119 protein-coding genes, 3 tRNA genes, 1 other RNA gene and 3 pseudogenes (2 of these 126 cut by a window edge) are annotated in these 110417 nt (G+C 53.7%); 34 read left to right on the forward strand and 92 right to left on the reverse strand.

The genetic code is table 11. The features are described from left to right. The 6 genes from GC56T3_RS09605 to GC56T3_RS09630 form a co-directional block, all read right to left on the reverse strand. Window positions 1-134, reverse strand: the beginning of a protein-coding gene (locus GC56T3_RS09605; RefSeq protein WP_013145344.1) for a PH domain-containing protein. The gene continues 1309 nt to the left of window position 1, outside the view; the window shows 134 of its 1443 coding nt (coding positions 1-134); it begins with the start codon at window positions 132-134; its stop codon lies beyond the left edge, outside the window. Then, window positions 124-606 carry a PH domain-containing protein gene (locus tag GC56T3_RS09610; protein ID WP_013145345.1) on the reverse strand — a complete coding sequence of 161 codons (483 nt, stop codon included), beginning with the start codon at window positions 604-606 and terminating at the stop codon, window positions 124-126. The genes GC56T3_RS09605 and GC56T3_RS09610 overlap by 11 nt, the downstream gene beginning before the upstream one ends. 208 nt (window positions 607-814) lie before the next feature. Next, window positions 815-1381 carry a YdhK family protein gene (locus GC56T3_RS09615; protein WP_013145346.1) on the reverse strand — a complete coding sequence of 189 codons (567 nt, stop codon included), beginning with the start codon at window positions 1379-1381 and terminating at the stop codon, window positions 815-817. 289 nt (window positions 1382-1670) lie between these two features. Then, window positions 1671-2228: a TVP38/TMEM64 family protein gene (locus tag GC56T3_RS09620; RefSeq protein ID WP_013145347.1), complete on the reverse strand. Its 558-nt coding sequence runs from the start codon at window positions 2226-2228 to the stop codon at window positions 1671-1673. A 31-nt stretch (window positions 2229-2259) separates the two neighbouring features. Beyond that, window positions 2260-2940 carry a response regulator transcription factor gene (locus GC56T3_RS09625; RefSeq protein ID WP_013145348.1) on the reverse strand — a complete coding sequence of 227 codons (681 nt, stop codon included), beginning with the start codon at window positions 2938-2940 and terminating at the stop codon, window positions 2260-2262. Window positions 2941-2942: 2 nt separating this feature from the next. After that, window positions 2943-4316 (reverse strand): cell wall metabolism sensor histidine kinase WalK, encoded by a 1374-nt coding sequence (locus GC56T3_RS09630; RefSeq protein ID WP_013145349.1) that lies wholly within the window; start codon window positions 4314-4316, stop codon window positions 2943-2945. A gap of 215 nt (window positions 4317-4531) precedes the next feature. Between GC56T3_RS09630 and GC56T3_RS09635 the strand changes: the two genes are divergently transcribed. From GC56T3_RS09635 to GC56T3_RS09645, 3 genes are all read left to right on the forward strand, one after another. Beyond that, window positions 4532-6625, forward strand: coding sequence for a DNA topoisomerase III (locus tag GC56T3_RS09635; RefSeq protein WP_013145350.1), 2094 nt, complete (start codon window positions 4532-4534; stop codon window positions 6623-6625). 120 nt (window positions 6626-6745) lie between these two features. Next, the gene (locus GC56T3_RS09640) at window positions 6746-6943 is read left to right on the forward strand and encodes a hypothetical protein (protein ID WP_011231182.1); all 198 of its coding nucleotides are present in this window, start codon (window positions 6746-6748) and stop codon (window positions 6941-6943) included. Further along, entirely contained in the window at window positions 6943-7770 is an 828-nt protein-coding gene (locus GC56T3_RS09645) for a serine/threonine-protein kinase (RefSeq protein ID WP_013145351.1), read from the forward strand. The genes GC56T3_RS09640 and GC56T3_RS09645 overlap by 1 nt, the downstream gene beginning before the upstream one ends. A gap of 149 nt (window positions 7771-7919) precedes the next feature. Here GC56T3_RS09645 and GC56T3_RS09650 read toward each other — a convergent pair whose 3' ends face one another. The 3 genes from GC56T3_RS09650 to GC56T3_RS09660 form a co-directional block, all read right to left on the reverse strand. Continuing rightward, window positions 7920-8699 (reverse strand): enoyl-CoA hydratase/isomerase family protein, encoded by a 780-nt coding sequence (locus tag GC56T3_RS09650; RefSeq protein ID WP_013145352.1) that lies wholly within the window; start codon window positions 8697-8699, stop codon window positions 7920-7922. 39 nt (window positions 8700-8738) lie between these two features. Continuing rightward, complete coding sequence (locus GC56T3_RS09655) at window positions 8739-9509, reverse strand: SDR family NAD(P)-dependent oxidoreductase (RefSeq protein WP_013145353.1); 771 nt, start codon at window positions 9507-9509, stop codon at window positions 8739-8741. A 74-nt stretch (window positions 9510-9583) separates the two neighbouring features. Next, window positions 9584-10336, reverse strand: a complete 753-nt coding sequence (locus tag GC56T3_RS09660; RefSeq protein WP_013145354.1) for an SDR family NAD(P)-dependent oxidoreductase — start codon at window positions 10334-10336, stop codon at window positions 9584-9586. Window positions 10337-10518: 182 nt separating this feature from the next. On the opposite strand from GC56T3_RS09660, the gene GC56T3_RS09665 reads away from it, so the two are divergent. After that, window positions 10519-11670 carry a Ger(x)C family spore germination protein gene (locus GC56T3_RS09665; protein WP_013145355.1) on the forward strand — a complete coding sequence of 384 codons (1152 nt, stop codon included), beginning with the start codon at window positions 10519-10521 and terminating at the stop codon, window positions 11668-11670. 90 nt (window positions 11671-11760) lie between these two features. Here GC56T3_RS09665 and GC56T3_RS09670 read toward each other — a convergent pair whose 3' ends face one another. From GC56T3_RS09670 to GC56T3_RS09685, 5 genes are all read right to left on the reverse strand, one after another. Then, the gene (locus GC56T3_RS09670; protein ID WP_013145356.1) at window positions 11761-12543 is read right to left on the reverse strand and encodes an ABC transporter ATP-binding protein; all 783 of its coding nucleotides are present in this window, start codon (window positions 12541-12543) and stop codon (window positions 11761-11763) included. Then, window positions 12540-13619, reverse strand: coding sequence for a nitric oxide synthase oxygenase (locus tag GC56T3_RS09675; RefSeq protein ID WP_227456636.1), 1080 nt, complete (start codon window positions 13617-13619; stop codon window positions 12540-12542). The genes GC56T3_RS09670 and GC56T3_RS09675 overlap by 4 nt, the downstream gene beginning before the upstream one ends. Before the next feature lie 53 nt (window positions 13620-13672). Continuing rightward, window positions 13673-13837 carry a hypothetical protein gene (locus GC56T3_RS19975; protein ID WP_227456637.1) on the reverse strand — a complete coding sequence of 55 codons (165 nt, stop codon included), beginning with the start codon at window positions 13835-13837 and terminating at the stop codon, window positions 13673-13675. Window positions 13838-13996: 159 nt separating this feature from the next. Next, window positions 13997-16114 carry a YhgE/Pip domain-containing protein gene (locus tag GC56T3_RS09680; RefSeq protein ID WP_013145358.1) on the reverse strand — a complete coding sequence of 706 codons (2118 nt, stop codon included), beginning with the start codon at window positions 16112-16114 and terminating at the stop codon, window positions 13997-13999. 87 nt (window positions 16115-16201) lie between these two features. After that, window positions 16202-16636: a DMT family transporter gene (locus GC56T3_RS09685; RefSeq protein WP_013145359.1), complete on the reverse strand. Its 435-nt coding sequence runs from the start codon at window positions 16634-16636 to the stop codon at window positions 16202-16204. A gap of 135 nt (window positions 16637-16771) precedes the next feature. Between GC56T3_RS09685 and GC56T3_RS19645 the strand changes: the two genes are divergently transcribed. Beyond that, window positions 16772-17089 carry a hypothetical protein gene (locus tag GC56T3_RS19645; RefSeq protein WP_193568238.1) on the forward strand — a complete coding sequence of 106 codons (318 nt, stop codon included), beginning with the start codon at window positions 16772-16774 and terminating at the stop codon, window positions 17087-17089. Between the two features lie 5 nt (window positions 17090-17094). On the opposite strand, the gene chrA is transcribed toward GC56T3_RS19645, so the two are convergent. Further along, window positions 17095-18303, reverse strand: a complete 1209-nt coding sequence (gene chrA / locus GC56T3_RS09695) for a chromate efflux transporter (protein ID WP_013145360.1) — start codon at window positions 18301-18303, stop codon at window positions 17095-17097. Between the two features lie 74 nt (window positions 18304-18377). Between chrA and GC56T3_RS09700 the strand changes: the two genes are divergently transcribed. Continuing rightward, on the forward strand, window positions 18378-18884 hold the full coding sequence (locus tag GC56T3_RS09700; RefSeq protein WP_013145361.1) for a QueT transporter family protein: 507 nt from the start codon (window positions 18378-18380) through the stop codon (window positions 18882-18884). 10 nt (window positions 18885-18894) lie between these two features. On the opposite strand, the gene GC56T3_RS09705 is transcribed toward GC56T3_RS09700, so the two are convergent. Continuing rightward, window positions 18895-19152 carry a hypothetical protein gene (locus GC56T3_RS09705; protein ID WP_013145362.1) on the reverse strand — a complete coding sequence of 86 codons (258 nt, stop codon included), beginning with the start codon at window positions 19150-19152 and terminating at the stop codon, window positions 18895-18897. Further along, window positions 19149-20150 (reverse strand): multidrug resistance efflux transporter family protein, encoded by a 1002-nt coding sequence (locus GC56T3_RS09710; RefSeq protein ID WP_013145363.1) that lies wholly within the window; start codon window positions 20148-20150, stop codon window positions 19149-19151. The genes GC56T3_RS09705 and GC56T3_RS09710 overlap by 4 nt, the downstream gene beginning before the upstream one ends. 301 nt (window positions 20151-20451) lie before the next feature. Here GC56T3_RS09710 and GC56T3_RS09715 point away from each other — a divergent pair, with 301 nt between their 5' ends. Continuing rightward, entirely contained in the window at window positions 20452-20895 is a 444-nt protein-coding gene (locus tag GC56T3_RS09715) for an OsmC family protein (RefSeq protein ID WP_013145364.1), read from the forward strand. A 149-nt stretch (window positions 20896-21044) separates the two neighbouring features. Here GC56T3_RS09715 and GC56T3_RS09720 read toward each other — a convergent pair whose 3' ends face one another. The 14 genes from GC56T3_RS09720 to GC56T3_RS09785 form a co-directional block, all read right to left on the reverse strand. Next, the gene (locus tag GC56T3_RS09720; protein WP_013145365.1) at window positions 21045-22259 is read right to left on the reverse strand and encodes an ABC transporter substrate-binding protein; all 1215 of its coding nucleotides are present in this window, start codon (window positions 22257-22259) and stop codon (window positions 21045-21047) included. Between the two features lie 125 nt (window positions 22260-22384). After that, a complete protein-coding gene (locus tag GC56T3_RS09725; RefSeq protein ID WP_013145366.1) occupies window positions 22385-23092 on the reverse strand; it encodes an ABC transporter ATP-binding protein in 708 nt (235 codons plus the stop codon). After that, window positions 23085-23849, reverse strand: a complete 765-nt coding sequence (locus GC56T3_RS09730; protein WP_013145367.1) for an ABC transporter ATP-binding protein — start codon at window positions 23847-23849, stop codon at window positions 23085-23087. Before GC56T3_RS09730 ends, GC56T3_RS09725 begins: the two co-directional genes overlap by 8 nt. Beyond that, a complete protein-coding gene (locus GC56T3_RS09735) occupies window positions 23849-24889 on the reverse strand; it encodes a branched-chain amino acid ABC transporter permease (RefSeq protein WP_013145368.1) in 1041 nt (346 codons plus the stop codon). The genes GC56T3_RS09730 and GC56T3_RS09735 overlap by 1 nt, the downstream gene beginning before the upstream one ends. Continuing rightward, window positions 24889-25752, reverse strand: coding sequence for a branched-chain amino acid ABC transporter permease (locus GC56T3_RS09740; RefSeq protein ID WP_013145369.1), 864 nt, complete (start codon window positions 25750-25752; stop codon window positions 24889-24891). The genes GC56T3_RS09735 and GC56T3_RS09740 overlap by 1 nt, the downstream gene beginning before the upstream one ends. Window positions 25753-25811: 59 nt before the next feature. Beyond that, window positions 25812-26438 carry a TetR/AcrR family transcriptional regulator gene (locus tag GC56T3_RS09745; protein ID WP_011231154.1) on the reverse strand — a complete coding sequence of 209 codons (627 nt, stop codon included), beginning with the start codon at window positions 26436-26438 and terminating at the stop codon, window positions 25812-25814. Between the two features lie 20 nt (window positions 26439-26458). Then, window positions 26459-27628, reverse strand: coding sequence for a thiolase family protein (locus GC56T3_RS09750; protein WP_013145370.1), 1170 nt, complete (start codon window positions 27626-27628; stop codon window positions 26459-26461). 80 nt (window positions 27629-27708) lie between these two features. Then, a complete protein-coding gene (locus tag GC56T3_RS09755; protein WP_013145371.1) occupies window positions 27709-28113 on the reverse strand; it encodes a MaoC family dehydratase in 405 nt (134 codons plus the stop codon). Further along, window positions 28110-28559: a MaoC family dehydratase N-terminal domain-containing protein gene (locus GC56T3_RS09760; protein WP_013145372.1), complete on the reverse strand. Its 450-nt coding sequence runs from the start codon at window positions 28557-28559 to the stop codon at window positions 28110-28112. Before GC56T3_RS09760 ends, GC56T3_RS09755 begins: the two co-directional genes overlap by 4 nt. Before the next feature lie 14 nt (window positions 28560-28573). Beyond that, window positions 28574-29338 (reverse strand): beta-ketoacyl-ACP reductase, encoded by a 765-nt coding sequence (locus GC56T3_RS09765; RefSeq protein WP_013145373.1) that lies wholly within the window; start codon window positions 29336-29338, stop codon window positions 28574-28576. Window positions 29339-29374: 36 nt separating this feature from the next. Continuing rightward, window positions 29375-30553 carry an acyl-CoA dehydrogenase family protein gene (locus GC56T3_RS09770; RefSeq protein WP_013145374.1) on the reverse strand — a complete coding sequence of 393 codons (1179 nt, stop codon included), beginning with the start codon at window positions 30551-30553 and terminating at the stop codon, window positions 29375-29377. Window positions 30554-30732: 179 nt separating this feature from the next. After that, window positions 30733-31476: an NAD-dependent protein deacylase gene (locus GC56T3_RS09775; protein ID WP_013145375.1), complete on the reverse strand. Its 744-nt coding sequence runs from the start codon at window positions 31474-31476 to the stop codon at window positions 30733-30735. 73 nt (window positions 31477-31549) lie between these two features. Continuing rightward, window positions 31550-32299 carry an oxygen-insensitive NADPH nitroreductase gene (gene nfsA, locus GC56T3_RS09780; protein ID WP_013145376.1) on the reverse strand — a complete coding sequence of 250 codons (750 nt, stop codon included), beginning with the start codon at window positions 32297-32299 and terminating at the stop codon, window positions 31550-31552. A 95-nt stretch (window positions 32300-32394) separates the two neighbouring features. Next, on the reverse strand, window positions 32395-33228 hold the full coding sequence (locus GC56T3_RS09785) for a pirin family protein (RefSeq protein ID WP_013145377.1): 834 nt from the start codon (window positions 33226-33228) through the stop codon (window positions 32395-32397). Window positions 33229-33263: 35 nt separating this feature from the next. Between GC56T3_RS09785 and GC56T3_RS19980 the strand changes: the two genes are divergently transcribed. After that, entirely contained in the window at window positions 33264-33659 is a 396-nt protein-coding gene (locus tag GC56T3_RS19980; protein WP_227456638.1) for a hypothetical protein, read from the forward strand. 31 nt (window positions 33660-33690) lie between these two features. Here the strand turns inward: GC56T3_RS19980 and GC56T3_RS09795 are convergent, their stop codons facing one another. From GC56T3_RS09795 to GC56T3_RS09820, 6 genes are all read right to left on the reverse strand, one after another. Continuing rightward, window positions 33691-34020 carry a type II toxin-antitoxin system PemK/MazF family toxin gene (locus GC56T3_RS09795; protein ID WP_011231143.1) on the reverse strand — a complete coding sequence of 110 codons (330 nt, stop codon included), beginning with the start codon at window positions 34018-34020 and terminating at the stop codon, window positions 33691-33693. Continuing rightward, window positions 34020-34289: an AbrB/MazE/SpoVT family DNA-binding domain-containing protein gene (locus GC56T3_RS09800; RefSeq protein ID WP_011231142.1), complete on the reverse strand. Its 270-nt coding sequence runs from the start codon at window positions 34287-34289 to the stop codon at window positions 34020-34022. Before GC56T3_RS09800 ends, GC56T3_RS09795 begins: the two co-directional genes overlap by 1 nt. A gap of 237 nt (window positions 34290-34526) precedes the next feature. Then, a tRNA-Ser gene (locus GC56T3_RS09805) sits at window positions 34527-34616 on the reverse strand. A gap of 9 nt (window positions 34617-34625) precedes the next feature. Then, window positions 34626-34698, reverse strand: a tRNA-Ala gene (locus tag GC56T3_RS09810). Window positions 34699-34708: 10 nt separating this feature from the next. After that, a tRNA-Pro gene (locus tag GC56T3_RS09815) sits at window positions 34709-34785 on the reverse strand. A 331-nt stretch (window positions 34786-35116) separates the two neighbouring features. Then, window positions 35117-36172 carry an RNA-guided endonuclease TnpB family protein gene (locus GC56T3_RS09820; RefSeq protein WP_013145378.1) on the reverse strand — a complete coding sequence of 352 codons (1056 nt, stop codon included), beginning with the start codon at window positions 36170-36172 and terminating at the stop codon, window positions 35117-35119. A gap of 126 nt (window positions 36173-36298) precedes the next feature. Between GC56T3_RS09820 and GC56T3_RS09825 the strand changes: the two genes are divergently transcribed. Beyond that, on the forward strand, window positions 36299-37063 hold the full coding sequence (locus GC56T3_RS09825) for a hypothetical protein (RefSeq protein ID WP_041468412.1): 765 nt from the start codon (window positions 36299-36301) through the stop codon (window positions 37061-37063). 13 nt (window positions 37064-37076) lie between these two features. Beyond that, window positions 37077-37544 (forward strand): hypothetical protein, encoded by a 468-nt coding sequence (locus GC56T3_RS09830; RefSeq protein WP_041468414.1) that lies wholly within the window; start codon window positions 37077-37079, stop codon window positions 37542-37544. A gap of 68 nt (window positions 37545-37612) precedes the next feature. Here GC56T3_RS09830 and GC56T3_RS09835 read toward each other — a convergent pair whose 3' ends face one another. The 9 genes from GC56T3_RS09835 to GC56T3_RS09880 form a co-directional block, all read right to left on the reverse strand. After that, window positions 37613-38593, reverse strand: a complete 981-nt coding sequence (locus tag GC56T3_RS09835; protein ID WP_013145379.1) for an ABC transporter permease — start codon at window positions 38591-38593, stop codon at window positions 37613-37615. Next, window positions 38586-39500 carry an ABC transporter ATP-binding protein gene (locus tag GC56T3_RS09840; protein ID WP_013145380.1) on the reverse strand — a complete coding sequence of 305 codons (915 nt, stop codon included), beginning with the start codon at window positions 39498-39500 and terminating at the stop codon, window positions 38586-38588. Before GC56T3_RS09840 ends, GC56T3_RS09835 begins: the two co-directional genes overlap by 8 nt. Then, window positions 39497-40294, reverse strand: a complete 798-nt coding sequence (locus GC56T3_RS09845; RefSeq protein WP_013145381.1) for an SGNH/GDSL hydrolase family protein — start codon at window positions 40292-40294, stop codon at window positions 39497-39499. The genes GC56T3_RS09840 and GC56T3_RS09845 overlap by 4 nt, the downstream gene beginning before the upstream one ends. 9 nt (window positions 40295-40303) lie before the next feature. Further along, window positions 40304-40603 (reverse strand): transporter suffix domain-containing protein, encoded by a 300-nt coding sequence (locus GC56T3_RS09850; RefSeq protein WP_011231136.1) that lies wholly within the window; start codon window positions 40601-40603, stop codon window positions 40304-40306. A gap of 376 nt (window positions 40604-40979) precedes the next feature. Further along, window positions 40980-41936: an MBL fold metallo-hydrolase gene (locus tag GC56T3_RS09855; RefSeq protein WP_013145382.1), complete on the reverse strand. Its 957-nt coding sequence runs from the start codon at window positions 41934-41936 to the stop codon at window positions 40980-40982. 286 nt (window positions 41937-42222) lie between these two features. Next, window positions 42223-43110: a sulfite exporter TauE/SafE family protein gene (locus GC56T3_RS09865; protein WP_013145383.1), complete on the reverse strand. Its 888-nt coding sequence runs from the start codon at window positions 43108-43110 to the stop codon at window positions 42223-42225. Window positions 43111-43376: 266 nt separating this feature from the next. After that, window positions 43377-44735 carry a type I glutamate--ammonia ligase gene (gene glnA, locus GC56T3_RS09870; protein ID WP_013145384.1) on the reverse strand — a complete coding sequence of 453 codons (1359 nt, stop codon included), beginning with the start codon at window positions 44733-44735 and terminating at the stop codon, window positions 43377-43379. 214 nt (window positions 44736-44949) lie between these two features. Next, on the reverse strand, window positions 44950-45339 hold the full coding sequence (locus tag GC56T3_RS09875) for a gamma-glutamylcyclotransferase (RefSeq protein ID WP_013145385.1): 390 nt from the start codon (window positions 45337-45339) through the stop codon (window positions 44950-44952). A gap of 258 nt (window positions 45340-45597) precedes the next feature. Then, the gene (locus GC56T3_RS09880) at window positions 45598-46161 is read right to left on the reverse strand and encodes a thioredoxin family protein (protein ID WP_013145386.1); all 564 of its coding nucleotides are present in this window, start codon (window positions 46159-46161) and stop codon (window positions 45598-45600) included. Between the two features lie 138 nt (window positions 46162-46299). On the opposite strand from GC56T3_RS09880, the gene GC56T3_RS09885 reads away from it, so the two are divergent. The 3 genes from GC56T3_RS09885 (at window position 46300) to GC56T3_RS09895 (ending at window position 49204) form a co-directional block, all read left to right on the forward strand. Continuing rightward, window positions 46300-47286 carry a hypothetical protein gene (locus tag GC56T3_RS09885; protein WP_013145387.1) on the forward strand — a complete coding sequence of 329 codons (987 nt, stop codon included), beginning with the start codon at window positions 46300-46302 and terminating at the stop codon, window positions 47284-47286. A gap of 260 nt (window positions 47287-47546) precedes the next feature. After that, the gene (locus tag GC56T3_RS09890) at window positions 47547-48551 is read left to right on the forward strand and encodes an LLM class flavin-dependent oxidoreductase (RefSeq protein ID WP_013145388.1); all 1005 of its coding nucleotides are present in this window, start codon (window positions 47547-47549) and stop codon (window positions 48549-48551) included. 5 nt (window positions 48552-48556) lie between these two features. Further along, a complete protein-coding gene (locus GC56T3_RS09895; RefSeq protein WP_013145389.1) occupies window positions 48557-49204 on the forward strand; it encodes an MOSC domain-containing protein in 648 nt (215 codons plus the stop codon). A gap of 159 nt (window positions 49205-49363) precedes the next feature. Here the strand turns inward: GC56T3_RS09895 and GC56T3_RS09900 are convergent, their stop codons facing one another. The 8 genes from GC56T3_RS09900 to GC56T3_RS09935 all read right to left on the reverse strand — a co-directional run bounded on the left by GC56T3_RS09900 (window position 49364) and on the right by GC56T3_RS09935 (window position 59941). After that, window positions 49364-51169 (reverse strand): ABC transporter ATP-binding protein, encoded by a 1806-nt coding sequence (locus tag GC56T3_RS09900; protein ID WP_013145390.1) that lies wholly within the window; start codon window positions 51167-51169, stop codon window positions 49364-49366. After that, window positions 51153-52889, reverse strand: coding sequence for an ABC transporter ATP-binding protein (locus GC56T3_RS09905; protein WP_013145391.1), 1737 nt, complete (start codon window positions 52887-52889; stop codon window positions 51153-51155). Before GC56T3_RS09905 ends, GC56T3_RS09900 begins: the two co-directional genes overlap by 17 nt. Before the next feature lie 433 nt (window positions 52890-53322). After that, a complete protein-coding gene (locus tag GC56T3_RS09910) occupies window positions 53323-53748 on the reverse strand; it encodes an STAS domain-containing protein (protein ID WP_013145392.1) in 426 nt (141 codons plus the stop codon). A 93-nt stretch (window positions 53749-53841) separates the two neighbouring features. Further along, on the reverse strand, window positions 53842-54267 hold the full coding sequence (locus GC56T3_RS09915; protein ID WP_013145393.1) for an ATP-binding protein: 426 nt from the start codon (window positions 54265-54267) through the stop codon (window positions 53842-53844). A 12-nt stretch (window positions 54268-54279) separates the two neighbouring features. Further along, window positions 54280-55725, reverse strand: coding sequence for a SpoIIE family protein phosphatase (locus GC56T3_RS09920; protein ID WP_013145394.1), 1446 nt, complete (start codon window positions 55723-55725; stop codon window positions 54280-54282). Window positions 55726-55953: 228 nt separating this feature from the next. Further along, window positions 55954-57057 carry a GerAB/ArcD/ProY family transporter gene (locus tag GC56T3_RS09925; protein ID WP_013145395.1) on the reverse strand — a complete coding sequence of 368 codons (1104 nt, stop codon included), beginning with the start codon at window positions 57055-57057 and terminating at the stop codon, window positions 55954-55956. A gap of 53 nt (window positions 57058-57110) precedes the next feature. After that, complete coding sequence (locus tag GC56T3_RS09930; protein WP_013145396.1) at window positions 57111-58319, reverse strand: Ger(x)C family spore germination protein; 1209 nt, start codon at window positions 58317-58319, stop codon at window positions 57111-57113. Beyond that, a complete protein-coding gene (locus GC56T3_RS09935) occupies window positions 58316-59941 on the reverse strand; it encodes a spore germination protein (RefSeq protein WP_013145397.1) in 1626 nt (541 codons plus the stop codon). Before GC56T3_RS09935 ends, GC56T3_RS09930 begins: the two co-directional genes overlap by 4 nt. 129 nt (window positions 59942-60070) lie before the next feature. Here GC56T3_RS09935 and GC56T3_RS19650 point away from each other — a divergent pair, with 129 nt between their 5' ends. After that, complete coding sequence (locus GC56T3_RS19650) at window positions 60071-60298, forward strand: hypothetical protein (protein WP_041468418.1); 228 nt, start codon at window positions 60071-60073, stop codon at window positions 60296-60298. 44 nt (window positions 60299-60342) lie between these two features. On the opposite strand, the gene GC56T3_RS09945 is transcribed toward GC56T3_RS19650, so the two are convergent. From GC56T3_RS09945 to GC56T3_RS09960, 4 genes are all read right to left on the reverse strand, one after another. Further along, window positions 60343-62043: an ABC transporter permease gene (locus GC56T3_RS09945; RefSeq protein WP_013145399.1), complete on the reverse strand. Its 1701-nt coding sequence runs from the start codon at window positions 62041-62043 to the stop codon at window positions 60343-60345. Then, window positions 62018-62917, reverse strand: coding sequence for an ABC transporter ATP-binding protein (locus GC56T3_RS09950; RefSeq protein WP_013145400.1), 900 nt, complete (start codon window positions 62915-62917; stop codon window positions 62018-62020). The genes GC56T3_RS09945 and GC56T3_RS09950 overlap by 26 nt, the downstream gene beginning before the upstream one ends. Then, on the reverse strand, window positions 62883-63290 hold the full coding sequence (locus GC56T3_RS09955; RefSeq protein WP_013145401.1) for a GntR family transcriptional regulator: 408 nt from the start codon (window positions 63288-63290) through the stop codon (window positions 62883-62885). The genes GC56T3_RS09950 and GC56T3_RS09955 overlap by 35 nt, the downstream gene beginning before the upstream one ends. Before the next feature lie 120 nt (window positions 63291-63410). Next, window positions 63411-64133 carry a DUF421 domain-containing protein gene (locus tag GC56T3_RS09960; protein WP_013145402.1) on the reverse strand — a complete coding sequence of 241 codons (723 nt, stop codon included), beginning with the start codon at window positions 64131-64133 and terminating at the stop codon, window positions 63411-63413. Between the two features lie 164 nt (window positions 64134-64297). Between GC56T3_RS09960 and GC56T3_RS09965 the strand changes: the two genes are divergently transcribed. From GC56T3_RS09965 to GC56T3_RS09980, 6 genes and pseudogenes are all read left to right on the forward strand, one after another. Beyond that, window positions 64298-65389 (forward strand): endospore germination permease, encoded by a 1092-nt coding sequence (locus GC56T3_RS09965; RefSeq protein ID WP_013145403.1) that lies wholly within the window; start codon window positions 64298-64300, stop codon window positions 65387-65389. Continuing rightward, on the forward strand, window positions 65389-66924 hold the full coding sequence (locus GC56T3_RS09970) for a spore germination protein (RefSeq protein WP_013145404.1): 1536 nt from the start codon (window positions 65389-65391) through the stop codon (window positions 66922-66924). The genes GC56T3_RS09965 and GC56T3_RS09970 overlap by 1 nt, the downstream gene beginning before the upstream one ends. Then, window positions 66921-68069 (forward strand): Ger(x)C family spore germination protein, encoded by a 1149-nt coding sequence (locus GC56T3_RS09975; protein WP_013145405.1) that lies wholly within the window; start codon window positions 66921-66923, stop codon window positions 68067-68069. Before GC56T3_RS09970 ends, GC56T3_RS09975 begins: the two co-directional genes overlap by 4 nt. A 60-nt stretch (window positions 68070-68129) precedes the next feature. Further along, window positions 68130-68339: pseudogene (locus tag GC56T3_RS20315) on the forward strand (hypothetical protein); the annotation flags it as partial. A gap of 22 nt (window positions 68340-68361) precedes the next feature. Next, a complete protein-coding gene (locus GC56T3_RS20320) occupies window positions 68362-68529 on the forward strand; it encodes a fosmidomycin resistance protein (RefSeq protein WP_083777783.1) in 168 nt (55 codons plus the stop codon). A gap of 78 nt (window positions 68530-68607) precedes the next feature. Continuing rightward, window positions 68608-69900, forward strand: coding sequence for a HAMP domain-containing sensor histidine kinase (locus tag GC56T3_RS09980; RefSeq protein ID WP_013145407.1), 1293 nt, complete (start codon window positions 68608-68610; stop codon window positions 69898-69900). A gap of 56 nt (window positions 69901-69956) precedes the next feature. Here the strand turns inward: GC56T3_RS09980 and GC56T3_RS09985 are convergent, their stop codons facing one another. Continuing rightward, window positions 69957-70163 (reverse strand): DUF6501 family protein, encoded by a 207-nt coding sequence (locus tag GC56T3_RS09985; RefSeq protein ID WP_011231108.1) that lies wholly within the window; start codon window positions 70161-70163, stop codon window positions 69957-69959. Between the two features lie 171 nt (window positions 70164-70334). Between GC56T3_RS09985 and GC56T3_RS09990 the strand changes: the two genes are divergently transcribed. After that, window positions 70335-71108: an SDR family NAD(P)-dependent oxidoreductase gene (locus GC56T3_RS09990; RefSeq protein ID WP_013145408.1), complete on the forward strand. Its 774-nt coding sequence runs from the start codon at window positions 70335-70337 to the stop codon at window positions 71106-71108. 120 nt (window positions 71109-71228) lie between these two features. Beyond that, window positions 71229-71351, forward strand: a complete 123-nt coding sequence (locus GC56T3_RS20170; RefSeq protein WP_255347816.1) for a hypothetical protein — start codon at window positions 71229-71231, stop codon at window positions 71349-71351. Window positions 71352-71531: 180 nt separating this feature from the next. Here the strand turns inward: GC56T3_RS20170 and GC56T3_RS09995 are convergent, their stop codons facing one another. The 14 genes from GC56T3_RS09995 to GC56T3_RS10055 form a co-directional block, all read right to left on the reverse strand. Continuing rightward, window positions 71532-71759, reverse strand: coding sequence for an NETI motif-containing protein (locus GC56T3_RS09995; RefSeq protein ID WP_013145409.1), 228 nt, complete (start codon window positions 71757-71759; stop codon window positions 71532-71534). 64 nt (window positions 71760-71823) lie between these two features. Continuing rightward, window positions 71824-71973 carry a DUF2639 domain-containing protein gene (locus tag GC56T3_RS18655; protein ID WP_013145410.1) on the reverse strand — a complete coding sequence of 50 codons (150 nt, stop codon included), beginning with the start codon at window positions 71971-71973 and terminating at the stop codon, window positions 71824-71826. Window positions 71974-72268: 295 nt separating this feature from the next. Next, window positions 72269-73981, reverse strand: coding sequence for a DHA2 family efflux MFS transporter permease subunit (locus GC56T3_RS10005; protein WP_013145411.1), 1713 nt, complete (start codon window positions 73979-73981; stop codon window positions 72269-72271). 10 nt (window positions 73982-73991) lie between these two features. Further along, window positions 73992-74630, reverse strand: a complete 639-nt coding sequence (locus GC56T3_RS10010; protein WP_013145412.1) for an HlyD family secretion protein — start codon at window positions 74628-74630, stop codon at window positions 73992-73994. A 3-nt stretch (window positions 74631-74633) separates the two neighbouring features. Continuing rightward, on the reverse strand, window positions 74634-75074 hold the full coding sequence (locus GC56T3_RS10015) for a MarR family winged helix-turn-helix transcriptional regulator (RefSeq protein ID WP_011231100.1): 441 nt from the start codon (window positions 75072-75074) through the stop codon (window positions 74634-74636). A 201-nt stretch (window positions 75075-75275) separates the two neighbouring features. Further along, a non-coding RNA gene (gene ssrS / locus GC56T3_RS18660) (6S RNA) lies at window positions 75276-75464 on the reverse strand. A gap of 64 nt (window positions 75465-75528) precedes the next feature. Then, entirely contained in the window at window positions 75529-77082 is a 1554-nt protein-coding gene (locus tag GC56T3_RS10020; protein WP_013145413.1) for an acyl-CoA carboxylase subunit beta, read from the reverse strand. Window positions 77083-77248: 166 nt separating this feature from the next. After that, a complete protein-coding gene (locus GC56T3_RS10025; protein WP_013145414.1) occupies window positions 77249-78031 on the reverse strand; it encodes an enoyl-CoA hydratase in 783 nt (260 codons plus the stop codon). Window positions 78032-78050: 19 nt separating this feature from the next. After that, window positions 78051-78944: a hydroxymethylglutaryl-CoA lyase gene (locus GC56T3_RS10030; protein WP_013145415.1), complete on the reverse strand. Its 894-nt coding sequence runs from the start codon at window positions 78942-78944 to the stop codon at window positions 78051-78053. A gap of 16 nt (window positions 78945-78960) precedes the next feature. Continuing rightward, window positions 78961-79173 (reverse strand): acetyl-CoA carboxylase biotin carboxyl carrier protein subunit, encoded by a 213-nt coding sequence (locus GC56T3_RS10035; protein WP_011231095.1) that lies wholly within the window; start codon window positions 79171-79173, stop codon window positions 78961-78963. A 26-nt stretch (window positions 79174-79199) separates the two neighbouring features. Further along, window positions 79200-80552: an acetyl-CoA carboxylase biotin carboxylase subunit gene (accC, locus tag GC56T3_RS10040; RefSeq protein WP_013145416.1), complete on the reverse strand. Its 1353-nt coding sequence runs from the start codon at window positions 80550-80552 to the stop codon at window positions 79200-79202. 71 nt (window positions 80553-80623) lie between these two features. Continuing rightward, window positions 80624-82258, reverse strand: coding sequence for an AMP-binding protein (locus GC56T3_RS10045; RefSeq protein WP_013145417.1), 1635 nt, complete (start codon window positions 82256-82258; stop codon window positions 80624-80626). 59 nt (window positions 82259-82317) lie between these two features. Then, complete coding sequence (locus GC56T3_RS10050; protein ID WP_013145418.1) at window positions 82318-83460, reverse strand: acyl-CoA dehydrogenase; 1143 nt, start codon at window positions 83458-83460, stop codon at window positions 82318-82320. A 139-nt stretch (window positions 83461-83599) separates the two neighbouring features. Next, a complete protein-coding gene (locus tag GC56T3_RS10055) occupies window positions 83600-84226 on the reverse strand; it encodes a TetR/AcrR family transcriptional regulator (RefSeq protein WP_013145419.1) in 627 nt (208 codons plus the stop codon). 193 nt (window positions 84227-84419) lie between these two features. Between GC56T3_RS10055 and GC56T3_RS10060 the strand changes: the two genes are divergently transcribed. Both GC56T3_RS10060 and GC56T3_RS20175 read left to right on the forward strand, forming a co-directional pair. Continuing rightward, window positions 84420-84668, forward strand: coding sequence for a hypothetical protein (locus GC56T3_RS10060; RefSeq protein WP_013145420.1), 249 nt, complete (start codon window positions 84420-84422; stop codon window positions 84666-84668). Window positions 84669-84674: 6 nt separating this feature from the next. Further along, complete coding sequence (locus GC56T3_RS20175; protein ID WP_013145421.1) at window positions 84675-84809, forward strand: hypothetical protein; 135 nt, start codon at window positions 84675-84677, stop codon at window positions 84807-84809. A gap of 54 nt (window positions 84810-84863) precedes the next feature. Here GC56T3_RS20175 and GC56T3_RS10065 read toward each other — a convergent pair whose 3' ends face one another. Continuing rightward, the gene (locus tag GC56T3_RS10065; RefSeq protein ID WP_013145422.1) at window positions 84864-85652 is read right to left on the reverse strand and encodes a GNAT family N-acetyltransferase; all 789 of its coding nucleotides are present in this window, start codon (window positions 85650-85652) and stop codon (window positions 84864-84866) included. A gap of 167 nt (window positions 85653-85819) precedes the next feature. Here GC56T3_RS10065 and GC56T3_RS10070 point away from each other — a divergent pair, with 167 nt between their 5' ends. Then, window positions 85820-86077: a DUF6154 family protein gene (locus GC56T3_RS10070; RefSeq protein WP_013145423.1), complete on the forward strand. Its 258-nt coding sequence runs from the start codon at window positions 85820-85822 to the stop codon at window positions 86075-86077. Window positions 86078-86243: 166 nt separating this feature from the next. Here GC56T3_RS10070 and ilvA read toward each other — a convergent pair whose 3' ends face one another. After that, a complete protein-coding gene (gene ilvA, locus GC56T3_RS10075; RefSeq protein WP_013145424.1) occupies window positions 86244-87452 on the reverse strand; it encodes a threonine ammonia-lyase in 1209 nt (402 codons plus the stop codon). A gap of 526 nt (window positions 87453-87978) precedes the next feature. Between ilvA and GC56T3_RS10080 the strand changes: the two genes are divergently transcribed. The 4 genes from GC56T3_RS10080 to GC56T3_RS10095 all read left to right on the forward strand — a co-directional run bounded on the left by GC56T3_RS10080 (window position 87979) and on the right by GC56T3_RS10095 (window position 93780). Further along, window positions 87979-89148 (forward strand): DHHA1 domain-containing protein, encoded by a 1170-nt coding sequence (locus tag GC56T3_RS10080; RefSeq protein WP_013145425.1) that lies wholly within the window; start codon window positions 87979-87981, stop codon window positions 89146-89148. Between the two features lie 134 nt (window positions 89149-89282). Beyond that, window positions 89283-90545 (forward strand): nitrogen regulation protein NR(II), encoded by a 1263-nt coding sequence (locus GC56T3_RS10085; RefSeq protein ID WP_013145426.1) that lies wholly within the window; start codon window positions 89283-89285, stop codon window positions 90543-90545. Window positions 90546-90736: 191 nt separating this feature from the next. After that, a complete protein-coding gene (locus tag GC56T3_RS10090) occupies window positions 90737-92017 on the forward strand; it encodes an IS110 family transposase (RefSeq protein ID WP_041468208.1) in 1281 nt (426 codons plus the stop codon). Between the two features lie 395 nt (window positions 92018-92412). Then, window positions 92413-93780, forward strand: coding sequence for an MATE family efflux transporter (locus GC56T3_RS10095; protein WP_013145427.1), 1368 nt, complete (start codon window positions 92413-92415; stop codon window positions 93778-93780). A 98-nt stretch (window positions 93781-93878) separates the two neighbouring features. Here the strand turns inward: GC56T3_RS10095 and GC56T3_RS10100 are convergent, their stop codons facing one another. The 5 genes from GC56T3_RS10100 to GC56T3_RS18680 all read right to left on the reverse strand — a co-directional run bounded on the left by GC56T3_RS10100 (window position 93879) and on the right by GC56T3_RS18680 (window position 96526). Then, window positions 93879-94772 carry a DUF1028 domain-containing protein gene (locus tag GC56T3_RS10100; RefSeq protein ID WP_011231083.1) on the reverse strand — a complete coding sequence of 298 codons (894 nt, stop codon included), beginning with the start codon at window positions 94770-94772 and terminating at the stop codon, window positions 93879-93881. Between the two features lie 139 nt (window positions 94773-94911). Further along, on the reverse strand, window positions 94912-95049 hold the full coding sequence (locus tag GC56T3_RS18670) for a YjcZ family sporulation protein (protein WP_013145428.1): 138 nt from the start codon (window positions 95047-95049) through the stop codon (window positions 94912-94914). Between the two features lie 33 nt (window positions 95050-95082). After that, window positions 95083-95181 carry a YjcZ family sporulation protein gene (locus GC56T3_RS18675; RefSeq protein WP_013145429.1) on the reverse strand — a complete coding sequence of 33 codons (99 nt, stop codon included), beginning with the start codon at window positions 95179-95181 and terminating at the stop codon, window positions 95083-95085. A 127-nt stretch (window positions 95182-95308) separates the two neighbouring features. Beyond that, window positions 95309-96238, reverse strand: a complete 930-nt coding sequence (gene rarD, locus GC56T3_RS10105) for an EamA family transporter RarD (protein ID WP_013145430.1) — start codon at window positions 96236-96238, stop codon at window positions 95309-95311. Between the two features lie 183 nt (window positions 96239-96421). Then, window positions 96422-96526, reverse strand: a complete 105-nt coding sequence (locus GC56T3_RS18680; RefSeq protein WP_013145431.1) for a YjcZ family sporulation protein — start codon at window positions 96524-96526, stop codon at window positions 96422-96424. Window positions 96527-96814: 288 nt separating this feature from the next. Here GC56T3_RS18680 and GC56T3_RS10115 point away from each other — a divergent pair. Then, window positions 96815-98178, forward strand: a pseudogene (locus GC56T3_RS10115) (ISLre2 family transposase). Between the two features lie 422 nt (window positions 98179-98600). On the opposite strand, the gene corA reads toward GC56T3_RS10115, so the two are convergent. Continuing rightward, complete coding sequence (gene corA / locus GC56T3_RS10120; RefSeq protein ID WP_013145432.1) at window positions 98601-99557, reverse strand: magnesium/cobalt transporter CorA; 957 nt, start codon at window positions 99555-99557, stop codon at window positions 98601-98603. 237 nt (window positions 99558-99794) lie between these two features. After that, on the reverse strand, window positions 99795-100682 hold the full coding sequence (locus GC56T3_RS10125) for a cation diffusion facilitator family transporter (RefSeq protein WP_049775744.1): 888 nt from the start codon (window positions 100680-100682) through the stop codon (window positions 99795-99797). A 168-nt stretch (window positions 100683-100850) separates the two neighbouring features. Here GC56T3_RS10125 and GC56T3_RS10130 point away from each other — a divergent pair, with 168 nt between their 5' ends. Further along, the gene (locus GC56T3_RS10130) at window positions 100851-101549 is read left to right on the forward strand and encodes a class I SAM-dependent methyltransferase (protein ID WP_013145434.1); all 699 of its coding nucleotides are present in this window, start codon (window positions 100851-100853) and stop codon (window positions 101547-101549) included. A 38-nt stretch (window positions 101550-101587) separates the two neighbouring features. On the opposite strand, the gene GC56T3_RS10135 is transcribed toward GC56T3_RS10130, so the two are convergent. The 3 genes from GC56T3_RS10135 to GC56T3_RS10145 all read right to left on the reverse strand — a co-directional run bounded on the left by GC56T3_RS10135 (window position 101588) and on the right by GC56T3_RS10145 (window position 104088). Next, on the reverse strand, window positions 101588-102409 hold the full coding sequence (locus GC56T3_RS10135; RefSeq protein WP_013145435.1) for a D-alanyl-D-alanine carboxypeptidase family protein: 822 nt from the start codon (window positions 102407-102409) through the stop codon (window positions 101588-101590). Window positions 102410-102458: 49 nt separating this feature from the next. Further along, window positions 102459-103169, reverse strand: coding sequence for a purine-nucleoside phosphorylase (deoD, locus tag GC56T3_RS10140; protein ID WP_013145436.1), 711 nt, complete (start codon window positions 103167-103169; stop codon window positions 102459-102461). 511 nt (window positions 103170-103680) lie between these two features. Further along, a complete protein-coding gene (locus GC56T3_RS10145) occupies window positions 103681-104088 on the reverse strand; it encodes a hypothetical protein (protein WP_013145438.1) in 408 nt (135 codons plus the stop codon). Window positions 104089-104214: 126 nt separating this feature from the next. On the opposite strand from GC56T3_RS10145, the gene GC56T3_RS19665 reads away from it, so the two are divergent. Then, on the forward strand, window positions 104215-104373 hold the full coding sequence (locus GC56T3_RS19665) for a hypothetical protein (protein ID WP_008879283.1): 159 nt from the start codon (window positions 104215-104217) through the stop codon (window positions 104371-104373). Window positions 104374-104408: 35 nt separating this feature from the next. Here GC56T3_RS19665 and GC56T3_RS19670 read toward each other — a convergent pair whose 3' ends face one another. Next, window positions 104409-104573 carry a hypothetical protein gene (locus tag GC56T3_RS19670; RefSeq protein ID WP_011231072.1) on the reverse strand — a complete coding sequence of 55 codons (165 nt, stop codon included), beginning with the start codon at window positions 104571-104573 and terminating at the stop codon, window positions 104409-104411. A gap of 105 nt (window positions 104574-104678) precedes the next feature. Next, window positions 104679-104996: a hypothetical protein gene (locus tag GC56T3_RS10150; protein WP_013145439.1), complete on the reverse strand. Its 318-nt coding sequence runs from the start codon at window positions 104994-104996 to the stop codon at window positions 104679-104681. Window positions 104997-105218: 222 nt separating this feature from the next. Here GC56T3_RS10150 and GC56T3_RS10155 point away from each other — a divergent pair, with 222 nt between their 5' ends. Then, complete coding sequence (locus tag GC56T3_RS10155; protein ID WP_013145440.1) at window positions 105219-106340, forward strand: DUF2515 domain-containing protein; 1122 nt, start codon at window positions 105219-105221, stop codon at window positions 106338-106340. Between the two features lie 11 nt (window positions 106341-106351). Here GC56T3_RS10155 and GC56T3_RS10160 read toward each other — a convergent pair whose 3' ends face one another. Beyond that, window positions 106352-106531: a YozD family protein gene (locus GC56T3_RS10160; RefSeq protein ID WP_011231069.1), complete on the reverse strand. Its 180-nt coding sequence runs from the start codon at window positions 106529-106531 to the stop codon at window positions 106352-106354. A 130-nt stretch (window positions 106532-106661) separates the two neighbouring features. Here GC56T3_RS10160 and GC56T3_RS20180 point away from each other — a divergent pair, with 130 nt between their 5' ends. Continuing rightward, the gene (locus GC56T3_RS20180) at window positions 106662-106784 is read left to right on the forward strand and encodes a hypothetical protein (RefSeq protein WP_013145441.1); all 123 of its coding nucleotides are present in this window, start codon (window positions 106662-106664) and stop codon (window positions 106782-106784) included. Here GC56T3_RS20180 and GC56T3_RS10165 read toward each other — a convergent pair. The 4 genes and pseudogenes from GC56T3_RS10165 to GC56T3_RS10180 form a co-directional block, all read right to left on the reverse strand. Continuing rightward, complete coding sequence (locus GC56T3_RS10165; RefSeq protein ID WP_013145442.1) at window positions 106766-107410, reverse strand: hypothetical protein; 645 nt, start codon at window positions 107408-107410, stop codon at window positions 106766-106768. The two genes, GC56T3_RS20180 and GC56T3_RS10165, sit on opposite strands and share 19 nt — an antisense overlap. A gap of 132 nt (window positions 107411-107542) precedes the next feature. After that, window positions 107543-107761: a YozE family protein gene (locus GC56T3_RS10170; protein ID WP_011231067.1), complete on the reverse strand. Its 219-nt coding sequence runs from the start codon at window positions 107759-107761 to the stop codon at window positions 107543-107545. Window positions 107762-108108: 347 nt separating this feature from the next. Then, entirely contained in the window at window positions 108109-109110 is a 1002-nt protein-coding gene (gene bioB / locus GC56T3_RS10175) for a biotin synthase BioB (RefSeq protein WP_013145443.1), read from the reverse strand. A 157-nt stretch (window positions 109111-109267) separates the two neighbouring features. After that, a pseudogene (locus tag GC56T3_RS10180) lies at window positions 109268-110417 on the reverse strand (NAD(P)/FAD-dependent oxidoreductase); it runs 291 nt beyond the window's last position.

A 110417-nucleotide genomic window follows, 5' to 3' on the forward strand; every position in this document is an offset into this window, starting at 1 on the left:
ATGAGATCGCGCCATGAAAAATCATTGCGGCTGCCGGCCACCATGATCACAAGGAGCGGAACGACCATATTTTTCAGCTCTTTCCCGACTCCTGCCAGAATCGCAATAGGATGAAGGCGGCGTCTAGGCGTCATCTTCATCCGCCACCTTCGCCCACTCGGCAATCAAGCAACAAAGCCGTTCTGCTTCTTCCATCGGAAGAGCGGGAATTTCATGAGCGGCCGCCGCCGTGAACACCGCGATGGAAGCCAAGCCGTACCGCTTGAGAAGCGGACCTTGCCGCACATCGACGTACTGAACGCGGGCCATCGGGATCAAAGTCCGTCTCGTGGACCAGACCCCTCGCTGAATGTCAATCTCTTCTTCACGAATGTCATAGCGCCAACGTCTTTGGCGCAACGGCGGGAGCCAAACGATCCATACGATCGCTTCCACTACCCAAGCTCCAGCCAAAATCGCAAATAGCCAACTAGGAGCATGAAAGCGTGAGATCAAAAACGCGACTCCTCCGATCACCATACCGGAAGCCAATGCGCCCAGCGCTCCGGTCAAGCGCCACACGGTGATCGCTTTGATCGAAATCGGCTTGCCGCTATCATGAAGCATTCTCTTAATCTCCTTTTTCGTAGGGTCATTTTTGTTTCCAGTATAACAAAACATTTCCATGTTGGCGATGCATTTTTTCGCAAATCGTTGACAGAACGACCGAACTATTATATTCTGAAACTTCACAAATGAGCCAAAAAAACAAGCCATTCCCCTATGCTCCAAGGGAAATGGCTGCGCGTTTTGCTGAAACACCGATGATGATTGGTTAGTTGGTCGGCGACAGCTCGTCTTCGGTCACCCATTTGTGGTTTGCCACTTTTTTACCGGTTTCCGTATCGATGAAATCGACCATATACACCGTCGTTTGTTTCGCCGAATCAATGACCGCCTTGGCGCCTTTCATCCCTTCCATGTGATCGGCATTCAAGACGACTTCATCGCCCGGCTGGAACGGTTTGTCACCGGCGTTTTCGATTTCTTCATGGATGACCCATTTATGGTTTTTCACTGGTTTCCCGCCCGTGGTTGGAGTGTATGTGACCGTATAGACGATCGTGTCAAAGGCACCGGTGACAGTCGCCTTGGCTCCATCCATTCCCGGCATATGATCCGCATGGATGATGACTTGGCTTCCAACCGGATACTTTGGTTGTTTCGCTTCCTTCAATCCAGCCGGAACCTCTCCTGAACCCGAGTGGTTCATTCCTTCATGCCCGGTGTGAGAAGCCGTATTTTCCTTTGGCGCTTTGTTGTCGTCTGCACCGGTGCAGGCCGATAGCAAGAGCGCTGCCATGACCGAAGTTGTGCCTAACAACATTTTCAAGTTTTTCATCGTTTTCACCCTCCTTGCCTTGTTAGCATATCCGTCATTTGTGCAGATTTTATGGAGATGCCCTTGATCATGCAAAAAGTCGCAACCGTGCATGTGAACATTGATGGAAAGGCGAGGTTTGCCGGTCTGCGGAGCCGCAGGCTGTGGTGCAAGAGGAACCGATGAGCCCTGGACGCAGGAAGGCGGCAGATGGCCGCAACGGATTTCCCCTGCTTTTAAGTATACAAAGTCTCTTCCACCGCCTTAAACGGAAGGGGGAGCGGGAGCCTGCTGTTTCCGCTTCTCCGTTTCATCCAGGCATCTTTTTCCTTATCTTCCGCCAAATAAACAAAAACATGGCTCCGGATAAAACAGCAAGAATGAGTTTTCCTTGCCACGTGACGCGGATCACCTGATCGACGGCATACGCTTCCATCCATAAAGCTGGGAGCTTGCCGAGCGAACTGGCGGCCGCAAAGACGGGGAAAGACGTGCGGCCGATGGCGGCGACAAACGTTACCACCCCTGATGGCACAAACGGCAACAGTCGAAGCGCGAAAATGAGCCCAAACGCCTCCTTGCCACTTGCATGAAGCAACGGCTTCACCTTGGGATGGGAAAGCCATGTCGTCTCGCTCCATCGGCGAAGTCCTTTTCGATACAAGACAAACGAGACGACCGCTCCGAGCGCCTCGCCGGCAAACGACACCCAAAAGCCGGGCCAAAATCCGAAAACGGTCAAATTGGCGGCAGTCAAAAAGGCGCTTGGTACGACCCCGAGCACGCTGATCGCAACATTGCAGGCTAGACTCAAGAAGTACGCCGCTCCGCCGTATGCTTGAAGGAACTCAATCATCCGTTCTTCCATTTGGCCCAAACGCCTCTCTTTTCGAAAATGGTTATGACTTGCGCCCTTCCCATTTGTAGCCGACGCCCCAGACCGTCTGCAAATATTCGTCCGCTGGGAACCCCGCTTTACGCAATTTTTCGCGGATGTTTTTCATGTGGGAGTCAACGGTCCTCTCTTCCGTATCAGCGAGATAGCCCCATAGCGATGCGATGATTTGCCCGCGGCTGAACACCTGATTCGGGTGCTTTAACAGCAGCCCCAAAATGGCAAATTCTTTCGGCGTCAACGCAATCGGCTTATCTTCGTAGCGGACCGTATGTTCCTCTTCGTCCCATACAAGCCCGGCCGCGCGAATGGCGGAACGACCGCCGGCTGTACGGCGCAGCACCGCTTCAATGCGAGCAAGCAGTTCCGCCTCGTCAAACGGTTTCGCCACATAATCGTCCGCTCCGATTTTCAATCCTTGGACAATATCCGCCGTCTCATCGCGAGCGGTGACCATCATGATCGGCACATTCGAAAACGATCGGATGCGGCGGCACGTTTCCCATCCGTCGAGTTCTGGCATCATGACATCAAGCAGCACCAAATCGGCATGATGGCGCCGCAAATAGTCAATGGCTTCCGCCCCCGAACGCCGTTTCACGCAGCGGTAGCCGTTCGGCGCTAAATACAATTCCAATAAATCAAGCATCCGCTCTTCATCATCAACCAACAGCAAGGTATACATCGTTATCCCTCCGGCAGCGTCATGATGATGGTCGTTCCTTTTCCTTGTTCGCTTCTAGCGGCGATCGTTCCCCCGTGCGCCTCGACGATTTCTTTGGCAATCGCCAAACCGAGTCCGGTCCCGCCGCTTGTCCGCGACCGCGATTTGTCAACCCGGTAAAACCGCTCGAAAATCCGGGGCACATCTTCCGGCGGAATGCCGGTTCCTTCATCGGACACGGCAATGACGATTCCTTGCTTTTGAAGGTGAACGGCGACGGCCACCGTCGTGCCGGAAAACGCGTACTTTCGTGCATTGTCAAGCACGTTGATCATCACTTGCTCGAACCGTTGCCGATCGATCGCAGCCATGACCGAACCGGGGCACTGGCACACAAGCGACAGCGATTTTTCCTGAAACGCGGGGCGCAGTTTTTCACACAATTTTGTCAAAAACGAACAAAGATTCGTCGGCTGCTTTTCAATCTGGAACGAGTGTTGCTCCAGTTTGGCTAATTCAAACAAATCTTTGACCATCTTTTCGATCTTTTCCGCTTCTTCGTAAATGATCGCCATATAGTTCGCCCGTTGCTCCTCAGACAGATGCGGACGCCTAGCAATGTCGGCGTATCCTTTCACATACGTCAGCGGCGTGCGCAATTCATGAGAGATGCTCGCTAAAAATTCGCTCCGCTCTTGTTTCAAATACGCCAAATCGTTGGCCAGCGTTTGAATCGCTCTCCCGAGTTGCGCCAGCTCGTCGTTGCCTTTCATCTCGAGGCGGACGGAAAAATCCCCCCGGCTGAGCGCCTCGGTCGCCTGTTTCATGCGAAGGAGCGGCATCGTGATGGCGCGGGAGAAAAAGGCGATGGTCAACACGGTGATCGCCACCGACAGCACGCCAACGACGATAAAATGATGCTTCAGTTTATACACCATCGTCCGGATCGAGCGGGTGTCTTGAAACATATACACATATCCTCTTGTTTCACCCCTGATTTGAATCGGGCTGACGGCAGCGATATGCGACGCCCGCTTCCAGTCGGTTTCGACCATCATTCCCCGGCGGGGAATATGGCGACCGTTCGTTAAAGGAATGATGCGCTTGGCAAACGGAACAATGCCGCTAGACGCCGATACAATCCGGCGCCGGGCGTCAGTGATGGCGACATCGGTTTCCGCCTCTGATTCCATCATCACGACATGCGCCAACGTCGTTCGATCGTTATTTTTCTCCAAGACGTTGCGGTGGCTGTTTCCCCGCGCCAACAGCTGTGCGAATTCTTCCTCGATGCGCGCATGGACGAGCGTAGCGTAGAGGGAAACGAACAGCACCATTTCAATGGCCAAGACAAAGGCAAAAAACAGCATTCCGAGTTTCCATGACAGTTTTCGCACGGATTCCTCTCCTCATCCATCAAGCCCGAGTGTCATTTCAATTTTACTATTTTATTTGACAAATGTGCAGAAAGTGTGGAGATGCGGCTTTGCGCCGCGCCAAGGCGTCTTGTCCCGCCAAGGAGACAAACCTTGGCGGATGCGTCTTTTTCATTCTTCCTTTATACTAAGAAGCAGACTGTGCTCATGTGGAGACGACAGAAAGGGGTTTATCGATGAAATCGCTCGTGTTAGCGGAAAAGCCGAGCGTCGCTCGCGACATCGCCCGCGTGCTCGGTTGCAAGCAAGCGCATAAACATTATTTTGAAGGAAAGCAGCATATTGTCACCTGGGCGCTCGGCCATTTAGTTGAGCTGAAGATGCCGGAAGACTACGACCGGAAATACGAAACATGGCGGCTGGAAGACTTGCCGATCATCCCAAAGAAAATGGGCTTGAAAGTCATCCGGCAAACGAGCCACCAGTTTCGCGCCATTGAACGGTTGGCGAAACGACCGGATGTGAAAGATGTCATCATCGCGACCGACGCGGGCCGTGAAGGGGAGCTTGTGGCGCGCTGGATTTTAGAGATGATCGGTTGGACGAAGCCGATTTGGCGGCTATGGATCTCATCGCAAACCGACCGCGCCATCCGCGACGGCTTCCGCCAACTAAAGCCCGGGGCGCAGTTTGACCGGCTGTATCAATCGGCCGTCTGCCGCGCCGAAGCCGACTGGCTGATCGGGTTAAACGTCTCGCGCGCCTTGACGACAAAATACAACGATCCGCTTTCGGCCGGGCGCGTGCAGACGCCAACGCTTGCGATGATCATCGAGCGCGAACGCGAGATCCAATCGTTCGTTCCCGTGCCATATTGGACGATTCGGGCGAAGATCGGTTCCATCACGGGCGTATGGGAGCGGCATGGAGGACATCGTCTGTTTGACCAAGACGAAGCGAAGCAGCTGCTCGCCCGCCTTGACGGTCAGCCGGCGCGCGTCGTGTCCGTCAAGCGGAAACGAAAAAGCGAGCCCGCCCCGCTGCTGTATGATTTAACCGAGCTGCAGCGGGACGCGAACAAGCGGTTTGGCTTTTCGGCGAAAAAGACGCTCTCGGTGTTGCAGCGGCTGTATGAACAACACAAACTCGTCACGTACCCGCGCACCGATTCGCGTTATTTGCCAAGCGATATGGAAGCGACGATGACCGGGCGGTTGTTGGCGATGAAATCCGGTTATGAGGACGTCATCGCTCCGCTCCTTGCCAAAGGCAAAGCCAAAGCAGCCAAGCGGGTATTTAACGATGACAAAGTGACCGATCATCACGCCATCGTTCCAACGGATGAACGGCTCAACCTTAGCAGGCTGTCGACTGATGAGCGCAAGCTGTATGATCTCATCGCCCGTCGCTTTTTGGCGCTGTTTTTCCCGCCGTATGAATCCGAAACAACGACAGCTGTCTTTGACATCGGCGGCGAAATGTTTGTCGCCAAGGAGACGGCGGTTGTGAACTTCGGATTTAAAGCGGTTCTCGGCAAAGAAGAAACGGATGCCAAACCGACGTTGTCACACCTCGCAGAAGGTCAGACGCTCCCATCGGTGCAGCTTGAGAGGGAACAATCGTTCACCGAACCGCCCGCCCGTTATTCGGAAGCTGATTTGCTCGCGCAAATGGAGAAATACGGGCTCGGCACGCCGGCGACAAGAGCGGACATCATCGAACGGCTGGTCGAAACCGAAGTGGTCGAGCGAAAAGACGGACGGTTTTATCCGACGAAAAAAGGGAAACAGCTGATTGAGCTCGTCAATGAAGAGCTGAAATCGCCGGAATTGACCGCCCGCTGGGAGCGGGAGCTGGAGGCGATCGCCCGCGGGAAAGGAAATCCACAACAATTTTTGGCCAACATCCGCCGGCAAACGCAGCAGCTCGTTGCCGAAATTAAGCAAAGCGAGCAGGTATACAAAGCGCCAAACCTCACGAATCTGACGTGTCCAGAATGCGGCGCGCTTTTAAAAGAGCGGAAAACGAAAGACGGACGGATGCTTGTCTGCTCGAACTTACAATGCCGCTACCGCCGCCGGCGCGACCCGAAACTGTCGAACCGCCGCTGTCCGCAATGCCACCGGCGTATGGAAATGCATGAAGGAAAAGCAGGAATGTATTTCCAATGCCGCCCGTGCAATATTGTCGAAAAAGCGGACGAGACCAAACGCATCGCCGCAAAAGGAAGCGAACGGGCGCTGCTGAAAAAATACAGCCCGGCCAACGAATCGTTTGGCACAAGTTTAGGGGAGCTGCTCAAGCAGGCGTTGAACGAAAAAAAGGAATGAGGTTGCCGCACCGCGCTAGGGGCTAATGCCCCTGGCGGTTTCTTTTTCATCTTTGAATCTGAAACTTCCTTCTCATTGCCTCGTATATATAGATAAATCTATCGCAAAGGAGCGATCACGATGTTGAAAAAATGGCTAAAATCCCTTTTCGGCCATCCCCATCATCCGTCGCACTACCATAAACATTACAGCAGCAGCGACCACCATTATTACAACCCGACGTATCATTCGCACCACCACCCGTCCCAGTACGGGCATCATCACTACAAAAAGAAACATCATAGCGGCAGCTTCTTCTCAAGCTTTTTCGGCAGCTGATGAAACGGTTTTTTGAACACCATCCGTTCGTTTCCCGCTGGGTTGATCGGCCGCATCGGGGCGGGAAGGTGCTTTTGGGCCGCTATGAAGTCATCGAAGAGCTCGGGATGGGAAGCTACGGCATCGCCTACAAAGGGCGCGATCACCTGACAGGCCGTCTTGTCGTCATCAAACAAGCGCGGCGGACAAAAGGCGAAGACGGCCGCCGCTTGCTTCAGCGCGAAGCTGACGTGCTCGCCCACCTGCGCCACCCGCAAATTCCGAGGCTGTATGATCGGTTTGTGGAGCGCGGACAGCCGCATCTCGTGATGGAGTATATCGACGGAGAAACGGTGGAAGACCAGATTTTCAAGCTGGAAGCCAAGTACACGGAACAAGAGGCGTTTCGATTGTTAAAGAAGGTGCTTGAGGTCGTCCGGCACGTCCATGCTTTCGGCATCGTCCACCGCGATTTGCGCATCCCGAACATCATTTGGCGCGATGGAACGGCGGCGATCATCGATTTCGGCTTGGCCTGCCGCATCGGCGAACCGGTGGATTTCCGCGATGACGACCCGCTTGAGAAGCGGCTGCGGCGCGAACCGCATCCACGAAGCGATTTCTATGCCCTTGGACACTTCACCTTGTTTTTATTGTATTCTGCCTATGAACCGACAAGTGACGAGGAAAAAAGCTGGGAAGAAGAGCTCGATTTATCGCCAAACGCTCGTCGGATCTTGCGGAAAATGCTGCAGCTGGATGCGCCGTATGACCATGTTGACGAGTTGATCGACGACGTGGATCAGTTGCTCGCAGAACCCATCCGGAATCAAGCAGGGGCGCTTTGACGTTTGATCGCACCGTTCCCCGACCAGCCACCCCTTTTCCCCATTTGGAAAGGGGGCTGTTTCATTTGAGGCGAAGTGAAAACAAAATACGCCCCGTTTCTCGCTGATGGAGAAACAGGGCGCAGCGCTCTTTTGGCACTGCCGCTCGCTTATTTTCCTTGGAACACCGGGCTCCGTTTCTCTTTAAACGCCGCCACCCCTTCGCGATGGTCTTCGGTTTCCACCATCAGCCCTTGAACGAGACGCTCTTCTTCGAGAATCTCCTCGAGTGTCGCGGTCAGCCCGTGCTCAATCAGCCGTTTTTGTTTTCCGATGGCTTTCGTGGGCCCGCACGCCAGCTTCGAGGCGAGCGATTCTGTCGCCTCGCGCAGTTTCTCAGCTGGGACGACCTCGCTTAGGACGCCCAATTCATACAGGCGACGGGCTGGAATCGGATCGGCGGTGAAGAAAAACTGTTTCGCCAAATGCGGACCGACAAGCCGCGGGAGCCAATACGACCCGCCACCGTCGGAGACAAGGCCGACTTTCGCAAAGCTCAAAATGAATTGACTGTCTTCGGCCGCGAGGATCAAATCACACGCCAGCGCGAGGTTAAATCCCGCCCCGGCAGCGAATCCGTGCACCGCGGCCATGATCGGTTTTTCGCATCGTTGCATAGTCAGAATGAGCCGATTCAGTCGGCCGATATGCTCATACGCCTGCGAGGCGCTTGATTGCCCCATCGTTTTTACATCCCCGCCGGCGCAAAACGCCCGCCCAGCGCCGGATAAGACGATGACGCGGACGGCATCATCCGCCGCGGCGCGTTCGATTTCATCCGTCAGTCCGGCAATCATCTCCGGGCTGAAGGCATTGAGCCGCTCCGGGCGATTCAGCGTCAACCATAATACAGAACCGGATTGTTCCACAAGCAAATGCGAGGTTTCCATATTCCTTTGCTCTCCCTTTCCATTTTGGACTTTTCCGTTTCATTTGATGAGCCATCCGCCATCCACCAACACATCAGAGCCGGTCATGTACGACGCTTCCGGTGAGGCAAGAAACGCAATGACGTTCGCAACTTCTTCCGGTTGCCCAACTCGACCCAAGGCAGTGTTGCGCTCGATGGCTTTCACAAACCGCTCGTTTTGCAGTCCGCGCTCGGTAAGCGGCGTCTCGACAAAACCGGGCGAGACGGAATTGACGCGGATGCCATACGGCGCCAGCTCCAAAGCGAGCGATTTGGTCAAGTTGATGACCCCTGCTTTCGCCGCGCTGTAGTGCGGAATTTCCGCCCCGGCCTGATGGCCGGACAATGACGCTACGTTCACAATCGCCCGATTGGCGCGCTCGCGTTTTGCCCCTTCGATCATCAGCGAAGCGAACGCCTGCGACACAAGAAACACACTTTTGATGTTGATGCGTTGGACGTCATCCCACTCTTGTTCCGTCAACTCCAGCCATCTCGCATGAGTGGAGATGCCGGCGTTATTGACAAGCACATGCAAGTCGCCGTACCGCTGTCGGACATACTCGGCCAATGCTTGCACTTGTTCGCGGTCGGTGACATCCGCCGCAAACCGGTCAACGCCCCCCGGCGTCCCGAGACGTGCGATTTCTTCTGCAGCCTCCTCCAGTTTCGCTGCTGTACGGCCGACAAGCACGACTGTGGCGCCTTCTTTCGCCAAACGGAGAGCCGCCGCCTTGCCGATTCCGCTGCCTCCTCCGGTGACCACGGCCACGGTATTCAAAAAACGCATCGTTTTCCTCTCCCCTCATTTCTGTTGCTAGCCTAGCGGTTAGGGCGTGCCCTTCTCTTTTCAAACTTCGGCCGCTAAAACGTCAGCCCGCCGCCGTCGACCGACAATATCGCGCCGGTGATAAAGGACGCTTCATCGGACGCCAAAAACATCACCGCGTTCGCCACTTCCTCTGGCGTCCCGATGCGGCCGAGGGCGTTCGCCTTCGAGATGATCGGCCATTTGCGCTCATCTTGTTTCCACGGAGTAATGATGTTCGTATCAATGACCCCCGGCGCAATGGCGTTGACGCGAATGTTAAATTTCCCGTATTCCAATGCGGCATTTTGAGTTAACAAAATGACACCTGCTTTTGATGCGTTGTAGGCGGCTTGATATTTTTTTCCCTTCAGCCCGAGCAGGCTGGCCGTGTTGACAATCGCCCCACCCCCGGATGCTTTCAGTGCCGGCACCGCATATTTGATGCCAAGAAACACGCCTTTTAAGTTGACATCGATGACCCGGTCCCACTCTTCTTCAGACAAGTCGGTGCTCCGCACTTCCGAATGGCCGATGCCGGCATTGTTAAAGAGAATATGTAGGCCGCCAAAGACATCAACCGCCGTTTGGACAAGGCGGCTCACTTGCTTGGAATCGGCGACATCCGTCTGGACAAAAATCGCCTCCCCTCCTTTTTCCCGAATCAGGTGGACCGTTTCTTCCCCTCCTTCCTCATTGATGTCGCTCACCGCCACTTTGGCGCCTTCTTCCGCAAAGCGGATCGCCGTCGCCCGGCCGATGCCGCTCGCGCCACCGGTGACAATCGCCGCTTTTCCTTGCAGCCTCATCCTTTCCCCTCCCGGAAACGATATGAATACCAACTGGTTAGTATGTTTTAACTCTATTATACTATACCTCTACCTTCAATTGAAATTATATTTCTAATATTTAAAATTATTTTGGGTATAAAAAGGAATGATGCAATACATAATAAAATGGACAAATATGAAATAAAGGAGGACCATTTCCTATGTACCTCCGTCTTGTTGCCGTAGGGCTGATGATGTTGTTGCTTAGCGGCTGTTGGGGGAACCGTAATATTGATCAAATCGTCTATATTCACTCGATCGGAATTGATTATGATAATCGCCAATTCGTCTTGTACGTACAGCTCATCAACTTCAGCAGATTGGCAAAAGCAGAGTATGGCGGAGGAAGGCAGGTCGCAGCCGTGGCCATTGGCCGGTCAGCAGGAGAAACACCCGAAATAGCCGCCCATGAACTTTACACGTCCATTCAGCAAATGGTCTCGTGGGGACACGTTAAGAGTATTGTGTTTACGAAACGGGCGCTGAAAAAGGAAGTGGTGCGAGGAGTCATCGATTTATTAACGAGGTATCATGAGATCCGCCACACCATTTGGGTTTACGCGACCGACGCTCCTTTGAGCGATTTGCTTAAAGCGACTCCATTATTGCATGCTTCTTCGTATTTGTCTATGCTAACGAATCCGGAAGAAATTTTCAAGCAAAGCTCCTTTATTCGCCCGCTTCGATTTAACCGTCTGATTGCGATCAGTGATGAACATAGCGCAACGCTTCGAATTCCGTATATTACCCTTGACCCTGCTAGTTGGACAGAAGATACGAAAAAAAAGAAAATGCTGTCCCTTAGCGGTGTGTGCTTTTTGCATGATTACGAACTACAACAATGCACGGACCGTGAGAAGCTGTTAGGGGTTCGTTGGACAGAACGGGATGTGATCCGAACGCCCATTTACGTGAAAGAAGGACGGCAAACGGTTGCCTCTCTTGTCGTTCGTCATCCGAAAGCGAAATGGTCGGTTCTTTCGACCAAAGATGGTCCTGCGTTTCAGTTGACCATCCAAGCTCAAGGAAGTCTGATCGAGCTGCGCCGGCCGTTGTCAAGAGAACAGCTGGCTAAGCTGGCGGCGCAAACGGTGAAACAGGAAATCCAACAAGCCTATGAATGGGGAGTCAATCGAAACATTGACGTGCTGAATGTATCAGACCAATTATACCGCAGCAACGTTCATAAATGGAGACAATGGGAACAAAACGGCATAATCCCATTAAAAAAGAAAACCATTCGAAACATTTCCGTCCATCTTTCCATCGGCTCTTCCGGCAAGGAAAAACTGGATTATCGTGCAGGCGACTAGATGGTTGTTACATGCTTTTGCGCGTTTTTACGGTTGGAAGGGCTCCCGGTATGGTTTTCGTACCTTAGGGAGCCGGTAGTCCATCCGTCTTCAACGTCCAATCGACACCCACGGCCGGCCGTCTTCCCAATGAACGCGGATCGGAAGGCGAAACGCTTCTGAAAGCCGCTCGTCGGTTAACACTTCCTCTTTTTGGCCAGCCGCAAGGATGCGCCCGTCTTGCAAAAGCAAGACATGGGTAATGGAGTCGATGATTTCTTCGATATAATGGGTAACGTATAAGAGATGGCACGGCTGAGTGACGATCTGTCCGATCAATGCTAAAATTTCTTCGCGGGCCAATAAGTCAAGGCCGACCGTCGGCTCGTCCAAAATGAGCAGCTTCGGATTCGCCATCAACGCTCGGGCGATCAATGTTTTTCGCTTTTCTCCTTGCGACAACGTTGCGTACCGCTTTTCTTGGACAGCTTCGAGGCGGAAAGACTCGATTAACGATTGCGCTTTGGACCGATCGTCCTCAGTGACGGCATCGTACAGGCCAATCGTTGCAAACTTGCCGCTGATGACAATATCTTCGACTGTTTCGGCTTGCAAGGTATCATAAAACTGATCAAGCGAGCTGCTCACAAACCCGATATGCCGGCGCAATTCCCACAAGCTCGCCTGTCCAAACCGATAGCCCAATACTTCAACATCCCCGCGCGTCGGGTACTGATAGCCGGTGACGATATTGAGAAGCGATGTTTTCCCGGAGCCGTTTAGGCCAAGAATCGCCCATTGCTCGCCTTCTTTCACCTCCCAGTTTATATCACGCAAAATCATGCGCCCTCCTCTTGCCCATGACACATCTCGCATGCGAATGATGACGGTCATTGTTCCTCTCCCCTTTGTCGTTCGTATGGACGGTCCTGATAGAAAAAGTTGGGCAACATGGTCGTGTTGTCATAAGTTCGGTGAAAAATGTGCGTTGTCGCCGGAGAAAGAGGCGGAATCAGCCATGTCCAATCGCCGGTGACATGGCGGCCGGCTGCTTTCTCTTGCTGTTCAAACAACTGAAATTGGCGCGCGGCGGTATGATGGTCAACGATGCTGACGCCCGCCTTTTTGTAGGAATACAAAACAGCGATATTCAATTCGACCAACGCCTTGTCTTTCCATAATGATGCGTTGGAGTTGGTGTCAAGCCCCATGCAAGAGGCCACTTTCGGAAGCATGTTGTAGCGATAATCATCGGCAAAATTGCGGGCTCCAATCTCCGTACCCATGTACCACCCGTTAAACGGTGCTGCCATATAGCGAATGCCGCCAATTTCTAGACACATATCTGAAATAATCGGGACCGCGTACCATTTTAACTGCAGATCGCGAAACCACGGAAACTCCGGATGTTCAATTGGCACCTCAAGCACCAATTCTTTAGGGATCGGCGTCCAAACAGGCTTCTGGCCGCCTACCTGGATCACCAAGGGCAACACGTCAAAAGGCGTTTTCTCCCCCTTCCACCCAAGCTGTTCACAGGCGCGGGTGAACGTGAGGGAGGATGAGTCGCCGATGATCCCTTCTTCGGTTTCATAACCGGCATAACGAATCAGTTGATGATTCCAAATGCGCACTTCCCCATTTGGACGGAAGATCGTGATCGTCGGCCGGATTTTCCCGCCATTGGTCGCAAACTCAATATGATGGAATAGATAAGAAAAAACCTCGTCTACGGTAACCGCCTCTCTCGCATCAATGACATAGAGCGATTGCCAAAACAAGCGGCCGATGCAACGGTTGCTGTGGCGCCAAGCCATCTTAGCCCCATAGCTTAACTCTTCGTACGTATGGCTGTATGTGCCGGTTTGTTCCACTTCCCAACGGATTTCGTTCAACCGCCGCTTCATTTCTTGCTCACTTTTTCCAAGCTCCCGATAGCTTGCCATGATAAACTGTTCTGCTTTTTTCATCAACTGCCCATCATGCTGTCTGACCCTTGTTTGATTCATATCACTCTCGATGTTTACCATATATGCTTCTTTTTCCTCCACTTTCGATCGATTGGACTTTTCGCCGTCATTCCAATTCCAATCAAGAGGCAAATTCCCCCGACCCACCACATTTGCTCGATAAACATCGAAATCGCCAAAAAAATGAGCGCAAAACCAAGCAGTCGACGGATCGACATGATTCTCTCCCCTTTTCCCCGCCATCGAGCGCTCTCCCATCGCGCAAAAGCAGCAGTGAACAATGCTTGGGAGACGTCTATCCTACGGGGCAATTGAGAATGAAGCAACGCTCTCGTCCCTATTGTAACAGATGCTTCCATAAAGAGAACAGACAATTTTCAATGAAACAAACCACTTTGGACAGCTTTTTCCTTCAGCACGCGCATCCATGGGCTTAACGGGCCTTTCAACACAAGCCCGGCCAAAAGGGCGGCAACGGCAAACAAGAGAAGCCGCTTGACATCATGCTCAACATTTTCCCATACGATCCCGCCGACCGCCTCGCGCATTACATCAATGGCATAGGTAAACGGCAGCCAAGGGTTTAATTGCTGAAAGAACGGAGGAATCAGCTCAATCGGATACGTGCCTCCCGCTCCGGCAATTTGCAAGACGAGCAACACAATCGCCATCGCTTTTCCCACATTGCCGAACAAGGAAACAAGCGAAAAAACCACCGCCATAAAGACAAAGCTGCACAAAAGGCCGAACGTCATGAACCATCCCGGCTCACGGACGAAAATATTCGGCAAGATGAAAGCCGCTCCAGCCGTCACGACCATCGCCTGCAAAGCATTCAGCGTCCAAAAGGTCAACAACCGTCCGGCATATCTTTCCCGCTCATTCGCTTCCGAAAACGAAGAAGGATCCGTCGACAAGACGGAAACAAGCAACAAACATCCTACCCATATGGCCAGCACCGTGTAAAATGGATTCATGCCCGAACCATAGTTCGGCAGCAGGAAAAGGCGGAACGTTTTGACGTCAACCGGGTGGGCCAAAAAGTCGCCTTTCGCCTGTGGATCTTGTTTCAACAAGCGAATCAGTTCGTCGATGTTGGTTTCTCTTTTGATTTTCGATAGGAAGGCGGCCAGCTCGCGGACCTGGCGGGAGAGAAATGGATATTGAGCCTGTGCGGTCTTTAGCGCTTGTTGCGCGGCCGCTAAATCACGATCTGTGTTTGACAACCATTGCTCTGCCTCATTTAACGCCTGATCCATGCGAAGAAGCGTTTGTTTCGCTTGTCGCACCTGTTCCCCTGTTTGATTCCATTTTGCCCGCAGCATAGGCAGCAGCCGTTGGCGATATGCTTGATCAAGTTGCTGCGCCTGTGCGTCCAATAAGGTCATTTGTTCACGCAGGTGAGTGATCTTCCCTTCGACGCCTGTTGGATGTTGTTTCACTAGCGCCGCTGTTTCTTGAATAGACGCTAGCGTCTGCTCGATACGGCTGATGGTGCGCTGCACAGGTTGAAGCGAAGAGGAATCAATCGTCCCCTCCCATGTTCTCAACGTTCGGCGCAATTGCTGAACCAATGGGCTCGCGTCTGTTGCAGCCTGTTGGATGAGAGCCGCCCAACGCGCTTGCTTTTCCGGTGTATCGAGGGACTGTGGCGTCTGCTCTGCAAAGGAATAGAGCGCATGAACCGCCATTTCCACCGGCTTTTCCCATAAGTGCGATGAAGCATTGACTTGCATGAACAACTTCTCAACGCGGCCTGTCCATTCTAAACCGCGCCGCACCGTTGCTCTGGCAGCCGGCAGAAGCTCGCGGCCTGTACGAACTAGTGATCTTGCCTCTCCCACATCGCGATCTAGGGCTTTCAATTGTCGTTGAATCGTTGGCAATTCGTTTTCCAAACGAAACACGAACGCTTCAACGCGGCGAATGGTGGGAAGCTGCTGTTCGAGCGTCACTCCCGCTTGGTGGAACAAGGAAAACAATGCGGTATTGACCACCCTCACAAACTCATCGCTGACTCGCGCTGACAATGTACTTGCTCCGCGCTCCGTGATTTTGGGAGCGATGGCGTTCCGTTTGTCGTTTTCATAATAGTAAATAACCGCCCTTTTCGGACGTTTCTGCACTACAGTGGCTAATTTAGCCGAGAAATCAGCCGGAATGACGATCGTCGCAAAGTAGTCTCCCCTCCGAACGCCTTCCATTCCTTTTTTCCGCGTGACAAATCGCCATCCCAACTGGTGGTTGTTTTTTAAGGTCTTGACGATCTCATCGCCGGCGTGAAACCGGTGACCGGTCAACTCCGCCCCTCGGTCTTCGTTCACGACGCCGACCGGTAAATCCTCTGTATGGGCATAAGGGTCAATCGAAGCCTCTACATTGATCCAAGCGTAAAGCGATGGAAGAACGATCAGACCGAGAGCCAATATGGATGCGGCCCAGTTGGTCGTGAGATGTTTCAAATCGCTCATATAAATGCGCCATGCCTGTTTCACTTTGATCCGCTTCCTTTCAAGTCGATCATGCTGTTGTTAGTATGAGCGGATCACGGAAAACTAAACCAACTTGGCCAGTCCTGTTGTTCATTTGCGGAAAAAAAGCCAAAGCGCCAAAAACAAACAGGCTATAGCAGCGAGGCGCGTCATGTCAAACGGAATGCGCTGTCCCCCGAATAACCCGAAGTGATCAATGATCGAGCTCATGACGAGCTGGCCGGCGATCACGGCTGCCAGAGAGTTGGCGACGCCGACTTTCGGAACGATCAGCACCATGACAAACACATAAAAAGCGCCGAGAATGCCGCCCGTCAGCTGCCATTTCGGCACAGAAAACATGGCCAGCAATTCTCCTTTTCCGAAAAACAATTGCACTAAAAATAAGACGATCGTTCCGATTAAAAACGACACGAACGCCCCTTCCAACACACCAATCCGCTTGCCGAGGCCGCCGTTCACTCCTGCCTGTACGGAGACAGCCATCCCGGCCGTTAGAGCGAGCAGCATCCATACCCACTTCATCGGCTCCCCCTCCTTTTGCCTATATACGCCTGCGGATCAGGCGGCGAGCTTTCCTTTCAGCGCACAGCCCTACGCCATGCCGGCGCTCTTTTGTTTCTGCCGCCTCGGTATCGCTTCCATGCAAACGAAAACCATTTGATCAAGCTCATCACTAATACACTGGCGCCGGCCATTAAGGAAACGAGGTTGACGATCGACGCCATCGTGCTCGCCACGACGGTCGGCGGCGGCTGGATTGCTTGCGGCGCAGATCGCACTCGGCCCCTTGTTGTCTGGTTTGACCTCCCGCCTGCTATTGTGACCATCCATTTTCTCATAGCGTTTCTCTTGGCTGGCGCTGCTGTTGATCGATCTATGCATCTATTTGCATCTGCCGGCTATTGCAACGGCAAAGCCAAACACGTCGTTGTCCATTTTCGGACGATCATGAAAAGCCGCCATCATGGTGCTTAGGGCGATCAGCCGAGCCAAGCGCGCAGCCATCCGCCGACGAACGAAACAAGGACGACCGCCCATGCTGGCCACTTCCACACAACAAGAAGAAGAAAAGCCCCAAGGGAAAACGCCAAATCGGCCGGTCCCTTCACCGCTTTCGTCCAGATCGGGTCATACAGCGCCGCAAGCAAAATCCCGACCACAGCGGCGTTAATGCCGGCAAGCGCCGCTTGGAAGCGTGGATGACGGCGAAGCCAGTGCCAAAACGGAAACGCGCCAAGAACGAGCAAAAAGGATGGAAGAAAAATGGCTGTGGTAGCCACTAGCGCTCCCTTCCAGCCCAACGCCGCCATTCCAATATACACGGCAAACGTAAACAGCGGCCCAGGGACGGCTTGGGCGGCGCTGTAGCCGGCTAAAAACTGATTGGCGGTGACCCACCCTTGCGGCACCACTTCCGCCTCCAAGAGCGGCAACACGACATGCCCGCCGCCAAACACGAGCGCCCCAGCGCGGTAAAAGCTGTCAAACAGCGCCAAAAGCGGTGAATGGATCCAAGTGCGAATGAGCGGCAGCGCAACAAGCAACACGGCAAACAATGAAAGCAACGTCAAACCGGTGGAACGACGAATGGAAGGCGGGATGCCTGCCGCAGACGAAGAAGGTGCGACGTTTTTTCGCAATCCAACAGCGCCAATGCCCCCCGCTGCGGCGATGACGGCTACTTGGCTCCACGCGCCCGGCGCAAGAAGCACGGCGGCCGCCGCTATGATGGCGACCGTTGCCTCGAGGCGGCTAGAGGCGAATTTGCGCGCCATCTCCCATACGGCTTGTGCCACGACCGCCACGGCCGCCAACAGCAAGCCGTGCATCCAGCCGGCGTCACCCCAAGAATGGTGTTGCAGCCAAACAGCAACCAGGCTGAGGGCGACCGCTGACGGCAGCGTAAAACCAAGCCAAGCTGCCAACGCCCCCCAAACGCCGGCGCGCATAAATCCGATGCCGATGCCGACTTGGCTGCTCGCTGGACCAGGGAGGAATTGGCATAAAGCGACCAAATCGGCATACGTTTTCTCGTCAATCCATTTTTTTCGTTTGACGTACTCTTCGTAAAAATAGCCGAGATGAGCGACCGGACCACCAAATGACGTTAAACCGAGGAGAAGCGCTGTTTTTCCGACTTCCCAAACCGATCGCCGCCGGCTTGTTGCTTGTTGATCCGTCAAGGTCAACGAGATTCACTTCCTTTCGTTCATTCGTTTGTCGTGCTACAATCATATTATCATCAATGCGAGGAGAGGACGTTATGAACATTCGGATCATAGCGGCAAATGGCTTGATCGCCGCCGTGTATATCGCGGTGACGGCGCTCATTCAGCCGTTTGGCTTTACGAATATTCAGTTTCGCGTGTCAGAAATATTGAATCACTTGGTCGTGTTCCGCAAAACATACGCCATCGGCATTGTGCTTGGCGTGTTTTTCGCCAACTGGTTTTTCTCGCCGATCGTCGCGTATGACCTCGTATTTGGCGTCGGCCAGTCGGTGTTGGCGCTGCTCATCACGATCGTCTCTATGCGGTATGTCCGAAACGTTTGGGCGCGCATGACCGTCAATACGCTGTCATTTACTGTGACTATGGCCATTATCGCCTTCGAATTGAAACTGGCGCTCGGCTTTCCGTTTTGGCTCACATGGCTGACGACGGCCATCAGCGAGTTGGTCGTCATGGCCATCGGCGCGCCGATCATGTATGCCGTCGGCCGCCGGATCGCTCCAGAAGCCTTCCGGGCCGCTGACGGCCGCAACGACTGACCAAGTGTTCCTACGGCATCGAGCGCACCGCCCATTCGATGATCAATGAACAGACGGCGGCAAGCATCGACGCCGCCGTCATCGTTGTTAGCATAGACCGCAGCTTGGGATGAATACGGGGGCGAAAGTGAAGGATGGTGAGGCTGACAGCAACCCCTCCGCCCCATACGACAAGACCCACGGGCGTCATAAGCACGTCCCAGTCGCTAATCCAGAGATAAATCACAGCCGCATGGCAGGCCAGCAGCGCGTAGATGCTCGTTTTCACCGCTCTCCCTCCACCCGATACGAAGGCTGGGCCTTCGAAACAGCCGAAACCGGCCGTTTCGCCATTCTCACAGACTCAAAACTATGCCAGCAAATCCCCGCCACAATGACCGCCAAACCGACAAACGCCCATCCGTTCGGAAGTGGAGCGGATAAGAACAGCACTTCGCCGATAACAGCAAAAATCACTTCTCCGGATTGCGTCGCTTCAACAGCAGCCAGCTTCCGCTCATTTCCTTTCGCCCGGTCAGTGGCGATGAAAAAAAGCGTCGTCGCGATAACGCCCGAGCTGATAGCGACAATGAGCGACTGCGCCGTTTGCCCAGCCGAAGGAACCCCGGCTGTCGCCCATCCAATCAGCGCCACGACAAACCAAAACGGCAAGCTGGCGATCGTCATCCCGAATACGCGTTGAAACGCGTCAAGCCGTCCGGCACAATGCTCGATCATTTTTCGGTTGCCCAGCGGGTAAGCAAAGGCGGCGATGAGCACAGGAAAGATCCCCAACGCGATTTCTTTCCACGTGAGATGGCCTGCTTGCTGGAACTGAACGAGCGCGACGCCGAGCAAAATAAAAAATGAAATGAAGAGCGCCTGTTTTTCAATCGGGCGGCGCACGGACACAGTTTCGTTTTGCGTTTCAATTTGTTCTGTAAACAGCGGGCTAAGCAGGACGCCGGCGACGATCGTGCACTGCCATGTGCCGGCTACAAGCCATCCTGGGCCGTACGCAGCGGCGTACGTGAGCGGCGCGTAAAACAGACCGAAACCGACCGTCCCCCAGACGATCCATGTCCATGGATGGCTCTTCATGTCGCGCCAAACCGGACTGAGATTGCGGCGGGCAAGAAGAATGACAAACAACAGCGGAACCATAAAGAAAAAACGAAGTGACGAGCTCCACGTCCAACTTCCGCCAGCTAGCTCCATAGACCGGTTCAAGATGAACGTAACGGCAAAAAAGAACGAGGCGGCAAGGCCGAGCGCCATTTCCCGCATGGTCGGTCTCTCCCCTCCTGTGATTAGATTCATCATGTGGCAGAGCAGTTTTATTTTATCGCATTATTGAAAGTTTTTCTATTTATTTTATTTGATTATTTAGAACATAGTTTTTTATGATAAGAAGTACACAATAAAAATTGATCAACTCGAAACAGTGCTTCCAGGCGGCAATCCTATCATTACCGCATCCATTCTTCTGTCCGTCACCTTCGTTTTCTTTAAATTCTTACTTGTCAAATAGGGATTTATGTATTATTCTTAATTTATCTATTATTCCTATTTATCAGGAGGTTTTTTCATGCCTAAGCTTACCTTTTCCTCTGATGTCAAATGGTCTGGCGAAGGAGTACGCTCGGTGGCTGACATTAACGGCAAACAAGTCATCATTGACGAACCTCCAGCCTTGGGAGGCACCGATCAGGGGCCGAATCCCGTAGAGTTGGTCCTAGCCGCACTAGGCGGTTGCATCAATGTACTGGTCTCTCTGTTTGCCAGCCATCACGGGGTCGAACTGAAAGGAGTTCAAGTACACGTAGAAGGGGATTTAGATCCCGATGGCTTTATGGAGAAAGCGGACGTTCGGCCTGGATTCTTAGAAATTCGTTACCATATTGATATCGACTCTCCTTCCGATCCAAAAAACGTCCAAGCTTTGATTGAACACGTTGAACGTGTCTGCCCGGTAAAAGACACCCTAAGGGGCGTCCCTACGGTGTCTATAACGAATCAAAAAACGTCATAAGGTGAAAATGGAAAAGGCTGTCTGAAAAAAGTCGAGCGATGACCTTTTCAGACAGCCTTTCGAGGGTGTTGTTTCCTTCGAGACGCTATGCATGACAACCGTGCTGATGAAAGGGCTTCTTCGTTTGTCGGCCTTGCGTGGCGGACGGATTATTTGTCAATTAACTCAATCGGCACAATTTTTCCATTTTCCACCGCAGCCACAACGATTTCTGATTCAAAACCGCCATCGTCGCCGATGCTCGGGACGTTATACACTTTCTTTTCTGCTGGAATGTTTTTTAAACCATCGTTCATATGTTCGCGGATGGCTTGCGGATCATCGACGGTGCCTGCCGCTTTCATCGCTTCAACGAAAGCATAAAGCGCCAAATAGTTGTAAGCGGCTTCTGACCCCGGATCTTCGTTGAACTTCGCCCGATAGTTTTTCACAAACTCGGGAACCGCGGGTTCATCCGACTCGACAAGCGGCATGACGCCGATCGAGCCTTCCAGCATGTCATAAGAGCCTGTCACCCGTTTCATCTCATCGAGTTTCGCCTGATCCATAATGATAAAGCCACCTTTAAATCCAAGTTCGCGCGCTTGTTTCGCCACTTTTGCCGTCGGTTCCGAAGCGCCCCCGATAAACAGCACATCTGGTTTTTCTTTCAAGGCGTTCGTCACGATCGTAAAGAAGTCGGTGTCTTTCGTAAAGTCAATAGATGATTTGTAGACGACTTTTCCGCCTTGTTTTTCCCAATACGGCAACAGTTTTTCTGTCCAGTCTTTCCCGTATTGCGTCGCCGTCGGCAAGGCGGCCAGTTTCTTGCCGAAACGCTTCATGGCATAATCGGTAAAAGTCGGGATGTAGCCGTCATAGCGCGGCGGAATGCGCACGGTCAGCTTGTTGCCGGTCTGCGTAATTTTCGGTTCGCTTGTGTACGCCGCGATGATGAAATTGTCCGTTTGGTTGAACACTTGCAGTGCCATGACGCCGCCGCTGTGCGGCGTGAAAATGATCGGCGTATGATGTTCCTGCACAAGGCGCTTGGCGTTTGCCGCCGTTTCGTTTGGCAAATATTTGTCATCCAACGGTACGAGGTTGATTTTGTATTTTTTTCCTTTCACCTCAAAGCCGCCGCTGTTGTTGATTTCCTCAGCCGCCATCTTCAGACCGTTCAGCGTCCGTTGGCCATAATAAGCGGCAGGACCGCTCAGCGGACCGCTGTAGCCGATGTTGACCGTGCCCGTTTCACCGCTGCCTCCTCCGCTATTGTTTCCGCCGTTGGCGTTATTGCTGCTTGGCGAATTGTTGCACGCCGCAAGCATAAACATCATGATGGCCGCGATCATAGCGGCGATTGACCATTTTCTTTTTTTCATTCTACTCCCCCCTATTGATGATTTATTATTGTGAATATTTAGATAATATTTGACACACCCGTTATTCACCCCCTTTCAGTGCCATCTCTTCTCCTTGCTTTCGTTGCTGAAGAAGATGGAGTCTGTTATCCGCCAATGTACGCCTTGCGGACATCGTCGTTGGCGAGCAGCTCGTCCGCCGTCCCTGAGGCAACGATCGTCCCATTTTCAAACACATAGCCTCGATGGGCGATCGACAGCGCCGCATGAGCGTTTTGTTCCGCCAACAAAATCGTTGTTCCTCCCTCATTGATTTGCTTAATCGTCGCAAACATCTGCTCGACAATGAGCGGAGCGAGTCCGATTGACGGCTCATCAAGCAAGAGCACCGCAGGACGTGACATTAAGGCGCGTCCGATGGCGAGCATTTGCTGCTGGCCGCCGCTTAACGACCCGGCTGGCGCGTTTTGCTTGTCGCGCAAAATCGGAAACAGTTCGTATACATGTTCAATCGAGCGGCGGATGCCTTCTTTGTCCTTCCGATGGACGTAAGCGCCCATCAGCAAGTTTTCGTATACACTCATGCGCGGAAACAGTTTGCGCCCTTCCGCGCATTGCACGACGCCTCGCCCGACGATGCGGTCAGGAGGCAGCGAATCAATGCGCTCGCCATCGAGGCGGATTTCCCCCCGCACTGGTTTGTGCAGTCCGCTGACCGTGCGAAACAATGTGCTTTTCCCGGCCCCGTTGGCGCCAAGCAAAACGGCGATCTCCCCTCGCTTGACGGAAAACGTCACATCGCGAATGGCCGTAAAACTCCCGTAGCGGACGGATACGTTCGCAACTTCAAGCAATGGCGCTCCCTCCTAAATACGCTTGAATGACCGCCTCGTTGTTTCGCACTTCCTCGGGCGTTCCTTCCGCGATTTTTTCTCCGTAGTTTAACACCATAATGCGGTCGGCAATTTTCATGATCATCGACATTTTGTGCTCAATCAGGCAAACGGTCAGGCCGCCTTCTACCATTTTGACGATCAACTCCTCAAGCCCTTCCGTTTCATCCGGGTTGATGCCGGCTGCCGGTTCATCAAGCAGCACGAGCTCCGGATCGGTCGCCAAGGCAAGCGCGAACGCCACCCGCTTTTTCTGCTCCTGCGACAAGTTGGCCACCATCCGATCCGCCACATGGGTTAGACCGACAAAGTCGAGCACTTCCATCGCTTTTTCTTTGCATGCCTGTTCCTCGCGGCGGTGCCGTTTCGTGCGCAAAATGGCATCAAATAAGTTGGATGACGTGCGGAGACGATGGCCGATGATGACGTTGTCGATCACCGTCGCCTGTTCAAACAAGTGAGTCGTTTGAAACGTGCGGGCGATGCCGAGCTTCGCCCGTTCGTTTGCCGGCAGGCGGGTAATATCGCGCCCTTTGAACGTAATCGTCCCTGACGTCGGCCGGTACAAGCCGCTGATTAAATTGAAAAACGTCGATTTGCCGGCTCCGTTTGGACCGATGATGGCGTTGATCTTCCCTTGCTCGACGGAAAAGGTGACATCGTTGACCGCCAGAAGCCCGCCAAACCGCTTCGTCAACCGTTCAACGTGCAAAAGCATCATGATCCCTCCTCTGCGTGCCGCTCGCCTCGTCCTTGGCTCGAGACGGCCAGTTCCGCAGCAACTCGGTTCGCTTCTGGATCGAGACGGCGCGCTTCTTCACGCTTTGCTTTCAAACGGATGACTCCCCCGGCAATGCCGTGTGGGTAAAAGATGATGAGCAACGTCAGCACCGGACCGAAAATCAACATCCGGTAATCTTGCAAAAACTGCAATTGTTGGGACAGAAACGTAATCAGCAACGTCCCGACGACCGGACCGGCGAGCGTGCCAATCCCACCGACAAGCAAATACGTTAAAAAGTCGAACATGACGCTGACGTACGCAATGTCCGGGCCAAGAAAGCGGATGAACGATGCGTACAGCGCTCCGGCAAGCGATGTAAAAAAGACCGAGAGAACAAACGAGGCGAGTTTGTTTTTCATCGTCGAGATGCCAAGCGTCAACGCGAGCTCCTCACTGTTGCGAATGGCGATGTACGTCCGTCCGGTCAACGAATAGACAAGGCGGTACATGGTGAAGATGACTGCAACCAAGAAGCATAACACCAAATAATATTGGGCGACGGGCGTTTGAAACGAGAGCGGACCGATGTCAGCCGGCGCCGGGATGCCGATAAACCCGCGCACTCCGCCGGTTAAACTGTCCCATTTGTCAATGATCAAATAGATAATATAGCCCACACAAAGCGTATAAATGGCGAAAAAGTGCTCTTTCGTCCGCAGCGCAACAAGCCCGATGACGGCCCCAAGCAACGTGGTGAACAAACAAGCAAGCACGAAAGCCAGCCAAAACGGCACGCCCGCTTTCACCGTCAAAATGCCAAGCGCATACGCGCCAATCGCAAAAAACCCGGCGTGGGCAAGCGACAAATAACCAGTATAGCCAGCAAATAAATTCAGCCCGTAAACAGCGATCATCCAAATGAAGGAGATCGTCATCATGTGCAAGTAATAGCTGTTGGTGACAAGCAACGGAAAGGCAAGCGCCAGCGCCGCAAGAACGGCGATCCATAAGCGCCGGTTGGCGAATACAGCCATCAATGTCCCTCCTTGGCAAACAGTCCGTTCGGTTTGACCGTTAAAATGATGACGAGGATGGCAAAAGCGATAATGTCTTTGTAGTCGTTCGACACATACGTCGCTCCCAAGCTTTCGCTGAATCCCAAAATATAGCCGCCGACAATGGCGCCTGGAATGCTTCCCATGCCGCCGAGAATGATGATGACAAACGCTTTCAAGATGACAAGATGGCCCATGCCGGGAAACACGAGGTTGATCGGCGAGGCGAGCGACGCGGCGAGCGCTGCCAAACTGCCGGAAAGGAAAAACGTCAGCATGGCGACTTTATTCGTGTTGATGCCGACCAAATTCGCCCCTTCGCGGTTTTGCGCCATCGCGATGATGGAAGACCCGATGAACGTCTTTTTCAAGAAGAGGTAAAGCAAGATCATGATGATGACAGCGGATGCGATGATGAGGATGCGTTGAACCGTCAAGGTCAAGCCGAAAATGCTGACAACGTCGCCGTATGGGGTCGGCATCGTATGGTAGTCCGCCCCCCAGACGAACTGGACGAATGCCTCCAAAAACAACAAAATGCCAATCGCCGCAATTTTGTCATGGAGCGGCGGTGCGTCGCGAAGCGGATAAAACACAAGCCGTTCCATCAATACACCGAGCATCCCGACCGCGGCCATCGACACGACAACGGCCAACCCGTACGGCAGCCCGGCTTTCGTCATCGCAGTGAGCGTGACATAACCACCCATCATATATAACGCGCCGTGGGCAAAGTTTGGAATGTGCAAAATGCCATAAACAAGCGTCAAACCTAACGCGACAAGGCTGTAAACGCTTCCAACTGTCAGCCCGTTTAACAGCTGCTGGATGAATAGCTCCATCCCGATCCCCCTTTTTGTTTGCCGTTTGGCCAGATCATCAAAGCGGCGCGGCCGATCTTTCATTCGGTCTGGCCGCCCGAATTGCCTGGCTCCGCCTCATTTCGACCGCTTTCTCCAGCTCTTGGCGCCTTTATGCCGTGCAAAATGAAATCAACGAAAATGTCCGTCAGTTCTTCTTCAGAGATGCCTCCGTCAGGCCGGAACCAATAATAGCTCCAGTTGGTGATGCCAAGCAGGCCAAACGTAATCATTTCTGCATGAAGCGATGGCTTGAATTCCCCGCGGGCAATCCCTTCTCGAACCAGCTGTTCATACCGCTTGCGAAACAACCGCCGCTTTGCGCGGATTTCCGCCAAATGGTCATCAGCCAAATGCCGCATTTCGCGGAAGAAAATGCGGGCGCTTTTCTTCCGTGTGCGGATATTGCAGATGACCATATGGACGATGGCCCGCAATTTCTCCGTGCAGCTTTTCTCGGGATCTTGGACAATGCAGGCTTGCTGCCGAAGCAAATCGTCCAGATAGGAAACACAAATATCACATAGCAACTCCTCTTTGCTTTTGTAATAGTAGTAAAAGGCCCCTTTCGTTGCCCCGATCGCTTCGACGATTTCCTGCACCGACGTTTCTTTGAATCCTTTGCGTTCGAACAACTCTATGGCAACTTCCCTTAATTTTTCTTTCATCCTCCACGGTCTCCAATGCGTCATTCTCTCTCAATGATGGTCGCAATGCCTTGACCGCCGCCGATGCACGCGGTAATGAGCGCGTATTTCCCTCCGCGGCGCTTCAGTTCATACACCGCTTTTGTGATCAAAATCGCCCCCGTCGCGCCGAGCGGATGGCCATGGGCGATGGCGCCGCCGTTTATGTTCACTTTTTCGGGATCCATCTCAAGCTCACGGTCGCAGGCGATCACTTGCGCGGCAAACGCTTCATTGATTTCAATGATGTCCATCTCATCAAGCGTCAGCCCCGCTTTGGCGAGCACTTTTCTTGTCGCCGGCACCGGGCCGATGCCCATGATGTTCGGATCCACTCCGGCGACCGCATGGGCGCGGATGACGGCAAGCGGCTTTAAGCCAAGCTCCTCTGCTTTTTCCCGCGACATGATGACGAGCGCCGACGCCCCGTCGTTCAATCCGGAACTGTTCCCGGCCGTCACCGTTCCGCCTTCCAAAAACGCCGGCGGCAGCTTTGCGAGCGCTTCCATGGTTGTGTTTGGCCGCGGATGTTCGTCCGTATCGAAGATGAACGGCTCCCCTTTTTTCACCGGCACGGCAATGGGCACAATTTGCTCGTCAAATCGCCCTTCCTGCATGGCGCGCGCCATGCGCTGCTGGCTGCGCAAGGCGAATGCGTCTTGTTCTTCACGGCTGATGCCGTATTTTTTCGCTAAGTTTTCCGCCGTAATCCCCATCGGCGGATCGCCGATTTCTTTCGGCGATAGCTGCGATTTGCGGAAGCTTGGCGGCGTCGAGCTGTACGGTTTTTCCGGGCGGTCCATCAAATACGGCGCGCGGCTCATGCTTTCCACGCCGCCGGCAATATACACATCTCCGTCGCCGGCCCAAATGGCTTGCGCCGCTAAATTGACGGCGTTAATGCCCGAACCGCACTGCCGGTCGACCGTCACTCCCGTCAGCTCAAGCGACAGTCCGGTTTGCAGCGCGGTCAGCCGGGCGATATTGCCGCCGCCGCTTAGGACGTTGCCCATAATGACATCATCGACATGCTCCGGACCAATATTCGCCCGCCGCATCGCTTCTTTGATCACTTCCGCGCCGTAAATATGCGCCGGCATCGTCGCCAAAGCGCCCCCTTGGCGGGCGATGGCCGTTCGTACAGCAGACACAATGACGGCATCTCGTCTCATCCTGACTCCTCCTCATCCCCTTTGTAGTACGAAACCCGGCAACTGGGCGTTCTCGATGTTGCCGGGCTCGCTGCCTTGCTTCATTCATACAGAGAAAACACGGCTTCGCCCTTAATGACTTCTTTTCCATGCTGGTTGACGGCGGCGACGGCAAAGCGGATCGCTTTCTTGTCTTTTTCCTTCACCGTTGCTTTTAAGGTGATGACATCGTTTAAAAACACCATCGACTGGAAGCGGACGAAATAGTCTTGGACAAACCCTTCTTCGTAGTATGGCGTAAACAGCTTCGCGAGGTTGCCCATCGTCCACATGCCGTGGGCGATAATGCCCGGCAGGCCGGCTTTTTTCGCCTCTTCATCGATCGTATGAATCGGGTTGTAGTCGCCTGATGCGCCGGCGTATTTGATTAAATCGAGCCGGGACACCGGTGCGAGCGTTACTTCGGGAAGCGACTCTCCGACTTGCCATTTGCGGATGCTCGTCATACGCTCATCGCCTTTCTAACCGCCTCGTTGATCATGATCGTCGAGGTGGAAGTGAAAATGAGATTTCCGTCAGCGTCCTCGCCGTTGTTGGCGATGACCAAAAAACCGAGCAGGCCCATGCTGCTTTGCTTTTCGAAGTAATCTTTCACTTCCGCATAGCAGTACAGCTCTTCGCCGACAAACAGCGGGCGCTCATAATGGAAGTGCTGTTCGCCATGGATGAGCCCTTTGGCTGGCAGCTTCAGCCCTTCAATGACGCCGTAGTCAAACACGCGCGGAAACGTCGGCGGCGCAATGTTGCGCCCGTAGCGCGACCGTTTCCCCGTCTCTTCGTCCCAATAAATCGGGTTTGGATCGCCGATCGCCTCCGCAAACTTTTTCACCGCTCCGCGCTCAACGGTGTTTTTCACTTTCGCCGACCGTTTTCCGATGTCATGTTGGTACATGCCCCGTCCCCCCTTCAACATTTCGGGCCGCCGGCAACGTACAGCACTTGGCCGTTGACAAACGACGACCGTTCGTCGGCGAAAAACGCGACCGCATGAGCGATGTCTTCCGGACGGCCGCTGCGCCCGACCGGGATGTTGGCGACGCTCGCTTGGATGAGCTGCTCAAACGAAATGCCAAGCCGCTCGGCCGTTGCTTTCGTCATATCGGTTTCAATAAACCCAGGGGCGACGGCATTCGTCGTGATGCCGAATTTGCCAAGCTCAATCGCCAGCGTTTTCGTAAATCCTTGGATGCCGGCTTTCGCCGCCGAATAGTTCGCCTGGCCGCGGTTGCCGAGCGCGGATGTCGACGAAATGTTGATGATGCGTCCGTACCCTTTTTCGACCATATATTTTTGCGCAGCGCGGGCGCAGTAAAACGCGCCTTTTAAATGGACGTCCATCACCGTTTGCCAGTCGTCATCGGTCATTTTAAACAGCAAATTGTCGCGGATGACGCCGGCGTTGTTGACGAGAATATCGAGCGAGCCGAATCGTTCGACCACTTCTTGCATCGTCGTTTCCACTTGTTCGCGGTCTGTGACGCTCGCCACTTTGGCGTACACCTCATACCCTTTCTCCCGCAGCTCGGCAGCCGTCGCTTCAAGGGCTTCTGCGTTTAAATCGATGAACGCCACTTTCGCCCCTTCTTCGGCAAAACGGGTGACAATCGCCTTGCCAATGCCGCGGCTTCCTCCGGTCACAAACGCCACTCTTCCTGCAAACCGTTGACTCATCGTGTTCTCCTCCCTTTCGACAACGCTTTCATTTTTTTAGATGAACTGTCCAAGCTTGACGTGCCCTTTGATCAAATTGCGGGCGATAATGAGGCGCTGAATTTCATCCGTGCCGTCGTAAATGCGCCACAATCTCGCTTCACGATACCAGCGCTCGATCGGCATTTCTTTCGTGTAGCCCATGCCGCCGTGGATTTGCATGACGCGGTCGACGACGCGGTTGCCCATGTTCGCGCCAAACAGTTTCGCCATCGAGGCTAAATGGCGGTTGTCCTCCCCTTGGTCAAGCGTAAACGCCGCGTTTAACACAAGCCATTTCGCCGCTTCGATTTCTACCGCCGAATCGGCAATCATCCATTGGATCGCCTGCCGCTCGGCGATCGGTTTGCCGAATGTGACGCGCTCCTTCGCATAGTCAATGGCCATTTGCAAAAGCCGCTCGGCCGCTCCGACCGCACGGGCGCCGACGACCCAGCGGGCGTAGCCGATCCACTCAAGCCCAAGCTTATAGCCGTGATGCAGCTCGCCTAAAATGTTTTCTTCCGGCACGCGCACGTTTTCGAAAATTAAGCTGGCTGGAGTGGAAGGTCCCATCGTATGTATCGGTTCCGAACGCCAGCCCATCTCGCGGTCGACGATAAAACACGTCACCCCTTCACGCCCGTTCGAAGCTTGGTGACGCTCTTTGTCGGTGATGGCGATCACCATGACGAAATCGGCTTCATTGCCGCCGGTAATGAATGTCTTCTCCCCGTTTAACACCCACTCGTCGCCGTCTTTCACCGCCGTCATTTTAATGTTGCGCGTATCTGATCCTGCTCCCGGCTCGGTCATGGCAAAGCACGATTTTTTCTCGCCGTTGATCGTCGGGATCAAATATTTTTTCTTTTGCTCTTCATTCGCGTAATACAAAATGTTGTCCGCCGATCCGCCAAACTGGAACGGAACAAGCGTTTTCGACACTTCCATCAACACAATCGCCTGCATGACATGGCCCAAATTCGCGCCGCCGTATTCCTCCGGCGTGTTGATCCCCCAAAAACCCGCTTCTTTCGCTTTTAATTGCAATTCTTTCAATTTCTCCGGCGCAAGCCCGGGCTTTCCTTCCCGCTCATTGCGCAATACTTCATTCTCGAGCGGCATCAATTCTTTTTCGACAAACTTGCGGATCGCTTTTTGCACCATGCGCTGCTCGTCCGTTAAGCGCAAATACATGATGGTCCCCTCCGTTTTCTGTTACGCCTTTATGCTCGGCTCCACTCATCAAAATACCAACCGGTTGGTATGTTATCTTTATTATATTCGAATGTTCTGAAAAGTACAATACCTTTTTTGATTTTTGTCCAACGGGAAAACGCCATATGCGTTCTCCCGTTGGCATGGAATCTATCGATCTATTCCGCCTGTATGTGCTTGCGCACGCTAGCGACCGTTTCCCCGATTCCGCCATAAATGACAAGGTCAAACATCCCGTCCATTCTTGTCGCTGTTTTGTTGATCAATACTTTCCTTGTTGCCGGCGATTCGGCGGCAACATAAAACGGGATTTGATTCACGGGCGCCACTTCCAAACTTGTTCCCATCGCCAGAAGTAAGTCGCTTTCCTCCGCTTTGGCAAACGCTTCTTCCATGCGCGGCACGAGCCCGCCAAACAAGACGACATCCGGTTTGACAATCGTCTGGCACTTTTCGCAGCGCGGCACCTCGTGGCGGTTGATAAACGACAGATCATACTTGTTGCCGCATGACGGGCATGTCGCCGTCTGCAGCGTGCCGTGCAGCTCAATGACATTCGTGCTCCCTGCTTTTGTATGCAGCCCGTCAATATTTTGCGTCAAAATCGTCACCGTCTTGCCCATCTCCTCAAGCCAACGGAGAAACCGATGCCCGTCATTCGGGGCAAAGCCGCCCATCATTTTTAATGAAAACATCCGCTTGAATCGACGCCAAAAATCAACCGGATCTTTTTTGTAATAATGCTCTGACAAATAATATTCGACATGGTCCTCTTGGGCGTAAAGGCCGTTTTCGCTGCGAAAATCAGGAATGCCGGACTCCGTGCTCATCCCCGCCCCGGTCAGGACGGCGACCGTATTCGCCTCTTTGATCCATTGCGCCAGTTGCCGGATTTTGCCCACTCTCGTTCTCTCCTTTCTTACGAACCTCCTGGACTTCGGGAATGGGAGCTGGGGGCTCCCACCTGCAGCGAGGCTACCGTAAATTGAACCCTTTCCCTTCCACAAACTCCTTCATGTACATCCGGACTTGGCGGCTGAGCGTATCAGCCATCTGCCCGGTCCATGTGTCGCGGCGGCGGCCGTTTGTCCGTTGTTCATAATAGGCGGAAACGGTTTCATTGTAGCGCTGCAGCTGCGCGATGAATCGCGCCCGGTCTTGGTCGTATTCGTCCTCGTGATAAACGTGTTCAAACGGCAACCGCGGCTTTGGATCCGGCGTTTGTGCAGGATAGCCGACGGCAAGCCCAAACAGCGGAATGACCCGCTTCGGCACATTTAGCAGCGCACATACTTCCGGCAAGTTGTTGCGAAGCCCGCCGATATAGCAAATGCCAAGCCCCATCGACTCCGCGGCAATGGCGGCATTTTGCGCCGCAAGCGCCGTGTCAATCAGCGCGACCATAAACTTTTCCGTGCTCTCAAGCGACGGAATCACGTCTTTTCCCTCCATTTCACCGATGAGCTCATGGCGGTGAAAATCAGCGCAAAAGACAAAGAAATGGCCGTTATGCTCGACATAGGATTGATTTCCCGCCAGTTCAGCGAGCTTCCGTTTTTTCTCCGGATCTTTCACGCCGATGATGGAGTACGCTTGAACGTAGCTTGATGTCGACGCCGCTTGGGCGCATTCAACGATCGTGCGGATTTGTTCGTCCGTGAGCGGCTGGTCTTCAAAACGGCGGATCGAACGGTGCTGGAGAATCGTTTCGATGACTTGGTTCATGACTATGTCCTCCTTGAACAGCCCAACGGCTTCTTTTTGTGAACATGATAACAAAAAAGAAAGAGCCATACAACGAATCGGCTCTTTCCCTTCCATTATCGCCCAAACCGCCCTTCCTGGTAATCGCGAATCGCTTCGCGGATTTGTTCCGGCGTGTTCATGACGAACGGCCCGTAGGCGACGACCGGTTCGTTCACCGGCTCACCGGCGTAAAGAAGAAGGCGGAGTTTTTCGCGGGCGGTCGCGTTTAGCTCCGTTTCCTCGCCGCGGTTGTGGCGGCTGAAAAACAGCGCTTGCCCGGCCTTTCCTTCGATGTTGTCGGCACCGAACACGCCACTCCCCTCAAGAATGTACAAAAACCCATTGTAATGCCCCGGCAAATCTTGCACGACCGTTGTTCCCGGTTCGACAATCATTTCCACCATCGTGACGGGAACGATGTTCTTCGTCGGGGCTTGTACCCCTTTGGATGACCCGGAAAAGACGCGGATCACCGCTCCTTCCTCTTTTCGCACCGGCATCTCTTCGGCGCGCAAGTTTTGGTAGCGCGGCTCGGTCATTTTGTACGCGCTCGGCAAGTTGACCCAAAGTTGCAAGCTGTGCACCGTCGAACCGGGCGCCGGATCTTCCTTATGGACGACGCCGCGGCCGGCCGTCATCCATTGCACATCCCCGGGGCCGAGCGTGCTGTGGCCGGCTTTGCTGTCGAAATGTTCAAGCTCGCCGCTGATCACATACGTGACCGTCTCAATGCCGCGGTGCGGATGGACGTCAAACGTTCCTCGCTCAAAAATGTCTTCCATCAGCAGCAAAAACGGATCATACTCTTGCCAGTTCCCGGGCTCAAGCACCGAACCGCTCTGATGAATCGGGCTGTTGGTCGTCATTTGCACGGTTTTCACGCGACGAATGCGGCGTTGAATCGCCATAACCTCTCCTCCCTTATGTTGCGCAATCCCGGCCGTTGCCGGAAGGAGTGCAGCTCAATCGGCAAACCGCTCCCCCCTTCATCGTACCGGATTCAACGAAAAACAGGCAAGCCATCCGCCTGAAAAATGGCGGCCATACCGCTCGCAAAAAACAAAAAACCTGCCGACAATCGGCAGGTGGACGTTTGTATGTGGAAGAAGAATTCCAATCCCACCATAAAACGATTGATATTTCAAGGATGAATGGACATGCTCGTTCATCACGTGCAAAATTTGTGCAAAATAATCTCCAGTGTGTCAATCCATGCAAAAAAGCGGGACGATCCGCCTTCTTTTCGTTGCTCAACTCTGCCTTTTTAACAAAATATCCGAAGGCAGTCTCCCGCCTCAAGGAGCGTGAAGGGCAAAAATGTACGCAAAAAGTATGCTAAAAGTGAACAAAAGGCCAACATAAATGGCCTTTCACGAAAGAAAAGTATGAATCAGATCCAAGCAATCCGAAACAACTTCATTGGGCGCCCGTCCTACTATTTGAAGCTGTCGGGCGCGCCAATCTAAACTTTTGACCTGATCGGTTAAAATCACGCCTTCAACGGCCAAGCCTGATGGCAATTCCACTTCAAATGGATATCCTTTTTGTTGCCGGGTGATCGGGCAAAGCACCGCAAACCCTGTCAATTGATTGAACCGCTTTGGTGATAGAACGATGCCGGGCCTTTTTCCTGCCTGCTCATGCCCTGCTTGTGGATTGAAATTGACGTAAACAAGATCCCCACGATCCGGCGCTTGCATCAGAACAATTCATTCCCTTCTGTTCCAAAATCAATTTCAGCATGGCGATTTTCCGGCGTGATTTTAGCCAAAAGTTCCTCCAATGTCGGCTTTTTCTTTTTCGGGATCAACTTGATCGCTTGGTTCTCAACGATCATCTCCACTTCTGATCCTTGATGAAGCGCTAAACGTTCAGCAATCACGCTTGGGATACGAACCGCAAGGCTGTTTCCCCATTTTTGAACTGTTATTGTCATGATTGACACTCCTTTCTGTTTGTTTAATTCCATTATACCTCTCTCCTTTCATTTCGTATATACATAGTATATACATAAATTCAAAAAAAGATGCCATCGAGACGGTGTTTTCGATTCGAAACGAACGATTACGATTGATGATGAGACGCTGAACATGTTAAAGGATTTGAAGAAAAGTCAAAAGGATTCCCAAAAAATGAAAAACGACTGCCAACGCAGTCGTATCAAGGGTTTCATGATTTACAATTTGACAAGATCGGATATTAGAAATGGAGGAAGAGGGATTCGAACCCCCGCGGGCTGTGACACCCCTAGCGGTTTTCGAAACCGCCCCCTTCAGCCAGACTTGGGTATTCCTCCGTATGAAAATGGAGCCTATCGGATTCGAACCGATGACCTCCTGCGTGCGGGGCAGGCGCTCTCCCAGCTGAGCTAAGGCCCCATGTCTATAATGGTCGGGAAGACAGGATTTGAACCTGCGACCTCACGGACCCGAACCGTGTGCTCTACCAAGCTGAGCTACTTCCCGACATAGGCTGGTTTACCTTGCGACAATTCATATTCTATATGAACCTCAAAGGAAAGTCAATAGTTTTTTTATCTTTTTTTCGCCATAACGGATGAAAATTGATCTTTTTTCTGAAACGACCTGCATAGCTGCCGCTCCTTTTTTCCTATACTAAAAACACAGCAACCGTTTGACACTCCACACGCCTAAAGGGCGTGGGATTCTTGGGTCGTTTGCGTCCTCATCCATTTCTGGTTCAGACAACGCCCAAGTTCAGGGGTGTGTCATCACCCCGTCCCATCGGGTTAGGATGTACCCCCATGGGCGGCGCACCTGTGACCAGTGCGCTAGGTTAGGCGACAAAGCCCGAAATCGCTTTGGCGATGTTGATCGCGCCATTCAAGTCGGCGTGGAGGGTGTATCCACACCTTTGGCATCGGAAGTGGATGCCGTTTCGGTTCGCTTTCTCTCGATAACCACATTTACACGTTTGGCTCGTGTAGGTTGGATCCACCCACTCCACCCGAATGCCTGCCATTTCGGCTTTATAGGCAATCATCGTTTGCAGTTGATGAAACGCCCAAGAATGAAGGCTTCGCCCCGCTTCTTTGGCCGATTTTGCTCGCTTGCGAATCCCTGTCAACGCTTCCATCCGAATCACGCCAACACCGTTGGCGAGCGCAACATTCACGATTTGACGGCTGATTTTGTGATTTTGATCCTTCATCCAGCGGGATTCTTTACGGCCGATTTTGCGAATCATATGAAGCTTCTTCTCTTTGCCCAACGTTCGCCGCAAAGCCGCATAGCGTCGGCGCACAAAAGCGCATTGGTTCCCTTTGAAAAACAACGATTTCGTTCCCACGCTGGCCACGGCGATATAGCGAAGCCCAAGGTCAACCCCCATCACCTTTGTTTCGTGCCGCGGCTTGACTTCAAAGGTGATCGCGATCGCCAAATACCATTTCGTTCGCTTTTTGTAGAGTTTGGCGGCCCCTTGTTTGACGGTTCCATCGAGCAGCCGCTTCAGCCACGCTTCTTGGTAGGGACGCGTGACGACCGGCACGCCAATTCGCTTCTCCAGTGTGGGGAAGGAAACCGTGTAGAATGCTCCTTTCTTTTCCACCTTCACGTTTTGATTGTTAAAGCAGCACCAGAATGTTCGAAACTTCTTTGCCTTTTGGCTTTTCTTTTGAGACTTCACTTCTCGAATCGTCTGATTCACGACGGCGGAAGGAAACCGCTGCGACGAAAACTCTTTAAATAATTTGCTCGTCGCTTGATTCAGCTTGGGATGATTCAACAGCCAATTGGCAAACGAGGTATTCACTTCTGTCATCCGTTCGTACATGTCCTGTTTGACTTTCGTTGGGTTGTGCAGCTCCAGCTTTAGTGTGATGGTCGGCATGGATTCACCTCCTTGCAACAATGACAGGATGCCATTTCCATATGAAGAAAACGACTCACTTTCATCCCACGCCTAAAGAGCGTGGGCTTTCTCGTTCGCGAATCTGTAAAGGAAAGGGGGCGCTTTGTGAGACTCATTCCGCCGGCGCGGCGCAAACGGGCGCATTTGTCGCAATTGACAACCACCCATTTCCATTTGCGTCATCCGCTTGTCGTCGCCTTTTTTTCCTTTTCGTTTCCGGGTTTCGGCAATTTGATGCAGCAACGCTACGCCACGGCCTTTATGTTAATCCTCTGGGAGCTGTTTATCAACACAAAAGCCCATATCAATACAGGTATATTATACTCGCTGCTTGGCGATTTTGAAAAGGCAAAAGCCGTTCTTGACGAACGATGGCTCATGTTTTATGTGGCCATCTACATGTACAGCATTTGGGACAGCTACCGCGGCTCCGTCGACATGAACAAGCTGTATTTGCTCGCCGACCGCGAAGATGCGCCGATCTCTTCCATCCGAATGGGAATATGGGATATTAATTATTTGGACAAGCGCGAGCCTTGGCTGGCGCTGGTCTGGTCGGTGCTCGCCCCGGGCCTTGGCCATTTGTATGTCCATAAAGTGATCACCGGCCTGTTTATCTTCACCTTTACCATTTTGGTATCGTATTTCGCCCACTTGCCCGAAGCGATTACGTACACGCTGACCGGCCGATTCGATTGTGCAACGAAGATCATCGATATGCAGTGGGCGCTTTATCTGCCATCGATTTATTCGTTCATCTTTTACGATGCTTACGTATCAGCGGTCGAATACAACAAGTTGTTTGAAAAAGAACTAGCCCACTATTTGCGGCGCCGCTTTCAGCCGAAACGGTTCGCATGGCCGATTTGATGGGAGGCGTTTCATGATTGTCATTGCCACTTTCGAGAGCCACCTATTCGTTGAACTGGCGATTTCAGCGCTTCAAGAAAAAGGGATTGCTGAACATCAGATTTTTGCAGTCCCGCTCAACCGCTCTGCCGAACCGCCGCGCCTGCTTGATACGCTCCATCACGCCAACGGGTTCAGCTTCCTTGACTTAGCGGCGATTTTAGGAACGTGCTTGATGCTGCTAGGGGCGATTTACGGCTATGTGTTGGCATGGGGTCCGATCATTTGGGGGATTATCGGGGCGGTTTCAGGCATCGGAATCGGCATTTTGCTCAAATGGTGGGTAAACCGAAAATCCACGCACCGTCAAAGCCGTACAGGCGCTGATATCGTGCTTCTCATCCGTTGCGATGAACAGCAATGGCCGGCCGTGGAGCAGTTGCTGCGGAGCCATCACGCGCTTGGACTCGCCGGCGTTCACGACAAGCAGCCGAATAGATAGGCATTTCATCCCCTTTCACTGAAAAACCCGAGGGAACACCCCCTCGGGTTTTCGCCGCTCTGCCGTTTTCAATAGACATCTCGCCGCATAAAGACAAAAAAAGCGACAAGAAGCCCTGCAAGCCCCCAGACAGCCAGCACGGCCATCGAAAAGCCAAGCGTCATCCCCTCAATCGGCGGAGCCGCTCCTTTTATGTAATCCGTCAGCCGCAAATTGACCATAAACAAATATTTGGCCGAATGCCACGACGACACCATGTTCGACAAAATCGCGCCAGAAATCAATGCTGCCAGCATGATGCCCATCACCGCCGCCGTGCTCCTAAGCAGCACGGAAAACATAAACGTCAGTGTGCCGACGACAACGCTCACAAACGCTGCCAGCCCGAGCTCGATCAAAATGTATTTCCATTGCGGAATCATGTGGACATTCGCTGTATTGAGATCCTCTCCTTGCTGGACAAATCCGGTCAATAGCGGCAGACGGAAGCCGCCATATCCAAACACGAGTCCGGAGATGGCATACGACAGCACCGCCGCCATCAGCATAATGAGCGACACCGACAGGAGCAACGCGATATATTTTCCTAGCAAAATTTTCCACCTCTTCACCGGCCGAACGAGAAGCAGCTTGATCGTTCCAGCGCTTGCCTCGGACGACACTAAATCGGCCGCAACCACCATCACTAAAAGCGGCAAAAACAAGTCGATGGCGTTTTCGATAAACGTCCGCATAAACGTCGGCGCTCCAGGGGCGGACGGATTAATGTTGTGCTCTAAGTAGTACTGCTGCTGCTTGAGGCGGATTTGCAAGTATTTCCGCCATTCCTCAGACATGCTCGGCGACTGCAAGCGGTTTTGCAAATCGACGATTTGCTGCTGCAGCTGCGTCCGCCAGTCGGTCGTGCCAAGCCGTTTTCTCAGCTCTTCCGTCTCGCGGTATTGGGCGTATGTAAACAAGGCGACGAGCACCGCAATGATGGCGGCGATCACCCATAGCCGCTTTTTGCGGACGATTTTCAACATTTCATTATACACGAGCTTACTCAATCGTTTCGCCCCCTGTCAGCTCGATAAACAAGTCTTCGAGCGTCGGCAGCCGCGGTTCAATTTCCGAAACCGAGACGCCGGCTTGGACAAGCTTGGCGTTCCAAGCGGCTAGTCTCGACGGCTCATATGGCGTGACGATCGTCTCTTCATCGGCGCGCAACACCTCGGTTTCCGCCGCTAACAGCGCCCGCGCCCGATCCGTTGGAGCGGCTTTCCAGACGACGCGCGCCTGTTGGTTTAACAGCCGCTCAACCGTGTCCACGGCCAAGAGCCGCCCTTTCGCCATAATGGCGACGCGGTCGCACATTAATTGAATTTCACTTAACAAATGCGATGAAACAAGGACGCTCAACCCTTCCGTTTCCGCCAAAAAGCGGATGAAGGCGCGCATTTCGCGAATGCCGGCCGGGTCAAGGCCGTTGGTCGGCTCGTCCAAAATGAGCACCTTCGGCTTTCCAAGCAGCGCCTGAGCGATGCCGAGCCGCTGCCGCATGCCGAGCGAATACGTGCCCACTCGGTCATGGATGCGCTCTTCAAGGCCGACGAGCTTCGCCACTTCCATGATCCGATCTGCACCAATTCCCGGCATCATGCGGGCGAAATGTTCAAGGTTTTCCCAGCCTGTTAAATACGGATACATTTCTGGGTTTTCGACGATGCAGCCGATCTGGCGGATCGCGTCGGTAAACTGGCGGTGAAGATCATACCCGCAAATCGCCACCGTCCCCGACGTCGGCCGAATGAGCCCGACGAGCATGCGGATCGTCGTTGTTTTTCCCGCGCCGTTCGGCCCTAAAAAACCGAATACTTCCCCCTCATGCAACTCAAACGAAATGCCTTTAATAATTTCCTTGCCGCGAATCGTTTTCCGCAGCTCTTTGACCGCTAACGTCACCTGTTTGGTCATTGCTCACCCTCCTCCGTCAACGTGATGAGCGAGGCGACGCGCTCTCCAATCCGCTTGTAGCCTGCCGCGTTTGGATGAAAATGGTCGCTGTACAAATAGTCGTTGACATGGAGGGCAAACAAATCAAACGTCGGCACCGCGACGATGTTCGGATAGCGGGCCGCCACTTCCGCTGATGCAAAATTCCAATCGCGCACAACCGCCGATGTCCGTTTGGCATCGTCTAAATCGCCAAACGGGTTGTACAAACCGATCGCAAAAATGACCGCTTCGCTGTTGAAGCGGCGCAGCGCGGCGAAAATGCGGTCTAGGTTGGCTACATATCGCCGTTTCGCCTCATTCAGCTGCTTTCGATCCAGTTTCAACGCTTCCCCGCCTTGAAACAAGTCGTTGCCGCCGATGGTCATCACAATCAAATCCGCCATGGCGACTTGCCGCTGAATCTCAGGCTGGCCAAGCTGGCGAAGCAGTCCGTCAGAGCGAAGGCCGCGGATGGCCAAGTTCGTCACACGGATCGGTTTGTCCGTTTGCCGGCGAAGCTCATCGACCATATAGCCGACATACCCTTTTCCGCTTTCATCGCCCGTTCCTCTCGTCAACGAATCGCCAAGAGCAACAATATCCATTTTCTCGTCATGTTGCCTTGTTTCAGCCGTCGGCGGCCGTTGTTCTTTCGTCGGCGGCTTGGCGGCCGAAAAAAACTGGTCTTGCACCGCCAATGCCAGGCCGCCAAGCCAAAGCACTCCAGACAGGGCGGCAACGGCTATGAGAAGCGCAACTGTGCTCCGTCGCATGCAACCACCTCATTTCTTCATCGTTGTCATCTCTCGCGATCCGTCTTGGAATTGTTCGCCATCATTGGTTTGATCCGACAACCGCCGTTTTATTCGCCAATGTTTCAGATCCCAATACTTCTTCAGCTTCGACGCCGCTTCCTTTCCAACCAACAGCGCCCCGATCCAAAACATGATTTCCGCCGCCACAATGGCAACCGCAACGATCGACGCTTTGGCCGCAGTCGAAAACGGTAAAAATGGCGCGATGGGCGGAATGACCCAAACGACGAACGATGCGATGATGAACCCGACGCCAATGTGATGCATGACGGACCGCCTCTGTTTCACTCTTCCGTTCCCCCTTGCTCATGGACGCTCTTTCCAACAGGAATCAGGATCGCTTATTTCCACTCTAACATATACACCGCGATTTCACGAAATGATCCGCCTAAAAACCGAACACACACAAAAACAGTTTTTCCCATTTTTCCAATTTTCGCGGCTCTTCACCAAAAGTTGTACTTGATTTTTTCTGAACACACCCTATTTACGCTTGTGAGGGAAAATCAGCAAATCAGTGATTTTTGCATATCCTTGTGCAGGAAACCGCATTGCTTGTCAAGTACATGTTGCGGTGAAGAGCCATTTTCGCTTTCCCGTCAAAAAAAGAAACCCAGCCGAATCGGCCAGGCCAATCGAATGATCACCGTTGTTTCTGCCAATAATCGATCAACCCCATCGCGCACACTTGCAAATCAAGCTCGATCGCCGCATGCGCCGACGATGAAGATGGAGCGCCATGATCATCAAGAAACGCCATCACTTCGCCATGCAACCGGTGCGCTGCCATTTTCGCCTGCTCGGCAGCCGGCGCTTCCGGATGACGGTCGACCGCTTCTTTTCCCGCCGCCACGAACTTCGGCAGCCAAACGCGAAGCTGGCGGAACGCCTCCTGCGGGTCATCCAGCATGCCAAAATGGCCAAAATAAATGCGTTCCGGTCTCAGCTCCTCAAGTCTTGCCGCCGACTGCTTCATGGCCTCGGGATCAAATTGGTTCGGAGATGTTGAAGGCAGGCAAAACGTAAGCCCCGCTTCTTGCAGCTGCGGATAAAAAACGCCGATCGTATCGCCGGTGAACACGCCGCGGCTGTACGAATCATAAATCGAAACGTGATGGTTCGCATGCCCCGGCGTATCATAAAACACAAGCGTCCGCTCCGCACTCAACTCCAACGTTTCCCCGTCCTCTTTCACGATCAATCGCTCTTCTGGCACCGGAAGAATCGGATCAAAGAGCGACTCAAACTGCGCGCCGTACACCGCCTTCGCTCCAGCGATGAGGCGCGATGGATCAGCCAAATGCCGCTTCCCTTTCGGATGGACGACAACCATCGCATTCGGGCAATGCTGAAGAAGCAGCCCCGCGCCGCCCGCATGATCCAAATGAATATGGGTAACGATAATATAGCGGATCTCGCCCGGGTCAATATGAAGCGCTTTCAACCCAGCAAGCAAATGCGGCACCGACGGGCTTGGCCCTGTTTCCACGATCGCCAAGTTCTCTTCGTGAAGCACGTATGTACCGGTGCGCTGCGGCATGCGCAAATCATACAAATCGATGAGTGAAATGCGGCGGCCGAGATCAAGCGGCTGTGCCATGTTCCCTCTCCCCCTTTGGTTGATGATGCAGAATATTTTAACATAGAAACCGGCTTCCCGCTACAGGGGCTGATAAAAAAGCAGCCCCTGCCCAGAGGGCAAGAGCCGCCTTCTCGTTTCAACTGTCGTCAACGGGGCAACAACTGCTCCGCGCGCTATTTTTGAGGGCAGGCGCTGTCGACCGTTGCCCTCCGCAGCACGAACAAGCTCCCTGATGCTCAACCCGATCGCATCCAACGCTGCCGCCAACAGAAAGACACCGCCGTTTGCCAAGCGCGCCCAATGCTTACGACGCCAACTCCCTGCTAGTCGCCTTTCCTTTCCGTCCGTTTCGGATCGAAAGCCATACCGCCGCGGCCCAGCCGATGACGATGAGGCCATAAACGGTCGGATACACCGGCGCAGGCGCCTCCCAAGCGTGCAGGAGCGTGCGGACGTTCGTCAAAATAATCAACCCGCCGACCAACACTCCAAGCAAATGGGACGGCAGTTTGCGCACAAGCCAAGCGGCGATCGGCGCAGCGACGATCCCGCCAGCCATGAGCGTCAGCACCCAGTACCAGTTCACTTGCTCCCAACCAAGCGAAATGACGAATCCTAGCGTCGCCGACAGCGCGACGGCAAATTCGGATGTATCGACGGTGCCGACCACCTTGCGCGCTTCCATGCTTTTATTGGCCAACAACACCGGCGTCGCAATCGGCCCCCATCCTCCACCGCCGGTCGCATCAAGGAAGCCAGCCACCAATCCGAGAGGGACGAGCTGCTTATTGGACCACTGTTTTCCGGGCGTCGACGGCGCGCGGCCGTTCAACACTAAAAATCGATAAATAATGTAAAAGCCAAGCGCCAACAAAAACAAGGATACATATGGTTTAATCAAATCTCCCGGCAAGTTGCTTAAAAAGCATGCTCCGACAAACGCGCCAACCGACCCGGGAATGATGAGCCTAAAGGCCATGCGGCGGTCGACGTTGCCGAACTTCCAATGGGAAGCGCCAGATGCCGCCGTCGTCACCACTTCCGCCAAATGAACGGACGCCGAGGCGACGGCCGGAGCAATGCCGAACGTCAATAACAACGTCGACGACGTGACGCCATACGCCATCCCAAGCGAGCCGTCAATCAGCTGGGCGATAAATCCTACAAACACAAAAACGATCAGTTTTTTCATTGGTTTCCCTCCGTTTGCAATGGTTGAACGCGTTACTTATAATTTAAATCTCATTATTCATAGATGTCAACTATGAATTTTAAAAAAATAAAAAATGCTATCATTTATTTTAGTCCCCGCTCGCAAGATGACGTTGCGAACACCGACGGCTTGGCGGCCGACGGACGGAAGGCGCCGCGCGGCCGTCGATAAAGACAAACAGCCGCCTGCAGAAAAAAGGCGCCCCGAATATGGCGACGGGACACCTTTTGGATGCTGGCTTTCGATCAGAACTTCCCTTGATACCGCTCGACTTCCCAAGCGTGGACCGCCGTGCGGTAGCTGTTCCATTCGTCTTTTTTCATCGCGACGTATTCGTTGAATACGTGCTCGCCAAGCGTCGCGCGGCCGATTTCTCCGCTTTCGAACGCAGCGATGGCCTCGCCCAAGTTTTCCGGCAAGTTGTCAATGCCAAGCTCCGCACGGCGTTCTTCCGACATATGGAAGATGTCTTCATCAATCGGCGCCGGAGCGGTTAAACCTTTTTCGACACCGTCAAGGCCAGCGGCAGCGATGATGGCATACGCCAAATACGGATTGGCCGACGGATCCGGGCAACGGAGCTCAACGCGCGTCGCAACACCGCGTTTGGCCGGAATGCGGATGAGCGCCGAACGGTTGGAAGCGGACCAAGCGATGTAGCAAGGCGCTTCATACCCTGGCACAAGCCGTTTGTACGAGTTGACAAGCGGGTTCGTAACCGCCGCGAAGTGTTTTACGTTTTTCAGCAAGCCCGCGATGAATTGGTACGCTGTTTCTGACAACTGATTCGCATCGTTCGGATCAAAGAACGCATTTTCCCCATCTTTGAAGAGGGAAATGTTGACATGCATACCTGAACCGTTGATGCCAAACACCGGTTTTGGCATAAACGTCGCATGGAGACCGAACTTGCTGGCAATCGTTTTGACAACCCATTTGTACGTCGTCGCATTGTCAGCCGCACCGAGCGCATCGGCATATTTGAAGTTGATCTCATGCTGGCCTTCCGCCACTTCATGGTGCGACGCTTCAATCGTAAAGCCCATCGCTTTTAAGGCGCGGTAAATTTCAAGGCGAACGCGTTCGCCCAAGTCTTTCGGAGACGGTTCGAAATAACCGCCGCCATCATGGAGCTCGAGCGTCGGATTGCCGTTTTCATCGGCTTTGAACAGGAAAAACTCCAGCTCCGGACCGACCGAGATCGTATATCCTTTTTCCGCCGCCCGCTCGATCGTTTTTTTCAGCACGTTGCGCGGGTCGCCTTCAAACAGCGTGCCGTCCGGATTGGTCACCGAGCAGAGAAAGCGCGCTTCCGCATAGCCTTCCTCGACCGTCCACGGCAAAACAGCAAACGTATTCAAATCCGGAAGAAGATACAAGTCGGAACGGTTGATCGGCGAGAAGCCTTTGATCGACGAACCATCAAACATGATTTTCCCTTCGATAACATCATCAAGCTGTTCAGCCGTCACGGTCACGTGCTTTAAGATCCCTTCAATGTCGACAAACTGCAAATGAAGAAGCTCAACGTTTTTTTCTTTGATCTTCTCTTTGATTTGTTCCAACAACCCCGTTTGTGTAGAGGAAACGAACGGTTTTGACATGTTACATTACCTCACATTCGTGCGTTTATTTTTCTAACATGCTTTTATTATAGAAAAAGAGAAGCCGTTTGGCAACACTTTTTTATCAATTTTTCTGTATTTTTATAATGAATTTTTTTGCAAACGGTTTCAAATGAGACGAATATTTATACAAAAAAAGCCAGCCGAGGAGACAATCGTCTCCTCGGCCGACTTTTTCTATCCGCTATTGATGTTACGTTTTCTCCTCACGCCGACGCCACGAGCCGGACGAAATGATCGGCAGGCCGGCGGCTTTTTCCGGCAAGTAAACGTAGACGTACCCTTCGATCGGCTGGTGGGCGTCGCGGACCCATATCCGCTCATATTCGTTATCGTCCCGTCCTTCGGCGTAGTCTTCAAGCTCATCCATCGCTTTGAGCCCTTCCTCCGTCACCGTCAACCATTCCCCTTCCACTTCCCCTTCTTCTCCGAGCACAAGCGCAGGGTACGGGCCGACGCTGTACAAACGGCCGTTCACCTTCCCTGGGCATACAGCGCGAACATAAGGAGCTGCAACACAATGGTTGTCCTCGCCGGTCAGCAACGTTCCATACACAAACACTCGATATCGTCTTTTTGCCATCTCACTTTTCTCCTTTTGTTTACATAACATAGATTATGAAAACTTGAAGAAGAAAACAAAAACAATGGAAGCCCTGCCTCTCATCCATCCTTGCCGCTCCGTGGCGGCGCCAGTGTGAATTTGTCAAGCGGACAGCGGACAACGAAAAAGCCGCGCCAGCTCCATGAGCGGCAACGGCACGGCTTGCGATGATCCCGCAGCAAACGAATGACGCTTTCTTCATCATATCCGTTCGACAACGAGAAGTCAAGCAACAGTTTACGCGGATGGCTTCCATTTAATGCTGCAGCCGATGCTCGGCTTTTGCTTTTCCGGCACCGGACGGCCCTCCAACAAAGCATCCAGCGCGGCGCGGATCGATTCCCCGGTCACCGGAATGCCGTTGTTCGGCCGCGAATCATCAAGCTGGCCGCGGTAAACGCATTTCAGCTCACGGTCGAAAATATAAAAATCCGGGGTGCAGGCGGCGTCGTACGCCTTCGCCACTTCTTGCGTTTCGTCATACAAGTATGGGAACGGGTAGCCAAGCTCTTTCGCCACTTTTTTCATGTTTTCGGGCGAATCTTCCGGATATTGTTCCGCATCGTTGGAGTTGATGGCGACAAACGACACCCCTTTGGGCATATAATCGTTTGCGAGGCGAACAAGCTCGTGCTGTACATGCTTGACAAACGGGCAATGATTGCAAATGAACATAATGACGGTTGCGACGTCCGATTTCACATCCTCAAGACGAACGACGTTGCCATCAATGACATTCGTGAGGGCAAACGGGGGCGCTTGCTTGCCAAGCGGAAACATATTCGATTCGACAGCTGGCATACGTAACACCCTTTCTTCCACTTTTTCTCTTTTTATTATACCAAAAGAGAGCGGAACGCCACAAATAAACCGCCCAAACCGACCGAGCGACAGCGGCATATGATGCCACATAGACGAACGGAAAGGAGGCTTTTCCCATTGATTTACATGAACAAACAGATGACCCCGCGCGTGTACGGTGCAACTCCGCCTCCCTCCTCGCATTCGGTGTTTTATTACCGACGCGCAAAAACGGAACAAATGATTGAAGAGCAAACCCAGCTGCTTGAACAATTGACCGAGGGGTTCCTTCGCCTCAAGATGGCGGTGGAGGAAGGACGAAAGCAGCAAGCCGATGATCGTGAGAAAATCGCCGATGCCTTGACTCGGCTTGAGCGTTCGCTTGCCGCCGGGCAAACGGAACAAGCCGAGCATAGCGGGCGTCTCGTCAAGACGCTGGACGGCCTCAAGGGGATGGTGGCGGCAAGCCAAACCGAGCAAACGGAACGGTATCGCGAACTAACTGAAACCGTTTCGCGCTTCATGGATGCCTCGAATGCCGGGCAAAAACTGCAGGCGGAGCAAAGCAAGCAATGGGCGGCAGCGTTCGACCGGCTCGAGCAATGGCTTGCTGCCAGACAACGAGAACAAGCGGAGCTCGCTGAAACGCTGGCCCGCCTTGAACGATCGATCAACGCTCACGAGCAGATGGAGCACGAACAGCGGCGCGCATGGGAGGAGCAGTTCGCAAAAGAAGAAGCAGCGCGCCAAGCGGTCATCGAAGCGTTGACGATGCAAAGTGAGGCGATGCAACGGCTTGAGCGGCAAGCAGCCGAACGCGAACAACGAGTGGAAGGAATGTCCGTCCGCCTCGAAGGGCAAGAAAAGCTGCATCAAAAAGTTTTGGAACAACTGGAACTGCAACATGTCTTCCATCAGACGGTCATCGAGCGGCTTGAAGCGCAAGAGGCGGCGCAATACAAAGTGACCCGCCAGCTCGACAGCTTAAAAGAAGCGCTGTATGAACGATGCTCCTTTATCGTTGACAGCGTCAAACAACTGTTTTCCTCGTTCTTTCCCGGGCGGGGGCGCAGCCAAAAAATCGACCGCCAAGCCGCTGAACCAAAAGACTTGATCCATTTGTAGAAGACTTCCATTGTCTTTCGGCGTCTGCCGCCATCCGCCGGTTGAAACGGCGGACATTTTTTGTTGCCAGCGGTTAGAGGCCGAAGCAAATCAATGGACAACAAGAAACGAAACATCCCATAATAAGAACTAACCATTTTGACCTTCTCGCGCCGAGAAGACCCCCACTTCCACATATGAACGCAGGTGGGAAAGCATTCAACCGCAAGGAAAAGAAATCCTTGATCCATCAACATTTCGAGAGAGAGGGAGAAATCATCATGCCGCTGAAACTCAGCGTTCTTGACCAATCGCCAATCGCCGAAGGCATGACCGCGGAGGAAGCCCTTCAAAACACAGTCCGGCTCGCCCAGTTTGTCGAAGAGCTCGGCTACAAGCGTTTTTGGGTGTCCGAACATCACGATGCGAACAGCCTAGCCGGCTCGTCTCCAGAAGTGCTGCTTGGACACATCGGGGCGAAAACGTCGCGCATTCGCATCGGTTCAGGCGGAGTGATGCTGCCGCACTACAGCGCCTATAAAGTGGCGGAAAATTTCCGCGTGTTGGCGGGTCTAGCCCCCGGCCGCGTCGATCTCGGCATCGGCCGCGCGCCTGGCGGCATGCCGCGGGCGACGATGGCGCTCCAAGACGGCCGGCCGCGTTCAGCGGACCGCTATCGGGAGCAAATCGATGACTTGCTTGGGTATTTGCACGATGCGCTTCCGCCCGTCCACCCGCTGTATGGCGTCAAGGCGACGCCGATGGTGCAATCGCCTCCGGACGTTTGGCTGCTCGGCTCCAGTTCGGAAACAGCGAAGCTGGCGGCGGAAAAAGGTCTGCCGTACGCCTTCGCGCAATTTATTAACGGCGAAGGAGGCGAAGAGTACATGCGGCTGTATCGCGACCTGTTTACTCCATCCCCGCATTTGCACGAGCCGCGCACACTCGTGGCGGTATTTGCCATTTGCGCCGAAACGGATGAAAAAGCGGAATGGATCGCGGGAAGCCTTGACTTGACGCTGCTCATGATCGAGCAGGGGATGGCCGTCAATGGCACGCCGAGTCCGGAAAAAGCAGCCGCATATCCATACAGCCCGTATGAACGCAAACGGATCGCGGACAATCGGAAGCGGATGATCGTCGGCAGTCCGGCGCGCGTCAAAGACAAGCTGTATCGGCTGAGTGAAGCGTATGAAACAGAGGAAATCATGCTCGTGACGATTACATACGACTTCAACGATAAACTCGCGAGCTTCCGGCTCATCGCCGAGGCTGTATGGAGGTGAACACGATGCAGATTCTCTCCATTAATGTCGGGAAGCCGAAAACGATTCACATCGGCGGCCAGTGGATCACAACCGGCATTGACAAAACGCCGGTCGCTCATCCCGTTGCGGTCGGCAAACAAAACTTGGCTGGAGATGGACAAGCTGACCTCGTCCATCACGGAGGAGAAGATAAAGCGATTTGCGCCTATCCGTCCGAGCATTTCGTCTATTGGGAAGAGCGATACGGCCGCCCATTTACGGCAGGGGCGTTTGGCGAAAACTGGACGCTTCTCGGTTTGACGGAAGACGATGTATGTCTTGGCGACATTTATGCCGCCGGCACAGCGCTCGTACAAGTGTCACAGCCGCGCCAGCCGTGCTCCAAATTGGCCTTCAAACATCAGCTGCCCGATTTGCCGAAAGCCGTCTGCCAGACAGGAAAAAGCGGGTTTTACTTTCGCGTTCTCAAAGAGGGCGTCGTCGCTCCAGGCGCGCCGCTCGTTCTCGTCGAGCGGGGCGCGGGGGCGCTATCCATCGCGTATATCAATCACATTTACTATTATGAGCGGGACAATGCCGCTGCCATGAAGCAAATCGCCAGCCATCCGGCCTTATCCGCAAGCTGGCGCGAAGCGTTTCAAAAGCGCCTCTCCGAGCGAATGCGTCCTTAAGCCTATGCTGGCAAGACACGCCCGACACAAGCCGGCATTTCACGCAACGATAGAAAGGCGCCCTGATCGTCGACCCTCGCGACACATGGCTTTGTTCAACGATCGGGGCGCTCGTTTTCGGTTCAGCGGGAGAGCGGCGTCGCCGCGCAGGCGCATTCCTCATCGGGCCGCATGCACACTGCGATTCCAATAGCGGCAATACAACTGGAAATAAAATCCTTTTGCGGCCAACAGCTCTTCATGCGTCCCTTGCTCGATCACTTTGCCTTCGTTGAGCACAAGGATGCGGTCGGCATGTTGAATCGTGTTCAGCCGGTGCGCGATGACCAAGCACGTCCGGCCGTTCATGAGCCGCGCGAGCGCTTCTTGAATGCGCACTTCGGTCACCGTATCGATGTTGCTCGTCGCTTCGTCCAAAATCAAAATGGCCGGGTCGGCGATCATCGCCCGAGCGATGGCCAACAGCTGCCGCTGCCCTTGGCTGATTCCGCCGCCTCCGGGGGACAGCACGGTGTCATAGCCGTTCGGCAGCTTCATAATAAACGAGTGGGCGTTCGCCTGGCGCGCCGCCTCCTCGACTTCTTCATCGGTCGCCTCAAGCCGGCCGTAACGAATGTTGTCGCGGATCGTTCCGGCGAACAAAAACGGATCTTGAAGCACAAACGCCATATGCCGGCGCAAACTCGCCCGCTTGATCGTCCGGCTGTCGCGCCCGTCGATCAAAATCACTCCTCGATCTGGATCGTAAAAGCGGGTCAACAGCTGCAATACGGTCGTTTTGCCGGCTCCAGTCGGGCCGACAAGCGCGACCGTCTCCCCTGGGGCGATGGAAAAGGTGACGCCGTCGAGCGCCGGGCGCTGTTTGTCGTAAGAAAAGACGACTTGACGAAACTCAATGCGTCCATCAAGTCGGTCCAAGGCCACCGCTTCCCGCTCGTCTTCCTCTTCTTTCGGCAAATCCAAAATTTCCAACACCCGTTCAGCGCCAGCCAACGCCGACAGCAACGTGTTCCATTGGTTGGCCAAATCGTTGAGCGGGCGGGTAAACTGGCGAGCATACTCCACAAATACGACGATCGTGCCGACCGAAATCGCTCCTTTGGCCGCCATCCATCCACCGACGCCGGCGATGAGGGCGAAGCTTACGTTGTTTAAAAAGTTCATCAGCTTCGGAATAAAGCCGGAATACGTCTGCGCCCAAAACCCGGCTTGTTTCAGCTCGGCGTTTTTGCGCGCCAATTCAGACTCCATCCGCTCTTCTTGGGAAAACAGCTTCACGACTTTCTGTCCGGAAATGACCTCTTCGATAAAGCCGTTCATCTCACCGAGCGCCCGTTGCTGCTCACGGAAACGCACCCGCGTCCGACTGGTGATCCAGCGCATGCCCACATACATCAGCGGCACGACAACAAGCGTTACGATCGTCAACACAACGCTCTGTGAAAGCATGACCACGATAGCGCCCATCAAAGTCAACGTGCTCGAGACGACCTGGACAACAGTACTGTTAAATGTCTGGCTCATATTGTCGATGTCGTTTGTAATCCGGCTCATCAGCTCCCCTTGCTGGCGGCGGTCAAAAAACGAAATCGGCAGCTCATGAAAATAGCGAAACAACCGCTCTCTGATCGCATGCACCGTCCGCTGGCCGACATCGATCATCCAATAGTTTTGCAAAAACGTCGCCGCGCCAAGGGCCATATAAATGGCAAGAAGCAAAACGAGCGTCGCCATAAACCCGTCCGTCTTCCGCTCCACAATGTACCCATCGACCGCCCAGCCAATGACGTACGGGCCGGCGAGCGCCAGCGCCGAGCTGGCCATCACCATGGCCATAGCCGCAAACAGCTTTCGCTTTTGCGGAGCGATAAATGCCCAGAGCCGCCGCAAGGTGCCGACGCTGTTTTTTGCCCGTTGCGGACTTGCTCCCAAACGCGCTCCGTGAGGACTATGCCGTAGTGACATCAATCGATCCCTTCTTTCCTTCCTGCGTGGCGACGATGCGTCGATACAGTTCGCTTGCCGCCAGCAGTTGTTCATGGCTTCCTTGCGCGATCAGGCGGCCGTCTTCCAAAAGCAAAATCGTATCCGCCGCCATCGCTGTGCTCACCTTTTGCGTCACTATCACCGTCGTGCACGCATACCGCCGCAACGCTGCGAGCAGCTTTGCTTCCGTCTCTGCATCGAGCGCGCTTGTGCTGTCATCCAAAAGCAAAATGCGCGGCTCTCCCACAAGCGCGCGGGCGATCGACAGCCGCTGCTTTTGCCCGCCTGATAAATTGACGCCCTTTTGACCGATCAGTGCGTCGTATCCATCCGGAAACCGAGTGATTGTTTCATGAATTTGCGCATCACGAGCCGCCTGCACAATCTCTTCCATCGTCGCTGTCATCTTGCCGAAGCGAAGGTTGTCGGCGACCGTTCCGGAAAATAGCAGCACTTCCTGCGGAACAAAACGAACATACATTCGCAGTTGTTCGACAGAAAACTCGCGCACGTCGATGCCGTCGATCAACACTCGCCCGGCGCCTGGTTCATACAGCCGGGGGATGAGCTGAAGAAGCGTCGATTTGCCGGAACCAGTCGCCCCTAAAATAGCCGCCGTTTCTTGCGCGTGGATGACAAACGATACGTCAGAAAGCGCGTCAAGTTCGCTGTCTGGATAGCGGAATGAAACATGCTCAAAGCGAATTTCCCCGCCCCGGACGATCGGTCCATCGGCTCTGTGCTCCCCGCTTCGCTCTTCCGGCACCTCAAGCAGTTCAGCGAGGCGGGCGGCCGAGGCGCGCGCCCGCGAGAACGCCATGGTAATAAACGTAAACATCGACAACGCCGCCATCGCCCGCGTCGCGTAGTTGACGACGGCGACGACTTGCCCGGCGCTCGCCGTCCCGGACTCAACATCCAGGCGGCCGAAAAACAGCAGAGCGAGAATGGCCGTGTTCATCAAAATCAACAACACCGGGGTGATCGTCTCGATGAGGCGCAGCACGCCCATCGTCCGCTCCATGAGCGCATTGTTCGCCGCCGCAAATCGCTCCTCTTCGTATCCTTTTCTCATCCACGCTTTGATGAGGCGCATGCCGGCCAAATTTTCACGCATCACGCCGTTGACGCGATCAAGCGCTCGTTGGACGGCGGAAAAGGACGCCGCTGCCCTTTGTACAACCCACAATAAAAAAGCGGCGGACAGGGGAACGGCCACCGCCAAAACGAACGCTAGGCGCGCATGAACAACAAACGCCATCGCGACGCCAAAGACGACCAGAAGCGGTGCACGCAAGGCGATGCGCAAACTCATAAACAACATGTTTTGCACTTGGGTCACATCGTTCGTCATCCGGGTGATGAGCGAGGCCGGCGACAACTGCTCGATGCGCGCAAGCGAAAACGATTGAATTTTGGCAAACAGCGCCGTCCGCAGCGCAAATCCGTACTCCTGACCGACGTAGGCAGCGGCAAATGAGTTGGCGATGCCTGAGGCAAACGCCAACAGCGACGCCCCGAGCATCACTGCTCCCCACGTGAAAATGGCCGCAACATCCTGTTTCATGACACCATCGTCGATGATTTTCCCCATCAACAGCGGCTGCCAAAGCTCGATGATGAGCTCGGTCAACATAAACAACCAAGCTAACGCCATCCATTTCCAGTATGGCCGCAAATAGATAAGCACCCGCCCCATGTCTGCGCCACTCTCCTCTCCATTCCGATCGCGGGGCCCAGCCGCCGTTCATCGTTGTGTATAATTTTATTCTAAACCCGAAATATTTATTTGACAATGAGAATGCATTTGCAGAAGCGGAGATGCTCCCGGCCAAGAGGAACAAAACCCCCGAACGAATGTGTCATCGCTCGGGGGCCATCGGCGGCAATAGGGGAACAACCGGTCTGTTCAGTCGTTTCGATCGAGATGCCCGACTGGCGGGTGACTGAACAACACCGCTTCCAGACCCATGCATGGGTCTGTGAAGCAGGGGGTTATTCCGTCTTCCGTCACACCTTGGCGCGACGAAGGCAAGCCTGTGGCTTGCCTTCAGCAGTCGGAAAAATAGACGACACGCTTTTGGGCCAGCGAAATGTGAAATCTTCCAGTTGATTCGGCATGAGAGCCATGTCTATGACGAACGCTGACGCCATGCCGAATAAAGCGCCTCCTGGCTAATATGGTCGAAAGAGCTTGGCGGTGCAAGGGACAACAGCTGTTGTTCATCGCCAACGATCGGCAACAGCCGGTCGAGCTTGGCCATCAGCAAAATCTTTTCTATAGCGGCGTTATCCCGGACGACGATGGCCATGGCGCGGCTTTCGCTGACGATTTGCTTAAAAAAGCGGACAAGGAGCGCTAATCCAGTACTGTCCAAAAATCGAAGGCCGCTCACGTCGACAACGACAAGGCAGCGCTTGACAGCAGCCACCGCCGTCGCCAGCTTTTGTTCCGCCGCGAGCTGCGTATCATAGGCGAGCCGTCCAGTTAGCTTGATGCATTCGTATGCGCGTTCTACAACCATTTCCAATTCAAACGACAACCGATGCTGTTTCATTGTATCCCCCTATCGTTGACCAGCCATGCCCTGCCCTCGGCCACCACCCGCATTCGTTCCGATCACATGGGTGCATCATTGCACCAAAGCCAGTTATGTTGCATTCCGACTCATTTTCATGACAAGCATCCGACGGCCGCCCTTCCGCTCAACCCACGTGACGTCATCCATAATTTCACGGATGAGCAAGAGCCCTCGTCCCGATTCGGCGAGCAATACATCAGAGAGCGTCATTTGATCGAGCTGCTCGATCACGTCCGCCGGAACGCCGCCGCCCTCATCCTCAACCGCCACGGCCACATCAGCGCTTGTGACAAAAAAGGAGAGCGAAATCGTCCCCGCCTCCATCCCCGCCCGTTGAACAGCTTTAACGGCATTGACGACCGCTTCATGCACCGCCAACACAAACAATTCCGCATCACGGACAGCAAACAACGAAGCAGCCTGCTCCGCAAGGAGATGGCAAACCAAAACCGCTTCCTCGTCCGCCCGGCAGCGCACGATCCATTCACACACCACAAAGCGTCCCGCCTATCCATGAACCGTGATGGACAATAAGCAAATGTCGTCGGAAGGGCTGACGAGCGGCGGACCTTGGCTGATTAAACGTTCGAGGAAGCGTTTATCCGGCAAATGGCGGCACATTTGCGTACATGAGCGAATTTTTTCAATGCTTTGCAAAATCGACGGATCGATCTCCTCTAAAATGCCGTCTGTATACAAAAGGAGGCGGGCCCGCTTGTCGTAATGAATCACCCCTTTTTCAAACGGCAAGGAAAACGGGCTGCCGATCGCCAAACCGCCTTTGTCCAACTCATGGACGCTTCCATCGTCAAACACGAGCAGCCCAGCCGGATGGCCGGCGTTGGTATATTCAATTTTTCGCTCTTTCGTGTCAATCACTAAATAAATCATGGAAAACAGGTGGCGGATGTCGTTGGCCTCATCAGGAAACAACGTTTGCACATGCTTTTCCAGCTCGCTCGCCACCGAGACCGGGTCAATGACGCGCACGATCAACCCGCGCAAAAGCGAGCGGAGCAACATGCTCACCAAGGCCGACGAAATGCCGTGGCCCATCACGTCGATGACGATCACCCCGTAGCGGTACAGGTCGATTTGATAGCAAGCGTAAATATCGCCTGACAAATCATCGGATGGAATATAGACGGCATCCATCGTCACCGCCTCGTTTTGAATGAGCGGCGTCAGCAAATTTTGCTGAATTTTTTTGGCCAGCTCGACTTGGCGCCGCCGCTCAGCCTCTTTTTGCTTTTGCTTCGTCTCGTCTTCGACAAGGACGATATATCCGTCCGCCTGAAGCACGGGAATGACCGTATAGGCGACATTGGCGGACGTGCCGTCCCGGCGCTGCACCATCCCTTCGCCGCATCGCTGCTCTTTGGGAGGAAACGGAAGCCATGTTTGGCTGCCGCAACGAAAGAGCGACCATATCGGGCGGCCGACCGCCTCTTCTTTTCGGCGCCCAAACAGCCGCTCTGCACTAAGCCCCCAATCTTGCACGGTTCCGTCCGCCGCCACCGGAACAACCGCAAACGGGGCGGAATCGTAAATGACCCCGAGCAACTCAGACGGCGTCGGTCGATCAGCCGGAGGCATAGCGGTTTGTTCAACAAAATGCCAAACGAGCCATTCTCCCTCGCTGCCTGACAACCGATAGACGTTCATCCAGCTCGTATAGATTTTCCCGCTTTTCGCCACATGGCGCGCTTCTCCTTGCCAACATCCGTCCTTTTTTACCGCCTCGGCGATGCCGTCCAACAACGCGGCCGACCATTCGGCTGAAAACAGAACGCCGACCGGCCGCCCGACTAATTCGTTTTTGGCAAATCCGAGCCATCTTGGCGTCGGCTCGCTGACCGCAACAATCGAAAGTTGACGGTCGGTCATCACCATGCCGCTGCCCAACTGTTCCGCGTCTAGCTGATCGATCGCCTGTACATTCGCCTTCACCATCGTTCAACCCTTTTTCGTTATAATCAAAATCAATAGCCTTCAGCTGACACCGGCTTCCCGAAACAAAAACGCGCATCGGCGCCGGGTTGTTTCCACCCCGCTTTCGGGTTGCATGTTCAGCACCACTTTTCGCCCCATTGTTCCTCGTAGGAACAGGTTATTGTTGTATTCGTGTTTTTTTGCGGTTTTTCCTGCTTGCTGCCGCATAAATCTTCTAGTCCATTTTTCTTATTTTGCCGATGATCCAAACCGCCGGTGAATCGCCGCAATCACAAGCAAGAGCACCGGAATGATGATTTGCAGCGGGATGTGCAAGTAAAAGGTGACGATCTTCAACCCCTCGTAAATGTGCTCTGCATAGTTGCTGGCGATGGCGACAGACAAAAGCAGCACAAGCAGCCCGAGCGGGTAAACAATCCGCTGGTATCTCGAGATGCCAAACAGGTGGGCCGCCCCGACGACCCCAGCATAAAAAAAGATGGAGATTTTAAAAAAACCGCCTATAATGAGCGCGATCATGAACAAGACGTCAAGCCGCTCCAGGAAATGAGCGACTTGAATACGGCGGATCGTATCAAGCAGCGGAAACGCTGAACGCGACGCCGCATCCGGTCCGAGAACGGCCATATTGATCGCCGCAATGATCGCCAAGTTCACCCCAGTGAGCACCATGCCAGCGATGGCCACCCGGCTTACTTTCGCGGGGTTGTTCATATATGGAAACAACATCGTAAACACGATCATCTCACCAAACGGCACATACAACGTTTCCGTGGACACTGTTTTCCACACTCGGTTCCATCCTTCTTCCAATACCGGTTGCAGCTGAGACATATCGACGATCCCGGAAACAAGCACGAGCACAAACCCCGACAGCGCCAACACATAAAGCAGCGTCAAAAACAGCTCGCCGGTGCGCGCCAACACTTCCAAACCTTTATAGGCGCCGTACATGACAACCAACGCCATAAGGGCGTTTAACACAAACAGCGGCGTTTCCGGGTAGGCAAATGTCAACAACAGCTCGCCAAAATCGCGCAGCACGCGGGCGGCAATGTAAAGAAAATACGTCACATATATGATCCCTAACAATTTGCCGAGCGGCGCCCCGACGATGTGCTGCATATAGACGATCAGCGGCTGGTCAGGGTAGTAGCGGAACAAACGCCCATACACAGCAAATAAAAGCAACCCGAGCACCAGCCCAAGCAAAATGGCGATCCAGACGTCTTGTTTAGCGCTTGTTCCAAGCGGAATAACGATGGCGCTGCCGTGCTCAAACAATACGATTAAAACGAACATTTGGCGTGCATCGATTTTAATGCGTTCCAACTGAATTTCACCGCCTTTATCTTTTGCGCCCCCCTCTTTCCCATGACAACGATTTATCCTCTCGGCGCATACGGTTTATTGCGCAATCCTGTGCGGCGAATATACATATCAGTGGTTACAATGACGTCAAGCTCAGGAAAATAATGATCATGCCACTCATTTTCAATTTTTTTCCATAGATGTGGGTCAGTGCGATGAACAGCCTCGCCAAATCCGAAAACATCCGTTTTGTCGCGTTGGGCTGTTTCGATCGCTTCTTCCACTTCTTGTTTTAGATTTTTCTTGATTTCTTTCTCCAGCTGGAACAGCATGTTAGCATCACTTAAATCAATGGGTACGCGAGTTTCAATCACGTCCCCTTCAGCTTGAATATGAACGAAAATCACCGGCCGACCGTCTTTTACCTTCGCCTTGACATCCGTTTTTGCTCGCACAACCTGGTAATTGATTGCTTCTTTCTTTCCTTTCCATGAAACGGTCAGATTAGTTTGTCGAATACAATCAAGCAGCCAAAGCACACCCCTTGATGACGGTCCATCCACCCAATCAACGAGACGGTCGTTTTTAAATAATGCGAGTCCTTCCAATTTAATGCGGGCATCCGGCACGGACGACTGAACGTTTTCTTGCCGTTTTCCACGCTTCAGATCTCCTTCGACTGTCACCCCTGTGATCACCAAATTGCGGCCTGCAGTCGCCAAGCAATGAATCGCTCCCCAAATATCAACATGAACCGTTTCTCCCCAATTTTTGCTAGAAAATTCAATCGTTTTAATAATTTGATTGGCGGAAATTTTATCGATCGGCGTCAACACCGTCAACACGTCTTTCGCCAAATAGGTGCGGGCGATGACCAAGTGCGCTGTCGTCCTGAGCTGGTTGCCTCGTTCCATGGCATCAAGCACCCCACTCAGCCCTTCACGTGCCACTTCTTCACCGACAACAATCAAATTCGTATGGGCGTAATAAGGGAGACGTGACAGTTTTTCTGATGCTTTTCGACTCGCTTCAACCAACGTATCCCCTGTTGATGTATAAATAGACACCGGCACGCCCGCCGCCCCGCCGCCGCGCTGCGTCGCGCCGGCGACGTTGCCTGGGTTGACCACTTGAAATGTAACTAAGTATTTTCCATCTTCCGTTTTATCCAAGCCAATAGCAACGATAAACGCCAAATCAGTCAATTCTTTTTGGCTCCAGCAGCCGGACAACAGTCCTGCGCAGATGGCAAGGGAAACAATGACAGTGATGGCTCGCCTCATGATCCGCCCCCCTTTTCTTGACGCGATGGCGCCGGCGGCTCCGGCTTTTGCTCGCCCGACTGTCGGACGATGTTTTTCTGGTTGATGAGGCGCGGCCGCTCGCGGAACATCCACGTTGGGGCGCGGAACAACGTATCGCCCATGTTCGATGGGGTAAACGGGGCGAGCGGCGACATGTATGGCACGCCGAACGAACGCAAGCTGCATAAATGAATGATCATCACCAAAATCCCCATCATAATGCCGTAAAACCCGAACATTGCCGCTAAAAACATCAACCCAAATCGGATGAGCCGCGCTGAGATGGCGATGGCAAAAGACGGCGTCGCAAAGCTGGCGATGGCGGTAATGGAAACGACGATGACCATCGCCGAGGAGACGAACCCGGCTTCGACCGCCGCCTGGCCGATGACCAAAGCGCCGACGATCGACACCGCCTGGCCGACGGCGCGCGGCAGGCGGACGCCGGCTTCGCGCAAAATTTCAAACGTCACTTCCATGACGAGCGCTTCGACGAATCCCGGAAACGGCACCGCCTCGCGCTGAGCGGCGATGGCGATGACGAGCTGGGTCGGGATCATTTCCTGATGGAATGTCGTCGCCGCGATATAAATCGCTGGGGCCACAAGTGAAATAAAGAAAATCAATACACGCAAAAAGCGGAGAGCGGTGGCGATATCAAAGCGGGCATAGTAGTCTTCCACCGCCTGGAAAAATTGAATAAACACAGCGGGAGCCAATAACACAAACGGCGTCCCTTCCACGAACACTGCCACTCGCCCTTCAAGCAAGTTGGCGGCGACGATATCAGGGCGTTCGGTATGATATGTCGTCGGAAACGTTGTGAATGTTTGATCTTCAATTAATTGTTCAATATAGCCCGATTCAAGCACGCTGTCGATTTGAATTCGGCGCAGGCGCGCCCTCACTTCCTTGACAATCTCGTCATTGGCGATGCCTTTGATGTACATAATGGCGACATCAGTTTGCGTCACCGTGCCGATTTGCATCGTCTCGAGCCAAAGATTCGGATTTCTAATGCGACGGCGGATCATCGCTGTGTTCGTACGCAACGACTCTGTAAATCCCTCGCGCGGACCGCGGACGGCGATTTGCGTTTGCGGCTCTTCGATCGAACGATATTCCCCGCCTTTCGTACTCGCGCTGATGGCAAACGGCACCCCGTCGATGAGCATGACCGTCGCTCCGGAAAACAGCTCAAAAAAGAGCTTCCTCCAGTCAGAAATATGTTTCACACCGCCGACCGCGGCGAGCTTTTTCTCGATCCATTGAAACCGCTCTTTTTCCTCAAGCGCCAGCGGAAACGACGCTTGAAGCAGCGGCGTCAGCACAAACTCGTACACGTTTTTCTCATCAACAAGCCCGTCGACAAAAATGATAGCCGCCTTGATTTGCCATTCCTGGCCCAACGCAAAACGGCGGATGACAACATCGTTGCTCTCTCCAGTCTTTTGGTGAATGATGTCAATATTGACGGCCAGTTCAGCAGAAAGCGGCTCTTGCGGGACATCCGACGCCTCGCCGCTATGGTCCGGCCCTTCCTGTTGCACGCTGTCGTCCATCCGTCCTTGCTGCCGGCGCATCCCCCATTGAAACAGCATGCCCCTCTCCTCCTCACTCCACATCATTCCATCATCCATTATAGACAAGCGGCCAAAAGTGTATACGACAGCGTATCGTTTCCTTCTTATTGGCAAACACTAACCTCAAAAAGCGGCAGGTGTCTTACGTTGAAAATTATTTTTGCCTCTTTCACCTTTCTCTTGCTTCTGGTCACAACCGCCGTCGGAATGGACAGGCTGATGGGACTGACGTTATACCAATCGCTCCATAACGTCTTCAATCCGTTTCGCGTCATGGAGACGCCTGAGCTGTTCATCTTATTTCTGTTCCTTCTTTTGTGGGTGATCGATTTGTTGACCGTATGGATTTGGCGGCGGAAAAAAACGGCTTCTTGACAAAAAATGAAACGGGCAGGAATCTTCCCCTGCCCGTTTGCCTGTCATTTTTCGATTTTCTCCCACATGTGCCGCTCTTCCAGCCATTGACGCACATGGAGGTTGTATTCATCGAGTGGGAGGCTGAATGAATCGCCGTCGCTTTGCAAAAACTCGATTTCCCCGTTCCATACTCGTCCTCCCAACAAACTTTCAACCGGCTTCTGCCATAAGTCTTGTTTCAACCCCTTAAGAAACGAGTCGATCTCCTTCGGATCGGCCAGCACGACCACCGAACGCCCAGTTTCGACATTTCGGATCGTCACTTGGCGGATCGGAGAATAGCTCGGGCGAAGCAACAAATAATATTGCTGCTTATATTCTTTTGAGCCCATGATGCGCTGAAAATACGGCATGTACGGTTCAATCGGCACTTCGTAGCGGCGGAGGAGGCGCGTGCCGTCTTTGAGCACATAGCCGATCACAACCGGCTGGACGTTGCCAAAACGAGACGGCAGCGGCTGATCGCGCACGAGCTGCTCGTGAAACGCCCTTACAGCCTTGATGTTGTCCTTCGTGCGCAAAAACTGATCAAACGCTTCAAACTCGCTTTCCATCATGTTGGGATGTTGCCAATTCGTCATCGACTGGCCGAAATAGACTTTCTCAATGTCGGCAACCTTCGGAACACCGTTCACATATCCGATTGGGTCAAGGCGCACGGCCAAAAATAAAACCGACATCGCAGCGGCAAAGGCGGCATACCCTTTCCACTTATGAAAAACCCGCCATGTTCTCGTCACGACCATTTGCGCAACGGCATACCCGATGAGCGAAAACGCAACATACCCAAAGATGATCCATCTCCACTGCCGTTGGACTTGTCCAAAGTAGAACCCGCCGGTCAAGCACATGCAAAACGCCACTCCATACACAAACAGCGGGCGAAGCACTGAAAAGGCGAGCGCCTGCCCGGCCGCTTCCGTCGGCCGCTGCTCGTACAGCCAAATGGACAAACTGAAAAATAGAAGCGACAACAGCAACAACATCCCGATTTCTCCCGCACTCATCGCTTGATCCGTCAGCATCGCATAACGAATCGGCAACGCCCAATCCATCAGCTTTTCCGATAAATAGTACCCATCCGGAAATCCATACAACCATAACGGCAAGTTGCTAAACAGCAACACCATGATGCCCGTCGGAAAAAAGAGGGCAATGTTGGTCAAGACGACATGAATGACCGATTGGCCGACGAGCACCCCTACCATAATGCCGAGGGCAAAAATAACCGTCTCCACTACAATCGTCTCACCGAACCAGCGCCCTACATCCGCCGCCCCAATCGGCCACGGGAGATCGAGCCCATACAGGCAGCCAATGGCGGCCAACGCGGTCACGGCAAGCGGCACAATCAAAAGCATCCAGCCAAATAGCACTTGCCCGACAAGCAGTTCGGTGCGGCGAATGGGCAAGCTATGGATGAAATCAGCCGACCGTTTCTCGTGCATGTAGCGAAGCACACCGGCCGCCGCCAAGATCGGGACAAGCCAAGCAATCAGCGTCTCGAACCCGTTGGATATATAGTACACGTTCTTCCATTGCGGCACATTTCCGACTTTTGGATCATATTGCGAGTACGAAAGCCCAATCGGCAATACGATCGCCGCCAGCCATAACAGCAGATGAATGATGGCAATCCAGCCGATTTGGCGAACATTTTGCGTCCACATGGCGCGGTTAGCCGACAACTGTTTCGCGGACATCGACAACATCCCCCATTTCATACACAAAAATTTCTTCCAACGACAGCGGCAAGATGTCGAGAATAAGCGGAGCAAACGAACTCACCGTCTCTTCGATGGATCGTTTCTCGCCGCGGACGACAAGAAGAACGATGCTGCCGCGCTCCTCGCGATGCACGATGTCAAGGCGTTCGGCCAACTCGCTCGGAAATCTGCCGCGAAACGCGACTTGAATTTTATGCATCCCGGCGCGCAGCTCGTTTAAATCACGCTCCATCCGTACGGTCCCTTGCGCCATCAATCCGACGATGTCGCATAAATCTTCGAGCTCGCGCAAATTGTGCGACGAAATGACGACCGTCATCTCCCGTTCGGCCACTTCTTCTATGAGCAGCTGCTTCACATGACGGCGGACGAATGCATCGAGCCCATCAAGCGGCTCATCCATAATGAGCACATCCGGCTGGACGGAAAAGGCGAGCCAAAACGCCGCTTGGCGCTGCATGCCTTTGGAAAACTGCTGAATCTTTTTGTTCGGATCAAGCGCAAAGACGGACTGCAATTCCATAAACCGCCCGCGGCTGAACGACGGGTACAGTTGCTCGTAAAAATCCGCCATTTGCCGAATCGTCGCGTGCGGAAAAAAGTAGACAAAGTCCGGCAAAAACAAAAGGCGTTGCTTGATGCGGACATTTTCCCACACATCCTCCCCGTCCACTGCAATCGTTCCGCGATCTTGGCGGAGAATGCCGGCCATCATCTTTAGCAGCGTCGTTTTTCCGGCGCCGTTCGGGCCGAGCAGCCCGTAAATCGCTCCTTTTGGCACCATCATGTTCGCGCCCTTGACGGCGGCAAACCGATCAAACGTTTTCGTCACGTCCACAAGTTGAATCACGATTCTCCCCTCTTTCTTCCCCTTCTCGAATCCATTGCCATAACTGCTCATTTGTCACCCCTAAAAACCGCGCTTCCTTGACAAGGCGGACAAACTGCTCACGGACCGCGGCGATCGCCTCGATGTTTGGTTCTTTTGAACGCGGGGCGACGAAACTGCCTTTCCCTGGAATCGAATAAATCCAGCCGTCGCGCTCCAGTTCGCGGTACGCTTTTTGAATCGTATTTGGGTTGATCGTCAGCTGTTTCGCCATCGTCCTGACCGATGGCAGCTGATCGTGCGGCTGCCATAGTTCGCGAACGATCATTTCTTTCATTTTGTCAATCAGCTGCTCGTAAATCGGCTGGCGGCTTCGCAAATCGAGCTCAAACATCTCCCCTCCTCCTCTCATTGTCACAACCGTACTATAACCAATAGTACACATAAAACAGAAGAAAGGCAAGAGTTTTTTCCAAAATAAAGAAAGAATCCATTCCCGGATTCTTTCTGCATCTCATTCCGGCGCCGTTTGCCGCCGCGTTGGCCGTTGCCGCTCGGCGGGCTGATATGTCTGAACAAACAGCCCATCTCCTTCGAGCCATTCGGCGATCAACACGTCTTTTGGCGAGGCAATTCCTTGTTTTTGCAGTTTGGCGGCCAGCCATTGCTCCGTTTTCCCAAGCTCCGCTAATTCGTCTGCCAACAGCTGGCCATCGCGGATCAGCGTCACCGGGACATACACCGGGTGGGGCGGCAGCTGGAAATCTTCACGCGTCGTTTTTTGATAATGGGCTTTTTTGAGGACGCTGATTTCCCCGTCCGCCTCCAAAAAACAAAACGCCACTTCGCGGATCGAAAAGGTTTCATGTTTGCGGAGCAAGCTTTGCAGCTGATTGAGCGTCAAGCGGCTTTTTTTCAAGGCCTCGTAATCAATGACCCCGTTCCGAATGAGAGCCGTCGGCTTCCCCTCGCTCCATAAACGGAAGGAAAGCCATTTTTGGCTCGCATATTCCACCGTCATCAGCATCGCTCCCCAAAGGGTGATGGAGGAGATGATATACCAAAGATGGATATGGTCGTCATACAGGGCATTGCCGAGCAGCTCGCCAAGGACAATGGCCGAGATAAACGTAAACGGGCTTAGTTGGCTGATGAGCTTTTTGCCGGCGATTTTCACGACAGCGAACAACAGAATAAAGCCGGTAACCAATTCGATCGTCAAATGAAGCCATTTCATGCTGCTCCCCCCTTGCATGCCGTTGATGTTCGCCCTTTCTTCCCTGTATTGTGCCCCCTGCCGCCTGAGAAGTTTCGCTGTTGGGTTGCCGTTTGCGCGGATAAATTCCCCTAGACTGGAAACACTATCGTTCTAGAGATTGCATGGAAAGAAAGGGATTCATGATGAACGGACAGCCGCTTAGCGCTCTGCAACTGTTATTTATGGTCATGCTGTCGGTCGGGCTGATGAATCATGTCATCATCATCCCCTTTATGCTTGAGGCCGCCCACCGCGATGCGTGGATCGCCGCCTTGGGAGCGTTGGCAGGTTTGCTCGTTTGGCTGCCGCTTCTTTATTTCATCGCCAAGCAGCTGAACGGGGAGCGGCTGTTTGACTGGCTGAAAAGCCGATTTTCGAGCGCGGCTGCTTATGCGGTGGCCGGTGTCAGCAGCGCTTTTTTGCTTCTTCATAGTTTTGTCACGTTAAACGATACGGTCACGTTCACCACCACCTCTTATTTGACGGCGACGCCGAGATGGGCGCTGATTCTTGTCATCGTGGCCGTTTGTTTTTATAACTCGTACCAAGGCATCGACTCGATTGCCAACACTTCTATGATCATTTGCCCGTTCGTCATCGTGTTTGGTTTTTTCGTTATGCTCTCGACCACGCCTCATAAAGATTATTCACTGCTCAGACCAGCGCTTGAACATGGTGTTGGACCTGTGCTCAACGGCATGATGTACGCCGGAGCGGGATATGCGGAGGTGATCGTTCTTTTGTTTCTCTCCCATCGCCTGCCCCGCCCATTTTCATGGAAGGCGCTCGCCGCCATCGCTGTTTTCACAGCCGGGCTGAGCATCGGGCCGACGATTGGCGCCATCACCGAATTTGGCCCCGAGCAGGCGACGCGCCTTCGCTATCCGGCGTTTGAGCAATGGCGGATGGTCAGTTTAGGGACGTACATTGAGCATGTCGATTTTATGTCGGTCTATCAATGGCTGTCCGGCGCTTTCATCCGCATCTCCTTATCGACAGCGCTGATTGTGGAATTGTTTCCGATCCGCCATCCGCAAACCCGCCGTTGGGTGCTCATTGTCCTTTACTTGGCGATCACATTGGCGGCGCTGGCGCCGGTCAGCGATGAACAGTTTTTGCATGTTGTCAAACATGGGGTGCTGCCGGCATCGCTGCTGTTTAGTCTTGCGCTGTCCGTTGTGTTAAGTGGTTTCGCTTTGTTGGCATATCGCAAAAAGAAAAGAGGGATGACATGATGAAACGACCGATGCGCGCCGCCGAAGGCAAGCGGTTGAAAGACGATTACACAGGGCTCGAGACCGTCATCATCTCCGAAGAGGCGTTGCGCACGATGTACGCCAAATGCCCTGACGTCATCATGACGGAAGCCGCGATTCCATCCTCTTTGCCTGACGGCTCGGCCGCTGTGGTGCACTTGCTGTTTATTTATTGCGAGGAACTGTGCGATACGCAAATGCTGCAAAAAGCCATCTATCCGATGTTCCGCGCGCTGTGCGAACACCATCCATGCTTTTCGGCCGCCGACATCGAGGCCCGCAAACCGGCGGCGCTTGAGTATATGGGAAAAGAAGTGCGGATCGATGATCTCAACTTCAGGCTGTTTAGCGGCGATTTGCTCATTTATTTTCACGAAGCCGATGTCTTGTACACGATGCCGCTCGCCAGCCCGCCAAACCGCGACCCGGAAGAGCCGAACACGGAAGTATCGATCCGCGGACCCAAAGATGGATTTATCGAAGAAATCAGCAAAAACGTGGCGCTCATCCGCAAGCGGCTGCGCTCGCACCGGCTCGTCTATGAACCGTTTGTCATCGGCACGCGCAGTCAGACAAAAGTGGGGCTCCTCTATGTCGATGATATTGCCAACACGGCCATCATCGATGAGGTGAGAAGCCGTCTGCTCAGTTTGTACATCGACTCGGTGACAAGCACCGACCAAATTGAAGAGTGGTTGTCCGACACCCGGTTTTCTTTGTTCCCGATGTTCGGTTATACCGGGCGGCCCGATTTTGCCGTCAATTCGCTCCTCAACGGCCGTTTTATCATCTTGGTCGACGGGGCGCCGACCGCCTTGATCGGCCCGGGCAATTTAACCTTTTTGCTGAACACGTCGGAAGACAACAACACGTTTTTCTTGTTTGTCGTATTTCAGCGCCTGCTCCGGCTCGTCAGCACTTCGGTCGCCATTTATTTGCCGGGCGCCTGGGTCGCCTTGACTTCGTTCCATCCGGACCAGCTTCCGTTCACCTTGCTGGCGACGCTCATTTTGTCGCGCCAAGGAGTGCCGCTTCCGGTGCCGCTGGAGATGTTTGTGATGATGATTTTGTTTGAGGTGTTTAAGGAAGCCGGGATGCGGCTGCCAATCGCCATCGGGCAGACGCTGTCCGTCGTCGGCGGCTTAATCATCGGCCAGGCGGCGATCAACGCCGGGCTCGCCGCCCCGGCCACACTCGTCATTGCCGCCATTTCTGTCATCTCGACATTCACGCTCGTCAATCAAAACATGGCCGGCAGTGTCACTTTGTTGCGCTTTATTGTCCTGACGGCCTCCACCGTTCTTGGCCTGTTTGGCTTCATTCTGTCGCTGTTTTTCATCTTGACTTATGCGGTCAACTTGCGCACCTGCGGCGTTCCGTATCTCACGCCGCTGGCGCCGCCCTCAAAAGATATCGGGAAAGTATTTATCCCGAGCACATGGAAACAGTTCCGCACGCGCGACCGCATTGTGCGTCCCAACGATCTCATTGCGAAAGAGAGGGAACAAAAATGAGGAAGCGGCTCTTTCCCGTCATCGCTTCCGTCATCTTGCTCAGCGGCTGTTGGGATACGCGCAACATCGATCATATTGTGTATATTCATGCCATTGGGGTGGATTATAAAGATGGCCAAGTGATCGCCTACGTCCAGCTGGTTGGTTTCACCGCCCTCGCCAAAGTCGAAGCCGGGGGCGGCAAAGAGAAAGCGGCCGTTTCCATCTGCAAAGCCGCTGGCGAAACGTTTAATATCGCGACCGACAAAATCTACCCTTCCATTCAACAAAGGGTGTCATGGGGCCATGTAAAAAGCATTGTCTTTACCAAACGGGCCTTGCAAAAAGGCATCGTGGCCGATGTGATCGACGTGCTGAACCGTTACAACGAAATTCGCCATACAGCATGGGTGTACGCCACCGATGAGCCGCTTTCCGAGCTGTTTGAAGCGACGCCGCTGTTAAACGCTTCCTCCTATTATTCGCTGTTGTCCAACCCGGAAGAAATCTTTCAACAAAGTTCGTTCATCCGCCCGATCCGGCTCAGCCGGCTGATTGTCGATATGGATGAAAAAGCCGATACGGCAAGGCTTCCGTATTTAACGCTCGACCGCCGGCGCTGGATCGAAAATAAAAAGCCGAAACCGATGCTCGCTGTTTCCGGCGTGTGTTTTGTCCACCATTACAGCCTGCAGCAATGTGTCCGCCGTTCCGATCTAGAGGGACTTCGCTGGCTCGAACACGACATTCGCCGCACCCCGATTTATGTCAAACAAAAAGGGAAAACGGTCGCCTCTCTTGTCGTCCGGGACCCGAAAACGAAATGGTCGATCAAAGTGAAGAGTGGAGAGCCTGCGTTTACTGTCCAAGTGCAGGCGCAAGGCGCCATCATCGAACTGCGTGAACCGCTCTCACGAAAACAACTGACCAAACTGGCGGAACAAACGGTGAAGCAGGAGATCCGCCGCTTGTATGAACTTGGCAAGAAGCAGCAGATCGATCTATTGAATCTGTCGGAGCAGCTGTATCGCCAGCGTCCGGATATTTGGAAACAACATCAGTCCAATGGCCTCATCCCGCTCGGCAACAACACGCTGTCCGTGAGCGTCAAGCTCGCGATCGGGGCATCCGGAAAAGAAAAGTTGAATTACCGGGCCGGTGATTGAAAATACAATAAGATCAAGTATAATTAGGAATATTAGATATATTTTGAACGGGGGAGAACAATGAACACCCATACAGAGCGAACGAGCGCCGCAAGAATGACCGTCTACCCGATTTTGTTCGCCATCAGCCTCGGCCACTTTTTGAACGATGCGATGCAAGCGGTCATCCCGGCGCTCTTTCCGATTTTGCGCTCGACAATGGAGCTGTCGTATGCGCAAATCGGCTGGGTCGCCTTTGCCTTGAACATGACATCATCTGTCATGCAGCCGGCTGCTTCCGAACCATGTCGGCATGGCGTCCGAACTCATCGTCGGCCTGGCGTTTGGCATGGGGGCGCTCGGCGCGGTCGTGCTCGGCAAAATCGCCGACTTGTCGTCGCTCGGCACATTAATGGGGCTTTGCAGCGTGCTGCCGCTCTTTGGCGCCTTGGCGGTTTGGCTGCCGAAAGATCGGACATAGCCAATGCATATTTTTCTTTCAATCTCTTTTCGCTATAATGGAAGGTGATAAGGTCCATTCAGTTAGGAGATTTTTCGTATGGCGGGTTTATACATTAACCAGCACGTCCTGAACAACTTATTTTATATTTTAGTCACGATCTTTGCCTTTTCGTTTATTTATGACCATAGTCGAGCGATCCGGCAGCGCCCGCTCTATGGCCGGGCGTTGCTTGGGATTTGTTTGGCGTTGGCGGCCGTTTTGTGCATGAAATTTCCGATTTACATGGATCCGCTGTGCGTCCATGATTTCCGGCAAATTCCGTTTTTGCTTGGGACATTGTATGGCGGCGGCGCGGTCGGGGCGGTGCTGTTTGTTGTCTTGATGCTGGCGCGCATCGTTTTGTACGGATTTCAACCGCTCACCTTGATCGTTTACGCCATCATGTTTGCCATAGCGGCGGCCGCCTCGCCGCTGTTTCGCAAGCTGCCGCGGCCGAGCAAGCTCGTTATGTCGCTTTGGCTGACGTTTTTGCTCGCGGTGCTCACGACATTTGTCGCCGTGATGATTGCTGATTTTCCGGTAACGAGGCCGTATATCGCGTATTTCATTATAATGCCGCCATTCGTCATGATGTTCGCTGTCTATTTGATGGAGACGCTTCATGAGGCACAGCTCGCTCGAGCGGAGCTGATGAAGATGGAAAAAATGCAGATCGTCAGCCAAATGGCAGCCAGCATTTCCCATGAAATCCGCAACCCGCTCACCGTCGTCAAAGGATTCATCCAGCTGCTGCAAACTGGTCGGCTGCCGCGCGAAACCGAAGAGCGGTACATTCGCATCGCCTTAGAGGAACTCGAGCGGGCGGAAGCCATCATCCGCGACTATTTGACGTTTGCCAAACCGGCGCCAAAAGAGACCGAGCCGATTGATGTCGCCACCCAGCTTCAGAAAGTGCTGCAAATGATTACGCCAATGGCGCATATGCATTCGATCCATGTATCCTCTTCCCTCGAACATGGTGTCGTCATCGGAAACGTACAATATTTCCAACAGTGTTTTCTCAACTTGTTGAAAAACAGCATTGAGGCGATGCCGAACGGCGGCACGCTCCATGTTGCGGCCGAGAACCGGGGGGCATCAGTCGTCATCACCATTTCCGACAACGGCGTTGGCATGACGAAAGAACAAGTGCGCCGCTTCGGCGAGCCATACTTCAGCACAAAAGAAAAAGGCACTGGGCTTGGTGCGATGGTCGCCGTCAAAATCATCGAACAAATGGGAGGAACGTGGACGATCGAAAGCGCCGTACAAAAAGGGACGACGTTGACGATCACGCTGCCGGCAAGCCGGGTGCGGCCGCCGACGGCGGAACAAAGCGCCGCCGGCTGATCGAAAAAACGGATGCCCTGTTTCGGACATCCGTTTTTTCTTGGCTATTGGCGCGATCACTTGACTTCCTCAAAATAATCTTTGTAAAACCCGCCGACTTTTCCGCTGTTGTCGATGACAAAATAAAACTCGTCCGTTTCGCTTTTCACTTCATATACTTTGCCCGGCGTCAACACATTGCTGACCATGTACTTTTCCGCGTTCGTGTGAACGCACTTTACTTTTTTGATCGTCGGCCGGGTCGCCCATGTGTGATGAATCATGGCGTCATCCCCTTATCTAGATGGTGTTCTCTTTTTTATTGTAGCGGGACGGCGCGCCGGCTGCAACTTGGAATTCCCGCTCCCTGCCAAACAGCGATGCCAATGATTGGCTGCAACAGGGGATCATGCTATCATGAGGATGTACCGACGATTCTGAAAGGGGAGATTTCGATGTTTTTGCCTTCGTTTCGCTTGGACGGAAAAACGGCGTTAGTGACGGGAGCCGGACGCGGCATCGGCCGGGCGATCGCGATCGGGTTCGCTGAAGCCGGGGCCGATGTGGCGCTCATCGCCCGCACGGAAGCTGATTTGCAAGAAACGGCAAGCCATATCGAACAGTTCGGCCGGAAAGCGTACATATATCCGCTTGATGTCACCGACCGGAAAGCCGTGCATGACGCCGTCGCCGATGTCAAACAGCAAGCCGGATCACTTGATATCGTTGTCAACAACGCTGGCATGAACATCCGCACGCCGGCTTTGGATGTGACGGATCATGAGTGGGAAACGATTATGAACACCAACTTAAAGTCGGCGTTTCTCGTCTCACAAGAAGCCGGTCGCGTCATGAAAGAACAAAAGCAAGGCGGAAACATCATCAACATCGCTTCCGTCGCCGGCCATGTCGCCTTGCGCACCGGGGTTGTGTATGCGGCGACAAAAGCGGCGCTCATCCAAATGACGAAAGTGCTGGCGTTTGAGTGGGGGCGCTACAGTATACGCGTCAACGCGATCGGCCCATGGTATTTCCGGACTCCGCTCACCAAAACGCTGCTTGAGGACGAAGCGTATGTGAACGACATTTTGGCCGTCACGCCGCTCAAGCGGATTGGCGAGCTGCCTGAGCTCGTCGGCCCGGCTGTGTTCCTCGCCTCCGATGCGTCAAGCTATATAACCGGCCAAACGCTATTCGTCGATGGCGGCATGACGATCCACGGCTTTTGAGTAAAACACGCCTTGATGACGCACCCTATAAACGCAGCAGTCCATATCCACAAGGGGGTACCAACGATGGATTAGCAAGAAAGCAAACGGCAATTTCAAGACGATCTGGACCAATACCGAATGGACAACGTCATACACGCCCCGAAGCACTATGTGTACCAAGTCGGCTACGAAGCATCAAGCGGCAACCCGACCGGCGGCCATCGGGAAGCGAAAAAAACGCGCGAATGGCCGCACAGCTAGACCGGGAAGGAGCTCCCTTTCCGATTTTTTGACTGGCCAATATCCCGCTTTGTATAGGCGACGGCCATCGGGAAAGGAACTTCCTTTCCGATTTTTTGGCGGATTCTCTTGCCCCTACAACCAGAGCCCGTCGAATCTGCGGCCGCGCCTTCAGCCTAAGGTGGAGCCAACAACCGCCCGTTATGGCTCATCGCGCACACCCTCAAATTCGATGATGCGCCCGCACGGCTCAACCATCGTTTCGCCGTTCGTTTCCACTTCGCGGAAAATCGGCTGCTCGATGCGGCGGACAGGGCGGTAGCCTTGCTGTTTCATTCGCGCTAAACAGGCGGCGATCGTTTCCCCTTCCGCTACCGTAAACCGTTTTTTCTTCATCGCTTCCGGCGCGTCCCCACTCTTGTCAACCATCAGGCGCGCCTCCCTCCTTTCCCCTTTAGGTTGCCCAAAAAAGAAGCCGGATTTTTCATCCGGCTCAGCGCGTTTTCTGCACATATTTTCGGTACAACCCGTACAGCTCAGCTGCTTTGTATGTCTCAATTTTTTTCCGTCCGATCGGATGGCGGGCGATGCCTGCCTTTTTCAACTCGGCAACAAGCCATCCTTTCGAGCCGAAATGCGCCATGGGCGCTCCCCCCTTTTTTTCATCCACTTGTCTTTATGATGTATATGCGCGCAAAAAGGGAGGAAGAACATCTCGCTAATCACGTTTGCCGCCATATCCTTTGCCATGCTTTTTCTCTTTTTTGTTTTTGGCTTTTTCATGGCCGGGCGGACGCCATCGTTGGCAAATACAGCGTACGCTTCGGCCATCTCGAGCGGCGAAACGCCGCGGGACATGCCGCCAAGAGCAATGCCAAGCTGGTGGTCGCCTTTTTCCAAGGGCAAGCCGAACCGGCGCAGCGCATCCATTCCTTTGTTTACGCCGATGGCGATTTATGCTTTTTTCCCTTTAAGAAAAACGCCATCATTAACGCCAATACCGTCAAGCCGGTGGCGACGAAAAAGGCGTCGTTGATCCCCTCGACCGTTGACCGTTGCTGCACAAGTCCATACAACAGCTGAGCGATCGCCTCATCGCTTGGGATGGCCTGTTTCAGTTGGCCGACAAGGCTCATGAACAACGGATTGTTTTCCGTCATTTCATTGCGATAAGCTTCAACATGGAATTTCGTCCGGTTGGACATGATCGTCACCAAGAACGCCGTCCCGAGCGAAGCCGCCACTTGACGAATCGTATTCGACATCGCCGTGCCGTGGCTGTACAAATGGCGCGGCAAGGCGTTCAACCCTTCCGTCATAATCGGCATTCCGAGCATCGACATGCCGAACATGCGGAAAATGTAAAGCCAAATTAAATGGCTATACGGGGTGTCGAGTGTCAGCTTGCTGAACTCCCATGTCGTCACAGCGGTGATGATCAAGCCAACAATAGCGAGCATCCGCGCGCCGATGCGGTCAAACACCCAGCCGGAAATCGGCGACATGATCGCCATCACAATCGCTCCCGGCAGCAACAGCAAACCGGCATCGAGCGGCGTAAAGCCGCGCAAGTTTTGCAAATACACCGGAAGCAAGACCATGGCGGCAAACATCGCCATGTTAATGACCGAACCGATGACGGTCGCCAACGTAAACACTGGGTAGCGGAACACACGGAAATTGAGCACCGGATGCTCCGAGCGGAGCGAACGCCATGTGAACATGATCAGGAACAAGACGCCGATGACAAGCGACACAACGACTTCCGTCTCGCCCCATCCTTTGCTTCCGGCCTCGCTGAAGCCATACAGAACGCCGCCAAACCCGATCGTGGAGTAGACCGCCCCTTGCACGTCCAGCACTGGATTGCCTTTGCGCGGCGTATGTTTCAGCCAGACGGAGGCAAGCACAATGTCTACAATCGCGATCGGCAAAACGACGTAAAACAACAGCCGCCATGTATAATGTTCAACGATCCAGCCAGACAGCGTCGGCCCGACCGCCGGCGCAAACATCATGGCGATTCCGACCGTCCCCATGGCCACCCCGCGGCGTTCCGGCGGGAAAATCGACAACATAATGACCATCATCAGCTGCATGATAATGCCGGCCCCGACCGCTTGTGTCAACCGCCCTGCGAGCATGACGGCAAACGATGGAGCGATCGAGCAGACAAACGCGCCGATGGCGAAAAACGACATGCCGGATAAAAACAGCCGTTTCGCTGGAAACTTCGCGATTAAAAACGGGCTGATCGGGATGAGCACCCCGTTGACGAGCATATATCCTGTCACGAGCCATTGGATCGTCGACGTCTCCACGTTGAAATCTTGCATCATATGCGGCAAGGCGACGTTGATCAACGTTTGATTCAAAATGGCGACAAACGCGCCCAGCATGACCGTCGCCACAACCTTGCCGCGGCTGCCGATATCCCCGAGGCCGCCTTGCCCGGCTGGAGCGGCCGGACGCCCATCCGTTTCTGTCGACGGCTCTGCTTTCGTTTCCGCTAACGGTTGAGCGTTGGCTTCCGCCGCTTCATCCGCCGCCTTCCCTGCGGCTGAAGCCGGCTTGCGGCGGCGCAGCGCGATGTTGACCGCCGCCAAGACCAAAACGGCAAACACAATATAACCAATGACAAATGCTGTCATCTTCCATCACCTACTTATGGATGCGGACGGTGACGTTCATGCCCGGCACAAGTCCAGCTCCGCTGTAATTGTCAATGGAAATCGTAACGGGAATCACTTGGGTCACTTTCGTGTAGTTGCCGGTCGCATTGGAACTTGGCAACAGGCTGAACGTATTCGCTGTCGCATTGCCAATCTTTTCGACTTTGCCGCTGAATTTGCGATCCGGATACGCATCGACATAAATATCGACGTCTTGCCCGATTTTCACGTCTTCAATATCCGTTTCTTCAATATTCGCCGTCACCCACAAATCGTTCAAATCAAACCCGCGGGCAAGCGGAGTCCCCGCGGCGACAAACAAGTCTTTGACCGCGTTTTGCTGCACGATTGTCATCCGATGAGGCACTGTCACCGGCACCGTCGTTTTGCCGTCAAACACCTCACCGATTTCTTCCCCGGCTGAGAAGGTTTTTCCCGTGTCGCCCCGCCAGGATGTCAGTTTTCCGGACAGCGGCGCCGCAACCGAGATGACCTGGCCGTCGATGCGGGCGTTGTCCGTTTTAATGTAGTTCGTTGCTTCATTCACATAGTAGTAAGCGGCAAAGCCTCCACCGACAAGCAAAATGAGCACAATGATGTTCAGCGCAACCAATCGTTTCACGTTCACCGTCTATTCCTCCCCGAGTAAAATCGCTTTGATTTTTTCATGAAGATGCAAAAACTGTTCAATCTCCTCTGGAGAGACGAGTTCTTGAATGCGGCCAAGCCGCCGGCGCAGCACCGACTGCTCGCCAAACGCTTCCGACACCGTCTCTTTTCCTTTTTCCGTCAAACTCAAAATGACCGCGCGCCGATCTTGCTTCGACGGCTCACGGACAACAAGGCCGGCGCCGACGAGCCGGTCAACCGTGCCGCTGACGTTGCTGTTGCTTAAGTTTAATTTTTCCGCCAAGTCATTCAGGCGAATATGCTCTTTTTTCAGCAGCGTATATAAGACGATCAGCTGCACCTCTGTCACCCCGACGCGGGCGGCGTCCTCGCGGATGAGGCGATAAAGCGCCTTTTGCGTCCGGAAGACAGCGTACATGATGTCCCGGCTGATCCCTTCCATTCATCCCCCTCCTTGCTTCATCTTTCTTGTTGGAATAGTTTCAATACGAATTATTCCTGCACGAAATATGATTATAACATGAAAACAGGGAAAATCAACTATATTGTTTCATGTCTTTTTGAGAAAACATACGCAACGAAAAAGAGTCCAACCGGATGTTTTGCATCCAGTTGGACTCTTTTGCCAACTCCTCATTCGTGAATCCGCGCCGCTGTTGCCGTTAGCTGAATGCAGTTTCTCAACCACGCTCCACCAGGTGGGTGTTCGCAGAAGCGTTCCTGCCGTCCTCCATCACGAATATTGAGGCATGACATTCCCGCTTCAATGTAGAACTCCCTTTTGATTGCCATCGGTTGAAACTTCATTCTACAACGCACAACGCAGCAACGGATTGGTGATTATTATCATACACAATCTTTCTTCGTTTGACAAGGGGGACGTTTATCCAGTTTTTTCAAACCGGATACACCCCGTGTTTCCGATCGGAAAAGACCATATATTTGGACATATACGCGGCAAACCGCCGGATGAGTTCGTGGCGCAAGTCGTTCGGCGCGACGATGCCATCAACGACCAATTCAGAAGCGAGCCGGTAGATATCGATGTCGCGCCGGTATTCCTCGCGTTTTTGTTCGACAAATGCCGCACGCTCTTCTGGCGGCAGCTCGGCAATTTTGTTGGCGTAGACGGCGTTGACGGCCGCTTCCGGCCCCATGACGGCGATTTGCGCGTTCGGAAGCGCCAAGCAGCAATCCGGTTCAAACGCCGGCCCGGCCATCGCGTACAATCCGGCGCCGTACGCTTTGCGAACGATGACCGAGATCTTCGGTACGGTGGCTTCCGACATGGCCGCGATCATTTTCGCCCCATGGCGGATGATGCCGACCCGCTCGACTTTCGTGCCGATCATAAAGCCAGGGACGTCGGCCAAAAACAAAAGCGGGATATGGAACGCGTCGCAAAGCGTGATGAATTTCGCCGCTTTATCAGCCGAATCGTGGAACAATACGCCGCCTTTGACGCGCGGCTGGTTGGCGATGATGCCGATCGGCTGGCCGTTAAGATGCGCCAGTCCAGTAATGATTTCTGGCGCAAACAGTTTTTTGATTTCGCAAAACGATCCTTCATCAATGATCCGCTCAATCAAATCATACATGTTGAACGGCGCATTTTGGTTTTCTGGCAAAATGTCCTCGATCGTTTTGTCAAACGATTTCGGCGGCTTCGCCTCGACCACCGGCGGTTTTTCGCCGTAATGGGACGGAAAATACGACAAATAACGGCGTGCATAGGCAATCGCTTCTTCTTCGGTTTTCACGAGCACGTCGCCGCAGCCGGAGACGGTGCAATGCATGCGGGCGCCGCCCATCTCTTCGAGCGTCACTTTTTCCCCAATCACCATTTCCGCCATGCGCGGCGAGCCTAAGTACATCGAGGCATTGCCTTCGACCATGATGACGATATCGCAAAACGCCGGAATATAAGCGCCGCCGGCTGCTGATGGACCGAACAACAGGCACACTTGCGGCACTTTGCCGGACAGCTTCACCTCATTGTAAAAAATGCGCCCTGCCCCGCGCCGGCCGGGAAACATTTCGATTTGGTCCGTAATGCGGGCGCCGGCTGAGTCCACCAAATAAATGATCGGGCAGCGCAGTTTTTCCGCCGTCTCTTGAATGCGGATGATTTTTTCGACGGTGCGCGCTCCCCACGAGCCGGCTTTGACGGTCGAATCGTTCGCCATCACGCAGACGGTGCGGCCATGGATTTTGCCGATGCCGGTCACCACCCCGTCAGCCGGCAAATCGCCCGCCAAACAGTTGGCAAACAATCCGTCTTCCACTTCCAAACCGTTATCAAGCAGCAAATTCAGCCGCTCGCGGACAAACAATTTCCCTTGGGCCGCATTTTTTTCATGATATTTTGGCGCCCCGCCTTTCTTGATTTCCGCCGCTCTTTTCTCCAGCTCCGCTGCGAGCGTGTCTTGTTGATTGGCTGTTTCCTTCATCTCTTTGTTTCCCCTCCTTGTTTTGATGGATCTTGCTGTTCAATCCCGCTTGTTCGGCCGGAGCAAGGTTGGATGCCGTGTTTGATCGCTGTGAAAAGGCCGATGCGGCGCAAGCGCTCCGTGCGGCTTCCTCTTTCCAAACCGCCCCCTCCCTGTCCAAGCGGGCTTACTCCCCTTTGTACACCGGCTTCCGCTTTTCTTTAAACGCCTGCAAACCTTCCAACCGGTCTTTCGTTGGGATCGTCGCCTCATAAGCGAGCTGCTCAATCGCGAGGCCCGTCTCCAAATCAACGTTGAACACGCTTTGGATCGCCCGTTTCGCCTGGCGGACGGCTATCGGCGCATTGTCAGCGATTTGTTGCGCGAGGCGAAGCGCACGCTCCATCAGCTCGGAGCGCGGCACCGCGTATTCGACAAGGCCGATTCGCTCGGCCTCTTTGGCGGTGATGCGCTTTGCGGCAAAAATCAATTCTTTCGCTTTTCCGATGCCGACAAGGCGCGGCAGCCGCTGCGTCCCCCCCGCTCCCGGAATGATGCCAAGCGACGTTTCCGTCAACCCAAGCTGGATATCGTCGGCAGCAAACCGGATGTCGCAAGCCAAGGCAAGCTCCAACCCACCGCCAAACGCCGAGCCGTTTAAAACGGCGACGACCGGCTGCGGCACTTTCTCGACCTCGTTGATCGTTTTGCTGATTAAGGCGACGGCCTGCCGCACTTCCGTTTCATTCATCCCCGCCCGCTCTTTCAAATCAGCGCCGGCGCAAAACACCTTGTCTCCTGCCCCGGTCAACATGACAACGCGCACGTCTTTCCGAAATTTGATCTCCTGAAAGAGCGCTCCAAGCTCGAAAAGAAGCGCTCTTGAAAGCGCATTGGCCGCTTCTGGACGGTTTAATGTCACAATGGCGATGCCGTTTTCTTGTGTTTCAAACGATACAAGTGTGCTCACGTTTTCTCCCCCCTTATGATCAAACCGTTTGCAAATAGCGGCTCGGAAGCGGGCGGCCGATTTTATCGCGGATAAACAAAGCCGCTTTCGTCAGCTGCTCGACATCGATGCCGGTTTCAATCCCCATGCCGTGAAGCATATATACTAAATCATCGGTGGCGACGTTTCCCGACGCTCCGGGAGCGTATGGACAGCCGCCGAGGCCGCCGAGCGAGCTGTCAAACGTCGTAATCCCCATTTCCATTGACACTAAAATATTGGCCAGCGCCGTCCCTCTCGTGTCATGGAAATGCATCGCGATCCGATCAGCCGGAAAACGGCGGAGCACGATTGCGAGCACCTCTTCGACTTGCTTGGGCGTCGCGACGCCAATCGTATCGCCAAGCGACAGTTCGTCAACCCCCATCGCCAACAACCGGTCCGCCACCATCAGCACTTGATCGACGGCGACAGGCCCTTCATACGGGCAGCCAAAGACGGTGGAAACGTAGCCGCGCACCGTTTTTCCTGCTTGTTTTGCCGTTTTCACGACCGCTTCCAGCACAGGAAATGTGGCGGCGATGGTTTTGTTAATATTTTTTTGGTTGTGCGTTTCGCTCGCTGACATGAAGACGCCCACTTCATCGACCCCGGCGCCAAGCGCCCGCTCAAGCCCCTTTTCGTTGGGGACGAGCGCCGCATACGTGACGCCGGCTTTTCGGCGAATGCCCGCTGCCACTTCAACGGCGTCCGCAAGTTGCGGAATCCATTTCGGATGGACGAAGGAAGTCACCTCAATGTACGACAGTCCCGTTTCTGACAATAGGTTGATCCAAGCGATTTTATCGGCGGTCGCGATCGGCGTTGCTTCGTTTTGCAGGCCGTCGCGCGGGCCGACTTCTTTGATCGTCACCTTCGCCGGCCATCGGCTCATGCTCTGCTCCCCCTTTTTACTCAATCTCGACAAGCACGTCGCCTTCGTTCACGAAATCTCCTTCCTGCACGTGGATGTGCTTCACGACGCCAGACGTTTCCGCGGCAATCGGAATCTCCATTTTCATCGATTCCAAAATGACGACATCTTGCCCTTCTTCCACACGGTCACCGACGGCGACGACAATTTTCCATACACTTCCTGCCATCGTTGCGGTTATTTGATTCATCGTTTCTTCCCCCATTCATTTCTGCTTCATTTCGTTTTTATTGGTTTCCAATGTTTCGAAAGGAAATCGGTCGTCGTATCCCCCGCTTGAAACGCCGGATGGGACAACACGGCCTCAAGCAGCGGAATGTTCGTTTTAATCCCTTCAACGCGATAGTCTCGAAGCGCTTCGAGCAAGCGTTCAATCGCCGTTTGCCGATCCGGCCCTTTGGCGATCAATTTCGCGATCATCGGATCATAAAACGGCGTGACCGTGATGCCGCTTTGAACCGCCGTTTCATGACGAATCCATTCGCCTTGTGGGGCGGAAAACACCGTAATGCGGCCGGGCGACGGGTAAAACGTGTTCGGATCTTCGGCATAAATGCGCACTTCAATGGCGTGACCGTCGCGGCGAATCTCTTCTTGTTTATAGCGGAGCGGCTCGCCCGCGGCGATGCGCAGCTGCTCTTCGACGATGTCGATGCCGGTGATTTCTTCTGTCACCGGGTGCTCGACTTGCAGCCGAGTGTTCATCTCAAGAAAATAAAAATTTTTCTGTTCATCGACGAGAAATTCAATGGTACCGGCATTTGCATAACCGATGTAACGCGCAGCCCGCACCGCCGCCTCCCCCATCTTCCGCCGCGTCTCTTCATCCAAAAACGGCGACGGCGCCTCTTCGACCACTTTTTGGTGGCGGCGTTGGATCGAACATTCACGCTCCCATAAGTAAACACAGTTGCCATTTTGGTCGGCAAGAAGCTGAATTTCAATATGGCGCGGGCGTTCAATATATTTTTCAATGTACATCGTCCCGTCGCCGAAAAACGAAGCGGCCCGTTTTTGGCTCCCTTCAAACGCTTGGCGCAGCTCAGCTTCATCGCGAGCGATATGCATGCCGATGCCGCCGCCGCCGGCTGACGCCTTCAGCATGACTGGATACCCAATCGAAGCCGCCGCTTTGGCCGCCTCATCGGAGCCATCAAGCGCAAAGGAGACGCCCGGGACGATCGGCACGCCGGCTTTTTCCATCGTCCGCCGCGCTTCGATTTTGCTGCCCATCGCCGCAATGACGTCCGCCTTCGGACCGATGAAGACGATTCCTTCTTCCTCGCAGCGGCGGGCAAACGCTGGATTTTCCGACAACAGCCCGTAGCCGGGATGGATTGCCTCCGCTTTCGCCGTTTTGGCAACCTCAATGATTTTTTCGATATTTAAATAGCTTTCCGCGACGCGCGGCTTGCCGATCAAATACGCTTCATCCGCGAGCGAGACATGAAGCGAATCGGCGTCTGCTTCGGAATAAATGGCAACCGTTTGAATGCCGAGACGTCGGCACGTGCGGATGACACGGACGGCGATTTCGCCGCGGTTGGCAATCAACACTTTCGAAAACATCGTCTCACCCTTTCTTAAAAGTACAGATGCCGGCGCCGGACGGTTCGTCCGCCCGGCGCGGCGGTTTAGGCTTAGGTTGTTAAGCCGAGGCGCTGTTTCGCCATTTCCCGCAATTTGAATTTCTGAATTTTCCCAGATGCCGTCATCGGGTACGAGTCGGTAAATTCGATATAACGCGGGATTTTATGCCGGGAAATGTTGCCGCGGCAAAACTCGCGAATCTCCTCAGCAGTCGCCGTTTCGCCGTCTTTTAAGATGATCCACGCCATCACTTCTTCACCGTATACCTCATCCGGCACGCCGACGACTTGAACGTCCAAAATTTTCGGATGTTTGTACAAAAACTCTTCGATTTCGCGCGGATAAATGTTCTCCCCGCCGCGGATGATCATATCTTTCAGCCGGCCGGTGATGCGGCAGTAACCGTTTTCATCCATCGTCGCCAAATCGCCGGTATGCAGCCAGCCGTCTGCATCGATCGCTTCATTTGTCGCTTCCGGGTTGTTGTAATACCCTTTCATGACATGATAGCCGCGCGTGCACAGTTCCCCTTGCACCCCCCGCGGCACTTCCTTGTTCGTGCCCGGCTCGACGATTTTCACTTCCACGCCCGGCAAGGCGCGGCCAACCGTTTCGACACGCAGCTCAAGCGGATCGTCGGTGCGCGTTTGCGTGATGACTGGGGACGCTTCCGTCTGCCCGTAGGCGATCGTAATGTCTTTCATCCCCATTTTCTCGATGACCGCCTTCATCACTTCGACCGGGCAAGGAGAACCGGCCATAATGCCCGTGCGCAGCGACGACAAATCGTATTTGGCAAAATCCGGGTCGTTGAGCTCGGCGATGAACATCGTCGGCACGCCGTGAAGCGCCGTGCACCGCTCCGCTTCCACCGTCTCGAGAACCCGCTTCGGATGGAACTCCACAACCGGCACCATCGTCGCCCCGACCGTCACGCATGCAAGCGTGCTCATGACACAGCCGAAGCAATGGAAAAACGGCACCGGAATGCACAATCGATCGCCTTCGCCAAGTCCCATGCATTGCGCCACTTGGTGGGCGTTGTTGACGATGTTGTAATGCGTCAACATCACCCCTTTCGGGAATCCAGTCGTCCCGGACGTGTATTGCATGTTGATCACATCGTGCGGGTCGAGGCTCTCCATCCGTTCATCGAGTTCTTCTTCCGATACGTCGTGCGCCATCGCCAAGATGTCGTTCCATGTAAACATGCCCGGGTGCCGTTTGTCGCCAAGAAAGATCACGTTTTTCAACTTCGGCAGCCGTTTCGATTGCAGCTGTCCGGGCGCCGATGTGCGCAGCTCGGGAACGATTTCATATAAAATATCGATATACGACGAGTCGCGATATTGCTCAATCAAAAAGAGCGTCGTCGAGTCGGACTGCCGAAGCAAATACTCAAGCTCCGCCGCGCGGTAGTTCGTATTGACCGTCACGAGGACGGCTCCCATTTTGCCGGTCGCAAACTGGCAGGCGATCCATTCCGGGACGTTCGTCGCCCAAATGGCGACATGCTCCCCTTTTTCGATGCCAAGCCGCATCAACCCGCGCGCAACGAGGCGGCAATAGTCGTTAAACTGCCGATACGTCAGACGCAAGCCGCGGTCGGCATACACGACCGCCTCGCGATCCGCATATTGCCTGGCTCGCTCTTCCAACAATTTCCCCACAGTCACCGTCAACATCGGCCGTTTCCTCCCCTTTGTCCGAATTCATTGTTATGGATATGCAGGCATTTCCGCTTTTAGCATCCCAGTTGGCGGGCGATGACGAGCCGTTGGATTTCTGATGTGCCTTCGCCGATTTCCATGAGCTTGATATCCCGCAAATGGCGCTCAACGCCGTACTCTTTCATATAGCCGTATCCGCCGTGAATTTGAATCGCTTGGTTGCAGACGCGGAACCCCATTTCCGACGCAAACAGCTTGGCGAACGATGCTTCTTTTGTAAACGGTTTCCCTTTGTCTTTCAACCAAGCCGCCTTGTACACCATATTGCGGGCAAGCTCAATTTCCATCGCCATGTCAGCGAGCTTAAACTGGATCGCTTGAAACTTGGAAATCGGCTGGCCAAACTGAACACGTTCTTTCGCGTATTGAAGCGCTTTCTCAAACGCCGCTTGCGCGATGCCGACGGCTAAAGCAGCGATGGAAATGCGGCCGCCATCAAGCGTGTACAAAAACTGTTTAAACCCTTTTTGCGGGTCGCCCAAGACGTTTTCTTTCGGCACGCGGACGTTCTCGAAAACAAGCTCGCACGTATTGGACGCGCGCACGCCCATCTTGTCGTAATTCGAACGGATCGTAAATCCTGGGGAGTCAGTTGGCACGATGAGAGCGGTGATGATGTTTTTGCCGCGCGCATCTTTGCCTGTCACGGCGGTGACAATGACTTGCCGCGCGTATTGGGCGTTCGTGATCCAGCATTTTTCGCCGTTGATGACATATTCATCGCCATCGAGCACCGCTGTTGTGCGCGTGCCCCCAGCATCGGACCCGGCGTTCGGCTCCGTGAGCCCAAAAGCGCCAAGCGTCTCTCCTTTGGCCATCGGCACGAGCCATTTTTGTTTCTGCTCCTCTGTTCCAAAGTAATAAATGGGACTCGCCCCAAGTGACACGGCGGCCGCATAGCTTAGCCCGGTGCCGCCGCAGGCGCGGCCGATTTCCTCAACGGCGATGGCATACGAAATCGTATCGCCTCCAGCGCCGCCGTATTCTTCCGGAAACGGCAAACCCAATAGCCCCAACTCGCCCATTTTGCGGAAGACATCCAGCGGAAAATGCGCCTCTTCATCCCATTTCGCCGCGTATGGGGCAATTTCCTTCTCAGCAAAGTCGCGAACCATTTCTTTAATCATTTGTTGCTCTTTTGTTAATGAAAAATCCATCCTGTCCCTCTCCCCCATAGAAAATATTCTATTATTTAAACCGACTAGTCGGTTTAAACGAAGGAAACGAATGCAGATCGTTTTGATTTTTGAAGCGTTTTCAAAAAACCGACTAGTTGGTCTGTATACGATCAACAACTTATTCGGCGGCCGGCCGCAACAAAAACCGCGCCGCCGCTGGGTTTTCTGGTGTGCGGAGCACCGCATGCAAAATGAAATCGGCAAAATACGCCGCGATCTCCTCAATTGACAGCGGACCATCCGGATTGTACCATTTGTATGTCCAGTTGACCATGCCGATAATGGACATGCCAGTAATCTCCACCGACAGCTCCGGACGAAATTCCCCGGCTTCAATCCCCTCGCGAATGACTCGAAAAATGATTTGCTTGAACTCTTCGCGCTTTTCATTGATCGGTTCAGCGTATTCCGGTTTTAAGTACGTGCTTTCCTGGTAAAACACGGTGATGTGTGGTTTATACAAATGAAACACTTTGACAAACGACTGAACGATGGCGTACAAGCGCTCGGTCGGCGTAGGAAAGCCCTCATACGCCTCCTGCGCTTTTGTCAGCGCATACGTGATAAAGACATCATGGATATGGTACAAGAGCTCGTCTTTTGATTTAAAATTATGGTAAAAACCGCCTTTGGATGTGTCGCTTTCGGCAACGATGCGGTCGACCGTCACGCCGTGGTAGCCGTATTTCTCAAATAAATGAAGCGCCGTATCGATAATGCGGTCTCTGAGCGGTTTGTCAGCCATAGAAAATCCCCTTTGCCATTTATATTACACTATTTTCTGAAAAAGTGAAATATTTTTTTGTTTTGCCTTTACCATACCCGAACTGCACCATGATTGTCAACCATTGCTTCTCATGCCCAACACGGTCGTACAGGGCCTGCCGATACATAATGGCCGCCATGTTTTCAAATGATAAAGATGGAGGTGGCTTCGATTGGAACCGATGCTATGCCCAAACTGCAAAACGAACCGGACGCGGTTTCATCTCATTGAGCAGCACCCGCGTGCGGTCAAGCTCGATCCGCACACCGGCGACATTGAGCACGAATACACAAACGAAGCGCTCGAACCATTCCATCTCCCATACCGCGGCCCGAGCTACCGCGTCCAATGCGGCGTCTGCGGGCTGATCGAAGATGCGGACATGTTCATTCAGCGCGCTAAATCGTCTCCATTGAGGTGATTCCATATGGCGAACAAAAAACAAACACCTTCTTCCATCGTTGACCAAAAGCAGCTCGTCAACGACAAGGCAAAAGCGATGCGGGAGCACGGCGGCAAGCACATTCGCCGCGTCACGCCAAACGGGGCGGACGGGCAATAAACGCCGGCTTGCTTCTGCGCAGAAGCAAGCCGGCGGAGCTTCCGCTTTTCGTTGCTAGCGGTACATCGCCCACAGCCCAATATCGCGAAAACCAAGGCGGCGGTAGATGCGGCCAGCGGCCGGGTTGTCGTAAAACAAGCACGGCATCTTCCCTTCAGCAAGCAAATCGCAAACGAGCTTCGCCACGATGGTGCTGGCATACCCTTTCCCTCGATGCTCCTGATCCGTGCAGACGCCGACGATCATCGCCGACAATGAGTTTTCCGCTGATGTCGATGCCGCGGCCACCATTCGGCCGTCTTGTTCAATGTAGTACGTTCTAGCTGAATTGGTTTCCATCCCTTTCACTAGCATATCGCGGGACGACGGCCTCGTCTCAAATTCGGCAATGCGGCGCCGCAAGTCGAGAATCCGGTCGACATCGGCCAATTCGGCTTTTTTGACGGCGAACGCCCCCATTTCTTGGCGGGCGTATTCATCCGTCCGACACTCGCAAAAGTAAAGCGTTCGCTTCGTCCCAAGCGGCAGCCGCTCTTCGAACTGCCTGGCAATGTCCGCCTTGCCAGACAGCTGGATGGACGATGATTGGGCTGTCTCGCGGATGAGACGAGCAAAGCCATCGGCATCAAAATCGCCAGGCGCGTACGGAATGTAGGAATCGTAATAACGGAGCAGCACCGCCTTCAGCGAGCCGGCATCGTCAAACTGCCCCCAAACGTCTTGGAAATCGGCGTCATAGCCAAACGACTCAATATCGCCGATGGTAAATAAATTGAACGACGGATCTTGCCGCAAAAACGAAAATACTTGTTGATGGTCTTCGGCCGTTAACCGGCGAATCATAGAATTCCCCCGCTTTTCGAATGATATTTTTTCCATTATACTATGAATCATCCCTGCTGCCAATGGCATTTGTGGCGTCAAAGCGAGAGGATTGCCGATGCCCCTAAGTCCGCATCGGCCAACTGCAAAGAAAGGAGGAAGCCCGCTCTCAAAAAAGCGAGGCGACGATGCCGATGAAGTTTATTGACGATCTGTACGAATACTATAAAGATCGACTGACCGGAGATGAAGAAGACGCCGAATCGGTGGCGATGTCGATTTTAGATGAACTTAGCCGCCGCGATGTGCTCAAGCTGACCAACGAGATGACCGATGAAGAGCTGCTCGGCATGTTCGGTTTGTATGTCCTGGAAAGCTTGAAAGCGAAAATGGCCCGCGAAGGCCTCGGCGCAACGCGGCCGCAAGATGCGCCGCGTGTGCATTGACAAAACAAAACGGCTGTCCCCCATGTCATAAGGAACAGCCGCTATGTTGGGCAAATGATGGTTTCGTATTCATTTGGCAACCCTGTGAACATGATTTCGAAGACGGCTTTTCCATTGCTTGCTTAACAGACAGTGGCGAAACACAAACCGTTTTCCCATCGCGCGCTCATCGGTAAAACTGTACATCATAGCCTTCTTTCAACAACACTTGGTAGATTTGCTGAATATGGTCTTCGTTTTTTGTCTCGAGCGAAAAGTGAATTTCCGCCTGGCCCGGCAACACTTTGGCGCCGATGCGCTGATGATGAATCGACATGACATTCGCCTCGAGCTCGGCGATAATGCGAAGCAGTTTGTTCAACTGGCCCGGCTTGTCGGAGATGACCGTTGTAAACGTAACGAATCGCCCGGCTTCGACAAGCCCCCGCTCAATAATGCGGGAAATGAGCGTCACATCGACGTTGCCGCCGCTTAGCACAGCGGCGACTTTTTTGCCGCGAAACGGCAGCTTTTGATACAACAATGCCGCCAACGGACAAGCTGCCGCCCCTTCGATTAACAGCTTGTTCCGCTCGAGCACATACAGCATCGTCCGTGAAATTTCCGCCTCTTCCACGCACACAACGCCATCGACGTATTGCTCAATGTATTGGTACGTAATATTGCCCGGCTTTTTCACGGCAATCCCATCGGCGATCGTATTCGATGCGGCAATGGAGACGGGCTGTTTATGGCGTATGGCCGCCGTCATGCCTGGGCAAGCCGATGACTCAACGCCGTACACTTCAACCCATGGCTTCAGCTGTTTTAACGTAAACGCCACCCCAGCAAGCAACCCGCCGCCGCCGACCGGACAAAGAACGACATCGACGTCGGGAAGCTGCTCGATCAGCTCTAAGCCGATCGTCCCTTGGCCAGCCATCACCGCCAAGTCGTCAAACGGGTGTACAAACGTCATTCCCCGCTCGCGCTGCAACTCTAATGCATATTCCAAAGACTCGTCAAACACATCGCCGTACAGCACGACTTCCGCCCCGTAGCTTTTCGTCGCTTCAATTTTGCTGAGCGGCGCCCCTTTCGGCATGACGATCGTGCACGGAATATGAAGCATGCCGCTCGCATAGGCGACCCCTTGGGCGTGGTTGCCGGCCGAAGCGGCGATGACGCCGCGCGCCCTCTCTTCTTCCGTGAGCGACATAATTTTATTGAATGAGCCTCTTACTTTAAACGAGCCCGTTTTTTGCAAATTTTCGAGTTTCATATATACATCATTGCCAGACAGCCGGCTGAACGTTTGCGAATGCTCAAGCGGCGTTTGATGGACGATGCCTTTCATTTTCGCTCGCGCTTGTTCAATGTCTGTTAACGTCAACATCATCAAACCACCCTTTCTGATCGGCGATCGGTTCGTTTTCGCTCCGTTTTATTATATACAAAACGTTTCGCCGCCGACAAATGTTGCTTTTCTTTTGGATGGTCACTCTTTTTTTATTGATTATTTAGCACATAGTTTTTTTATTATTATATTGTTTAACGAACCATCACTGCGATCCGTTGCATTTTGTCAGCTGCTTGAAGGTAGGGGATTTGACAAAAACCATCGCAAAACCGATTCTTTTCCAGTTGAGAAGCTGTGTACAATCGTCTTCTCTTTTTTGACGAACTTTGGCATGGTATGCAAAAACAATTTTTGTTAATTCCATTGATGATTTAGCACATTGTTTTATCAATTAGGGAATTTGTCTTCATTTGGCTGTGATCCATCAAAACCTAATAGCGCCAATGGAATCCTTCGCCCGTTTGATGGGAGAAAGCGGTTGGGAAGATCCACGATAGGCAAATGCGAGCGAATTTGCTAATATGAAAGAAAAGTATTCGGAATACGAAAGGATGAAGCGATTGTGACTGAAAAGTTGTACTATACGGCGCCGGACGTTGCCGCGTGGACAACGGCGGTGACAAGCGTCCGCCAAGACGGCGAGACATACGTCGTCACATTGGCTGAAACGGCGTTTTACCCGGAAGGCGGCGGTCAGCCGTCTGACGCCGGCACGATCGCCGGCTTGCCGGTGCTCGATGTGTTTGACGAAAACGGGGAAGTGTATCACCGCCTCCCTGCCCACCCGGGAATGGGCGTCGTTTCATGCGTCCTTGATATGAAGCGGCGCCGCGATCATACACAGCAGCATAGCGGCCAACATTTATTATCTGCTGTATTCATCGAACAGCTCGGCGCAGAAACAGTCGGTTTTCATCTTGGGCGCGATGTCGTGACGATCGACATAACGGTGGATGCGCTGACGGAGTCGGAAATGCTGGCAGTGGAAAACCGGGCCAACGAGCTCATTTACGCTAATCTCCCGGTCGATACGTATTGGGTGACACCGGAAGAGGCAGAACGGATGCCATTTCGCAAGCGGCCCGATGTTCAAGGCAATGTCCGTGTTGTCGAGATGAAAGGGATCGATTTGTCGGCGTGCTGCGGCACCCATGTGAAACGCACGGGTGAAATCGGCGTGATCAAATTGCTGAAAGCAGAGCGCCATCGCGGCATGACGCGTCTTTCCTTTCTTTGCGGCGGCCGGGCTCTCGCCGACTACCAGCAAACCCACCGCGTCGTGCAGGCGGCAGCAGGGCGGTTCGGGACAAGCCGCAATCAGCTGCTTGAAGTGATCGCGAAATGGGAACAAGAGAAAAAGGAATTGGAAAAACGGCTGCGCCAATACGAGGAAATCGTCTTTGCCGTCGAAGCCGAACGGGCCGCCGCCGAATCGGGGCGTGCAGTGATTGGCCGTTACGACCAGTATGGGGCGAAAGAGCTGCAAATGATCGCCCGTCTGATCGCCGACCGTTATGGCAAAACCGCGCTGCTCGCCTCCACACCCGATTGGCGCGCCGTCATCGCTAAATCTCCATCTTCCTTGCTCCACGCAGGGAACTGGCTGAAAGAACAAACCGCCCTGTTTGGCGGCAAAGGGGGCGGCAACGAGCGGCAGGGGCAAGCTGCTTTTCCGTCTCTTGAGGCGCTTAGCCAGTTCCTTTCCCGCGTGGAAGCGGCAGGCATCGATTGACAGCGCCTGCCCGCACCCTCCGGTTTCTTGGATTCGTTTCGTCCCCGTCGGATCGATAGGATGTCCGCCATAGCCAACGGAGGGCGGTTTTTGTAAAATAAAAAACGAAATGTGCAGCTAAGGAGTTTGGAAAGATGAACGATCGACTCGTACAATCGCAAATCGAAGAGCTCGAACGAAAGCTGCGCGCTTATGAGCGGCTCATCGAAAAGCTTCCGTTTCCGTTCACCTTTGCCGATTACGAAAGTGGAATCGCCATCGAAAAAAAGCGCGGCGACGTCCGGCCGCACCTTCGCACCATTCCGCCGTCCCTTGAAAAGGAAGCCAAATGGCAGTGGGATATTGACTTGTATCGCGACGTACCGTTTGAAAAAGTGGAAGCCTTTTTGACGCCGTTGCTCGATCTTGTTCCACACCATATCGTCTTTGTCGACGCTCAAGGGATCATCACGCTTTGCAATTTGCAGGCGGCTGTTGACACCGGCGTGGACCGCGACGCCATCATCGGCAAACATATTCGCGAGCTGCTGAAGCTCCCTGATGAGCTGATCGCGACGCTCGAATCGCTTGAAAAAGGCGAGCCGCTTTACAATTACGAAGTGCTCGACCGATTTTACGGCATCGTCAACACCCGTTTTATTTACAACGATGACGGATCGATCAAACGAGTCATCAGTATGTTTCAGTCGCTCAATATGATGAAAGAAACAGAAAAGCTGGCGGTCGCTGGCCGCATCGCCGCCGGCATCGCCCATGAAATCCGCAATCCGCTGACGACAGTGCGCGGATATTTGCAACTATTGAAAAGCGACTTGCCGGATCGCATCGCCTCGCTCGTTGAGCGGCTTTTAATTCCTGAGCTCGACCGGGCGAACGATATTATCACGGATTTTTTGAATATCGCCAAGCCGGCGGACGTCAAAATGGAGACGTTCAACTTGCACCGCTTTTTGCGCGACGATGTCGGCGTCCTATTGCAAAGCGAAGCGCTATTGCATAACGTCGACGTCCATTTTGACCTTGATGACCAGCTTGACGATTACGAAATGAACGGCGACCGCAGCCAGCTTTTGCAAGTGTTTTTAAACTTATTTCGCAACGCCGTGGAAGCAAAAGTGGCGAAAACGATGAGGGTGTCGATCTGCAGCCGAAAAATCAACCATCTCGTTCAGCTTCGCTTCTGCGACGATGGGCCCGGCATTCCGCCGTCGGTCATCGACCATGTTTTCGATCCGTTTTTTTCAACGAAGGAAACGGGAACTGGGCTCGGCCTGTCATTATCGAAAAAAATCGTCGAACTGCATCGCGGGACGATGAAAGTGCAAAGCGACGCGCACGGCACATGTTTTTTGATCGAATTCCCGCTTTGCAGCCAACCGCCGTTCCTTTCGTCATAAATCGCTTCCGAAGAGGGGGCCATCCCAGCTTCGGAAGTGGAGAGATTGATGATTTAGAACAATGTGTCACTTTATCACAGAAAAGGAGCATTCCCGTTAGGAGCTTTTCCGGGGACTTGATCAAAAAAAGCCCTCTTGGTATGATGCAGGGGTGTCAAACACATCACTCACCATACCAAGGAGGACTTCAGATGAATTGTACACAAAACTATAAAATTGATCAAGTCACCGAACAAACGCTTGTCGTGGGCATCGATATCGCGAAACGAACCCACTACGCCTGCTTCGTGGATGACCGGGGGCGTGTGCTTCGCAAATCGTTCCCGATCTTCCAGTCGAAAGAGGGCTTTCGCCAGCTGTATGAAGCGATTCAGGAGGCGATGCAAGCGTTCGGAAAGCCGCAGGTGATCGTCGCGGTGGAGCCGACCGGGCACTACTGGTTGAACCTGGCCTACTTCCTCGAGGAGCACGGGATCCCGTTGGTCATGGTCAACCCGGCGCATGTGTGCCGGTCGAAAGAACTCGATGACAACCTGCCGACGAAACATGACGCCAAAGACGCCCTGGTCATCGCCAGACTGGCGAAAGACGGACGATTCCTCGTCCCCCGGCTGCTGCACGAGATCGAAGCCGATTTGCGCGTCGGGAGCACGCTCAAAGAGAAGCTCCGCAAGGAACAGACGGCGGTGAAAAACGCGATCGTCCGCTGGACCGACCGGTATTTTCCGGAGTTTTGGACGGTGTTTCGCGACCTGGGGAAAACGGCGCTTTCGGTGCTGGAGTGGACGCCGCTTCCGGCCGATATGGCCAGCCGATCCGCCGAGGAGCTCATCGAGGTGTACCGGCAAAGCGAAGGGCTGAAATGCCCGCAGAAGGCCAAAATTCAGGCGTTGATCGACGCCGCGAAGGACTCGATTGGGGTGACGGAAGGGACGACGATGGCCCGGTTTGAAATCGCCGCGCTCGTCCGCCGATACCGCCAATTGGAGGCTGAGATCGCCGCGTTGGACGCCGAGTTGAAGGCGTTGGTTCAAACGACGATGGAGTATCAATGGCTGAAAACGGTCGACGGGTTGGGAGACGCCACGATCATCGATCTGCTGGCGGAGATCGGCAGCTTCGCCCACTATCGGGACCCGCGTCAATTGGTGAAGTTGGCGGGCCTGACGCTCAAAGAGAACTCCTCCGGCCAGCGCAAAGGGCAAAAGCACATCTCCAAACGGGGACGGAAACGGCTGCGATCGGTGCTGTTTCGGGCGATGATTCCGCTGATCCGGCACAACGAGGCGTTTCGCGAGCTGCATGAGTATTACACGACCCGCCCCGTCAATCCGCTGACCGGAAAGCAGTCCATCGTCGCATTATGCCGGAAGCTGTTGAATGTGCTGTTTGCGATTTGTACGAAGAAACAAGCCTTTGACGCGGAGCGAATGAAACAGGACGTCTTGTCCCAGGTGCAACGGGCGGCCTAAGGCCTCCCCCTGCGAACGGAAGAATCGTTGGACAACAGGATGACACCGGAGAAGCTGGCGTGATTTTATCCATTCGACCTTGAGTCCCCAAAGGAGCTTGGCCGGCCTCCGCCTGATGACGAGACCGAACGAGGGAATGTTGGCGCGAAGACGCCCGGAGACATGGGAGGGTTCGTCCTCATCAGCGACGCGGAGATCCAAAGGGTGCATCGAATACGCTTCTCCCCACGGAAGGAAAATATCCCCAGCCGTGGCCGCGAAGCGCACCCTAGGTCTGTAAGATATCCACAAAACTGAAAAAGGATGTAAGGGATTTTGTCGAAAAATATTTTTTGGACACCCCTGAGGGGCCGAAAAGCCTTGATAAATCAACATTTCTAGAGGGAGGAGCCATTATGGCAACGACCGCTCCGCCCAACGGCAAATGGCGGCACCTGTTCGCCTTGTTTCTTCCCATTTTTGTTTCGCAAACCGGTCAATATGCCATGAACTTTGTCGATGTCGCCATGTCCGGTCATGCGAGCGCCGAAGATCTTGCCGGCGTCGCGATCGGCTCAAGCCTATGGGTGCCGGTGTTTACCGGCGCCGGCGGCATTTTGCTCGCCCTGTCCCCGATCGTCTCACACCATTTCGGCGCCGGACGGCATGACTCGATCACTCGCGCCGTCGCCCACGCGCTCTACTTGGCTGTCGCGCTTGCTGTCGCCATTGTCCTGATCGGCGCCGCTGCCGTGCCGTTTATCTTGAAACAGATGTCTTTGGATGAAAACGTTCGGCATATCGCCTTTCATTATTTGCGCGCCTTGTCGTTTGGGATCATCCCTCTGTTTCTTTATTCTGTGCTCCGCTATTTCATCGATGCGCTTGGGCAAACGAAAGTGACGATGTGGATTACGCTCACCGCCTTGCCGGTCAATATGCTGTTCAACTGGTTGTTGATTTACGGGCATGGCGGATTTCCGCGCCTTGGCGGCATCGGCACTGGTTACGCGACGGCGATCACGTATGCGTACTGCTTCGCGGCCGCTGCCTTTGCCGCTTTGAAATTTCGCCGCTTGGCTCCCTATCGTGTACTCGTCCGTTTCTACCGTCCGTCATGGGCCGCATGGAAAGAGTTGCTGAAAACCGGGGTGCCGATCGGGTCGGCCATCTTTTTTGAAACGAGCATTTTCGCTGCTGTGACGCTGCTTGTCGGCCGGTTTGGCGCGGAAACGGTCGCCGCGCATCAAAGCGCCCTCAACTTCGCTTCACTGTTGTATATGATTCCGCTCAGCTTATCGATGGCGCTGACGATCGCCGTGGGCGTTGAAGCCGGGGCCAACCGTTATGAAGCCGCCAAACAATATTGCTTGATCGGCATCACCCTCGCCTTGTCCGTCGCTGCCGCCGCTGCATTGTTTCTTTCCGTCTTCCGCGGCGATGTTGCTCGACTGTATACAAACGATCCGACAGTGGCGGCGTTGACAGAGAAGTTTTTGCTCTATGCGATCTTCTTTCAAGTTTCCGATGCCATCGCCGCTCCCATCCAAGGAGCGCTGCGGGGCTATAAAGAGGTTAACGCCGTTTTTTGGTCCGCTCTTCTCGCCTATTGGGGCGTTGGGCTTCCGCTTGGCTGCGCGCTCGCTCTACTGACTGCCGCCGGGGCGTTCGGCTATTGGATCGGCCTGATCGCCGGATTGGCAACGGGCGCGCTGTTTCTCAGCTTTCGCCTGGGGGCCGTTTGGCGCAGACATGACAGCGGGCGTGCGCCATGCGCCTTTTAAGAGGGAGCGGTCGATAAACAAGGATGTCCCGCCCAGTTCTAGGGACATCCTTTTTGTTTCAGCATGATGGATCATGCAGTCGACAAGGCCGGTTTCCCTTAGCCGACCTCGTTAGGCGACGGCTGCTGCTTCATATACTGTAATACATCGAGGTCGATTTTTCCTTTCTCCACTTGGCGCTCCTCAAAATTTTCTGTATGTATATACACGGTCAGCGCCTCATGAAGCGCCTCGCGATCCGCCGAGCGCTCTTTCGATAAATAACCGAGACGGACCAAGTGGGCGGCCACCTCTTCCTTTACCGTTCCTTCAATCGCTGCCACTTTTTCGGGACGCGGTTTCTCAAAGTAAAGCTGGCGCAACTGATACAAGCGAATAAGCTCCTCGATCGGCCGCGGGTGATCATCGACGCGCAAGTCGATATAACGGTCATTGTAGCCGCCATATCCCCCTCCTTCTTTCACGACAAGCAAGGCGGCCGACTGTTGCCCGCGGCGGTCGCCCCCCGCTGCCTGACCAGCTTGAAGCGCCTTTAGCAATCGTTCGGCGAGCGGACCTTTTGTCTGCTCAAACGCCCTTCCCATTGCCAGCACCGTTTCCTCGCCTGCTAAAATATTGCCTTGAGCCGCATAGTTCGGCCCGGTGATGCCCCCGGCCCACGGGTAACATTTTTTCCCGGTGAACGTCGCCGCCCGTCCTTTCGCATCCACGATGCCGACTTGGCGCAAATCGCGCTCACTGTCATCGGCAACGAGCAACTCAAGCGTTTCTTGCGCCGATTTCCCTTTTGCCATCCATTCGAGGCCGCGCGGTCCGTACGACGTGTTGGCGTACGATTGCGTCGCCACCGCTCCGACGCCCGCTTTCGCCCACGGAACAACCGCACCAACGCCTAAAAATTTCGATTGAACAGCGATGCCAAGCTCCCCGGTCGCCGGATCGAACGCGACGATCGAAAACGTCGCGACGATGTCTTTTGCAATATGTGTCATTTCCCCGTCCTCCATATGCTTTCCATTTTCTCATCGTTTATGATTTCTCCACTTCCTTTCGTTGTTCCTGCCTGTTCACAAAAAAAAGCGGGGAAACGGCCGTTGCCCGGCCGTCTCCCCCCGCATGCCCATCATCCGCCTAGCACCATGTTGCCCCGACGATAATGAGCAAAATAAACAAAACGACGATCAGCACGAAGCCGTAGCCGTGGCCGTAGCCGCCCCAGCCCGGATAACCGAAGCCATAGCCACCCCAGCCATACAAGCCATATGGCATATTCGTCACCTCCTTGCTAGCAAGTAAGAGGCATCAGTACACCCAACCACCGACACATGCACATCCGACAATAATCAACAAGATGAACAGAACGACGATCAACGCGAATCCGCCGCCGTAAGCTGCACCCATTTGCCAGCACCTCCTTCGTTTTTGTACTAGTAGACTATTCAGAAGCCGAGGAAATGGTTAGATGTTTCAGCAAAAATGGGTATTTGCCGCAGAAATGGAAAAAAAGCGGCCCGTCCTCGGACCGCTGCTACGCCTCGAGCGAGCTTCGCTTCCATTTTTTCCGCCCTGGCGCTTGCTTGATTTGAACAGCGGAAAACAAAATAAGCGCCGCCCAGATGCAGCTAAACGCATAAAAATGCGCTTTCGTAAACGGCTCGCCGAACAAAAAGACGCCAAGGAGAAGGCTGATCGTCGGCGAAATGTATTGCAAAAAACCAAGTGTTGTCATCGACACACGCTTCGCCCCTTTGGCGAAATACAAAAGCGGCACGGCCGTCGCTGGCCCGGCTCCAGCCAACAGCGCCCATTGCCACCATTCGGCCGTCTTGACGAGGGCTGGCGTTTCGTTGTACACCCATAATAAGTAAACGGCTGAAAGCGGCATGACGGCCATTGTTTCAAGCGTCAAGCCAATGGACGAGTCAACGCTGGCCAGTTTTTTCACTAAGCCGTAAAACCCGAACGTCAACGCGAGCGATATGGCGACCCACGGAAACGCGCCATATTTCGCCGTCATCGCCGCCACGCCGGCGGCGGCAAGAAAAACAGCGGCCCACTGCCCAACGCTCAACCGCTCGCGCAATACGATCGTCCCAAGCGCCACGCTGACAAGCGGGTTGATATAATAGCCGAGGCTCGTTTCAACGACATGATGATGATTCACCGCCCATATGTAGACAAACCAGTTGGCGCTGATGAGCACGGCAGCAGCGGCGATCCCCCTTGCCTTAGCCGGCCGACGGCGCATCGCCCGAAGCTCCCGGCGGAAGGCGCCAAGCTGCCCAGTCGCTGCCAAAAGGATGGCCATAAACACGAACGACCAAACGATGCGGTGCGCCAAAATCTCAAGCGCCGGGCGCGCCTCTAGCAGCTTCCAGTAAAGCGGCAATGCTCCCCACAGCAAGTACGAAGCAGCAGTATACAAGATGCCTTGCTTTTCTTCGCTCCAATGCCCCACGTCGTCTTCTCCTTTTCCATGATCATTTCTGTTCCATTATACCGCCGCTTCACTTTATCCATCAAAACACTCACCCGCATCGCTCGACGCGGTTGCCCAATGGAGAAGGGGCGCAGCTGAATATGAGCACCCGCCCCCCTTCGCGGCCCGTTTGACCGCCGCCCTTTCTTATTTTTTCGCTCATCAAGCGACACAGGCACAGCCAACAATAATCAGTAAAATGAACAGGACGATGACGACCGTATAACCGCTGTTGACAAAACCGCTCACGGCGGGCACCTCCTTCATCGGTTCACAGGGCCATCATATGCGCCCGCCCGCCCAAACGGCCGGGCGAATGCCCAAATTTCTAGAAGATTGGTGAAAAACCGGCTCTTCACCACAAGTGTGAGTAAAATATTTGTGGGTGACATTCCGAAATGATCCCCGACGAGGGTTGCGAACTTTTGTTCGCGACGCTCGTCGGGGCCACCAAGCGAAGCGCGGTAGAAAAAAGCAAATGTCATGCAAAAAGGACTCTCTCCCTGCTATGATGGTGATTGTCAACATCAACCGAAAACAGGAGGGAGAGAGTCCATGAAACATCTTACCACAGAATGGCCTTTATTAAAAGAGCTGGAGGAACAATTAGTCAGAACTCTTCAAAAGGTGTTCGCTGTCTTGTTGGCGGCCCTTTTGGAGGAGATTGATCAACAACTGGCGGAAGCGCGGGACAAGCGCCGGTATCAGCTGAAAGACAAACGGCCGACTACGATCCAAACGCTGTTTGGAGAAGTGACGTTTCGACGGAACTACTACTATGACCGGCAAACGGGGAACTATACCTTCTTGCTGGATGCCGAATTAGGCTTTGATGGGCCCGATCGATCAGTCCTTGCCTCGAGGAAACGGCGGTCGAGTTGGCCGTAGAGTGCTCTTCCTACCGCAAAGCGGCTCGCACACTCGAGTCGATCGTAGGGTATGCGGTCATGAGCCACGAGGCGATTCGCCAACTGGTGCTGGAGGCCCCTGTCTCGCTGCACCACCCTGTTTCCAAACGGCACGGCCGAGTGCTGTTTGTGGAGGCGGATGGGCTGTTCATTTCCCGCCAGGGGAAAGGGAAACGGGCGAAAGAAGAGAAAATCCTGGCGATTCACGAGGGATGGAAACGAAACGGTTCGCAGCTTGAGCTGGTAAACCGGCGCCACTACCTCCATGAAGGGGCGGGAGACGTGTGGGAACGGTTTGAAGAGTGGCTGATGAACGAATATGCCTATGATCCGTGCCGGGACCTTTTGATCATCAACGGCGACGCGGCGTCGTGGATCACGGCCTGCCGGGAGTATTTTGGGAAGCGGGCGTGCTTTCAGCTGGATCGATTTCATGTGGCGCGGGAGCTGCGTCAGTGTCTGTCCGGCCATCCGCGTTGGCGGGAGGTGCGGAAGAAGCTGGCGAAACAAGACGAAGAGGGGCTTCTGGTGGAGCTGAACAGCGCGGTCGGCACGTTGGAGGACGAAGCGAAAGAGAAGCAGATGGCTGCCATGATCCGCCGGATCGAGTCGATGCCGGGATGCATCCGGGACTATCGGGAGTGGCTGTCGGAGCAAGGGGTGGAGACGACCGGCATGCGTCCGATGGGCCACGCCGAGAGCGTGATGAGCCGGTTTGCGCATCGGGTGAAATCCCGCCGCAGCTGGAAAGACCAAGGGCTTCGGGCGTTTCTGAGGGCGATGGCGGCCCGAATCGACGGGATCGGGTGGAGAAAGGGACGGTGGGAGGAGCAAGAGCCCCAGTCGGCCGTCTCGGCCTCAACAAAGTCCAAGCGGATCGAACAGGCCAAACGGAAGGCCGGACGGTTATGGGCAGATGTGGTGCGTCAGAATCTACCGTGTCTGCAGCGGTCATCCGGGACGCCGATCCATCAAGCGTTGTCGGCGCTCCGGGATGGTGGTTGGGTGTAAAAAAATGGAATATCGTATCATCGCCTCAAGATGAGGGATGAGAGTCCGAAAGCGCTTACGATATTAATTCCTGAAAATGGTTCGCTAACTAGTGATTGACAACGCCCGTAGTGAACCGAAAAAATGTTCTCCACAAAGTCTTGACTGACTCTCACCACAAAATGTACTTGACAAAAAACGTTTTTCATGATAAGAACGTCAAAAAGATTGATTACCATTTTTTTGTTATTTTTGTTCAACCGGGAGGGATAATATCATGTTTGTTCCTAAAAGTCAAGTACATCTTTCGGTGATGAACCGAAAAACCGCGTTTTCTTCAAAAAGATGGGTCCACGAACGCACGGAAGAGCCGTTGATCCATTGGCGAAAGCTCCTTGCTGGAGCGTTTTCTCCGTTAAATCACCGACCTTCTAGAAAAACGCCTATTTTTCTTTCGTCCCCGTCTCTCCCCACCAACCTTTTCGCTTAAAATAGAGGGCGATGAGCATAGCAACGGTTGCCATGAGCAACAAGGCAAACGGGTAGCCGTATCTCCATTTCAGCTCTGGCATAAACGCAAAATTCATGCCGTATACACCGGCGATAAACGTCATCGGCAAAAATATGACGCTCACCAATGTCAATGTCTTCATAATGACATTCATATGATCTGATTTGAGCGACAGTTGCAAATCGAAAATGGCGGACAATGATTCCTTAAACGCGTCGAGCGCGGCGGGCACGCGCGAGAATCGCGACGCCACTTCCTCGATATACGGATTCGTCTCTTGGTTGATATACGGCAAATCAGCGTGGCGGATCATTTTGATCGCTTCTTCCTGCGCCTCGGCGATTTGGCGCAGCTCATGAAGATGTGTTTTCATCCGATAAATCTCGCGCCCGATTTCGTTGGCAAACGGGGTCGCAAACACTTGCCGTTCAAGCGTCTGAATGCGGTCAGCGATCTGATCGATGACTTGCAAAAAACGGATGGCGGCCAAGTCTAAAAAGTGATACAGCACATACCCGGGATACAGCGCCTGATCGCGATGGTTCAACAAACGTTCTTTCACGTGATCAACAAGTGGATCGTTTTCATCCATATAGCTGATCATATATTGGCTGCCGGCCAGCAAACGAACGTTCACTGTCCGGCCGGACGGACGAACGATAAACAGCGATAAGAAGAAACATCCTTCGTATTCGTCAAACGTGGGAATATCTGTCCCGTTCATCAGCCGCTGTTGGGCGAGAGGGTGAATGGACATCGAAGAAAGAAGCTGCTCCAAATCCGGCTTGGCGGCGGCGGTGAAATGAAGCCAACACGACTGGCTGCCCGCGGGCGCATGGCGTTTGTACGTTCCGTCAACCGTCAAACGAAAGTTATGCTCGATCGCCATAGACTGACGTCCTTTCCATGCAAACGATTTTAATTGTATTGTTTGCTGTTTGACGCAAAACTACTCCCCTCCCGCCGCCAAAAACAAGTCAGCGGCAACGGTTTGGCCGCATCCGCTCGCTGTTGGCGATAAGCAACTTCTCCCGGCTGCATCCCGCCTGCAAAGCGTCACATCCCGACAAGTCATTCGCTGTCTAGGCGCCTCGCCGCGTCCGCCCGCCAATGCGCCCGAAGCCAGTCAGCGCACCGCTTCCGGTTCCACATGGACGTGCGTCGCCCGAATGTTATGCCGGTTTCGCATCAAACGCTCGACTTCATCAGCGATTTCATGGCTTTTTGCCACCGTCAAATGCGAGTCAACGCGGATCGTCACTTCCAGCACAATGTCGTTGCCTAACATGCGCGCTTTAATGTCAGCGACATCGCGCACGCCGCTCACCGCCGCGATTTCGTCTTTATAAACGGCGAGCTGCTGTTCATCAAAACCGTCGGTGAGCGTATGCGCCGTCTCCATAAACACCTCCCACGCCGTCTTGCAAATCATCGCCCCGATCACAAGCGCCGCCAGCGGATCAAGCCATGGCCACCCAAGCCGCGCGCCGGCGATGCCAATGGCGGCGCCAATGCTCACCAGCGCATCCGATAAATTGTCTTTCGCCACGGCCGCCAGCGCCATGCTGTTCGTCCGCCGCGCCAGCCGGCGATTGATTGCATAAACGCCAATCATAACGGCCGCCGAGGCGAGCGCAACCACAGCCGCTAAAACGTCAGGAGCCGCTGCCTTTTCCTTGCCGAACAGCGAGCGGACGCCGCTTGTGATCACGTCAATGCCAATGGACATCATCAAAAAAGCGGCCAACAGCGAGGAGATGTTCTCCGCCCGAGAATGTCCGTACGGGTGGTTGCAATCACGCGGTTTTTTAGCGATTTTCATGCCGATATAGACTGCCGAGGAAGCGATAATATCACTCAAATTATTCCAACCGTCCGCTTCCACCGCATCCGAGCCGAACACCGCCCCAGCCAACAGCTTGCCGGTCGAAAGGAGAAGATAGACGAAAATGCTCAGCAGTGCGCCCGCCTCGGCTCCTTGTTTTCGATCCACTTTCTTCACCAACCTAGCCATCTCATTCTTGCACGTATCAGTGTACCAGCTTGAAGCCGGTTGGGTCTACAGCAAGAAAATTTCCTTTTTTCATAAGAATAGGGACAAGCAAATTTTTTTGTCTAAAGGCAAAATCGAGCGCATTTGCGTATGATAAACCAAGTCGAAACAAAAAAAGGAGAGGAACAGATGTCTGCATATTTAGACTGGTTGGCGGACATGGGGATCGATGGCGCTCACCCAGGCGGTTTTGAGTTAACAAAACAAATCTTACGTAAACTTAAGATCGACCGTTCGACATCCGTGCTTGACGTCGGCTGCGGCACCGGACAGACGGCGGCTTATATCGCCGAACAGTACGGGGCCAACGTCACCGCCATCGACATCCACCCGACGATGATCGCCAAGGCGAAACAGCGTTTTGCCGCCAAGGCGGTCTCGGTCCGTTTGCATCGCGCCTCGGTCGAAGCGCTCCCGTTTCCCGCCGGGACGTTTGACCTCGCGCTTTCTGAATCGGTGCTTGCTTTCGTTTCATTGCCAAACGCGCTCGCCGAAATCCGCCGCGTGCTCAAAAACGATGGCCTATTCGTCGGCATTGAAGCGTGTCATGAGCGGCTGACCGCCGCCGAGCAAAAGCAAATCGCCGCCTTTTACGGCTTCCGTCAGCTAATGACATCAGCGGAGTGGAAAGAAGTGCTCGAACAAAGCGGCTTTGGCTGCCGCCAGTTTTCCTACGCGGCTGCAGCCGAAGCGCCAAGCCTTGGGGCACCCATCGTCATCGCCCTTCCGCCGACACCGGAGATGGCGAGCATGTGGCAGATGCACCAACAGTTGACAGCTCAATTCGGCGACCGTCTTGGCTATTGCGTCTTTTGCTGCGAACCATAGCTGGCAAGAAAAACGGCGTCCTCGACGAGACGCCGTTTTCACACTTTTTTCACTACTTTGAAATATTCTTCAAGCGTCAAGCCGCGCTTTTTGATCACCGCGGCCGCCTTCCGCCCGACATAGCGGAGATGCCACGGCTCATACTTGTAGCCGGTCACCGCTTCCTTTCCTTTCGGGTAGCGGATGATGAATCCGTACTCGTGCGCATGAGCGGCTACCCATTGCCCTTCTTTTGTCGCCCCGAACGATTCGGTCAGCTGACAGCCGGCCGAGCGGCTGCTGATATCGACCGCCAGCCCTGTCTGATGCTCGCTCTGACCTGGATGAGCGACCGCTTGAACCGCTTTTTCCTTCCCTTTTTGCCGCACTTCTTCAGCAAAAATCACCTGCTGCCGCTCGTATGAACGATAAGCGGACACGGCCACCAGCTCAATGCCATCGCGGCGTGCGGCGGCAAACATCTCCTCAAGCGCCGCGGCCGCTTCGGCCCGCATATGCCGCTTTTCCGCGTTCGGGTCAGCACACAAAAACGGCACGCGCGGCACGACCAAGTCCGCCGGCTTATAGCCAGGCGGGAGCGACTGTTCTTTATTGACGAGCACCAAAATGTTGTCAGGGTTTTGAATCACTTTTTGTCCGTTTTGCACCTTGACGATGTTCCAATATTTCGCCTCAAGCTGCAAATCGGGATCGACGGGGCTCTCGCTTGTTTTCCCCTGTTGTTGATGATCGCTTGGGTGCACCGCGCTTTCCGGCGGCTGGCCGGACGGGCCGGCCGCACCGTTGCTGCCGCTCTCCCCTGTTTGGCAGCCGGCGAGCAGCAGGCACACCAACATCGCCGCTTGCCATCGCTGGTTCATGTTCCTTCTCCTTTTCTGTTTTCCCAGGCCCAAGCGCCCGGCATCCCAATCACGCGCCATTGCGGATCGCCGCTTCAAGCGCCACTTCAATCATCTCGTTAAACGTCATTTGCCGCTCCTCAGCCGTCGTTTCTTCTCCGGTGAGAATATGGTCGCTGACCGTCAGCACCGACAGCGCCCGGCAGCCGAATTTCGCCGCCAGCGTATAGAGCGCCGCCGTTTCCATCTCGACAGCCAATACACCGTAGCGCGCCCACGTTTCCCAATTCGGTTCATCATTGTAAAACATGTCGGCGGTGAACACATTGCCGACTTTTAGCGCCAGCCCTTTTTCCACACCTACTTCATACGCCGTCCGCAGCAGATGGAAATCGGCGGTTGGCGCATAATCGCGGCCGCGGAAAATGAGCCGGTTCATGTTGGAATCGGTCGACGCGCTCATCGCCAAAATGACGTCGCGGACGCGCACATCCGGCTGAATCGCTCCGCACGTTCCGACGCGGATGAGCGTCTTTACGCCGTAGCTTTGGATCAGTTCGTTCACATAAATCGAAATGGACGGCACGCCCATGCCGGTCCCTTGCACGGAAATGCGCTCCCCTTTATACGTCCCGGTAAATCCGAGCATGCCGCGCACTTCGTTGTAGCATACCGCTCCTTCCAGAAACGTTTCGGCAATGTATTTGGCGCGCAGCGGATCACCCGGCAGCAAAATGCGCTCCGCGATCTCCCCTGCCTTCGCTCCGATATGTACGCTCAATGGGATTCCTCCTTTGGTTTGAACGATCGTTGTCGGGCCATGCCCTCGTCTATCATATCATATGTTTGCGGAAAATGGCAGTCTTCCTTCGAGTAGCCGAGGCGGCGAACGGGCATACTATGTGTGCCTGCCCGAGGAGAAAGGAGGAAAAGACCGATGAAAAAGAAACTCGAACAAGCGGTGGAATACGCCAACAAAACCAATCCATCGTCCAAATCAAACAATCAGCCGTCCACATCGAAAAAGGAAAAGACCAAATTCTAACATCATTCCGAAAGAAGTCTCCCACTTCGAAACGTGAAGGTGCACGAGCACCCGTCCATGTGGGAGATGAATGTTGGCCGGCAATCGCCGTCGGATCGAATCACATGTTGTTCAAACGGGCACCTTCGAAACGAAGGGAAGCGGAAAGGGGTCTTGTGCATTGTCGTTTGGCACATATGCAAATCGCTGAAAGCTCCCCCTGTGCACTCGCGGAGGTGGGTGAGACATTTGCGGGGGAGCCGCTCTCTTACGATGTTTTGGATCGGCGATAATCGCCCCGATGGCGGCGCGCCAAATACCGCTCATTGATATACAGCACCTTTTTGTCTTTGCTGCGCGTATATTTTTTCTCGCGCTCGCGCCGCCTGGCGACAAGCCAACAGGAAAACAAATACAGTGGAAAGACGAGCTGCATCGCGCCGGCAAAGACATACCAAAAACCGTTGATATCGGCCAAATCGCGCAAGTACACGTCGATGCCGCTGAGCCGATAGTACATGTCAGCAACGATGGCAGCGATGATGACGACGTTGACCGCATGGAGAAGGGGCACGCTTCTCCAGCGGAACAAGAGTCGCTCAACTTGCCCTTTGACCCAAAGCAATGCCGCAATCGAGACAACGCACACAAGCAGCGACAGCGCCAGTGCGGCCATCGTTTCGCCCCCTTCCCTCTTTTCTCCTGCGCCCGCCGCATGATGCCGCCTGCAAACATTTTCCGTCGATGAACCGCCGTCAGACCGCATACACTAACGACGACGACGGTTCAAGGAGGGAAAACGATGGGCAAAAAACACCGCAACCGCATTAACGGGCAGAAAAAGAACAACCATATTCCAAAAGAAGCATTGATTGCTGAAGATGAGGCGCATGCCAAAGAATATTCCGCCGCCGGCGGCCGGAAAAACGGTCCGGGCCATCACGACAATCCAGAATCGTGACAAACCGCAGAAACCCTTGTGCGATACAAGGGTTTCTATCGCGGTTCCGACGGCTCAGATTCGTCCCAAGCAAGCGTGACGACTTTTGTATATTCCCCGCGTTCAATTTCCTCTTTTGTCGCTCTTTCATTCAGCTCCTCATCGTCGTCGATGCCCGGGGCCACCGTCGGCATGTCGCGCCGCCGTTCGTCATGTTCCATCAAGTCCGCCCCCTTTCCTTTCTTATCCGTTCCCGAAACAAGGGGGCTTTATTCATATTATATCATCTCTAGCTCTTGCTGGCGACTATATTTTTGAATATTCCGTCAACAGATGAGCTGACGTTCCACTTGTTTCCATCCGTCTGGACAAAGGCGATAGTACGTCTGTCCTTTCCGCCCTTCATCGATCAGCACAACGTCCCCAGTCCGCATAAATCGAGCTTGACAGTTTTTCGGCATCAGATCGGCGACATTAAACATCCGATACAACACCGCCAGCACTTCATCATGTCCGGCCGCCGTCACCGTCATGCGGCACACTTGCCGGTAGCCTTTCGTTTCCCCAAAGCGCGGTGTTTGAAAAACGACCGCCTCATATGCACGTTTTGTCATCCACATCCGTTTCCCCCATAAACGAACCATTGTTTTCCTCTCCCTTCTCCCAATAAATCGGCCCTCCGCGTCCCATACTATGGTTGATGTCGAATTCGATCGCGAATCGTCTTCGGAGCCGAGAAAAACGTGTATTGTACTTATTTGGTGATTTGGCGTGTCGATTCCTTCAGCAAACGAGCACTCCTTTTGTCGAAACGATCGCGGTCTTCTGGCAAAAGTCCACAAATGATGCAAAGGAGAGACAGCCTGATGCCGACTCGCCCGTTCGCTTGGCTGCGCCATCCGCTTCAGTATGCCTACCGCTCCTTTTTGTACCGCCATCCGGTCCGCCTCGCCGATGACGGCCTGCTTCGCCGGATGGCCGCCCGCACAACTGTCCCGACTGACGGACCGCTCAGCGCGGAAGAAAAGGGCATTGTTGCCGCCATTCGCCGGAAAACGGCGGAACATAACCGCAACAACGTGACGCGCACCGCCGCCTACTTAGCGTTTTTTGAGCGCCATCGGGAAATTCATTGGGCGTTTTTAGCCCATCTCGTCTCGCGCAACGGCGGTTGGAACATGACTGATTTGCGCGGCGGCCTTCTTCCGTTTTTGCTGCCGGAACAAATCATTGCACCCCTTTTTTTGTTTTTGGAGCGCGCCAATGCCCTCATTTTTCATGATGCCTATCCGCAGCTTCTGCTGTACGAAGAAAGCAAACGGAGGGAGACGCCGCTGTTTCATTTGTTGCCGGCGCTAGCGGTGTCTTCGTTTATGAAGCCGATGTGGGAACATTTTTGGGAAACGGGGAATGCCGCGCTTCTTACGGTTGCTCTGATCATCAACGAGCAGCAGTACATCCAGCTTCGCGTCATCGAACATCCGTTTTTCCGCACCCGCGTGCTGTCAAGCTGGCCGTTTATTGTCGAGCAATGGCTCGGGTTCAACGATGTGCTCATCCCATATGCCAAAGGCCGCCGCGTAGCGCTTGCCGGAACGACCGTGCGCGATTTCGCCGACGTCCACCACCGCATCCATATAGGCAAAACGCTGTACAGTCTGCTGCTGTTTGACGCCCGGCTGTTTCGCGGCGCCTGCCGCTTTGCCCGCTGCGTCCCCCACAGCGGCTCACGCGCCGACTTCTGGCCGCAATCGTTCACTGAAACGCCTGATGGGCGCCGCTTTTACAGCCCCCGCCTTGAGGAAGCTTGGCCGGATCTTGCGCACCCGTTCCACGATCATCGCGATTGGTTCACCGATGAGGCGATCATGCAGACGCTTGAAACGCTCCCGCTTCCGGCCTCGGGCGACATGACCAGCCGCTACGAGCGGCATTTGGCCATGATGAAAACAGCCGCCATCGCGGCGGCCAAATCAACTTCATCATAAAACGACGAGGACTACTCCCCATCGATGTCAATCTCTTCATCAATGATGCATTTTTCAAGCAAATAGTCAAACGTAATATCCGCGAGCTCCTCAAGCTCCTCTTGCGTTGGCACAAAGCCGCGGCGGATGAGTTCTTGGTAAAAAAACTCAGCGATTTCTTCCGTATCGATAATCACTTCAATTTCCTTCACCGCATCTCGCCCCCTTTGTAATGTTGTATGTCGCCGCCTTCCGTTTTATGTCAAAAATCATGTTGTACTATTTTTTCAGTCTCCCCCATACATATGTACCAACAAAACAAAAAACACGGAGGCGGACAAAATGGACAAATTCACTGCGATCGATAAAATGATGGAAACAGTTGTCAATGGATTGGGCGCGATCGTCATTTTCGCCGGCATTCCTTATTTTCTTTTTATTCTTTATCAATTTCTATCCTGGTGATCGGCGATTGTCCGCAAACGTTTTACAACTGTTTCCATCATCCGTTGGTACTGTTCATCGCCGAACCATTCATATAACGCTTTATAATCGTTGTACATGTCAAGGAGCTCGTCGACCGACGGCCCTTTCTCTCCGTTGTCGGCCGGCGGCAATAGAAGCGACGCTTTCACCGGCGCGGCGATGACAATATCTTGCACGAGCGTAATAGACGTCTCCTCTCCGTCGGCAAGCGGAATGATGTCTTCCAGATGGACTTCAATCTCCCAACCATCCATCAGCCGTTTCAATTCGTAAATCGTCTCTTCCCATCCTTCCCCGTAGTAGCGGTAAATTTCTGTCCGCACCCCGACAATTTTGAACAAATGGCCGCCATAATCGCGGACGCGGACAATTTCGCCGAGAAAAAATGGCAGCTCAATTTCAATCTCTTCCGCGATCCATAAATCACCCGCAAACTCAGACAATAAAATGAGCGCTTGCTCGGCAAACAAGCTATGGCCATGGTTGATTTCGTATAAAAACGTACCGTCAATCTGCTGAATATCGGTGATCGTTCCGACCGTTCCGTACAATGTATTGACGACGATGTCGCCGACGGAAAATTTCGGGCGTTTCGGCGCGCTCATTGGCCTCTCCCCCCTTTTGGAACAAATGGTTAGTATAGTATATGCATGCCAAGAAGGGTGGACACCTGCAACCGCGCGGAAAAAAGCTATTTGAAAGCGCTCCCAATTTATGAAATGGGAACGCTCCCTTAGTTATGCTTCATGCAAAAATTGCTCCCATAGCTCATCAAACACAACCATACTTTCCAAATAGTCACCGTTAAGCTCCAAATAGCCGCTCAGTTCTTCATAGTCCGTCGACCCTTTTGGAAAGCTGTGGTCTTCATACGCTCCGTTCGCAAACCGGACGACCGGATCTTCCTGGTGTCCATGGCGGAAGCGCAGCAAGTAACGGTAGAATGACTTTGCCATGTCCCCCATCCTCTTCCTTTCCTTTTGTTGCTATTATAATGAGCTTTTAGCTGTTTGTGAAGCCTTTTTTTCGCCGCTTGTATTCCCATCGTACGCGTCGGGTTGGCTTTTCATGCCAAAAAAGCGCGTCAAACGGCGCAATAGGGGTTCAATCCGCTTTTCTCGTCAGAGCATAGGCAGGCCAAGTCCACCGTCTTATCATGCGCTCCACTTCTCGCCAAGGCTTGCGATGCGCCATCGTGGCGTCCCATCTGAAACCGCATGGCGCCTCCCATGCCTCCCGCTTCGCTAGGTCTTGTCCTCGGTGAGCGCACATACAAAAAGCCGCCATCTTCCGGCGGCATCGTTCATGATACGACTCCGGCTTGCGGAGCCGGGGCAAATTCGATTTCAAACCCAAGATCCTCAAGCATTTGATAATCGGCTGACTTTTCTTGCCCGGCGGTCGTCAAATAGTCGCCGACAAAAATCGAGTTGGCGGCATACAGGCCAAGCGGCTGAAGTGAGCGCAAATTCACTTCTCGCCCGCCGGCGATGCGGATTTCTTTGGTTGGATTCATATAGCGAAAAAGGGCCAGCACCTTCAAACAGTAACGCGGGTTTAATTCGTTCGTGCCAGCCAGCAGCGTGCCGTCGATCGCATGCAAAAAGTTGACTGGAATGGAATCGGCGTCAAGCGCCCGCAAACTGCGCGCCATATCGACGACATCCTGCTTCGTTTCTTTCATGCCGATGATGACGCCGGAACAAGGCGAAAGACCAGCTTCTTTCACCGTTTCCACCGTCCGCACCCGGTCGTCGTATGTATGGGACGTCGTAATGTTCGGATGGTGCTGTTTTGACGTGTTAATGTTATGATTGTAGCGATCGACTCCCGCCTCTTTCAGCCGCGCCGCCTGCTCCGGCTTTAAGATCCCAAGGCAGGCGCACACTTTCAGCCCGAACCGCTCTTTAATTTCCTTGACCGCAGACACAACGGTGTCGATCTCTTTATCGCTCGGCCCGCGGCCGCTGGCGACGATGCAGTACGTCCCAATGCGCAAACGGTGTGCTTCTTCCGCGCCGCGCAACAACGTCTCTTTGTCGACCATTTTATACGTTTTCACCGGCGCCGTCGATACGGCGGACTGCGAACAGTAGCCGCAGTTTTCCGGACAGAGGCCGGATTTGGCGTTGATGATCATGTTCAGCTTCACTTTGTTTCCATAATAGGCGGAGCGAATCCGGTACGCCCCTTGCAGCAAAAGGAGCAACTCCTCGTCCGGACAATCCAATATCGCCAATGCTTCCTCATCGGTCAGCTCGTGGCCTCCCAACACTTGCTCGGCCAACACCAGCCAGTTTGCCATCTCTCCTCTCCCCTTTCCATATCATTACATTTATCGTAACGGACCAGCCGCATATTTGTCAACTATATTTTCATTTCAGTTTACTTTTTAATCCGTCCCCAGGCAGACAGCAAAAAAACAGGCCCCCGCTTGAAGGGGCCTGCCCTCGGTTCCTCACCTAATGCGTCAATTTCTCGACGATATCGCGGGCGATCCAGACGCCGCAGGCGCTCGCCTGCGCAAGGCCGCGCGTAATGCCGGCGCCGTCGCCGCCGACATACAACCCGGCGATTTCGGTTTCAAAGCGGTCGTTCAGAGTTTCGGACGTGCCGAATAAAACTTCGCTTCCACCCCATAAAAGAGCGTATGCTCAGAGGCAAGCCCCGGAGTAACATGGTTGAGCGCTTCCGTCATTTCGATCAAGCTTTTCATCGTGTTGTACGGCAAAACGAGGCCTAAATCGCCCGGCACCGCTTCTTTTAGCGTCGGTTCGATGAACCCTTCTTTGATTCGCTTTTCCGTCGATCGCCGTCCTTTTAAAATGTCGCCGTATTTTTGCACGATGATGCCGCCGTTCGACAAGGCGTTCGCCAGCCGGGAAATTTCATGGGCGTATTCGTTCGGCTTGTCAAACGGATCGGAAAACTTATGTGAAACAAGAAGGGCAAAGTTCGTGTTGTTGCTGCCGAGCTTTGGATCTTTGTACGCATGGCCGTTGGCGAGCATGATGCCGGAATGGTTTTCGACGACGACATGTCCGGACGGGTTGCTGCAAAACGTGCGCACTTGCGTCCCAACCGACGTGTTGAAAATGAATTTCCCTTCATACAGATGTTCGTTAATTTCTTGCATGACGATGTTCGATGTTTCCACGCGCACTCCGATGTCAACCTGATTGTTGATCATCCGCAAACGGCGCTTGCGCAAGATTTTGCTCAGCCAAACCGAGCCATCGCGCCCCGGAGCGATGACGACTTTTTCCGCTGTCAACGTTTCGCCGTTTTTCAGCACAACGCCTTTCACTCGATGGCCGCTCTCCGTCCGCTCGGTCACGATATCATCCACTTCCGTTGTAAAGCGCATCGCAATCCGCTCGCGCAAATATTCAAAAATGCTTTTCAAAATTTCCAAATTTTGCTCTGTACCCAAATGGCGGACGTACGCGCGCAATAGCTTCAGCCCGGCCGCATAGGCGCGCCGCTCGATCTCTTTCACTTTATCCGTCATCGGGTCGGTGATCGATGTCGTCGCTCCGTGCTTCAAGTTGATCTCATCGACATAGCGGATGAGCTCAAGTACGGTCGAAGCCGGCAAATAGTCGGTCATCC

Source organism: Geobacillus sp. C56-T3 (genome assembly GCF_000092445.1).
Classification (GTDB): domain Bacteria; phylum Bacillota; class Bacilli; order Bacillales; family Anoxybacillaceae; genus Geobacillus; species Geobacillus thermoleovorans.

What these genes read in the sequence shown, in the direction of transcription:
- GC56T3_RS09610 (WP_013145345.1), bottom strand. Translation starts at nt 606, where the DNA reads ATGCTTCATGATAGCGGCAAGCCGATTTCGATCAAAGCGATCACCGTG.
- GC56T3_RS09615 (WP_013145346.1), bottom strand. Translation starts at nt 1,381, where the DNA reads ATGAAAAACTTGAAAATGTTGTTAGGCACAACTTCGGTCATGGCAGCG.
- GC56T3_RS09620 (WP_013145347.1), bottom strand. Translation starts at nt 2,228, where the DNA reads ATGGAAGAACGGATGATTGAGTTCCTTCAAGCATACGGCGGAGCGGCG.
- GC56T3_RS09625 (WP_013145348.1), bottom strand. Translation starts at nt 2,940, where the DNA reads ATGTATACCTTGCTGTTGGTTGATGATGAAGAGCGGATGCTTGATTTA.
- GC56T3_RS09635 (WP_013145350.1), top strand. Translation starts at nt 4,532, where the DNA reads ATGAAATCGCTCGTGTTAGCGGAAAAGCCGAGCGTCGCTCGCGACATC.
- GC56T3_RS09640 (WP_011231182.1), top strand. Translation starts at nt 6,746, where the DNA reads ATGTTGAAAAAATGGCTAAAATCCCTTTTCGGCCATCCCCATCATCCG.
- GC56T3_RS09645 (WP_013145351.1), top strand. Translation starts at nt 6,943, where the DNA reads ATGAAACGGTTTTTTGAACACCATCCGTTCGTTTCCCGCTGGGTTGAT.
- GC56T3_RS09650 (WP_013145352.1), bottom strand. Translation starts at nt 8,699, where the DNA reads ATGGAAACCTCGCATTTGCTTGTGGAACAATCCGGTTCTGTATTATGG.
- GC56T3_RS09655 (WP_013145353.1), bottom strand. Translation starts at nt 9,509, where the DNA reads ATGCGTTTTTTGAATACCGTGGCCGTGGTCACCGGAGGAGGCAGCGGA.
- GC56T3_RS09660 (WP_013145354.1), bottom strand. Translation starts at nt 10,336, where the DNA reads ATGAGGCTGCAAGGAAAAGCGGCGATTGTCACCGGTGGCGCGAGCGGC.
- GC56T3_RS09665 (WP_013145355.1), top strand. Translation starts at nt 10,519, where the DNA reads ATGTACCTCCGTCTTGTTGCCGTAGGGCTGATGATGTTGTTGCTTAGC.
- GC56T3_RS09670 (WP_013145356.1), bottom strand. Translation starts at nt 12,543, where the DNA reads ATGACCGTCATCATTCGCATGCGAGATGTGTCATGGGCAAGAGGAGGG.
- GC56T3_RS09675 (WP_227456636.1), bottom strand. Translation starts at nt 13,619, where the DNA reads ATGAAAAAAGCAGAACAGTTTATCATGGCAAGCTATCGGGAGCTTGGA.
- GC56T3_RS19975 (WP_227456637.1), bottom strand. Translation starts at nt 13,837, where the DNA reads ATGTCGATCCGTCGACTGCTTGGTTTTGCGCTCATTTTTTTGGCGATT.
- GC56T3_RS09685 (WP_013145359.1), bottom strand. Translation starts at nt 16,636, where the DNA reads ATGAAGTGGGTATGGATGCTGCTCGCTCTAACGGCCGGGATGGCTGTC.
- GC56T3_RS09700 (WP_013145361.1), top strand. Translation starts at nt 18,378, where the DNA reads ATGAACATTCGGATCATAGCGGCAAATGGCTTGATCGCCGCCGTGTAT.
- GC56T3_RS09710 (WP_013145363.1), bottom strand. Translation starts at nt 20,150, where the DNA reads ATGCGGGAAATGGCGCTCGGCCTTGCCGCCTCGTTCTTTTTTGCCGTT.
- GC56T3_RS09715 (WP_013145364.1), top strand. Translation starts at nt 20,452, where the DNA reads ATGCCTAAGCTTACCTTTTCCTCTGATGTCAAATGGTCTGGCGAAGGA.
- GC56T3_RS09720 (WP_013145365.1), bottom strand. Translation starts at nt 22,259, where the DNA reads ATGAAAAAAAGAAAATGGTCAATCGCCGCTATGATCGCGGCCATCATG.
- GC56T3_RS09730 (WP_013145367.1), bottom strand. Translation starts at nt 23,849, where the DNA reads ATGCTTTTGCACGTTGAACGGTTGACGAAGCGGTTTGGCGGGCTTCTG.
- GC56T3_RS09735 (WP_013145368.1), bottom strand. Translation starts at nt 24,889, where the DNA reads ATGGCTGTATTCGCCAACCGGCGCTTATGGATCGCCGTTCTTGCGGCG.
- GC56T3_RS09740 (WP_013145369.1), bottom strand. Translation starts at nt 25,752, where the DNA reads ATGGAGCTATTCATCCAGCAGCTGTTAAACGGGCTGACAGTTGGAAGC.
- GC56T3_RS09745 (WP_011231154.1), bottom strand. Translation starts at nt 26,438, where the DNA reads ATGAAAGAAAAATTAAGGGAAGTTGCCATAGAGTTGTTCGAACGCAAA.
- GC56T3_RS09750 (WP_013145370.1), bottom strand. Translation starts at nt 27,628, where the DNA reads ATGAGACGAGATGCCGTCATTGTGTCTGCTGTACGAACGGCCATCGCC.
- GC56T3_RS09755 (WP_013145371.1), bottom strand. Translation starts at nt 28,113, where the DNA reads ATGACGAGCATCCGCAAATGGCAAGTCGGAGAGTCGCTTCCCGAAGTA.
- GC56T3_RS09760 (WP_013145372.1), bottom strand. Translation starts at nt 28,559, where the DNA reads ATGTACCAACATGACATCGGAAAACGGTCGGCGAAAGTGAAAAACACC.
- GC56T3_RS09765 (WP_013145373.1), bottom strand. Translation starts at nt 29,338, where the DNA reads ATGAGTCAACGGTTTGCAGGAAGAGTGGCGTTTGTGACCGGAGGAAGC.
- GC56T3_RS09770 (WP_013145374.1), bottom strand. Translation starts at nt 30,553, where the DNA reads ATGTATTTGCGCTTAACGGACGAGCAGCGCATGGTGCAAAAAGCGATC.
- nfsA (WP_013145376.1), bottom strand. Translation starts at nt 32,299, where the DNA reads ATGAACCAAGTCATCGAAACGATTCTCCAGCACCGTTCGATCCGCCGT.
- GC56T3_RS09785 (WP_013145377.1), bottom strand. Translation starts at nt 33,228, where the DNA reads ATGGCGATTCAACGCCGCATTCGTCGCGTGAAAACCGTGCAAATGACG.
- GC56T3_RS09795 (WP_011231143.1), bottom strand. Translation starts at nt 34,020, where the DNA reads ATGCAAGCGCCGGATCGTGGGGATCTTGTTTACGTCAATTTCAATCCA.
- GC56T3_RS09800 (WP_011231142.1), bottom strand. Translation starts at nt 34,289, where the DNA reads ATGGAATTAAACAAACAGAAAGGAGTGTCAATCATGACAATAACAGTT.
- GC56T3_RS09820 (WP_013145378.1), bottom strand. Translation starts at nt 36,172, where the DNA reads ATGCCGACCATCACACTAAAGCTGGAGCTGCACAACCCAACGAAAGTC.
- GC56T3_RS09830 (WP_041468414.1), top strand. Translation starts at nt 37,077, where the DNA reads ATGATTGTCATTGCCACTTTCGAGAGCCACCTATTCGTTGAACTGGCG.
- GC56T3_RS09840 (WP_013145380.1), bottom strand. Translation starts at nt 39,500, where the DNA reads ATGACCAAACAGGTGACGTTAGCGGTCAAAGAGCTGCGGAAAACGATT.
- GC56T3_RS09845 (WP_013145381.1), bottom strand. Translation starts at nt 40,294, where the DNA reads ATGCGACGGAGCACAGTTGCGCTTCTCATAGCCGTTGCCGCCCTGTCT.
- GC56T3_RS09850 (WP_011231136.1), bottom strand. Translation starts at nt 40,603, where the DNA reads ATGCATCACATTGGCGTCGGGTTCATCATCGCATCGTTCGTCGTTTGG.
- GC56T3_RS09855 (WP_013145382.1), bottom strand. Translation starts at nt 41,936, where the DNA reads ATGGCACAGCCGCTTGATCTCGGCCGCCGCATTTCACTCATCGATTTG.
- GC56T3_RS09865 (WP_013145383.1), bottom strand. Translation starts at nt 43,110, where the DNA reads ATGAAAAAACTGATCGTTTTTGTGTTTGTAGGATTTATCGCCCAGCTG.
- glnA (WP_013145384.1), bottom strand. Translation starts at nt 44,735, where the DNA reads ATGTCAAAACCGTTCGTTTCCTCTACACAAACGGGGTTGTTGGAACAA.
- GC56T3_RS09875 (WP_013145385.1), bottom strand. Translation starts at nt 45,339, where the DNA reads ATGGCAAAAAGACGATATCGAGTGTTTGTGTATGGAACGTTGCTGACC.
- GC56T3_RS09880 (WP_013145386.1), bottom strand. Translation starts at nt 46,161, where the DNA reads ATGCCAGCTGTCGAATCGAATATGTTTCCGCTTGGCAAGCAAGCGCCC.
- GC56T3_RS09890 (WP_013145388.1), top strand. Translation starts at nt 47,547, where the DNA reads ATGCCGCTGAAACTCAGCGTTCTTGACCAATCGCCAATCGCCGAAGGC.
- GC56T3_RS09895 (WP_013145389.1), top strand. Translation starts at nt 48,557, where the DNA reads ATGCAGATTCTCTCCATTAATGTCGGGAAGCCGAAAACGATTCACATC.
- GC56T3_RS09900 (WP_013145390.1), bottom strand. Translation starts at nt 51,169, where the DNA reads ATGTCACTACGGCATAGTCCTCACGGAGCGCGTTTGGGAGCAAGTCCG.
- GC56T3_RS09905 (WP_013145391.1), bottom strand. Translation starts at nt 52,889, where the DNA reads ATGGGGCGGGTGCTTATCTATTTGCGGCCATACTGGAAATGGATGGCG.
- GC56T3_RS09910 (WP_013145392.1), bottom strand. Translation starts at nt 53,748, where the DNA reads ATGAAACAGCATCGGTTGTCGTTTGAATTGGAAATGGTTGTAGAACGC.
- GC56T3_RS09920 (WP_013145394.1), bottom strand. Translation starts at nt 55,725, where the DNA reads ATGGTGAAGGCGAATGTACAGGCGATCGATCAGCTAGACGCGGAACAG.
- GC56T3_RS09930 (WP_013145396.1), bottom strand. Translation starts at nt 58,319, where the DNA reads ATGAGGCGAGCCATCACTGTCATTGTTTCCCTTGCCATCTGCGCAGGA.
- GC56T3_RS09935 (WP_013145397.1), bottom strand. Translation starts at nt 59,941, where the DNA reads ATGCTGTTTCAATGGGGGATGCGCCGGCAGCAAGGACGGATGGACGAC.
- GC56T3_RS09945 (WP_013145399.1), bottom strand. Translation starts at nt 62,043, where the DNA reads ATGTCCGCGAAACAGTTGTCGGCTAACCGCGCCATGTGGACGCAAAAT.
- GC56T3_RS09955 (WP_013145401.1), bottom strand. Translation starts at nt 63,290, where the DNA reads ATGTTTGAGCTCGATTTGCGAAGCCGCCAGCCGATTTACGAGCAGCTG.
- GC56T3_RS09960 (WP_013145402.1), bottom strand. Translation starts at nt 64,133, where the DNA reads ATGAAATGGCTTCATTTGACGATCGAATTGGTTACCGGCTTTATTCTG.
- GC56T3_RS09965 (WP_013145403.1), top strand. Translation starts at nt 64,298, where the DNA reads ATGAACGGACAGCCGCTTAGCGCTCTGCAACTGTTATTTATGGTCATG.
- GC56T3_RS09970 (WP_013145404.1), top strand. Translation starts at nt 65,389, where the DNA reads ATGAAACGACCGATGCGCGCCGCCGAAGGCAAGCGGTTGAAAGACGAT.
- GC56T3_RS09975 (WP_013145405.1), top strand. Translation starts at nt 66,921, where the DNA reads ATGAGGAAGCGGCTCTTTCCCGTCATCGCTTCCGTCATCTTGCTCAGC.
- GC56T3_RS20320 (WP_083777783.1), top strand. Translation starts at nt 68,362, where the DNA reads ATGGCGTCCGAACTCATCGTCGGCCTGGCGTTTGGCATGGGGGCGCTC.
- GC56T3_RS09980 (WP_013145407.1), top strand. Translation starts at nt 68,608, where the DNA reads ATGGCGGGTTTATACATTAACCAGCACGTCCTGAACAACTTATTTTAT.
- GC56T3_RS09985 (WP_011231108.1), bottom strand. Translation starts at nt 70,163, where the DNA reads ATGATTCATCACACATGGGCGACCCGGCCGACGATCAAAAAAGTAAAG.
- GC56T3_RS09990 (WP_013145408.1), top strand. Translation starts at nt 70,335, where the DNA reads ATGTTTTTGCCTTCGTTTCGCTTGGACGGAAAAACGGCGTTAGTGACG.
- GC56T3_RS20170 (WP_255347816.1), top strand. Translation starts at nt 71,229, where the DNA reads ATGGACAACGTCATACACGCCCCGAAGCACTATGTGTACCAAGTCGGC.
- GC56T3_RS09995 (WP_013145409.1), bottom strand. Translation starts at nt 71,759, where the DNA reads ATGGTTGACAAGAGTGGGGACGCGCCGGAAGCGATGAAGAAAAAACGG.
- GC56T3_RS18655 (WP_013145410.1), bottom strand. Translation starts at nt 71,973, where the DNA reads ATGGCGCATTTCGGCTCGAAAGGATGGCTTGTTGCCGAGTTGAAAAAG.
- GC56T3_RS10005 (WP_013145411.1), bottom strand. Translation starts at nt 73,981, where the DNA reads ATGACAGCATTTGTCATTGGTTATATTGTGTTTGCCGTTTTGGTCTTG.
- GC56T3_RS10015 (WP_011231100.1), bottom strand. Translation starts at nt 75,074, where the DNA reads ATGGAAGGGATCAGCCGGGACATCATGTACGCTGTCTTCCGGACGCAA.
- GC56T3_RS10020 (WP_013145413.1), bottom strand. Translation starts at nt 77,082, where the DNA reads ATGAAGGAAACAGCCAATCAACAAGACACGCTCGCAGCGGAGCTGGAG.
- GC56T3_RS10030 (WP_013145415.1), bottom strand. Translation starts at nt 78,944, where the DNA reads ATGAGCCGATGGCCGGCGAAGGTGACGATCAAAGAAGTCGGCCCGCGC.
- GC56T3_RS10035 (WP_011231095.1), bottom strand. Translation starts at nt 79,173, where the DNA reads ATGAATCAAATAACCGCAACGATGGCAGGAAGTGTATGGAAAATTGTC.
- accC (WP_013145416.1), bottom strand. Translation starts at nt 80,552, where the DNA reads ATGTTTTCGAAAGTGTTGATTGCCAACCGCGGCGAAATCGCCGTCCGT.
- GC56T3_RS10045 (WP_013145417.1), bottom strand. Translation starts at nt 82,258, where the DNA reads ATGTTGACGGTGACTGTGGGGAAATTGTTGGAAGAGCGAGCCAGGCAA.
- GC56T3_RS10050 (WP_013145418.1), bottom strand. Translation starts at nt 83,460, where the DNA reads ATGGATTTTTCATTAACAAAAGAGCAACAAATGATTAAAGAAATGGTT.
- GC56T3_RS10055 (WP_013145419.1), bottom strand. Translation starts at nt 84,226, where the DNA reads ATGGCTGACAAACCGCTCAGAGACCGCATTATCGATACGGCGCTTCAT.
- GC56T3_RS20175 (WP_013145421.1), top strand. Translation starts at nt 84,675, where the DNA reads ATGGCGAACAAAAAACAAACACCTTCTTCCATCGTTGACCAAAAGCAG.
- GC56T3_RS10065 (WP_013145422.1), bottom strand. Translation starts at nt 85,652, where the DNA reads ATGATTCGCCGGTTAACGGCCGAAGACCATCAACAAGTATTTTCGTTT.
- GC56T3_RS10070 (WP_013145423.1), top strand. Translation starts at nt 85,820, where the DNA reads ATGCCGATGAAGTTTATTGACGATCTGTACGAATACTATAAAGATCGA.
- ilvA (WP_013145424.1), bottom strand. Translation starts at nt 87,452, where the DNA reads ATGTTGACGTTAACAGACATTGAACAAGCGCGAGCGAAAATGAAAGGC.
- GC56T3_RS10085 (WP_013145426.1), top strand. Translation starts at nt 89,283, where the DNA reads ATGAACGATCGACTCGTACAATCGCAAATCGAAGAGCTCGAACGAAAG.
- GC56T3_RS10090 (WP_041468208.1), top strand. Translation starts at nt 90,737, where the DNA reads ATGAATTGTACACAAAACTATAAAATTGATCAAGTCACCGAACAAACG.
- GC56T3_RS10095 (WP_013145427.1), top strand. Translation starts at nt 92,413, where the DNA reads ATGGCAACGACCGCTCCGCCCAACGGCAAATGGCGGCACCTGTTCGCC.
- GC56T3_RS10100 (WP_011231083.1), bottom strand. Translation starts at nt 94,772, where the DNA reads ATGACACATATTGCAAAAGACATCGTCGCGACGTTTTCGATCGTCGCG.
- GC56T3_RS18670 (WP_013145428.1), bottom strand. Translation starts at nt 95,049, where the DNA reads ATGCCATATGGCTTGTATGGCTGGGGTGGCTATGGCTTCGGTTATCCG.
- GC56T3_RS18675 (WP_013145429.1), bottom strand. Translation starts at nt 95,181, where the DNA reads ATGGGTGCAGCTTACGGCGGCGGATTCGCGTTGATCGTCGTTCTGTTC.
- GC56T3_RS18680 (WP_013145431.1), bottom strand. Translation starts at nt 96,526, where the DNA reads ATGAAGGAGGTGCCCGCCGTGAGCGGTTTTGTCAACAGCGGTTATACG.
- corA (WP_013145432.1), bottom strand. Translation starts at nt 99,557, where the DNA reads ATGGCGATCGAGCATAACTTTCGTTTGACGGTTGACGGAACGTACAAA.
- GC56T3_RS10125 (WP_049775744.1), bottom strand. Translation starts at nt 100,682, where the DNA reads ATGGCTAGGTTGGTGAAGAAAGTGGATCGAAAACAAGGAGCCGAGGCG.
- GC56T3_RS10130 (WP_013145434.1), top strand. Translation starts at nt 100,851, where the DNA reads ATGTCTGCATATTTAGACTGGTTGGCGGACATGGGGATCGATGGCGCT.
- GC56T3_RS10135 (WP_013145435.1), bottom strand. Translation starts at nt 102,409, where the DNA reads ATGAACCAGCGATGGCAAGCGGCGATGTTGGTGTGCCTGCTGCTCGCC.
- GC56T3_RS10145 (WP_013145438.1), bottom strand. Translation starts at nt 104,088, where the DNA reads ATGGCCGCACTGGCGCTGTCGCTGCTTGTGTGCGTTGTCTCGATTGCG.
- GC56T3_RS19665 (WP_008879283.1), top strand. Translation starts at nt 104,215, where the DNA reads ATGGGCAAAAAACACCGCAACCGCATTAACGGGCAGAAAAAGAACAAC.
- GC56T3_RS19670 (WP_011231072.1), bottom strand. Translation starts at nt 104,573, where the DNA reads ATGGAACATGACGAACGGCGGCGCGACATGCCGACGGTGGCCCCGGGC.
- GC56T3_RS10150 (WP_013145439.1), bottom strand. Translation starts at nt 104,996, where the DNA reads ATGGTTCGTTTATGGGGGAAACGGATGTGGATGACAAAACGTGCATAT.
- GC56T3_RS10155 (WP_013145440.1), top strand. Translation starts at nt 105,219, where the DNA reads ATGCCGACTCGCCCGTTCGCTTGGCTGCGCCATCCGCTTCAGTATGCC.
- GC56T3_RS20180 (WP_013145441.1), top strand. Translation starts at nt 106,662, where the DNA reads ATGGACAAATTCACTGCGATCGATAAAATGATGGAAACAGTTGTCAAT.
- GC56T3_RS10165 (WP_013145442.1), bottom strand. Translation starts at nt 107,410, where the DNA reads ATGAGCGCGCCGAAACGCCCGAAATTTTCCGTCGGCGACATCGTCGTC.
- GC56T3_RS10170 (WP_011231067.1), bottom strand. Translation starts at nt 107,761, where the DNA reads ATGGCAAAGTCATTCTACCGTTACTTGCTGCGCTTCCGCCATGGACAC.
- bioB (WP_013145443.1), bottom strand. Translation starts at nt 109,110, where the DNA reads ATGGCAAACTGGCTGGTGTTGGCCGAGCAAGTGTTGGGAGGCCACGAG.